This window comes from Pseudoscardovia radai (assembly GCF_002259605.1).
GTDB classification, from domain to species: domain Bacteria; phylum Actinomycetota; class Actinomycetes; order Actinomycetales; family Bifidobacteriaceae; genus Pseudoscardovia; species Pseudoscardovia radai.
The window spans coordinates 1-114812 of record NZ_MWWR01000006.1; the positions used below are offsets into that span (position 1 = coordinate 1).

General features: G+C 66.9%; 101 protein-coding genes, 1 other RNA gene and 2 pseudogenes (1 of these 104 running past the window's edge). 18 read left to right on the forward strand and 86 right to left on the reverse strand.

The genetic code is table 11. The annotated features are described in order from the left end of the window. A partial coding sequence (locus PSRA_RS04015; RefSeq protein WP_143516321.1) for a Mur ligase family protein occupies positions 1-1301 on the forward strand: 1301 nt, incomplete at its 5' end. Positions 1302-1327: 26 nt separating this feature from the next. Here PSRA_RS04015 and PSRA_RS04020 read toward each other — a convergent pair. Together PSRA_RS04020 and PSRA_RS04025 are read right to left on the reverse strand one after the other, a co-directional pair. Further along, positions 1328-5146: an AAA family ATPase gene (locus tag PSRA_RS04020; RefSeq protein WP_094660619.1), complete on the reverse strand. Its 3819-nt coding sequence runs from the start codon at positions 5144-5146 to the stop codon at positions 1328-1330. Between the two features lie 103 nt (positions 5147-5249). Next, positions 5250-6674, reverse strand: coding sequence for a bifunctional folylpolyglutamate synthase/dihydrofolate synthase (locus PSRA_RS04025; protein WP_094660620.1), 1425 nt, complete (start codon positions 6672-6674; stop codon positions 5250-5252). Between the two features lie 680 nt (positions 6675-7354). On the opposite strand from PSRA_RS04025, the gene PSRA_RS04030 reads away from it, so the two are divergent. From PSRA_RS04030 to ssrA, 3 genes are all read left to right on the forward strand, one after another. Further along, the gene (locus PSRA_RS04030; RefSeq protein WP_094660621.1) at positions 7355-8917 is read left to right on the forward strand and encodes an aminopeptidase P family protein; all 1563 of its coding nucleotides are present in this window, start codon (positions 7355-7357) and stop codon (positions 8915-8917) included. A gap of 341 nt (positions 8918-9258) precedes the next feature. Beyond that, entirely contained in the window at positions 9259-10545 is a 1287-nt protein-coding gene (gene cytX, locus PSRA_RS04035; protein ID WP_094660622.1) for a putative hydroxymethylpyrimidine transporter CytX, read from the forward strand. Between the two features lie 179 nt (positions 10546-10724). After that, positions 10725-11124, forward strand: a transfer-messenger RNA (tmRNA) gene (gene ssrA / locus PSRA_RS04040). A gap of 209 nt (positions 11125-11333) precedes the next feature. Here the strand turns inward: ssrA and PSRA_RS04045 are convergent. The 42 genes from PSRA_RS04045 to PSRA_RS04250 form a co-directional block, all read right to left on the reverse strand. Then, on the reverse strand, positions 11334-11708 hold the full coding sequence (locus tag PSRA_RS04045; RefSeq protein ID WP_094660623.1) for a hypothetical protein: 375 nt from the start codon (positions 11706-11708) through the stop codon (positions 11334-11336). 12 nt (positions 11709-11720) lie between these two features. Next, positions 11721-12581 carry a GH25 family lysozyme gene (locus PSRA_RS04050; RefSeq protein ID WP_094660624.1) on the reverse strand — a complete coding sequence of 287 codons (861 nt, stop codon included), beginning with the start codon at positions 12579-12581 and terminating at the stop codon, positions 11721-11723. Continuing rightward, the gene (locus PSRA_RS04055) at positions 12578-13018 is read right to left on the reverse strand and encodes a hypothetical protein (RefSeq protein ID WP_094660625.1); all 441 of its coding nucleotides are present in this window, start codon (positions 13016-13018) and stop codon (positions 12578-12580) included. The genes PSRA_RS04050 and PSRA_RS04055 overlap by 4 nt, the downstream gene beginning before the upstream one ends. Positions 13019-13033: 15 nt before the next feature. Then, positions 13034-15766 carry a hypothetical protein gene (locus tag PSRA_RS09345; protein ID WP_094660626.1) on the reverse strand — a complete coding sequence of 911 codons (2733 nt, stop codon included), beginning with the start codon at positions 15764-15766 and terminating at the stop codon, positions 13034-13036. 10 nt (positions 15767-15776) lie between these two features. After that, positions 15777-17021 (reverse strand): hypothetical protein, encoded by a 1245-nt coding sequence (locus PSRA_RS04065; RefSeq protein WP_158216315.1) that lies wholly within the window; start codon positions 17019-17021, stop codon positions 15777-15779. Beyond that, a complete protein-coding gene (locus PSRA_RS04070) occupies positions 17018-17872 on the reverse strand; it encodes a hypothetical protein (RefSeq protein ID WP_094660628.1) in 855 nt (284 codons plus the stop codon). The genes PSRA_RS04065 and PSRA_RS04070 overlap by 4 nt, the downstream gene beginning before the upstream one ends. Positions 17873-17882: 10 nt before the next feature. Beyond that, entirely contained in the window at positions 17883-18782 is a 900-nt protein-coding gene (locus PSRA_RS04075) for a hypothetical protein (RefSeq protein WP_094660629.1), read from the reverse strand. Further along, positions 18782-22084 carry a tape measure protein gene (locus tag PSRA_RS04080; protein ID WP_143516322.1) on the reverse strand — a complete coding sequence of 1101 codons (3303 nt, stop codon included), beginning with the start codon at positions 22082-22084 and terminating at the stop codon, positions 18782-18784. The genes PSRA_RS04075 and PSRA_RS04080 overlap by 1 nt, the downstream gene beginning before the upstream one ends. A 6-nt stretch (positions 22085-22090) precedes the next feature. Beyond that, positions 22091-22486 (reverse strand): hypothetical protein, encoded by a 396-nt coding sequence (locus PSRA_RS04085; RefSeq protein WP_094660631.1) that lies wholly within the window; start codon positions 22484-22486, stop codon positions 22091-22093. Positions 22487-22497: 11 nt separating this feature from the next. After that, the gene (locus tag PSRA_RS04090; RefSeq protein WP_094660632.1) at positions 22498-22821 is read right to left on the reverse strand and encodes a hypothetical protein; all 324 of its coding nucleotides are present in this window, start codon (positions 22819-22821) and stop codon (positions 22498-22500) included. Between the two features lie 6 nt (positions 22822-22827). After that, positions 22828-23403, reverse strand: a complete 576-nt coding sequence (locus tag PSRA_RS04095) for a phage tail tube protein (RefSeq protein ID WP_094660633.1) — start codon at positions 23401-23403, stop codon at positions 22828-22830. A gap of 47 nt (positions 23404-23450) precedes the next feature. Next, positions 23451-23819 carry a hypothetical protein gene (locus tag PSRA_RS04100; RefSeq protein WP_094660634.1) on the reverse strand — a complete coding sequence of 123 codons (369 nt, stop codon included), beginning with the start codon at positions 23817-23819 and terminating at the stop codon, positions 23451-23453. Then, entirely contained in the window at positions 23816-24157 is a 342-nt protein-coding gene (locus tag PSRA_RS04105) for a hypothetical protein (protein WP_094660635.1), read from the reverse strand. The genes PSRA_RS04100 and PSRA_RS04105 overlap by 4 nt, the downstream gene beginning before the upstream one ends. A 10-nt stretch (positions 24158-24167) precedes the next feature. Continuing rightward, positions 24168-24503 (reverse strand): hypothetical protein, encoded by a 336-nt coding sequence (locus tag PSRA_RS04110; protein WP_094660636.1) that lies wholly within the window; start codon positions 24501-24503, stop codon positions 24168-24170. Then, entirely contained in the window at positions 24500-24871 is a 372-nt protein-coding gene (locus PSRA_RS04115) for a Gp19/Gp15/Gp42 family protein (protein ID WP_245834884.1), read from the reverse strand. The genes PSRA_RS04110 and PSRA_RS04115 overlap by 4 nt, the downstream gene beginning before the upstream one ends. Before the next feature lie 7 nt (positions 24872-24878). Continuing rightward, complete coding sequence (locus PSRA_RS09350; RefSeq protein WP_094660638.1) at positions 24879-25106, reverse strand: hypothetical protein; 228 nt, start codon at positions 25104-25106, stop codon at positions 24879-24881. Beyond that, entirely contained in the window at positions 25103-26005 is a 903-nt protein-coding gene (locus tag PSRA_RS04125; protein ID WP_094660639.1) for a phage major capsid protein, read from the reverse strand. The genes PSRA_RS09350 and PSRA_RS04125 overlap by 4 nt, the downstream gene beginning before the upstream one ends. 21 nt (positions 26006-26026) lie before the next feature. Beyond that, positions 26027-26515: a hypothetical protein gene (locus PSRA_RS04130; RefSeq protein WP_094660640.1), complete on the reverse strand. Its 489-nt coding sequence runs from the start codon at positions 26513-26515 to the stop codon at positions 26027-26029. 184 nt (positions 26516-26699) lie between these two features. After that, positions 26700-27056 (reverse strand): hypothetical protein, encoded by a 357-nt coding sequence (locus tag PSRA_RS09480; RefSeq protein ID WP_211280481.1) that lies wholly within the window; start codon positions 27054-27056, stop codon positions 26700-26702. Beyond that, positions 27043-27303, reverse strand: coding sequence for a crAss001_48 related protein (locus PSRA_RS04140; RefSeq protein WP_094660641.1), 261 nt, complete (start codon positions 27301-27303; stop codon positions 27043-27045). Before PSRA_RS04140 ends, PSRA_RS09480 begins: the two co-directional genes overlap by 14 nt. Before the next feature lie 104 nt (positions 27304-27407). Then, positions 27408-27722 carry a hypothetical protein gene (locus PSRA_RS04145; protein WP_094660642.1) on the reverse strand — a complete coding sequence of 105 codons (315 nt, stop codon included), beginning with the start codon at positions 27720-27722 and terminating at the stop codon, positions 27408-27410. Beyond that, on the reverse strand, positions 27712-28236 hold the full coding sequence (locus PSRA_RS04150) for a Panacea domain-containing protein (protein WP_094660643.1): 525 nt from the start codon (positions 28234-28236) through the stop codon (positions 27712-27714). Before PSRA_RS04150 ends, PSRA_RS04145 begins: the two co-directional genes overlap by 11 nt. Before the next feature lie 61 nt (positions 28237-28297). Beyond that, positions 28298-28573, reverse strand: coding sequence for a hypothetical protein (locus tag PSRA_RS09140; protein ID WP_143516323.1), 276 nt, complete (start codon positions 28571-28573; stop codon positions 28298-28300). Positions 28574-28585: 12 nt separating this feature from the next. Further along, positions 28586-30112: a VG15 protein gene (locus tag PSRA_RS04160; RefSeq protein ID WP_094660645.1), complete on the reverse strand. Its 1527-nt coding sequence runs from the start codon at positions 30110-30112 to the stop codon at positions 28586-28588. Continuing rightward, the gene (locus PSRA_RS04165) at positions 30096-31553 is read right to left on the reverse strand and encodes a phage portal protein (protein WP_094660646.1); all 1458 of its coding nucleotides are present in this window, start codon (positions 31551-31553) and stop codon (positions 30096-30098) included. The genes PSRA_RS04160 and PSRA_RS04165 overlap by 17 nt, the downstream gene beginning before the upstream one ends. A 2-nt stretch (positions 31554-31555) precedes the next feature. Next, the gene (locus tag PSRA_RS04170; RefSeq protein WP_245834885.1) at positions 31556-32980 is read right to left on the reverse strand and encodes a terminase; all 1425 of its coding nucleotides are present in this window, start codon (positions 32978-32980) and stop codon (positions 31556-31558) included. Then, positions 32973-33434: a hypothetical protein gene (locus tag PSRA_RS04175; RefSeq protein WP_094660648.1), complete on the reverse strand. Its 462-nt coding sequence runs from the start codon at positions 33432-33434 to the stop codon at positions 32973-32975. The genes PSRA_RS04170 and PSRA_RS04175 overlap by 8 nt, the downstream gene beginning before the upstream one ends. A 202-nt stretch (positions 33435-33636) precedes the next feature. Beyond that, positions 33637-33975 carry an HNH endonuclease gene (locus PSRA_RS04180; RefSeq protein ID WP_094660649.1) on the reverse strand — a complete coding sequence of 113 codons (339 nt, stop codon included), beginning with the start codon at positions 33973-33975 and terminating at the stop codon, positions 33637-33639. A 227-nt stretch (positions 33976-34202) separates the two neighbouring features. Beyond that, positions 34203-34976, reverse strand: a complete 774-nt coding sequence (locus PSRA_RS04185; RefSeq protein ID WP_094660650.1) for a hypothetical protein — start codon at positions 34974-34976, stop codon at positions 34203-34205. Beyond that, positions 34973-35410 (reverse strand): hypothetical protein, encoded by a 438-nt coding sequence (locus tag PSRA_RS04190; RefSeq protein ID WP_094660651.1) that lies wholly within the window; start codon positions 35408-35410, stop codon positions 34973-34975. The genes PSRA_RS04185 and PSRA_RS04190 overlap by 4 nt, the downstream gene beginning before the upstream one ends. Beyond that, positions 35407-37797, reverse strand: a complete 2391-nt coding sequence (locus PSRA_RS04195; protein WP_094660652.1) for a bifunctional DNA primase/polymerase — start codon at positions 37795-37797, stop codon at positions 35407-35409. Before PSRA_RS04195 ends, PSRA_RS04190 begins: the two co-directional genes overlap by 4 nt. 202 nt (positions 37798-37999) lie before the next feature. Continuing rightward, complete coding sequence (locus tag PSRA_RS04200; protein WP_094660653.1) at positions 38000-38596, reverse strand: hypothetical protein; 597 nt, start codon at positions 38594-38596, stop codon at positions 38000-38002. 14 nt (positions 38597-38610) lie between these two features. Next, positions 38611-39609 carry a hypothetical protein gene (locus tag PSRA_RS04205; protein WP_094660654.1) on the reverse strand — a complete coding sequence of 333 codons (999 nt, stop codon included), beginning with the start codon at positions 39607-39609 and terminating at the stop codon, positions 38611-38613. Next, a complete protein-coding gene (locus PSRA_RS04210) occupies positions 39602-39997 on the reverse strand; it encodes a hypothetical protein (RefSeq protein WP_094660655.1) in 396 nt (131 codons plus the stop codon). The genes PSRA_RS04205 and PSRA_RS04210 overlap by 8 nt, the downstream gene beginning before the upstream one ends. Before the next feature lie 11 nt (positions 39998-40008). Continuing rightward, a complete protein-coding gene (locus PSRA_RS04215) occupies positions 40009-40764 on the reverse strand; it encodes a hypothetical protein (protein WP_094660656.1) in 756 nt (251 codons plus the stop codon). Beyond that, the gene (locus tag PSRA_RS04220; RefSeq protein ID WP_094660657.1) at positions 40761-41150 is read right to left on the reverse strand and encodes a hypothetical protein; all 390 of its coding nucleotides are present in this window, start codon (positions 41148-41150) and stop codon (positions 40761-40763) included. The genes PSRA_RS04215 and PSRA_RS04220 overlap by 4 nt, the downstream gene beginning before the upstream one ends. Beyond that, positions 41147-41749, reverse strand: coding sequence for a hypothetical protein (locus tag PSRA_RS04225; RefSeq protein ID WP_094660658.1), 603 nt, complete (start codon positions 41747-41749; stop codon positions 41147-41149). Before PSRA_RS04225 ends, PSRA_RS04220 begins: the two co-directional genes overlap by 4 nt. Beyond that, positions 41746-41964 (reverse strand): hypothetical protein, encoded by a 219-nt coding sequence (locus PSRA_RS04230; protein ID WP_094660659.1) that lies wholly within the window; start codon positions 41962-41964, stop codon positions 41746-41748. Before PSRA_RS04230 ends, PSRA_RS04225 begins: the two co-directional genes overlap by 4 nt. Continuing rightward, positions 41961-42449 carry a helix-turn-helix transcriptional regulator gene (locus tag PSRA_RS04235; RefSeq protein WP_094660660.1) on the reverse strand — a complete coding sequence of 163 codons (489 nt, stop codon included), beginning with the start codon at positions 42447-42449 and terminating at the stop codon, positions 41961-41963. Before PSRA_RS04235 ends, PSRA_RS04230 begins: the two co-directional genes overlap by 4 nt. Beyond that, entirely contained in the window at positions 42446-42664 is a 219-nt protein-coding gene (locus PSRA_RS04240; protein ID WP_094660661.1) for a hypothetical protein, read from the reverse strand. Before PSRA_RS04240 ends, PSRA_RS04235 begins: the two co-directional genes overlap by 4 nt. Continuing rightward, positions 42661-43506 (reverse strand): phage antirepressor KilAC domain-containing protein, encoded by an 846-nt coding sequence (locus PSRA_RS04245; RefSeq protein ID WP_245834886.1) that lies wholly within the window; start codon positions 43504-43506, stop codon positions 42661-42663. The genes PSRA_RS04240 and PSRA_RS04245 overlap by 4 nt, the downstream gene beginning before the upstream one ends. An 8-nt stretch (positions 43507-43514) precedes the next feature. Continuing rightward, positions 43515-43790, reverse strand: a complete 276-nt coding sequence (locus PSRA_RS04250; protein WP_094660662.1) for a helix-turn-helix domain-containing protein — start codon at positions 43788-43790, stop codon at positions 43515-43517. 115 nt (positions 43791-43905) lie between these two features. Between PSRA_RS04250 and PSRA_RS04255 the strand changes: the two genes are divergently transcribed. The 3 genes from PSRA_RS04255 (at position 43906) to PSRA_RS04265 (ending at position 45775) form a co-directional block, all read left to right on the forward strand. Then, positions 43906-44280, forward strand: a complete 375-nt coding sequence (locus PSRA_RS04255; RefSeq protein ID WP_143516324.1) for a hypothetical protein — start codon at positions 43906-43908, stop codon at positions 44278-44280. Positions 44281-44427: 147 nt separating this feature from the next. Continuing rightward, entirely contained in the window at positions 44428-45372 is a 945-nt protein-coding gene (locus tag PSRA_RS04260; RefSeq protein ID WP_158216316.1) for an Abi family protein, read from the forward strand. Between the two features lie 28 nt (positions 45373-45400). Next, entirely contained in the window at positions 45401-45775 is a 375-nt protein-coding gene (locus PSRA_RS04265) for an ImmA/IrrE family metallo-endopeptidase (protein ID WP_245834887.1), read from the forward strand. Positions 45776-45792: 17 nt separating this feature from the next. Here the strand turns inward: PSRA_RS04265 and PSRA_RS04270 are convergent, their stop codons facing one another. Next, the gene (locus PSRA_RS04270; protein ID WP_094660666.1) at positions 45793-46686 is read right to left on the reverse strand and encodes an LAPAL motif-containing putative phage structural protein; all 894 of its coding nucleotides are present in this window, start codon (positions 46684-46686) and stop codon (positions 45793-45795) included. A gap of 132 nt (positions 46687-46818) precedes the next feature. On the opposite strand from PSRA_RS04270, the gene PSRA_RS09660 reads away from it, so the two are divergent. From PSRA_RS09660 to PSRA_RS04285, 4 genes and pseudogenes are all read left to right on the forward strand, one after another. Beyond that, on the forward strand, positions 46819-46944 hold the full coding sequence (locus tag PSRA_RS09660; protein WP_275542331.1) for a hypothetical protein: 126 nt from the start codon (positions 46819-46821) through the stop codon (positions 46942-46944). Between the two features lie 66 nt (positions 46945-47010). Further along, entirely contained in the window at positions 47011-47202 is a 192-nt protein-coding gene (locus PSRA_RS04275; RefSeq protein ID WP_143516325.1) for a hypothetical protein, read from the forward strand. Further along, positions 47199-47408, forward strand: a complete 210-nt coding sequence (locus tag PSRA_RS04280) for a hypothetical protein (RefSeq protein WP_094660668.1) — start codon at positions 47199-47201, stop codon at positions 47406-47408. The genes PSRA_RS04275 and PSRA_RS04280 overlap by 4 nt, the downstream gene beginning before the upstream one ends. 39 nt (positions 47409-47447) lie before the next feature. Next, positions 47448-47720 (forward strand): annotated as a pseudogene (locus PSRA_RS04285) (tyrosine-type recombinase/integrase); the annotation flags it as partial. 461 nt (positions 47721-48181) lie between these two features. Here the strand turns inward: PSRA_RS04285 and PSRA_RS04290 are convergent. The 5 genes from PSRA_RS04290 to PSRA_RS04310 form a co-directional block, all read right to left on the reverse strand. Continuing rightward, the gene (locus tag PSRA_RS04290) at positions 48182-48499 is read right to left on the reverse strand and encodes a hypothetical protein (RefSeq protein WP_094660670.1); all 318 of its coding nucleotides are present in this window, start codon (positions 48497-48499) and stop codon (positions 48182-48184) included. A 228-nt stretch (positions 48500-48727) separates the two neighbouring features. Beyond that, positions 48728-49336, reverse strand: a complete 609-nt coding sequence (locus PSRA_RS04295; protein ID WP_094660671.1) for a hypothetical protein — start codon at positions 49334-49336, stop codon at positions 48728-48730. A gap of 132 nt (positions 49337-49468) precedes the next feature. Continuing rightward, a complete protein-coding gene (locus tag PSRA_RS04300) occupies positions 49469-50086 on the reverse strand; it encodes a hypothetical protein (RefSeq protein ID WP_094660672.1) in 618 nt (205 codons plus the stop codon). 166 nt (positions 50087-50252) lie between these two features. Beyond that, positions 50253-51125, reverse strand: coding sequence for an ABC transporter ATP-binding protein (locus PSRA_RS04305; protein ID WP_245834888.1), 873 nt, complete (start codon positions 51123-51125; stop codon positions 50253-50255). Position 51126: 1 nt separating this feature from the next. After that, positions 51127-52842, reverse strand: coding sequence for an ABC transporter permease (locus PSRA_RS04310; protein ID WP_245834889.1), 1716 nt, complete (start codon positions 52840-52842; stop codon positions 51127-51129). A 377-nt stretch (positions 52843-53219) separates the two neighbouring features. On the opposite strand from PSRA_RS04310, the gene PSRA_RS04315 reads away from it, so the two are divergent. Then, positions 53220-54293: a hypothetical protein gene (locus PSRA_RS04315; protein WP_094660673.1), complete on the forward strand. Its 1074-nt coding sequence runs from the start codon at positions 53220-53222 to the stop codon at positions 54291-54293. Next, positions 54290-55471: a PD-(D/E)XK nuclease family protein gene (locus tag PSRA_RS04320; protein ID WP_094660674.1), complete on the forward strand. Its 1182-nt coding sequence runs from the start codon at positions 54290-54292 to the stop codon at positions 55469-55471. The genes PSRA_RS04315 and PSRA_RS04320 overlap by 4 nt, the downstream gene beginning before the upstream one ends. A 129-nt stretch (positions 55472-55600) precedes the next feature. On the opposite strand, the gene PSRA_RS04325 is transcribed toward PSRA_RS04320, so the two are convergent. The 12 genes from PSRA_RS04325 to mraZ all read right to left on the reverse strand — a co-directional run bounded on the left by PSRA_RS04325 (position 55601) and on the right by mraZ (position 71562). Continuing rightward, positions 55601-56791: a cell division protein FtsQ/DivIB gene (locus tag PSRA_RS04325; RefSeq protein ID WP_094660675.1), complete on the reverse strand. Its 1191-nt coding sequence runs from the start codon at positions 56789-56791 to the stop codon at positions 55601-55603. Next, a complete protein-coding gene (murC, locus tag PSRA_RS04330) occupies positions 56788-58413 on the reverse strand; it encodes a UDP-N-acetylmuramate--L-alanine ligase (RefSeq protein WP_094660676.1) in 1626 nt (541 codons plus the stop codon). Before murC ends, PSRA_RS04325 begins: the two co-directional genes overlap by 4 nt. Before the next feature lie 110 nt (positions 58414-58523). Next, complete coding sequence (locus PSRA_RS04335; RefSeq protein ID WP_094660677.1) at positions 58524-59711, reverse strand: UDP-N-acetylglucosamine--N-acetylmuramyl-(pentapeptide) pyrophosphoryl-undecaprenol N-acetylglucosamine transferase; 1188 nt, start codon at positions 59709-59711, stop codon at positions 58524-58526. Between the two features lie 132 nt (positions 59712-59843). Further along, positions 59844-61601: an FtsW/RodA/SpoVE family cell cycle protein gene (locus PSRA_RS04340; protein ID WP_094660678.1), complete on the reverse strand. Its 1758-nt coding sequence runs from the start codon at positions 61599-61601 to the stop codon at positions 59844-59846. Continuing rightward, positions 61591-63012 carry a UDP-N-acetylmuramoyl-L-alanine--D-glutamate ligase gene (murD, locus tag PSRA_RS04345; RefSeq protein WP_094660757.1) on the reverse strand — a complete coding sequence of 474 codons (1422 nt, stop codon included), beginning with the start codon at positions 63010-63012 and terminating at the stop codon, positions 61591-61593. The genes PSRA_RS04340 and murD overlap by 11 nt, the downstream gene beginning before the upstream one ends. Positions 63013-63207: 195 nt before the next feature. Continuing rightward, the gene (gene mraY / locus PSRA_RS04350) at positions 63208-64317 is read right to left on the reverse strand and encodes a phospho-N-acetylmuramoyl-pentapeptide-transferase (protein ID WP_094660679.1); all 1110 of its coding nucleotides are present in this window, start codon (positions 64315-64317) and stop codon (positions 63208-63210) included. Beyond that, the gene (locus PSRA_RS04355) at positions 64314-65867 is read right to left on the reverse strand and encodes a UDP-N-acetylmuramoyl-tripeptide--D-alanyl-D-alanine ligase (RefSeq protein ID WP_094660680.1); all 1554 of its coding nucleotides are present in this window, start codon (positions 65865-65867) and stop codon (positions 64314-64316) included. Before PSRA_RS04355 ends, mraY begins: the two co-directional genes overlap by 4 nt. Before the next feature lie 156 nt (positions 65868-66023). Then, positions 66024-66914, reverse strand: a complete 891-nt coding sequence (locus PSRA_RS04360) for a hypothetical protein (protein ID WP_094660681.1) — start codon at positions 66912-66914, stop codon at positions 66024-66026. 124 nt (positions 66915-67038) lie between these two features. Continuing rightward, entirely contained in the window at positions 67039-68802 is a 1764-nt protein-coding gene (locus PSRA_RS04365; RefSeq protein ID WP_094660758.1) for a peptidoglycan D,D-transpeptidase FtsI family protein, read from the reverse strand. Positions 68803-68960: 158 nt separating this feature from the next. Next, on the reverse strand, positions 68961-69899 hold the full coding sequence (gene ftsL, locus PSRA_RS04370) for a cell division protein FtsL (RefSeq protein ID WP_094660682.1): 939 nt from the start codon (positions 69897-69899) through the stop codon (positions 68961-68963). Then, on the reverse strand, positions 69896-71116 hold the full coding sequence (gene rsmH, locus PSRA_RS04375; protein WP_094660683.1) for a 16S rRNA (cytosine(1402)-N(4))-methyltransferase RsmH: 1221 nt from the start codon (positions 71114-71116) through the stop codon (positions 69896-69898). The genes ftsL and rsmH overlap by 4 nt, the downstream gene beginning before the upstream one ends. After that, positions 71116-71562: a division/cell wall cluster transcriptional repressor MraZ gene (mraZ, locus tag PSRA_RS04380; RefSeq protein ID WP_094660759.1), complete on the reverse strand. Its 447-nt coding sequence runs from the start codon at positions 71560-71562 to the stop codon at positions 71116-71118. Before mraZ ends, rsmH begins: the two co-directional genes overlap by 1 nt. A gap of 1136 nt (positions 71563-72698) precedes the next feature. Here mraZ and PSRA_RS04385 point away from each other — a divergent pair. Then, the gene (locus PSRA_RS04385; protein ID WP_094660684.1) at positions 72699-74975 is read left to right on the forward strand and encodes a HelD family protein; all 2277 of its coding nucleotides are present in this window, start codon (positions 72699-72701) and stop codon (positions 74973-74975) included. A gap of 207 nt (positions 74976-75182) precedes the next feature. Next, positions 75183-76382, forward strand: coding sequence for a phosphoglycerate dehydrogenase (gene serA / locus PSRA_RS04390; RefSeq protein ID WP_094660685.1), 1200 nt, complete (start codon positions 75183-75185; stop codon positions 76380-76382). A 422-nt stretch (positions 76383-76804) separates the two neighbouring features. Here the strand turns inward: serA and nrdR are convergent. Next, positions 76805-77251, reverse strand: a pseudogene (nrdR, locus tag PSRA_RS04395) (transcriptional regulator NrdR); the annotation flags it as partial. 181 nt (positions 77252-77432) lie between these two features. Continuing rightward, positions 77433-77804, reverse strand: a complete 372-nt coding sequence (locus PSRA_RS04400; protein ID WP_094660686.1) for a LysM peptidoglycan-binding domain-containing protein — start codon at positions 77802-77804, stop codon at positions 77433-77435. Between the two features lie 390 nt (positions 77805-78194). On the opposite strand from PSRA_RS04400, the gene lexA reads away from it, so the two are divergent. Further along, a complete protein-coding gene (gene lexA / locus PSRA_RS04405; RefSeq protein WP_094660687.1) occupies positions 78195-79052 on the forward strand; it encodes a transcriptional repressor LexA in 858 nt (285 codons plus the stop codon). Between the two features lie 241 nt (positions 79053-79293). Here lexA and PSRA_RS04410 read toward each other — a convergent pair whose 3' ends face one another. The 3 genes from PSRA_RS04410 to hflX all read right to left on the reverse strand — a co-directional run bounded on the left by PSRA_RS04410 (position 79294) and on the right by hflX (position 83205). Next, on the reverse strand, positions 79294-80178 hold the full coding sequence (locus PSRA_RS04410) for a cation diffusion facilitator family transporter (protein ID WP_245834891.1): 885 nt from the start codon (positions 80176-80178) through the stop codon (positions 79294-79296). Positions 80179-80542: 364 nt separating this feature from the next. Next, positions 80543-81505, reverse strand: coding sequence for an L-lactate dehydrogenase (locus PSRA_RS04415; RefSeq protein WP_094660688.1), 963 nt, complete (start codon positions 81503-81505; stop codon positions 80543-80545). Positions 81506-81645: 140 nt separating this feature from the next. Continuing rightward, positions 81646-83205 carry a GTPase HflX gene (hflX, locus tag PSRA_RS04420; protein ID WP_169712477.1) on the reverse strand — a complete coding sequence of 520 codons (1560 nt, stop codon included), beginning with the start codon at positions 83203-83205 and terminating at the stop codon, positions 81646-81648. Positions 83206-84229: 1024 nt separating this feature from the next. Here hflX and PSRA_RS09565 point away from each other — a divergent pair. Next, positions 84230-84838 carry a class I SAM-dependent methyltransferase gene (locus PSRA_RS09565; RefSeq protein ID WP_412155166.1) on the forward strand — a complete coding sequence of 203 codons (609 nt, stop codon included), beginning with the start codon at positions 84230-84232 and terminating at the stop codon, positions 84836-84838. A gap of 146 nt (positions 84839-84984) precedes the next feature. After that, positions 84985-89118, forward strand: a complete 4134-nt coding sequence (gene hrpA, locus PSRA_RS04430) for an ATP-dependent RNA helicase HrpA (RefSeq protein ID WP_094660689.1) — start codon at positions 84985-84987, stop codon at positions 89116-89118. Positions 89119-89165: 47 nt separating this feature from the next. On the opposite strand, the gene PSRA_RS04435 is transcribed toward hrpA, so the two are convergent. The 19 genes from PSRA_RS04435 to PSRA_RS09485 form a co-directional block, all read right to left on the reverse strand. Then, on the reverse strand, positions 89166-90347 hold the full coding sequence (locus PSRA_RS04435; protein WP_158216317.1) for a TetR/AcrR family transcriptional regulator: 1182 nt from the start codon (positions 90345-90347) through the stop codon (positions 89166-89168). A gap of 364 nt (positions 90348-90711) precedes the next feature. Beyond that, entirely contained in the window at positions 90712-92049 is a 1338-nt protein-coding gene (gene glnA / locus PSRA_RS04440) for a type I glutamate--ammonia ligase (RefSeq protein ID WP_094660691.1), read from the reverse strand. A gap of 90 nt (positions 92050-92139) precedes the next feature. Further along, positions 92140-92862: a bifunctional 1-(5-phosphoribosyl)-5-((5-phosphoribosylamino)methylideneamino)imidazole-4-carboxamide isomerase/phosphoribosylanthranilate isomerase PriA gene (gene priA / locus PSRA_RS04445; RefSeq protein WP_094660692.1), complete on the reverse strand. Its 723-nt coding sequence runs from the start codon at positions 92860-92862 to the stop codon at positions 92140-92142. A gap of 46 nt (positions 92863-92908) precedes the next feature. Next, the gene (hisH, locus tag PSRA_RS04450; protein ID WP_094660693.1) at positions 92909-93556 is read right to left on the reverse strand and encodes an imidazole glycerol phosphate synthase subunit HisH; all 648 of its coding nucleotides are present in this window, start codon (positions 93554-93556) and stop codon (positions 92909-92911) included. Positions 93557-93732: 176 nt separating this feature from the next. Then, entirely contained in the window at positions 93733-94701 is a 969-nt protein-coding gene (locus PSRA_RS04455) for a hypothetical protein (RefSeq protein ID WP_094660694.1), read from the reverse strand. A 9-nt stretch (positions 94702-94710) separates the two neighbouring features. Then, positions 94711-95313 carry an imidazoleglycerol-phosphate dehydratase HisB gene (hisB, locus tag PSRA_RS04460; RefSeq protein WP_094660695.1) on the reverse strand — a complete coding sequence of 201 codons (603 nt, stop codon included), beginning with the start codon at positions 95311-95313 and terminating at the stop codon, positions 94711-94713. A gap of 119 nt (positions 95314-95432) precedes the next feature. Continuing rightward, positions 95433-96587: a histidinol-phosphate transaminase gene (locus PSRA_RS04465; protein ID WP_094660696.1), complete on the reverse strand. Its 1155-nt coding sequence runs from the start codon at positions 96585-96587 to the stop codon at positions 95433-95435. Continuing rightward, the gene (hisD, locus tag PSRA_RS04470) at positions 96584-97990 is read right to left on the reverse strand and encodes a histidinol dehydrogenase (protein ID WP_094660697.1); all 1407 of its coding nucleotides are present in this window, start codon (positions 97988-97990) and stop codon (positions 96584-96586) included. Before hisD ends, PSRA_RS04465 begins: the two co-directional genes overlap by 4 nt. 140 nt (positions 97991-98130) lie before the next feature. After that, positions 98131-99459, reverse strand: coding sequence for a hypothetical protein (locus tag PSRA_RS04475; RefSeq protein WP_094660698.1), 1329 nt, complete (start codon positions 99457-99459; stop codon positions 98131-98133). Between the two features lie 193 nt (positions 99460-99652). Further along, complete coding sequence (dnaE, locus tag PSRA_RS04480) at positions 99653-103306, reverse strand: DNA polymerase III subunit alpha (RefSeq protein ID WP_094660764.1); 3654 nt, start codon at positions 103304-103306, stop codon at positions 99653-99655. A gap of 158 nt (positions 103307-103464) precedes the next feature. Further along, positions 103465-104403: an RluA family pseudouridine synthase gene (locus tag PSRA_RS04485; RefSeq protein ID WP_094660699.1), complete on the reverse strand. Its 939-nt coding sequence runs from the start codon at positions 104401-104403 to the stop codon at positions 103465-103467. Continuing rightward, positions 104400-104963, reverse strand: coding sequence for a signal peptidase II (locus PSRA_RS04490; protein ID WP_245834900.1), 564 nt, complete (start codon positions 104961-104963; stop codon positions 104400-104402). The genes PSRA_RS04485 and PSRA_RS04490 overlap by 4 nt, the downstream gene beginning before the upstream one ends. A 383-nt stretch (positions 104964-105346) precedes the next feature. Then, positions 105347-106948 carry a DivIVA domain-containing protein gene (locus PSRA_RS04495; protein ID WP_094660701.1) on the reverse strand — a complete coding sequence of 534 codons (1602 nt, stop codon included), beginning with the start codon at positions 106946-106948 and terminating at the stop codon, positions 105347-105349. A gap of 256 nt (positions 106949-107204) precedes the next feature. After that, a complete protein-coding gene (locus PSRA_RS04500; protein WP_094660702.1) occupies positions 107205-107480 on the reverse strand; it encodes a YggT family protein in 276 nt (91 codons plus the stop codon). An 812-nt stretch (positions 107481-108292) separates the two neighbouring features. Next, positions 108293-108775, reverse strand: coding sequence for a cell division protein SepF (locus PSRA_RS04505; protein WP_094660703.1), 483 nt, complete (start codon positions 108773-108775; stop codon positions 108293-108295). A 243-nt stretch (positions 108776-109018) separates the two neighbouring features. Further along, entirely contained in the window at positions 109019-110278 is a 1260-nt protein-coding gene (gene ftsZ / locus PSRA_RS04510; protein ID WP_094660704.1) for a cell division protein FtsZ, read from the reverse strand. 174 nt (positions 110279-110452) lie between these two features. After that, positions 110453-111622 (reverse strand): tRNA dihydrouridine synthase DusB, encoded by a 1170-nt coding sequence (gene dusB, locus PSRA_RS04515; protein ID WP_094660705.1) that lies wholly within the window; start codon positions 111620-111622, stop codon positions 110453-110455. Between the two features lie 159 nt (positions 111623-111781). After that, positions 111782-113299, reverse strand: a complete 1518-nt coding sequence (locus PSRA_RS04520) for a glycine--tRNA ligase (RefSeq protein WP_094660706.1) — start codon at positions 113297-113299, stop codon at positions 111782-111784. Between the two features lie 200 nt (positions 113300-113499). Beyond that, positions 113500-114812 carry the 3' portion of a hypothetical protein gene (locus tag PSRA_RS09485; RefSeq protein WP_094660707.1) on the reverse strand. Its footprint extends 775 nt past the window's final position, so the window shows 1313 of its 2088 coding nt (coding positions 776-2088); its start codon lies off the right edge, out of view — the gene reads right to left on this strand; its stop codon occupies positions 113500-113502.

Consider the following 114812-nt stretch of genomic DNA (forward strand, 5'->3'; position numbering starts at 1 on the left):
CCAGCGCCTACTGGGGCCGCCCCCAGGACAAGCTCACCCTCATCGGCATCACCGGCACCAAGGGCAAGACCACCACCGCCTACTTCACCCACGCCATCCTCAACCAGGCCACCGGCGGCAGATGCGCCCTCCTGTCCAGCGTCGACAACTGCACCGACGGACGCACCCGCGTCGAATCCCAGCTGACCACGCCCGACTCCCCCGACCTGTACCGCCTCATGCGCCAGGCCGTCGACAACGGCATGACCCACCTCGTCATGGAGGTCTCCAGCCAGGCATACAAGGTCGACAGGGTCCACGCCCTGCACTTCGACGTCGCCGCGTTCCTCAACATCTCCCCCGACCACATCAGCCCCATCGAACACCCCACCTACGAGGACTACCTGTGGTGCAAGAGGCAGATCATCCGCAACACCGACACCCTCGTGCACCCCACCGCCATGGACCACCTCCCCCTCATCCTCGAGGACGCCCGGCGCAACCACGTCACCACCGTCACCTTCGCCGCCCACGGCACCGCCACGCCCATGCCGCCCGCCGACATCGACGCCACCATCCCCCGCCCCGGCAGCCCCCGGTACACCCTCGCCGACAACCTGCCCGACACCACCGGCGGCACCACCGCCCGCGCCGACACGGCACGCGACCGCACGGCACGCGAACCCCGCACCCACGAACTCGGCATCCCCGGCGACTTCAACATCCTCAACGCCGCGGCCGCCACCGCCATCGCCCGCGCCACCGGCATCCCCGCCAACGACCCCAGCCTCGACGCCCTCCAGAACGTCCACGTCCCCGGACGCATGGAACGCTTCACCGACACCACCAACCCCCACGTCACCGCCTACGTCGACTACGCGCACAACCAAGCAAGCGTCACAGCCATCCTCGACTTCGTGTGGGAGCGGTACGGGGCGCAGAACCCGAGGATCACGCTCGTCACCGGATCGGCCGGCAACAAGGCCTACGACCGGCGCGAAGGCATCGTGAAAGCCGCACAGAACCGCGTGGCCCGTCTGATCCTGACCGACGAAGACACCGACACGGAACCCATGGAGCATATCCTCGAGCAGATGGACTCCTACGTGACGAACCCCGACCTCGAGCACACGATCATCCCCGGTCGCGCCACGGCCATCGAAACCGCCATCGCGGACGCCCGCGCCGACGCCGGACGCACGGGGCGGCCGAACATCATCCTCGCCATCGGCAAAGGACGCGAGAAGTGGATCAAACACTGCAACAAGCATGTGGAGTACGAAGGCGACATCGATGTGATCCGTCGCATGTTCGGCCTGTGATGCATCGGTGACGCACGGGGCCTTCGCTACGCGCCGTCTGTTCCGTTCGCGTCGCCTGTCCCGTTCGCGTCGCCTGTTCCGTTCGCGCCATTCGCGCCATCCGGGCCCTTGCCGCGCTCCATCTTCGTCGACACCACGGAGGTGACGCCGTCCGCGCGCATCGTGACGCCGTACAGTGCGTCGGCGATGCTCATGGTGCGCTGCTGGTGTGTGATGATGATGAGCTGGGCGTGCTCGCGCAGGTCGTCGATGGCGTTGAGCAGCCTCGTGAGGTTCACGTCGTCGAGCGCCGCCTCCACCTCGTCCATGATGTAGAACGGGCTGGGGCGCGCCGTGAAGATGGCGAACAACAGCGCGAGCGCGGTCAGGGAGCGTTCGCCGCCGGAGAGCAGCGAGAGCTGCTTGACGCGTTTGCCGGCGGGGCTTGCTTCCACGATGACACCGGTGCCGAGCAGGTCGTCGGGATCTTCGAGACGCAGCCGCCCCGTTCCTCCGGGGAACAGCGTGGCGAAGACCTTTTCGAAGGCGGCGGCGGTGTCATCGAACGCCGATTGGAAGACGTCGACCATGGTGGTGTCGAGGTCCTTGATGAGCTGGAGCAGGTCGTCGCGGGAGGAGACGACGTCACGGCGCTGCTCGTTGATGTACTTGTTGCGCTTGTCGAGCGCGTCGTATTCCTCGCCGGCGAGCGGATTGACTTTGCCGAGCGCCTCGAGGTCGCGGCGGGCCTTCTTGAGGCGCTTCTCCTGTTCCTCTCGCACATACGGCACGGTGCGCACGCGCGTCAGATCGATGCGTCCGGAGGCGTCATACGCCGCTCCGCCGTCAGTCTCGGCGTCAGTCCCGGCGTCAGTGTTGTCGGCGGCGTCGTCCGCATCGTCGAGAGGGATGGGGCGCCCCTCGTCATCCAGCACGGGAACCGGCAGGTCGGGGCCGAAATCGGCGACGAGGGTGGGGATGTCGAGGCCGAGGGCATCGGCCACCTTCTGCTCCAGGGCGCCGTATTCGGTGGCGAGGCGTTCGCGCAGCACGTCGCGGTCATGCTCGTCGTTCTGCAGGGCAGACACGATGGGCTCGAGCCTGTTGCGCTCCGCACGGAGCGTCGACAGCTCCCCATCGTGGGCCGAGGCCTCGGACTGCACGCGGTCACGTTCGGCGTCGACGGCGGATACGACGCCGCCGAGACGGTGCGCCGCCCGGCGCGCCAGTCCGGCGATGTGGGTGGCCTGCGCGGCCTGGTCCCGCAGACGTTCGTTCTGCTCGGCGATGCGTTCGCGCCTGATCCGCGCCTGCCGGGCGTTGTCGCGCAGCATCGCTGCCTGGCGCACGAGGGACTGGGTGTGCCGGTCGCTGTCGCTCCATTCGAGGCGCGCCGTGATCTCGGCCTCGCGCTGGGCGTCGAGCTGCGATTCGAGTTGTTTCTCTCGCGCCTGTACGTCGTCGAAGTCGAGATCGTCGCCCTGGGCGCTGGTGACGGCGTCGAGATCGTCCTCGAGGCTGGCGATGGTGCGCTTGCGCTCCTCGGCCTCGCCGTCGAGCTGGCCGATGCGATGGTGCAGGTCCTCGACGCGCCGCTCGAGACTTGCCACCGACGTGTTGGCGGATTCGACGGCGCGCTTGGCCTCCTGGGCCTTGACGCGGCGCTCCGTGACGTGCGCCTTGGCGGCGTCGAGAGCGGCGCGCGCGTCGGCGTATTCCCGCTGCGCGGTTTCCAGTCTCGCGCCGGCCTCGTCTCGCTGGGCGACGAGCTCGGCGTGTCGCGCCAGGGCCTTGTCTCGGCGCGAAGCCAGGGCGAGGTCGGACGGGGCGGCGCCATTGCCGCCATAACCACCGACGGATGTCAGGATCTGCCCGTCGCGTGTGACGGCCTGCGCATAGCGCGCGTCGTTCAGGGCACAACGTGCGTCGTCCAGGGTGTCGACGGCCGCGACATCCGATAGAAGCACGCCGAGGGATGCGATGACGCCTGCCGCGAGCGCGGGGTCGGCGGCGTGAGGGTTCGCCACGATAAGCGCTGCGGCGGGACGGATGCCCGCCCCGCCGGCATCATCCACCGGCGCCCCGTCGGCGTCATCCACCGGCGCCCCGTCGGAGCCACCGTGCGCTCCGTCGGAGCCATCAGCCGGCGTGCCACCGTACGCCCCGTTCCCGGCGACGAGCACGGCGGCGGTGCCGCTTTTCTCCCCCACCGCCGTCAATGCAGCCAGGACGTCATCGCGTCCGGGCACGATGACGGCACCGGAGAAGGGTCCCAGGGCGCTGGCGATGCCGTTCTCCCAGCCGTCGGCCACGCTGATGAGGTCGGACAGACGCCCGAGCGTGTCGAGGCCCGCCTCCTGGGTCAGGTCGAGGGCGTCGTCACGGCTGTTCAGCGTGTCTCGCAAGGCATCGGCCTTGGCTTGCATACTGATGGCCTCGCCGTCGAGACGGCGCTGCTCCTGGGCCAGCGAGTCGCGCATCGCGCGGGCGGTGTCTGCCGCGGTGCGCGCCTCGTCCAGGGCGGCCGCCCCGTCGTCGCCGGTGATGCCGTCGGCCTCGGCGCGCAGCGCGTCGAGGCGCTCCCTGGCCTCCGTCAGCTGCTGGTCGTATGTGGCACGCTGCGTGTCGAGATCGGCCCGACGCTGCGCGTCGGACTGCGCGAGTGCCTCCTCGCGGGCGATGCGTTCGCGCAGCTTGCCCATGCGCGCCTCGCGCTCCTGTGCGGTACGTCGCAGTTCGGTGAGGGTCTGGCGCAGCGAGGCGAGCTGCTTTTCGGCCTCGGCGCGGGATTCGGTCGTTTTCTCGAGCGTGAGCTTCAGCGCCGCCGTGTCGGATTCCTTCTCACGGCCCTGTGCCTCGAGCTCCTCGGCGCGTCGTTCGAGCATGTCGGGGTCTTCCCCGCCCACCTCCTGGATACGCGATTCGAAGGAGCTGGCGCGTTCCTCCGCAAGGCGCGCCAGGGATTCGAGGCGCTCCCCCGTCTGGGCCAGGCGATGCCACTGTTGGTTGAGTGTGCGCAGAAGGGGGCTCGACTGGCTGGTCAGCGCCTCGAGGCGGTCGATATGCGCCTTCGTGTCGGCCAGCTCGCGGCGCCGTTCGACGAGCTGCTCGCGCACGGAGGCGAGCTGCGTGCGTTCCTCGTCGCGCCGTGCGGTGAGCTGGGCCGCGTCATCGGCGTACAGGCGGCACTGGGCGTCGCGCAGCGTCACGTGAATGCTGTCGGCTCGCCTGGAGACGCGAGCCTGGCGGCGCAGGGGCCCTAGCTGGCGGTGGATCTCCTTAAGCAAGTCGTCGAGCCTGTCGAGGTTCTCCTGCGTGTTCTGCAGCTTGCGCAGCGCACGCTCCTTGCGCTTGCGGTGTTTGAGGATGCCCGCAGCCTCCTCGATGAAGGCGCGGTTGTCGGCGGGGGTGGCGCGCAGAATGGAGTCGAGGCGCCCCTGCCCCACCACCACATGCATATGGGAACCCAGGCCGGTGTCGCTGAGCAGCTCCTGCACGTCGAGCAGGCGGACGGCGGAGCCGTTGATGGCGTATTCGGAGCCGCCGTTGCGGTAGATGGTGCGGCTGATCGTGACCTCGGAGTAGTCGATGTCGAGGGTGCCGTCGGAATTGTCGATCGTCAGGCTCACCTGGGCGCGCCCCAAGGGCGGGCGCGTGCTGGTGCCGGCGAAGATGACGTCCTCCATGGAGGTGCCGCGCAGGCTTTTGGCGCCTTGCTCGCCCATGACCCAGGCCAGGGCGTCGACGATATTCGACTTGCCCGAGCCATTGGGCCCGATGATGGCGGTGACACCCGGCTCGAAACGCAGCGTGGTGGGGTTCGCGAAGGATTTGAAACCGCGCAGCGTGAGTTCCTTGACGTACATGTTCCTAGCCTGTTCGTTTCTCGAAGGACGATGCAAAGACGGTGCCGGCGGAGCTGCGGTGCGTCTCCGCCGCGCCCGCCTTCTCCGCACCCGGCGGCGCGCCTCAGTCGGCGGCGCGCTCCGACTTGGGCTTGAGCAGATCCTTGTTCGGTTTCTCCTCGAGCAGACGGCGCGCGTCACCGGCCGTCACGAAACTGCCGAACACAAGCACGCCGCGCCCGTAACCCACGCCCGTGTCATCGGCGGAGTCCACGCGGTCGACGGCGGTCTGGATGGCGTCTGGCAGCAGGTCGACGCGCGTGACCCTGTCGGGACCGAACACGCGGATGGCGATTTTCTCGAGGTCCTCCGCCTTCATGACGCGCGGCGTCCACGAGTTCTGCGTCACGATGACCTCCGACAGCACGGGCTCCATGACGCCAAGCACATCCTCGACCTCCTTGTCCGCCATCATCGACACGACGCCGACGAGCTGCTGGAAATCGTAGTTCTCCTCGATCGCCTTGCGCAGCGCGGTGACCGCCTGCACATTGTGGCCGCCGTCGAGGATGATCGTCGGCGACGTGCGGATCGTCTCGATACGGCCCGGGATGCGCACGCCGCTGAGCGCCTGCGCCACGAGGTCGCCGTCAAGGGCTCCCGCCACGGGCACGACCACCTCGGCCGCCGCGAGCGCCGACAGCGCGTTATGCGCCTGGTGCTCGCCGAACATGGCGATGGGGACGTCCTCGTACGTGCCGTTGGGCGTCCGCAGCGTGGCGACCTGTCCGCCGACGGCGGGCATGCGGCTGACGACGTCCATCTCCTCGCCGTCGCGGATGACGGCGGCGGCGCCGACCTTCTCGGCCTCGCCCAGGAGAATCGGCATGACCTTCTCGGCGTGCGGCTGGGGGCCGATCACGACGGTGCTGCCCTTCTTGATGATGCCGGCCTTCTCACCGGCGATCTGCTCGACGGTGTCCCCGAGCCACTGCATGTGGTCCATGTCGACGGGGCCGATGATGGCGGCGTCCGCGTCGAGGACGTTGGTGGCGTCCCAGCGTCCGCCCATGCCGACCTCGACGACGGCGACGTCGACCGGGGCGTCGGCGAATGCCCAGATGGCCATCGTCGTGAGCACCTCGAAGAAGCTCATGCGCGGACCGCCTTTCGCGGTGCTGCGCTCGTCGACCAGCTTGATGAAGTCCTTGACCTGGTCGTAGACATCGATGAAATCGTCGTCGCTCAGTTGCTGGCCGTCGATGGCGATGCGCTCGGTGACGGATTCGAGATGCGGCGACGTGTACAGGCCGGTGCGCAGGCCGTAGGCGCGGCACAGGGCCTCCGCCATGCGGGCGGTGCTGCCCTTGCCGTTGGTGCCGGTGACGTGGATGACGCGGAACGACTGCTCCGGGTGCCCCAGCAGGTCGAGCACCATCTGCATGCGATCGAGGGAAGGGTCGAAGTCATGCTCCGGCGCGCGCTTCATGATGTCGCGGTAGACATCGGCAAGCTGCTTGTTCTCGCGGTTCGGATGCTCGAAGGACATGGATGCGGTCACTCTCCTTGGACTGCCCGCGGTCATTCCCCGCGGGCGCACACTCCATAGATATTAGGCTATCGAGATGATTTCGCCACACGAGTATGCCGCGGGCGGAGCACAAGGCGGGAATACGATTGCCGGGTTCCGGGTCGCGACGGTTGCCGTCGGGGCATGCATCACCGGAGTCTCCGGCGATTCGGTTGCGGAAAGCCATATGTCTCCCTTTCGGGGTTGTGATTGGTGATTTCCCTGTGATTTCTAATCTTCTGTGATTCGTAATCTCTTTGCGCATGGCATCCCGTCTCCACCCGGGACGAGCCAACGCACGATTCACCATAATCCCGCGTGGAACAATCACCGGACAATCGTGTTCCGCCAAGCCGCTCCAGCGCAGGCCCGCCCGCGCCTCATCGTTGCACCGTCGCCGCACCGTCGCCGCGCCATCGTTGCGCCATCGGAGAACGCGGCGCGCGGCCCTATAGTTGTGGTGGCAAGCGGCCGGCGCAAGGCCGGCCCCGCGCCCGCCGCACAGGATTCCCACGCACGGCTGCCGCACGCGGACTCCGACACATGGATTCCCGCGTGCCCCGCCCCGCACAGGCCGCGGCGGACGCGACACCACCGCATAACACAACCGAATACGACCGCAACGGCGCCCCGCAGAGGACGCCCGTACAGGAGGCATCATGACAGACCAGCACGAGGGCGAGGACCGCGACGGCGAGCTCGACCCGGGCGCACGCCGCCACAACCGCACGCTGCGCCCCCGCTCCGAGGCGTTCCGCGAATTCATGCTCACCGGATGGGGCCAGGAAGACAACGACATCAGGCCCCTCGAATCCAGCTCCTACACGCCGCGACGCCTGCGCGAGCTCGGCGCCGCGTTCCCGGGCAGGCGCATCGTGATTCCCGCGGGCACCACGAAGGTGCGCAACGACGACTGCGACTACGCGTTCCGTCCCGACAGCGCATTCGCCTACTACACGGGCCTGGGCGAGGACTTCGAGCCGGGCGCCGTGCTCGTGCTCAACCCCGTCGACCCGGATTCCGAGGAGGCGAAGACAGGCGCCACGCATACGCCGGAGCTGTTCGTGCACCCGCGCTCCGACCAGACCACGCAGGACTACTACATGAGCGCCGCCTACGGCGAGTACTGGGTGGGCGCCCGCCCCGGCCTTAAGGAGATGGCCGTCATGACCGGCATCCCCACCGCCGACGTGGCCACGCTGCGCGACGCGCTTTCCAAGGACGTCGGCCCGGGCTCCGTGCAGCTGAGCGTGCTGGCGAAAACCGACACCGAGGTGACCGACATGGTCGAGCAGATCCGTGAGCAGAACGGTTTTCCCGACCCGGATGCGAACGCCGCCGCCGACGATGCGCTGTATGAGAAAACCTCCGAGCACCGCATGCTCAAGGACTCCTACGAGGTCGGCGAGCTGCGCCGCGCCATCGCCGCCACGAAGGACGGCTTCGACCGCATGCTCACAGCCCTGCCCGGGGCCCTGGGCAAGCCGCGCGGCGAACGCATCCTCGAGGGTGCGTTCAACGCGAATGCGCGCGAGGAGGGCAACGACGAGGGCTACGGCACCATCGTGGCGTACGGGGACCATGCGGCGACGCTGCACTGGATGCGCAACACCGGCACCATCGGCGACGACGGCCTGTTGCTCATCGACGCGGGCGTGGAGGTCAACTCCCTGTACACCGCCGACATCACGCGCACCTTCCCCGCCAGCGGCCACTTCACGCAGTTCCAGCGCGAGCTGTACCAGGTGGTGCTCGACGCGCAGCAGGCGGGATTCGAGGCGGCGCAGCCCGGCCGCACGTATTCCGACATCCACGACGCGTGCATGCGTGTGCTCGCCGAAGCGCTGCACGAGTGGGGCATCCTCCCGGTGAGCGTGGAGGAGGCGCTGAGCCCCGAGGGCCAGCAGCACCGCCGCTGGCATGCGTGCGGCGTGGCGCACCACCTGGGCCTCGACGTGCACGATTGCTCGCAGGCGCGCTTCGAGCACTATCAGGGCGCGAAGCTCGCCCCGGGCATGACGTTCACGATCGAGCCGGGCCTGTACTTCAAGGAGAACGACCTGCTGGTGCCGCCGGAGTTCCGCGGCATCGGCATTCGCGTGGAGGACGATGTGCTCATGACCGAGAACGGCCCCGAATGGCTGTCGATCGGCATTCCGAAGACCATCGACGGCGTGGAGGCGTGGATGGCCGAACGCGCCGCCGCCGCGCAGACGCGCTAGGGACGCCGGAGGCGGCGGAGATTCCGAAGATTCCACAAACGATGGCCCCGTCGTGCGAACGGCGGGGCCATCGCCGCGCGGATGCCGGGCGAAGCAACCGGCGCGCAAACGCCGGCCGAGGACATCGTCTCTTGTTTTCACGCCGCCGCGCGCCTACAGTGAAGGTGTCACAGGACCGGCGCCGCAAGGCAGGGCGCGCGCCGGGCCACCGTCGGTGCGCCGCGCCCGGGCAGGGACGCCGCGGCACCGCGGCCGGGGCGTGACGGATCTTGGGGCAACCGTATCCGGGGCGAACCGAGCCGCCGCGCGGCCGGCCGTCTTCCATACTGGAGAGAAGCATCTTGACAGACACACACGGCTCTGCAACGGCCTCCGCTGGCACCTCGCCCGCCCGCCGCACATCCATCCTCGACAACTCCCTCATCTGGTTCGGCGCGGGAGTGTCCGTGGCCGAGATCATGACCGGCACGTACTTCGCCTCGCTCGGTTTCGCCCGCGGCCTGGCGGCCATCGTACTGGGTCATGTCATCGGCTGTACGATGTTCTTCCTCGCCGGCTACATCGGCGCGCGCACGCGCAAGAGCTCGATGGAGACGGTGAAGATGAGCTTCGGCCGCATCGGCGGGCAGTTCTTCGCCATCCTCAACGTCATCCAGCTCGTGGGCTGGACCTCGATCATGATCTACGACGGCTCCATCTCCGCGGCGGCCGCCTTCCCCGGCGCCCCGTGGGTGTGGGCGCTCGTCATCGGCGCGCTGGTGATCCTGTGGATCGCCGTGGGCGTCGAGAACCTCGGCAGGCTCAACGGCGTGGCGATGGCGTTGCTGTTCATCCTCACCATCGTGCTGTGCAAGGTCATTTTCTTCTCCGGTGCCGCGGCGGGCGGCACGCTCGACGACACGTTCACCTTCGGCGCGGCGGTGGAGCTGGCGGTGTCGATGCCGCTGAGCTGGCTGCCCGTGGTGAGCGACTACACGCGCGAAGCCGAGAAGCCGCTGGGCGCCACCGTGGCGAGCACGCTTGTGTACGGCGTGGTGAGCGTGTGGATGTTCGTCATCGGCATGGGCGCCGCAATGTACGCGGGGTCGTCGGATATCGCGAGCATCATGGTCGGCGCCGGCATGGGGCTGGCGGGCCTGCTCGTGGTGGTGTTCTCCACCGTCACCACCACGTTCCTCGACGCGTGGTCGGCGGGCATTTCGAGCGAGTCGGTGGTCGGCTCCGCGAAGGGCAAGTGGGTCGCGATCGGCGCGACCGTGCTGGGCACCGCGGCGGCGATGATCTGGGTGATGGACGACATCACGAACTTCCTGTACCTCATCGGATCGGTGTTCGCGCCCATGGTGGCCGTGATGATTGCCGATTTCTACTTCCTGCACCGCAGCCACGAGCGCGCGACATTCGACTGGCCCAATCTCGTGGTGTGGCTCGTCGGCTTCGTGGCATACCGCCTGCTCATGAACGTCGACACGCCGGTGGGATACACGCTGATCGACATGCTCGGCACGCTGGTGCTGGCGCTGATGGTCGGCGCCTTGCGCGGCAAGGTGCGTGGCAGGCGCGGGAAGTCTGGCGGCGAGGCGGCTGATCGCGAGGTATCCGGCGGCGAGGCTGCGCAGACGCGATAACCCGGCGGCTCCGTCGGTTCCTCCCCCGCGCGTTTCGCCCGCGGAGGAATCGACGGAGCCGTATGGCTTTTTCAACACGATGCGTCTATTATTATTGAGTTGCGGAAATCCGCATGGCGGAAATTCGCATGATGATTGATAACTGAACGTGCATCGATTCACTCGATGGATGGTTCACCGGGGCCGATCGGTTTCGACGGTGGTCTGTTCGTCGCAGGGAAGCGCGCCGAGAACGCAGGGGTCCACTCGTTAACGTCCTCCTGTAAAAGAATAAGTGCTAAATCTAATCGCACTGAGTTCGCTCTCGCTGCCTAAGCTTCGCGCTAGGATTTAACCAGCGAGCAGCCGCTCCGCTCACTCCTCCATGTCTTCGGGAGGATGTTGAACGTCGTTAAGAAGACTTGCTGATGCCGCCGGGTCGCAGGACGGCGTCGGGACTTTTTCTGTGAATATGCTCGCCGCCGGTTGTCCGCGACACAGGCGGGGGCAGAAAAACCGCCGAACGGCCAGCGGACTACGCGCGTAGAAGACTGGGAGTACGGTCATCGGACCGGGGTTCAATTCCCCGCGGCTCCACTCTTTCCAAGGCCTCGCACCCGCAAGGGTCGCGAGGCCTTTTCCATTGCGATTGCTGGGGTCCGGGGGTATGCGTGGTGTATGTCCGTGTGTATCCCGTGGTGTTCTTTTTGCACCAGTGTGTATGCCGGACGTGGGCAAAATGTGGGCAAAAAAGAAAAGCCCCGCCCGCCCCATGGAGGGGTGGACGGGGCGCACGGCCGTCGCACGTGCTATCGGCTCTGGCGGGCCGGATTGTAGGCGACGCCGAATCCGTTGGCGATGAGCGGGGCGACGTACCCCGCCACGGCGCACGTGACGGTCAGCCACGCGGGCGAGTCCATGAGCGCGCTCACGAGCGTGCCCACGCCACCCAGAATGCCGAGCAGAAGGCACGTGATGTAGATGGCGGTGCGGACGGTCGCGCCGAACACGGGCGTGTACCCTGCCGTCGCTTGCTGTGGGTTTTCCGCCGTCCCCGTGGTCACGGTCGTGTCGGGCACTGCGGGGAGCGTGGGCGCTCCAAGGATCGCCGACACGTCGTCGGCAGTGAGATTCGCGGAAGCGGTATCCGTGGAAGCGGTATCCGTGGAAGCGATGTCTGTCATTGCGCCCTCCCCTTACGCCTGGATGGCCTCGACGAAGCGCGTGCCGTACGGCGCGTCCTTCGACCCGAGATGCACCATCGGGATGTCCTTGCCCGTGCACGCCTTGTACACGGCGTTCAGCGCCGTCACCTGGTCTGGGTTCGTGAGTGTGTGAAGGCTCACGCCGTCGTAGTAGGACAGCGCCGGGTCGTCGTTGATCTGGATGATGCAGTGCATGTCATCCTCCTCCTCTGCTGTGGTTGTCGATATGGCGGGCGTGGTGGAGCCGGCGAGCGCCGCCCACTCCCCCGCGTCCATGTATGCGATGTCGAGGTCGAGGCGGCCCGCGTAGCCCGTGACCCTGCCCGCGCTCGAATACTGGCGGACCGTGCACGTGTACGCTCCCTCGTCCCACGGGTGCTCCTGCCAGCCGGTGGGGTTGTTGTTGGCGTATTGAGCCACCCACAGGCGCATGCCCAGGGCGTCGGCGACTGGGCGGACGGCGGGCAGTGCGCTGGCCGAGCAGTACAGGAGCGGCGTGCGGCCCGTGCAGTCGGTGACGGCCTTGCATACGTCGCGCAGGTACGCGGTGTCGCCCCACCTGCGGTTGCTCCCGGCCTCCCAGTCGATCGCCAGCACGGCGCGGCCAAGGTACGGGGCGACGGCCGCGGCGAAGTGCGCGGCTTCCGCCGCTGCGCCGCTCCCGTCGACGTAGTGGTACAGGCCGAGCAGTCGGCCGTTCGCGAGCGTCGCGTCCGCCTGTCCTGTCATGGTCGGGCTCACGTACGAGCCTCCCTGAGTCGCCTTGACGATTATGAAACGGCACGCGGGGTCGATGCTCGCGATGGTGAGCCCCGCCTGCCAATTGCTGATATCAATCCCTTGCATTGTCATGATGTGCCCTCCTCACTGTTGTGTGCGATGTACGGTCTCAGGTCGTCGGGCAGTCGCGGCTTGGGATGCAACGACATGTACCCGGGGTCGATGGCGGTGACGGCCGGGTCCAGCCAGTGGCACAGGGCGCGGATGTACCGGACGGCCGACACGTACGCGGCCTCCTCAGCCTCCAGTTGGTCGACGCGGGCGGCGAGCCTGTCGGCGCGTTTGCGCTGGTCTCCTGCCTCGTCGCGCAGTGGCTGGATCACGTCGACGGTGAGGATGTCCACTGCCTTGCGGGCGGCGTCCGCGGCCAGCGAGTCACGCTCCGCCATGGTGCGGCGGCGGCCTATGACCGCGGTGATGAGGCCGCCCAGGCCTCCGCCGCCGACCGCGGCGACCAAAAACGCCACCCAGAAGTCCATGGACTCCCAGAACGGCGGTATATGCGTCATCACGTGTCTCTCTCCTTATCCGATGGCCGTGGCGGTCCAGTGGAAGTGCATCTTCTGCGTGTCCGTGGCCCACTCGTGTGTGTCGCGGCGGAGGAGCCGCACCCAGAATCCCGCGTGGTCCACGCCGTGGACGATGGGTTCGAACAGGCGCGCCGACACGTCAGCGATACCGTCGTAATCCTCGGTGATGGTGACCGTCGGCTTGTCGTGGAAATGCGGGGAGAACTGGATGTGCACGCCGTCACCGGCAGGCACGTCAACCGAATACTCGCCGCGGGCGATGGCCTTGTACTCCATGCCCCCATACATGGCATAGACGTATCCTGGCTCGCCCAACGTCCCCGCATAGGCGATGTTGCCGACTTGGGCATAGAATTTGATTGTGCCGTAATCGGTGAAGTCGAACGCCTGCAATTTGATGGCGCTGGCTCCATCGCACGAATAATCTGTGATGGTGCCTACTGATGACCCGTCAGGGGATGCGTATGCTTCCGTTACGACTTTTGCGACGCCGTCTTTGGCGACGAACCTTCCCGTGGCTGTGATGCCGGTTCCGTCGCTGGGGATGCTGACGACGGTCTCGCCGTTCGAGTCGGTGCTGGTGATGCCCGTGTCGCTGATGGTGACGCGCCCGTTCGTCGTCTTGATGGTCGCGCCGGTGATGGTCTTGCCGTCGATGGCGTTGGCGGCGATCTTTCCGGCGGTGACGGCGTTCGCGGCCAGCTTGTCCGACGTGATGGCCTGGGCGGCGATCTTATCCGCGACGATACTGCCGGAGATGATCTGGCTTGCGCCGACGCTCCCCGCGGCTATCTTCCCCGACGTGACGGAGTTCGCCGCCAGCTTGTCGGCGGACACCGCGCCCGTCGCGATCTTGGCGGCGGTGACCGAGTTCACGGCCAGCTTATCCGACGAGACACACCCGGAGATGAGCTGGGCCGCGCTGATGCTGTTCGCCGCGATCTTGCCCGCGCTGACCGCGTTCGCCGCGATCTTCCCCGCCGTCACCGCGTTCGCCGCGATCTTGTCCGAAGAGACCGCGCCCGCGGCGATCTTGTCGGCGGACACCGAGTCCGCGGCCAGCTTATCGGCGGTGACCGCGTTCGCGGACAGCTTGTCCGACGAGACTGCGAGCGCGGAGATCTTGTCGGCGGTTACTGCGCCTGTCGCGATCTTGCCGCTGCTGATGCTCCCGGCTGCGAGCCTGTTCGCGGACAGGTAGCCAGTGGTTATCTTGCCCGCGTCGAGGCTTGCGATGGCCGTGTTGGCGAGCGGCTGGGCGACCCACGCGCTTCCATCGCTCGCATACAGGCCCGTGCATGTCGTGCCGGAGTAGACGAACCAAAGGTCTCCCGCCTTGCCTTTCGGCGTGGACGAGGTCGGAGGCGTGGTGCTGCGTATGATCGTGTTCTTCCCGTCGGCCGTCGATTGTGCGTTGCGTGCCGCGGTGTCGTCGGTGTACTTGGATGCGAGCGTCCAGTCGCCGGCCGCGTAGGATTGGGCGTCGGTCTTCGCCGTCGTACACACCTTGATGTCTCCCGCGGAGCCCTGCACCCACAGGTCTCCTTCGTCGTACGGCGGATTCGGAGTTGCAACGAATACGCGGCGTTTGCCGTCGGCGGTGTCCTGTGCCTTGGCGGCGTCGGCGAGGGCCTTGGTGACATCCACGTCCGTGATGCGCTGCCATGAGTATTCCTGGTCATACACCTGCCACCGGTAGCAGTAACCGGTGATGGTGTCATAGTACAGGTCGCCGAGGTGGTTGGCCTTGGTGGTGTCGCTGGTCCACTTGGATGCCGGCTCGTTGCCAGTGGTGGGCGGCTCGGGGTTGAAGTATGTCTGGATGCTGCCGTCGATCTGCCCCTGCATGTCCTCGAGTGTCTTCGCGGTGGCCGTGATGTACGCCGTCAGGTCGCTGTTGGCGGTGTCTGCGGAGTTTTGCGCCGCCTGGATGTCGCCGGTGAGGCCTTTGATGTCGGTCTGTGCCTGCGCGAGGTCGCTTTTGACCGACGGGAGCGTGGTGTTGTTGAGGGTGTCGATGTCGGTCTGTGCCTGCGCGAGGTCGCTTTTGACCGACGGGAGAGTGGTGTTGTTGAGTGTGTCGAGGTCTTTCTGTGCCTGCGCGAGGTCGGTCTGGAGCTGCTGCTGCTGCTTGTCGAGGTCCGGGAGCGTGGTGTCGTTGAGTGTTTTGAGCGTCGCGTCGAGCTTGTCGAGGTCGGACTGGAGTGCGCTCGGGCCGGTGACGGTGACTGTGACGGGCTGGCTGGCGGGGCTCTGGTTGGGCTTGGGGTTTCCGTCCGAGTCGTGCGCGTCATCGTAGGCGACGGCGGTGATGGTGGCGGTCGAGCCGACCGTCAGTCCCATGATGTCGAGGGTGCCTGCGGCGGTGAGCGTGCCGCGGACCGTCCCGTCGGCGAGGATATCGATGCGTTGGAAGTCGGCTGGCGGCTGCGCGCCGTCGAGCGTGCCGTCCCATGCGACGGTGACTGCCGTGTCGCTGCTTGTTGCGTACAGTCCGGTCGGCGTGCCGGGGACGGTCGCGTCGTTGACCCACTGGCGGATGCCGCCGCCGTTCCCGGTGACGATGGTGCCGGTGCCGAGCGGCTTGCCGTCCGCGTCCTTCTGCCCGTCGGGCACGAACGTGCTGCCCGCGTTGGACGTCTGCTGGCTGCGGGCCGTGTCGAGCGCCTTGCTCGCGAGGCGCGCGACCTTCTCTAGGTCGCTTCCGCCGATCTTGATGTGCTTCACTCTTGTCCTTTCATCGGATTCCCTGATACCAGGGGACGGTCGCGACGTCGAAGAGGACCTTGACCCGGCTCCCGCCGTCGCCGCTCATCTCCATGAGCGTCATGTCGTACTCGCCGTCCGGCAGGCACGGGTGCCCCTGCATGTCGACGACGCATCGCATGCCGGGCCACACGCTGCCCAACTGGGGTGTGCCGGGGTCGTTGAGGTCGTATTCCCCGCTTATCTGCATGATGGGCCTTGACTGGGCCGTGAGCTGCGCGAGCGCGGCCGACCGCAGCGCGTCGTACTGGTCCGCGTCCGTGTCCGAGTAGGAGGTTTCGCGCATCACATACCCGGGTACGGCGCCCGGCATGCCCATGTCCTCGGCGAGGCTGGTCAGCGTCTCCGCGTCCTGCCCGCTGCCTGTCGCGTACACGCGCTGGTAGCTCATGGCCCAGTCGACGCTCACGTTCTCCAGCGTGCCGCCGCGCGGCATGACGCTCCAGTACGGCGGCACGGCCGGCTGCGGGAGGCTGGGGTCCGTGTCGCTGCCGGCGAGGAACCTGGTGCGCACGCGCGTACCGTCGGCCGTCAGATAGGGGCGCCATTGCATGTCCGGCCCGTCGGACAGTCCGGCGATCTTGTCGAGGATGTCCTTGCCGCTGAGGTTGGCGACGTTCCACGCCTGGTATGTGCGGGTGTGCAGGGTCGCGTCCTCCCCGCCGACGCGCGTGTGCCTCTCGCCACGGTACTGCCAGTCGACGGGCAGGAGGCCGCCGGGTTTCGCGTCGGTGCACTGCCAGCCGACCTCGCTGGCGATGCCACGGTAGGTCATGCCGCTCCATGAGAGCACGCCGCGCGCCCTCTGCTCACCGTACCCGCCTTCCGGCACGCAGTACCGGTCGGCGAGGAGACTGTACACGCTGCTGACGGTGATGGTGACGCTCGTCCAATCGCATGACAGGCCGCTGATGACGCCGTAGAGGAACGGCGTGCCGATGCTGCCGGCGCGGATGTCGCCGCTGGTGCGGGCGAATGCGACGATGGCGCGTCTCTGCGGTTCGATCGCGTGCCACCTGTCCTGCTGCGTTTCGCCGGGTATCGCGCTCCACGGCACGTCGACGTCCTTGACCTCGTCCTTGCCGACCTGCCTGTTCTTGATGGTGCTCAGGCTTGAGTCGCCGACCGTCAGGCTCCAGGAGGCGCGCCCGAGGTCGATGGGTTCGCGCAGTATGCCGGTCTGCGCGTCGGCCAGCCAGTAGTCGATTCTCATCACGCGACCCCGAGGTCGATGACGTCAAGGCTGCGCAGACCCTGCCACGTGGCCTGCGGCGCCCCCGTGTTGCCCATGGCTTGCACGCCGACGCTGTGCACGCCGGCGGGCAGTTCCGCCACCCATGTGACGGTCTGCCTGTTGTAGTATCTGCCGACGGCCACCTCGTCCGCGCCGTCGCTGGCTACAGCGCCGTCGATGACGAGCCGTACGTACATGCTTGAGTCTCCGCCGGCGGACGCGCGGAACGTGTACCGGAATTCGGCGAGCCTTTTGGTCGGGAGGTTCTTGGTGCTGGTGGCGACCTGCAGCGTCCACGCGCCGCTCCAGTCCTGCGCGTCTGTGCCGGTGTTGTCGCCGTGCGCGATGCGGCCGATGGTCGCGCCGTAGGGTACGGCGGCCGCGCCGGGCGTGATGGCCGCGCCGGTGCTTGTGCTGGTCATGCCGGCGGCGACGTACGCCTGGGCGATGGTGATGCTGCCAGCGGGCAGGGATGGCGCCGTGGGCGATGCGGACGGAGTGCCCTTGATGACGCTCACGGTGACCGTGTGCGACCCGTCGAGAGAGGGGTCGAGCGCCTTCAGGGCAATCAGGTCGATGCGCGGGTACGTGGAGTCGCCTGCCGTGCCGGCGACCGTGCCGCCGTCGTAGGCTGCCACGCGCGTGCCGTCCGAGCCTCTGGGCACGACGGCCACTCCGGCGGCGACAGTGTATGAGAGGCCTCCGCCGCCTGTCACGCCAAGTCCGGAGACGATGCCTCCGGACGGGTAGAGTGCGGCGAGGATGCGGCGGTGGTCCGTCGCGGTCAGTCCCGTGCCAGTCGAGTCACGCCCGGTTCCGAGTGATCCGCTCATGTCTTGCTCCTTAGATGTAGGTTCCTCGTGTCTCGTATGTGACGCGGCCGCCCGCCGCGCCCTCGTAGGTGAGGGTGAGCGTCTGCCCGGGCGGTATCGTCGGCCACTGGCGGGCGGTGAACGACGGGGTCATGTCGAGGCCCGCGTAGCTTGCCGTGCCGTGTCTGGTGTCCGCGATGATGGGGGTCGTGCTGCCGGGCGGCGGTGAGCATGCGACGCGCCCCGCGCCGCCAAGCCCGTCATCCCACTTGATGCCCACGGTGCCGGAATGCCCGGCGGCGAGGGTGAAGCCGAGAGTCGGGTACGCGGCGTGGTTGCCGTGGTTGACGAGCGTCGCCGTCCACGAGCCGCCGGAGGACCTGTTCTCGTGGTAGTCGACCGGGTAGTCGGCCGGGTACGTGAGCCCGCCCAGCACGGTGGCCGTACCGGGTTCGAGCACGCCCATGGTGGGCGTCGCGTCGTATTTCAGCGGGTCGGCGCACACGATGGTGATGCTCCCCGTGTCGGCCGCCTCGACCCACGTGCCGCTCCACGCGGGGGTCACGTACCCTGTCGCCTGCCGCGCAGTGCCCGCGTCGTACACGGTGAGCGTCACGCCAGCGCGGCCCATGAACATGCCGATCGCGTCACGCGCCTCGTTTTGCGTGTGCCTGTCGCCGAGCACGGCGTAGTTGATGATGATGGTGCGCGCGGAGTAGACGATGTCTTCGTCCGCCGGCGTGTGCGCGCCGTCGCCCGACTGGAGTTCCGTCAGGCTCGTCTTGGCGCTGGGCGCGCTCCACCATCCGTCGATCCCGTCATCCGTGAGGACGAGCGGGATGCGTCCGCGCCCCGCCTGTCCGCCGACCCACAGGTCGGGCAGACCGGGCGCGCGGAGACGGCACTGGATGGTGCTTGCCGTCCTTGTCATCAGATCACCTCCCGTGCGAGTGTCCGCGCGAGGATCGGCGCGGCCACGTACAGGTCGTCGTCGGCGCGGATGATGGGCGCGGTCAGGTTGACCGTCGTCCCGGCAGCCCGCCCGTAGGATGCCGCGGCGGGCTGGAGGCCCGTGGTGCCGCCGCCGACCGTACTCCACGTGACGCCAGGAACTGGCGCGGGCACGCCGCTGACGGCCTCCATCATGTCCTCGGTGGCTAGCCGGACGCCGGTACGGCCGTCGCGGATGCCGAGCGCCATGCCGGCGGGGATCCATTTGCCGACCTCGTCGCGCATGACCTTGGACGGGCTGCCGATGCCGAGCACCTGCTTGGCCCAGCTGACCACGTTGCCGCAGATGCTGCTGATCTGGTCCTTCAGCCAGTTGAACTTGTCGCTGATGCCGTTCCACAGGCCTTCGAGGATGTGCCCGCCGACGTCCTTGAGCCATTCGCCGGCGTTCTTGAAGCAGTCGAGGATCTTGTCCTTGATGCCCTTGACCTTATCGACTACGGTCTTGACGGCGTTCTCCGCGGCGGTCGACAGGCCGTTCCAGATGTTGCTGAAGGTGTCGCTGATTCCCTGCCACAGGTTGTTCCACCAGGCGGCGATGGGGTCGATGACGCTGTGGATGGCGCTGCTGACGGCGTCGACGACGCCGCCGACGAACCCGCAGATCCCGTTCCAGATGTTGGTGAAGAAGTCGCTTATCCCCTGCCACACGCCGCTCCACCATGATGCGACGGCGTTGAAAACCGTGGTGATGGTGTCGCTGACGGCATTGACGACACCGCCGACGAACCCGCAGATCCCGTTCCAGATCGCCGTGAAGAAGTCGCTGATGCCTTGCCAGACACCGCTCCACCAGCTGGCGATGGCGTTGAACACGCCTGTGATGAAGTCGCTGATAGCGGTCACGATGGGCGTGATGAACGCGAGGATCGCGTTCCACACAGTGACGAACACCGTCTGCACGCCTCGCCACAGTGTGACGAACACGGCGGCGATGACGATGCCCACGTCGTAGAAGAACTCGCCCAAACCGGTTAACACCGGGACGATGAAGCCGAGGATCGCGTTCCACACGGTGGTGAACACGCTGCTGACAGTGTTCCACACGCCCTGCCACCAGCTGGCAACGGCGTTGAACGCGGTCGTGATGGCGCCCGCAATCGAGCTGACGACGCCTCCGACGAACCCGCAGATGCCGTTCCACACGTTGGTGAAGAAGCTCCCGATTGCGCCGAACACGGTCCGGAACACGTTCAGGATGCCGTTCCACACGTTGGTGAAGAACGCGGCGATGTTCGACCAGACCTGCCGGCCTGTCTCCGTCTTGGTGAAGAAGAGCGTGAGACCGGCGACGACCGCGGCGATGACGGTGAGGAGCGCGCCGAGCGGGTTGGCGGCGATGATGGCGCCCAGGGCGCTGAACGCGCTTCCGATGGCGCCGAGCACGCCGGTGACCGCGCCGCCGATGGACGAGAGCGCGCTCAGTCCGTTCTTGACGATGCCGAGGCCGCTGCCGAGCGCGGACAGGCTCGCGCCGATGCCATTGCCCTCGGCGACGAGTTGGAAGAACGCCTTGATGTTGCCGGCCGACGTGCCGATGCCCTGCGCGGCCGTCGCCACTCCTTGCAGCACGCCGGGGAGCTTGCCGAGGACGCCGACGACAGTGCCGATGGATGATGAGACACCCTTGAATGCAAGTCCGCCGGCAATCGCGTACAAGGCTGCCGTCACCACGCCCTGGTGGTCGGCTATCCACTGCAGCGGCGTGATGATCCGGTTGACCGCGTCCGCGAAAGAGTCCGGCGGTATGGCCGCCATGACGGCCTGCGCGAAGTCGCCGAAAGCCTTGGCCACCGTCACCAGTGCCGAGCCGAGCGCCCCGACTATGCCGGCCTCGTCAACCTTTTGGAAGAAGCGCGAGAGCCAGTCAATCGCTGATGAGACCGCCGGCATCAAGGAGGCCACCGCCATCCTGATGTCGAAGAAGACACCTTCGGCGATGCGGCCGGCGTTCTGCGCGTCCGGTATGATGCCGGACAACCCCTGTGACAGGGTTATGAGCGCGGTGTACATTTCGTCGACGGTGCTGTTGAAGGCGTTTGGCCCTGCCATGGACGAGAATTCGCCGAGGAATTGTGCGAGCCAGTCCTTGGCGTTGCCAAGCGCGTAGCCGGCGCTCTCGGCTGCGTCCCTCACGGCGAGGAGGACCGTGACGAGCGGACTGTCCTCCTCGACATTGAGCGCCGCACCGATCTCGCCCGTGAAGTCGCCGGTCGACAGGAGCTGGATGACTGCGCTGATCTTGTCGCCGATGCCTTGCAGCGAGTCCGCCGCCTTCTGCCCGGCCTTGGTGAAAGCGCCGCCCAGCTGGTCGATGACGGGCTGGAGGCTCGCGGTCAGCCCGTCGACGGCGGGGATCGCCGCGTTGAACACGGTCTTCAGCGCGGCGAGCGCCGGGGTGGCGGCCGCCGCGCCGAGACGCGACAGGGCCGCCTTGACGTTGTCAAGCGCGCCGCTGAAGGTCTGGCCGCTGGCGAGTGCCGAGCCGCCGAGCGACGCCTGCATGGCGTCCGCGAACGTCTGGAAGTCGATCTGCCCCTTGGACACCATCTCGCTGACGTCCGAGGTGCTCTTGCCAAGCTGTTTGCTCAGGGCTTGGAGGACTGGCACGCCGGCGCTCGTGAGCTGGAGCATGTCGTCGCCCTGGAGCTTTCCGCGAGCGGCGACCGAGGAGAAGATGGCGCCGACGTCCTGGAAGCTTCGGCCGCTGATGGTGGCCGTGTCGCCGATGGTCTTCAGGACGCTGGACAGCTGCTGTCCGGGCTTGATGCCGCTGGCGACCATGGTGGCGGCGACGCTGGCCGCGTCGCCCAGACCATACGCCGTGCCCTTGACCGAGGCCATGGCGTCGGACATGATGCCGGCGACTTCCTCGGTCGAGTGGCCGAGGCCGGTGAGCTTCGCCTGCGCTCCTTCGATCTGGAGGGCGCGGGTGACGCCGCCGGTGGCGGCGAGGCCGGTGACGGCCGTGGCCATGCCGCCGATGGCGACGGCACCGGCCTTGCCGGCCGTGGCGACGGCGCCCACGGCCTTGCCCACGACGCCGCCCACGCCCTTCAAGGCGCCGGACAGGCCGCCGGTAAGGTGTTCGCCGAGGGTCTTGCCGGCGGAGTCGCCCGCCTTGCTGACCTCGCCTCCCAGACCCTGCGTCAGGGCGTTCCTGATGCCCTTGAGCGAGGGGACGATCTGGACGTATGCCTGGGCTACCTGTGTCGCCATCATGCCCTCCTAGTGGGTCTGGGTTGTCTCTGTTTTGCCGCGGGGACGGCTGAGCATGTCGAGCACCTGCTCCGTCGTACCCGATGCGACGGTGGGGTCGCCTCGCCCGTCGCGCTTGCCGTCGCCGGGGCGCGGCCACTGGTCGCGCCACCTCTGCCCCTTGGGGTGTTTGCTCATGCTCCACGCGATCCACGCGCACGAGTCGCGCAAGCTTGCGAGGAGCGCTGTCCTCTCGTCCCACCCGGCGCGCGGGTCGAGGCGGTGCCAGACGAGCGCGTCCAGCGGGAGGTTGGCGGCGAGGTCGGCCGCCCGCAGGACGCGGATGCCCGCGCCGATGTCGTCCACGTCCAGCCCGTAGACGCGCTGCATGTCGGCGCGCAGCGTGTCAGGGGCACGGACGCACATCCGCGCGAGCGTCAGGAGTTTGGGGCCGCGGTGCTCAGGACCTTGGTGAGCGCGTCCATGACGCCCTGCACGGGGATGCGGCCCTCGTCGTCGGCGAGAGTGGCGAGCACGGCGCGGTACTGCTTGCCGAAGATGCGGCGCACGATGTTCACGACCCTGAGCTGGTCGCCCACGTCGGTGGACTCACCGGTGCCGGCGGCCTCCACGCGTGACAGATCGTCGAGGAACGTCCAGTCGTCGAAGGCTTTGAGGTCGACGGTCACGGTGACTCCGTTGACGTCGACGGTCACCGTCTGCGGCGCTGGGATGCCTTTGGTCTGCTTGGGCTGGCTCACTGTCTATCACTTCCCCGCGGAGGTCGAGGTGGTCGATGTGATGGGCGCGACGTACTCGGTCATGGTCACGCCGTCAGCGTCGGCGTTGCACGCGAGGGTCACGCCGTATCCGACCGCGTCGGACGCGGCGTAGGTGATGGAGTCGCGGTCACTGACGGTCGCGTCGGGCACGACGAGGCGCTTGACGTGGTTCCAGCCGGCCATGAGGATCTCACATACGATGACCTTGCCGGTGCTGTCCGGCTGCGTGTGTTTGACGGTGAGCGTGGTCGAGTCCGTGCCGGTGACCGAAGAGTCTCCGTACAGGAGCTTCATGCCTGCGGCGGTCGTCTCGATCATCGTGAACGCGAGGGTCTCCGAATAACCGGACACGACGGTGAGGGCGTTGGTGCCGCCCATCTCGGTCACGTCGGTCGTGTCGATCGACGGCTCGTTCTCGATGCCGTCGTCGGAGAGCATACCGAGGGTGACGAAAGCGGGGTCGAGCGCGGCCGTCGCGTCCGTGGGCAGGGTCGTGCCCTTCGGTGCGACGTACACGACGCCGCTGACTTTCTTCGGCTTGCCGATTGCAACATTGGACATGATGTCCTCCTAAAAGTACAGATAGTGGAAAATCTGGGGGCGTGTGCCTAGAGGACGCACGTCATGGTGAGCTGCGCCGTCCAGCGCGGCCACACGGGGTCGGACGGGTAGGAGTCCTCGACGATGCCGTCGACGCGGCTCATGCCCACGTCAGGGGATTCGTCGGCCATCGACCGGAGGGCGGGCGCGAGCACCCGGTGCATCGTGTCGGACGCCGTCCACGGGGTCGGAGCCCACACCATGACCGTCAGCTGCGCGGTGTCCACGTGGTTGCGCGTGCTGCCACCGGAGCGTTCGACGGTGACGTACGTGCCTCCCGTGGGCTTCGCGCCCTCCGGCAGGGTGAATCCGATACCCGCGCCGGACAGGCCGGGAACCGTCTTCAGGTAGGCGACGACAGTCTGTTCGGCGTTCACTCGGAGCCTCCCGTCTGGCATTGGCCGACGGCCTTGCGCAGGAGGTTGTCCTTGCGTGCGGCGATGGCGGCTGGGATCGTTGCGGCGCGCACGAGGGCGATGGTGCCGACCCGCGAGTCGCGCGCCTTCGCCACCGCGAATGTCGCGGCCGCCGACTGCCTGTAGTAGGGGCTTTTCGGCCTGGTGCGCGCGTACCCGCTGAGCGAGTGGCCGGCGGCGAGCCGGTTCGCGGCCGAGCAGACGCGCGCGGCGGCCTTGTCCACCTCGCCGACGATGCCCGGGTCGCGGCGCAGGGCCGTGAGCCCCGCGCCGTCGAGTTTGACGATGACCTGTGCCATCGTTGCCTCCTTACTTCATGGCGGTCAGTTGGACGACCATATGCCACCTGGTGGGCGTGAGACCGCCGTCGTATGGGTGGGGGTCGCCCACGACCTCGTACTCCGTGCCGTCCGCGAGGCGCATGCGGCAGCCCTTAAGGCTGTGCCACGCCCACGCGCGGGGCATGTAGGCGGTGCGGGCGACGGTAACGCCGTCCGGCATGGTCTGCTCGGTGGAGTCCGATTGGGAGCCGTCGGCGACGAGCACGTCATCGACGGTCTCCTCCATGGTGCTCCAGAGGGTGCCGCCGGCCGGGTCCTCGCCCGCCTTCGATCGGCGGATGATGGTGACGGTCTCGCCTCTCACTGTGCGCCTCCGAGTTGGCTCATGTCCGTGCTGCCGAGGCGCACGGTGCCGCCGAGAGCCTTCTTCTCAGCCTTGGTCAAATACAGGTCGCCGGATGGGTTCGAGTACGACCATGACTGGCTGAAGGGGCCGGCGGTCTGGCTTGACTGGGTGACGCCGGCCATGTCGCCGGACTGGAGGGCGCGGATGACTGCGGCGCACGTGACGCGGCGCAGCGTGTCCGCTCCGGCCGTCTGCCAGTTGGGGCACGTGGTGCGGATAAGGTCGCCCGCATCCTCGATGAGCGCCCCGCACCGCGTCTCCTCGGAGTCCGAGAGGGCGCGCCACCGGGCGGTCACGTCCTCCACGGTCGCGTAAACGTCCGTCATGGCGCGCCTACCCTTCGAGTACCCCGGCCTCGCGGAGCGACGCGAGGAGCGCGTTGACCGTCGCCGTGACATCGGCGACAGTCTTACCCTTCGCGTCGTCGACCGCGCGCGCCCTGCGTGGGATCGCTGGCGTGCCGTCTGGGTTGACGATGCTGACCGGCGCGCTGGACAGCACGCTGCCGCCGGGCGCGTCGGTCACGACCAGCCTCTGGACCGGGTACATCATCGCCGTCACTTCCCCGCCGTGCCCGTGGCCGCGGACTTGAGGACAGCGATGCCCTTCGGGTCGAGCACCGCGTACGCGAACACGGCCTCGGTGCGGTACGCGACCTGGTTGACGGCGCTCAGGTCCACACCGGTCTGGTCGGGGTCGCCGTAGGGGATGATGGTGCTCGTGACGTCGCGCACCATGCCCCACTTGATGAGGCTGAAGTCGCCCATGAACGCGAGCACGTTGGTCGCGGTCTTCGCGAGACGCCCGTTGACGGTGCCGCTGGTCGCGGCCTTCACGCCGTCGAGCGTGCCGGCCTGGAGGTTCAGCGGGATCTCCGGGAAGTAGCGCATGCCGGTGGCGGGCACGCGGAGCTTGCGGAGTCTCGCCGCCCACGTCTTGCTCAGCGCGACGCCGTTCACGTCGTACAGGTCGTTCACCGCGGAGGCGAGCGCGTCCACGTTGGCGATGTCGTCGTCGCCCGCGGTGACCTGCACCGCGGTGCCGCTCAGCGCGTCATACCCGGCCAGCGCCTCGCCGCTCTTCGGGTTGATGGCGTGGAGCACGACGTAGTCGAGCGCGCGGCCGATCGCCGCGGCCTGGTCCTCCTGGATCGCGCTGATGATCTGGAAGCGGTTGTCCTCGTCGGCCCACTGGAGCTCGCTCGTGACGCGGGTCGTCGTCTGGACTTTGAAGCGCTTGGCGGTCACGGTAGTCGTGTCCTGCTCGTAGCTGCTCTTCGTCTGGCCCTCGGCCGTCACGTCGGCCTCGCTCCGGCCATTGAAGACGAGGTAGTCGCGGTCGGTGAAGACCTGCGGCGTGGACGGGCTCAGTGCGGCGATGACGCTGGTGTCCTTCGCCTTGTTGATGACTGCCGTCACGACTTCGTCGGGCAGCTTGACCTTGCCGGTTGTCATTGCCATGGAATATTCCTCCTTGTTCGTTCAGAGCTGGGCGAACAGTTCGTCCACCCATTCGCGTGATTTCTGCCCGGCCGCCTCGTGCCTGGGTGTGCTGCCCTGGCCGTGTGTGCCGGTGTGGATGTGGCGCCCGATGGTTTTGGCGGCGTCCATCATCGCTTCCTCGCTGTCGGCTGACACGAGGGAGAGGATGTCCGTAGGGATGGCGTACTTGGCGGCGGCGGCTTTGACCCACGCGTCGCGCTGCTCCGCCGTCTCGTACTCGGCGACCTTGCCCTCGAGCTCCTTGAGGCGGTCAGCGTCGGTCTTGGCCGCGTCGGCCTCCCCTTTGAGCTGGTCCGCCTGACGGCGGTTGGCCTTGCTTCGCTCCTCCCACTTGCGGGATTCGGCGACGGCCTGCTCGTACTTCGCCTTCCAGTCGACCTGCGGCCGCTCCGGTTCCTGCGCGTCGCCGTGCGGCTCCGCGCCCGCCGTCACCGCCGTCCCGTCCGTCTGGGTGGTTTCGTCTGCCATATGCCTGTGGCTCCTTTGCTGTGATCCGGGCCCCGTGCGGGGCCCACCGTTCCACGCGCCGTGCGGCCCGTGGAGATTCGCGGCCGTCCCCGGATTTGCACCGGGACGCGGGGCTATGGGCAACCCCGCGCGCACTACACGACAGCCACACGCCCCCTCACACGGACGGGGCAAGATTTTGTTGCTATGCGTCGTTTCCCGCATGCTCGTCGCCCTCGCGACTCATGCGGGAACGCGCACCCGGAAGGTACATGCCTCGCGCCGAGTTCTTCTCGAACACACGCCCGCAAGACAGTCGCAGCTCGTCTGGCGTGATCTCGTAGGCGTCAATGAGGTTGGCCAGTGTCTGCAACACATCAGCCAGCTCATCCAGCATGGCGCGCCGGTTCACGTCCGAGCCGTCCTTGACCCACGCCTTACCAGCCTCGGCAAGCTCAGCCGCCTCCTCCAGACACTTCAGCACCTGCCACTTATCCGCCTTCTGATGGCTCGCATCGAACACTGCCATCGCAGGGAACGCCACCGTATCAAGCCGTGCCATCGCACCCACTCCGATCCGTGACGAGTTCCATGGCACGGTCGCCCAAGTGGAAGCGGAGGCGCTTCATCAGCACGTCCGCATACTCACGGATCGCACGCTCCTGGTCACTCATGAGCTCCTCCTCGCCGGACTCCTCCAACTCACGGAAATGCACAGCCCTGTAGTCCGAGAGCCTCTCCCTCCTGCCCACGAGCTCCCTGTACTCGTCGACCATGCGCATCAGATACCCGGGAATGCCATCAGACATGACCCCACCTTCCTTTCAGATATGCGAAAGCCCCGCCGGAGCGGGGCCAATTACAAGAAAAGCCGCCAGAAGGCGGCTAGAAAAAAACGAACAAGGTGAATCGCCTATCGCGATTTGCCGAACAAGTAGCCCAGGGACGTCGTCGTGACGACCTTGAGCATATCCACCACGGAATCGACCACGCCGGACTTCCCGTCGGGGAAGAACACGCTCGCAACGGCGAGGACGACGACCAGGAAGATGCAGACGTTGACGAACGAGCTGGCGCTTTGGTTCCGGAAATTTTCCACGCCCCACGCATGCCTCTGCTCCGGGGTCGGGGCCGGGGCCGCCTGCATCGCGTCACCGTCCCTGCTTTCGGACGGCGGCACGTCCTCCGTCGCATCGTCCGGGATGCCTCCGGTGCCCTCAGCGGCCATGGGGCGCGCCCGTCAGGAGATGGTCGAACGTGGTGTCATCCGTCATGTCCACCTCGTCCACGTACAGGTGGCCCCCGTCGTTAGCCTTCGACCAGGCGGAGCCGGGGAGATGCGTCACGCGGCTGAGGTACACGGCGTCATAGCCCTTCATCCTGTCCCAGACGACGTCCAGGACGGACCTGAGGGCCGGGCTTGAGCCCTCGTCGATCACATAGGACTTGCCCAGCGCGTCCTGCGCGTACCGCGTTATCCTGCCCGAGCGAAACCCCTTGAACTCGACGTAGACGCTCGGGCACACAGGACCGTACCTCCACGCCTGGAACCTCTCGGACACCAGGCGCCTCCCCGTGTTCCGCTGGTACATGCAGCACACGAAGAACAACAGCTTCTGCAACTTCATGGGCGTCACCGGGACGCCGTCGCGGAACGAACGCGCCAGGATGGCGTTCGCGATATAGGAAGGAGGCACGCCGGCACCGGACAGACCACCAGTGTTCGAATCATCGCAGGCCATGTCCGCTCCTTTCGCCGTTCCAGACCTTCACAACCCCAAGTTACTCCCGCGGGCGGCAGGTTCAAAGCTTTCCCTCTTTTTTCAGTCGTCTGTACTCGGCCTGCAGTTTGAAGGTGTTGACGGGCTTGCCGGCACGGTACAAGGCTATCGCATGACTGCTCACCCATTTATGCTCATCAGGGTCCTGTGGAGTAATGCCAAGTTCACGCTGGCGTTTAGCCTGTTCCTCCGGATCCGTTATCGGGCGGAGCACCGGGAGACGGTAGTCGAGCGGGCCGTCGAAGTCCTGATCCCAGTCCTTGGGGTCATCCCCATACACATGCGGTTTGTCAGCCATCTGGAGCTCCTCTCATAACTTCCCCACGCCCTCACGGAAACGCGTATAAGCGATTATATCGCCTTTTTCGTCGGTTGCCGCTCCAAGAAACTCGAGGCTTCCTCCGCGCGGCAGAAGGATCTCGAGCTGCCCCTCCCCTTTGTCGCTCTTTACGCCTTCGAGGTACAGGCAGTGGGTGTTCTGAGGCACGAGGATGCGCACGACCATCTTCTCCTGCGCGGCATCCTGTTGGCCGTGGCTTATGTCAACGCCGTCCTTCTTGAGCGTCGTTGACATGAAACCGGGGACATCGAAAGTTTCCCCATCCTCCTTGTTAAGGAGCTCTTCAGGTGAGGTGACGCCGAACGTGTCGAATCGCATGTACCGGCTGACGCTGAACTGCTGGATCGTCCGGCTCCGACCAATGACGGAGTCCAGCACCGAAGCTTCCTCCGCGACGCCTTGCGGAAGCTCGCCATCCGCGAACAACGCAGCGTTGATGCGTTTGAAGCTGCCGCTCTTCCACCTGCGCACCGCCGAACGCTGGGCTCGCGTGAACCCACTCCTCAACCCCTCGAGGTCGTCCGCCCGCGCGGAGAGATGCCTAAGCGACCGTGGAGTGATGCCAACCCAGCTGGTCGGGTCGGACAGCGCATCAGAGGCGTCCTGCGCCAGGGGCGCCGCGTCCGTGACCATGCCGCCGCCGATCCGCCGCATGACGCTCAGGATGTCCTTGTACGAGTAGTTCCCGGCGCCACGCTCCGCGTCAAGCCTCGACCTCGCGGCCGTGTACAGGCGCTGGTACGGGTCAGGGTCGTAGCCGGACAGCTCCTGCTTGCCGAAGCTCGGCTCGATCATGCAGTCGCAGTGCCGGTGGTAAGTGCTCCCCAGCCCCGCGGATTGGGCCGTCCAGTACACGAAGCCGCGGCCGGCGAGCATCGTGCAGAACGCGCACGTCACCGCGCCACGCGGCACGCGAGCATACCTCGGTTTCGCGGGGTCGCGCCTGACGAGAGTCTGCGTCCGGTCCCTCGCCCCTTGGCGGATCATGTCGCCTGCGACCTGCTGCCAGTCCTCCATGGACATCGCGCCGCCATCATGTGCGGAGCCGCTGGCGGCGATCCGCCAGAAGTCATCGATGGCAAGGCCATGCCCCTGCCCGTTCATGAGCTCTGTGAACGTGAGGCCGGGCTCGTCGGTGTTGGTCGAGCCTCCGGCGACCCTGTAGAGCGTCCTGTCCGGGTCGATGGTGCCCGGGTGTTCGAAGCCCGGGAGGTCAACACCGTGCTTCTGCCAGAGAGAGCGCACCGTGTCGTAGTAGTTGTCGGCGAGCTGCCCCGCCGCCCTTGTCTCCTCCCTGATGAGGTAGGGGATGTCCTGGCGGTGGATGCCGCCAGCGTCATAGGCCTGCTCGATTTCCTCCGAGAGCTCGTCGGCGAGGTTCTGGAGTTCGTCCTGGTATTCCCGCCACGCGGCGTCGAGTTCCCTGCGGAGTCCGGGATCGCTGGACGTGGACAGGCCGCCGCCCTCTGGGCTGAACGCGTCACTGCTGCCCGCCATCGGCACCCCCGTTCACCGTGTCCCGCCCGGTCTGTTCGCCGGTCGGGGTGGGGCGGGTGATCGCGTCGATGCGCGCCTGCGCGCGCTGCTCCTGCTCGCGCGACCTCACCCCCGCGATCTCCGCCTCGTCCAGGCCGAGACGGCGCAGGGCGACGTCGCTCCCAGCGTACGCCTGGTTCACGCTCGCGACCTTCGTGTAGAAGTCCGCGCGTGCCGCGTCGCTCACCACCCGGGTCGGCGCCCACACCGGGGACACGCCCTCCAGGACTGGCACGTCCGTCGTGCCGTTCCTCAACTGGACGGCCATGCGCATCGCCTGCATCAGCGCGTCCCCGAACACGACGTTCTGCCGGTCGGCGACACGGGTCAGCTCGTTCTCGCTCGCCGCCAGGGCCTCAGCGCTCGTCGGGTTCGACAGGCGGATGCCCAGACGCTCCGCGGGGATGTCCGTCTCCGCGCTGGCGAGCATCGCAATCGTCTCCAGCATGTCGCCGTGCGGCTGCATGCTCGCCTGCGTCACCTGCCGCATCTCCGGCACCAGCCCGTCCTCGTCACGGCTGACCGCGTTCACGCTGCTCACGAGGCTCTTCCACGTGCCGGCGGTGAACGCGTTCGGGTCGAGCCCGAGGAACCACAGGCGCGGCGCGCTGTAAAACTCGGCCGTGGCCTCCATGCGCACCATCGTACGGAACGCCATGTCGATGAGCGCCATGAGCGACCTGTTGATGCGGCTACGCCCGAACGGCCTGTCCATCTGCGCGTCGTACACGAACGGCACGACGCCCACACCCCGGAGCACTGTCTCGTGCAGTTCCCCGACCCACTCGCCGCCCACCCTGTGACACTCCCAGTTCCTGCCGGGCAGCCACACCGTGAACGCCGTGATGCGGCCGTTCTCGTCGTCGTCCGTGATTGTCAGCGCGCCCTCCATGCGTCGGCGGGCAGGGTCCCACAGGCCGGCCGACCAGTCGGCGGAACGGGGCACGACCAACGGCGTGGGCTCCGGCTCCTCCGGGTCAAGGTCGACAGTGAGGAAGGAGCACGAGTGCTTGTAGCAGCTGACGATCGCCTCGCCGACGTCCGTGGCCAGACGGTTCGCGGCGCAGATGTCCGAGACTCCATCCGGGTCGCCGTCCGGTGTGGCGAACCCGCGGAACACGCTCTTGTCGGAGAGCGCGCGGACGCTTTTCTGCGCCCAGCCGACGACGTTCCCGGCGCGCGAGCGGATGTTCGGCGGGATGCTTATCCCATAGTCACGGAACCGGTTCCGCGCGTCGTAGTATGCGCTGCGCAGCACATTGCGCGGGTACTTGTCCCGCCAGACGCGTAGGAGACGGCGCGTGACCGCAAGATCACCTCCGGGCATGCCGTCGATGCTTGTCACGTCGGCGGACTCCACCGCAATGAACGGCTTGCCCGCGTGCATGGACATGTCAGGCATTTTCAGACCATCACTTTCTGCTGTCTGCCGGGGTGCCTCCGGCTGGTGAACGCGCCGTGCAGCGCGAGGGTCACCGCGACCAGGGGGCTTATGTCAATGTCAGATCCGGTGCGCTGCCACGCGGTCATGCCGCCCTGTCCGACGGTGCGGAGGGTGGCGCGCAGCGCGGCGTCCGCGAGCGCCGGCTGGTCCGCTGCCGGCAGGTGCGTGACAGTGCGCGCGCCGAGCATGTCGAGCATGCGGCCGGTCGCCTGGGCGATGTCCCTCGCGCCGGTGACCGTGACCTTGACATGCCGGGCCTTGAGGTCGGGCAGGAGGCTGAGCGCCGGGCTCTGAGCGTCGATGACGACGGCGGAAGCATGCGGCCACCTGTCTGCGAGCCAGTCGACCGCCCACCGCGTGCCATGCTCGTGCACGCCCTGGCATGCGGCGAGTTCGACGTGCGCGGTGCCGTCCGGGTAGCGGGCGCACGCTCCGATGCTGATCTCCGACCGGTCGGGCGGCATGTCCACGCCGAAGCTGACGGTGCCGCCGTCCGGCCGTGCCGTGACTTCGGTCGCCTTCCACGTCTCCGGGGTGATGACCCCGGCACCGCCGGTCTCGTCCCAGATGCCCAAGGCCTCGCGGCGGAAGTCATCCTCGGGCAGGAGCTGGCGCATGCGGATGATGCTGTCCTCGCTGGTGCGCAGCGGGTAGCTGGGGTTGGCCTTGGCCCATGCCTCGCGGTCGTCGCTGTCGCAGTCGCGCGGCGCGGCGAGCTCGACGTAGGCCATGCCTTTCGCGTTGCCGGCCTGCGCCTGGCGGCGCTTCGTAGCGAACACGTCCGACGGGTCGCCCGGCTTAGGCGGGTTGCCAAGGAACACGGCCAGCGGGTCTGTCGCGGTGTTCATGACCGGGATCATGTTCGACAGGGCGCGGTCGGTGAGGATCTGTGATTCGTCGAAGACCTCGACGTCGGCGCCGTGCAGGCCGCGGCCGAAGCCGTTCTCGCGCGCGCCGAACATGATGCGGCTCCCGTTGGCGAACACGATCTCCTGCTGGCCGTTCGCGCGGCGGATGTGGTCGATGTGCCGCGCCACGGCCGGCATCTGAGCCAGAGAGCACATGTCCGCGAAAGTCTCGTCCGACGTGCGCGTGTGATGCGCCGTCCAGATGACCTTCAGGCCGGGGCTGAGCATGCACTTGACGAAGAAGGCGGTGCCGAGCGTGTATGTCTTGCCGATCTGGCGGCATGAGCTGACGGTGAGGCCACCCTGCCCGCAGCAGTAGCGGCCGTCCGAATCGCGGCTGAAGAGGATCCACAGGAGCCCGGCCTGCCACGGGTCGTAGTCGATGCCCATGCGGGCGGCGACGGTGCGGATGCGGTCGAAGTCGCTTCGGACGGCCTGTTCTTCCGGCCATTCGAGGACGGCGGCGACCTCAGACAATCGCCTTCCCCGCGCCATCGCCGGCCTCCTGTGTCAGATTCTGAGTGTCCGCATCATCGCCCGCGTCGATGTCGAGGAGCGGGTCGCCGCCCTCGAGCCGGTCGAGGCGTTCCACGACCGCGATCAGCTGGCGGCTTATCGCCGCCAGGGCGTTCGCCGGCGTATCCGGGTCATCCAAGGCCTGCGAGAGGCGGTCGCGGTTACGGCGCAGCACGTCCTCGAGGCTTTCGTCCATCATGCGCTTGAATTCGTCACGGCTCAGGTCCGGGCGCTCTTTCGCCTGTTTGGGCTTGGGTGCTGGCTTCGCGGTTTCTGCCGCCGGCGGCCGCGTGCCGTCGGCCTTGGCCTTGCGTGCCCTGACCTTCGCCTTGTTGCGGCATTTCTCCGAGCAGTACTTCTGCGGCTTCCCGCCGCCGCGGGGGCGGAATTCGGAGCCGCATATGATGCATTTCATCCCTAGCTCCGTTCCGTTCCGTTCGCCTGTGGTTCCGTTCCGTTCCTTTGGGGGAGGTAGTGGCCCTTTGCCCGGGGGGGCCGCGGCCGGGCGGCGGGGGTCACCCGCCCACCCACCTCGAACGACTGTTCGAAGAACACCTGTTTACGCACGAACGTTCGAAAATCTTGTCCGTTTGTGCGAACGCATGCGATGCAATGCATCACCATTCGCTCGCACGGTTGCGGCGCGAGCTCGCGCGCCACTCAGCCGACGGCTCCACGCCCTGGAGCATGGAGCGCGCCGCCTCGGGCGACCGTGCGCCGCGCCTCTCGTTGCAGATCCGATGCGCGAGCCGCACGTTGTCCCAGTCGAACGGGTCGCCGCCTCGGCTGACCGGCACGACCTCGTCCACCTCACCGCTCCACGGGTGGCCGGGCGGCAGGCTCTTGTCCACCGGCCGGCCGCACAGCCAGCACACGTCGTAGGCGGCGAGCACGCGCTTGCGCAGACGAGTGCGGCGGCTGCCGTTGCGTCGGCGCGGGTTGCTCTTGGATGTCATGGTGGGGCCTCCGGTATCGGGCCGGCACGCGCGTATACACTGCGGCGGGAGGTCTGGGGCGCCTGAAAAGGGACGAAGGACGCCCCGGGGGTTGCGCGCCGCCACCTGGTGGCGGGCCCCGTGCGCATCCGGGCGGCTGGGGAAATCAACACCAAAAAGCCACGCCGCTCGCGGATACGACGAAGGCCAGCCCCATAGGACTGGCCAACACTACTAACAATAGCGTTTCACCTCGTCCTGTCAAGCGGCGTGTCGAGCGCGTCCAACAGGGCGCGGCACGACACGCGGTAGACTCCGTCGCCCAGGCTGTCCCCGGCGAGCTTGCCCCTGTGGATCCAGACTCTGACGCGTCGCCCGGTGACGTGCACGCCGGTCATGGCCGACAGCCAGCGCGCTATCTGCGCGGGAGTGCCCGACACCTCGTGCCATGCGGTCTCCTCGCGGATTCGCTCGGCCCTCGACTCCTCGAGCACGCTCACGAGGCTGACGGTGCCGCACACGCGGCACCGCACGGTCGCGTCACCAGCGCAGGCGAACAGCGTCTGCCCGCAGCCGGGGCAGTCGCCGACCGGCCTGCGTTCCGCGGGCGGGTCGCATAGGCGCTCGCACCTGGCGAGCATGCTGTGCGTCGAGTCCCTCGCGTACCCGGCCTCGTGGCTCTTGGCGGCGATGCGGTCGAGGCCGGTGACGGCGACGGCGAGGCACCGCCTCCAATCATGCACGCACCACATGCGCTCGTCCGCCAGCGTGGCCAGCCAGCGCACCCACAGGTCGAGCTCCTCGAGCTGCATACTGGCCGTCCAGTCCACCGGCTGCGGCGGCGTGCCCTTGCGCGGCCCGCCGCCCTGGGGGCGGCTGGCCTGCCGCATGGCCTTGGACTGGAGCGCCGCGCGCACGCCCGGTATGCTCTCCAGCTCACGCCTCCACTCGCTTGTGCATTTGTCGCATAGGCGCGCGCCGCCTGTCTTGGCCTTGCATGACTGGCAGATGCTTCCGCTCATTGCTCCTCCTCGTCTTGGTCGAATAGGGTCAGGGGCGGCTCCTCGGCCGCCCACGGGTCGCCCGATACTGGCCGCGCAGAGGGTAGGAACGACGTGTCCTGCGCGGGCGCCCCACCCTCCGGCATGCCGGTGTCCGCGCCGCCGATGCGCGGCGCACGGCACACGTGCCTCAGCAGGTACGTCTCCCCCGCCCGCCACCCGTAGGGCGGCACCTGCGTCAGAATCGAACACCCGGCACCCGGGTGCACCACGAGACGGCCGGGCGTGCGGCGCATCACCTGCGCCTCAGCCATCTCCACCTGTGTCCGCACAGGGTATGGGTCCCAGTCCTCCACGATCCTGTCGCGCGTACGCAGGACCGTCTTGCCGCACCCGGGGCACCGGCCAGCCGTGATGCCGCTCCCGTGCCGGGTGATCTCCGCAATCCAGCTCATGCGCCCGCCTCGCTCACACCACGCTGGACGCTCCGCCATATCGTGTCCACCTCCGAGTCAGGCAGGCCACTGCCACGGCCGCGCTCGCGGACGTCGGCCTCGATCTGCGTGGAGTTGTCCGAGTGGTGGTAGAGCCTGCCGAACGCCCACTTGTAGAGGGTGCTGTTGCGCTGGCCTTCCGGTATCGGGGTCATGTCCGCATGCCACGTGCCGCCTTTGCCGGCGGCTGACGCGTCGCGCGTGGCCGTCTTGAACGCCTGCATGCCGGCTATGCCCTGGGCGGCTGGCGTGTCCGTGTACCCGTGCGCGACGAGCCACTGGCAGAGCTGGGGCGTGAGGTCGGGCACGGCCTCGCCGTCCGGCGGAACGTCGAGCAGCGTGTACCTGCCAGCGTCAGTCACGCTGCCCGCTCCGATGACGTAGCCCTTGCGTTCGGCGCGCATGTCGACTGGGATGCCCTGGGCGTGCACCGCGTCCTTAAGGTGGCCGCACATCGCGTCGGGGATGCGGTAGTACAGGTGGGCGCCTCCGCTGGGCGTGCCAACCACGAACGTGCGCGGCAGGCGCTCGCCGCCATACGATCCGGTCTCACGCTGGAGCACGGTCCACCCGTCGGCCCCGCCGCCTTTGTCGGTGTCGAGGTCGAGCACGCAGTACCCGGGCGCGGGGATCACAGCGTACACAGGCGAGTCCGGGCGTTTGGACGTGTCCACGTCCGGCGCTTCGACGAGCTTCTTCCAGTTGACTGCCACCTTGTCCGGGCGGGCTGGCACGTAGTCGCATGCGAACCCGTACGAGTCCGGGGTCGCGTCCGGCGCGGGCACGTCACCACCGTCAGGCAGTGGAACGGGTACACGCTTGGAGGCCTCCTCAGCCTCAGCCGCCTCGGCCATGCGCCGTGCCTCCTGCCACGCCTCGCGATACGGCGCGAACCTCGCCTCGTCAACCACGCCAATGCACCTCACGGCCTTGCCTTGCGACTTGTCCCAGACGACGCCAAGGCGGGCGAGGCCAAGGCGGGCGAGCGTCTCCTCCTGCACGCTGCGCTTGGGCGACACGCTGACCAGCAGATCGCCGACCGCGGTCTTCCCGCCGCCGTCGCATACGGCTTCAACGATGTCCTGCTCCTTGTCAGTCAGTTTGAGCGGGTCTGCCAGGCTCACGTCATGACGCGGCTCGTCGCCACGCATCAGCCACAGGTCACACGACGCCATCAGGAAGCCGAGGCACCCGTGCTCGCGGCGGAACTCGACCACGTCACCAAAACCGCCGGGCCTCTCCGGCCCGCGCATGCGAACGAACGCGTACCGGCGCAGACTCGCCTGGCTACCGTCCGTGAGGAAATCGTTGTTCGTGGCGATCACAAGCGTCGCCGACGGGCTGAAGCTCACCGCGTCCCGTCCGATCAGACGCGCGGTGATCGCGCCGCCCGTACTCACCTTCTTGAGCGTGGTCATGTCCGCGAGGCCGATGCTGTCCGCGTCATCGTCGAAAACCCACAGGCGGCCGATGAGCCTGTGTGCCTCCTGCTGCTTCTCGAACCCACGTCCTCCGGCCAGCGTCGCGGCGTCCACCTGGGCGACGCAATCCGGGAAACTGTCAGACAGGCTGCCGAGCAGGAGGCTCTTGCCGTCGCCGCCCTGCCCGTGGAGCACATACGTGATGTGCTTCCACTTCTCGAGCATCGGGGTGGCCCACATGCGGGTGAGGTTCTCCGCGCTCGCCTCGTCCGCCGTCAGGCTGGCGAGCATGTCAGCCGCACGGCAGGCAAGCCCCTCGTCGTATGCGCAGGGCACGGTGAGGATCCACGCCTGTTCGCTGGCCTCCTTCCACCCCGGCTTGCCTTCTCGTATGAGTGTCACGTGCCCGGTCTGTGGGTCGCGCGCGTAGATGCGGTCGGCGAACCGTATGCCGCGGTGCACGCGTAGGAGCGGCCCGTCCTGCGTTCCGTACACGCTCATTTTCGCTGCCTCTGTCTTGATCTGCTCGTCCCACATGGGGTTGGCTTCGCCTTTTCCGGCGTGGTACGCGTCGGCGAGGCTTTCGACACGCTCCCACCCGAGTTCGGCCATGCGGCCTGTCGGGTCTACGCGCCGCCGGTATAGGTGCTTGCCTTGATCGTCGAGGAGGAGCCAGCAGTTGGCGAAGTCCCACACGGCTTTCGCCTGCCAGAGCGAGCAGGCGGGCACTGGCGTGAATTGGCGCCGGCCCTTATTGTCGAGGCTTTCCTCGTTGTAGGTTGGCAGGCAGACGTACCGGTTCATGCGGTCGATGAAATCGAATTCCTCCGCGGTGCCCTGGTGGATGTTGTGCAGGGCGCTGGGGAAGTACTTGGGGCCGTCGGGAATGAGCGAACATTCCCACAGCGCCCATCGTGTTCCGTCCATGGTGTCTCTCGATCCGTGGGCGGCCTTACACTTCTTACGCTTCTCTCGCGCGCGCGTATAGATTAAAAGTAAAACAAAACACACACGCTATATACCGTTTAGGCGTAAGAAGTGTAAGGCCGCCTGTTTTTTGTTGATTTTCCAAGCCTCATGCCCTTACGCTTTCGCGTAATGGAAGCGTAAGGGCGTAAGGTTTTTCGGTTTAGAAGTCGGCGGGACCGTAGGGGTCGGCCTGCTGTCCGCCGGTGAGGCGCTGGATTTCGGATTCGGGAACGCCGAGTGCGCGGAGCTGGTCGGCCTTGGCCTGCGCGTCCGTCTGCGCTGTCTGCGCGTGCTGTGCCGGTGCCGACTGCTGTGCAGCCTGTGTGAACGTGCTGGTGCCGGCGACGGTGTGCTGGCCGCGCGTCAGCTTGTACTCCCACACTTTCTCGCGGAAGCCGCTCTTGGTCTCCTTGGTGCCTTTGAGGGTGACGGTGAGCACGTCGCCCTCGCCCGGGGTGAACCCGGCGTCGCGGACTGCAGCGCCGAACGCGCGTGCCTGGTCGCCCCACTGCTTGATCCACACGCCGCGCAGCCCGTCGTCGTCCGGGTCGTCGCGGAGCGTGGTCTGGATGGTGATGACGGTCTTCATGAGCTGCTTGCCGGTGAACTTGCTGATGACGGGCTTGCCGGTGCCGAATTCGGTGGCCGGGACCTCGCGGCTGCCGGTGATGGTGCCGGTGACGGTGTCGCCGGGCTGGCTGCTGCCGTTGAATGCGGCGCGGGTCTTCTCGCCCTGCTGGGTGAATTCTTCGAACATGATGGTCTCCTTGGTTAGTTGTTGTTGTTGGTCTGGTATGTGGGTTCGATGGCTGGGATGAGGCGCGTCCACCGGTCGGGCACGTCGATCGTGGGTGCCTTGCGCGTGGGCGGCGTGAACGGCGTGAGGGCGGGGGTCTCGTCCTCCCACGTGTTCCACTCGTGGCCGCTCGCGCTGCCGGGCAGGAGCGACGCCCAGGCGAGCGCCATCTCCGTGCCGTCCCTGTCGACGATGGCCTGGAGGATGTCGAGGGTGAGCTGGGCGCGGTTCCACGCCCACATGGCGGGCTTGGGGTCGTACGACCACTCGTAGCTCCACCAGTCGCTCAGGACGCGCGCGTCGCGTGGGATGTAGACGAGCGCCTGCCGTTCCGGTGGCGTGCCCTCCTGCTCCAAGGCCCACCCGTAGAGGGCTTGCTGGACGAGGTACTGCTGGCTGGGGCCGTCGGCCTGCGCGTGCTTGAGCGTGTACGCCCCGACGTTCTTCCAGTCCACGGTCGCCCTCTGGTCGGGCATCCATAGGTCGATGCTCCCGCCGACGTGCCACTCGTGCGACGTGGGGTCGAGGAGGGTGCGGCTGTGGAGCGTGCCGACGCGGACGCGCTTCTCGGCCTCCCATTCGCCCTGCCATTCGTTGTCCCCGTCGGGCCTGTGACCTCCCAGGTGGTGTTCGAGCCACGCGTGCACCGCCGTGCCCTGCGTGGGCAGCCATGGCATGTCCGCCAGCTGGAGGGGTTCGCGCTGGAGGAGCTTCATGGCGAGCTCGTGCGGGCTGTCGGTGCCGAGCTCGCTGGGCCCGATGGCCTTCTGCAGACTGCGGGGGTGGCTGGCGATGGCGGTGTCGATGGGGTCTAGGACGGCCTGTAGGACGCTGCTTCCGAGCGGCTTGGGCTTCCAGTCGCATTCGCGCTGTTCGGCCGTCTGCGGTGCCTTCCCGGGCTTCTGCGGGGCATCCGCGTCGCCGTTGGCGGCGGCGTTGACGATTGCGAGGATCGCGTTACTCGTGTCACTCATGGCCGGCCTCCGTCACGCTGGCGGTGACCCACGGCTGGCCGGTCTTCGTGCACTCGTCGGGCACGCCGCCGGGTATGAGCTGCTGGAGCTTGCTGAGCGGCTGGGGCTTCGGCACGTAGTAGGCGGCCGTCGCCGCGCTCAGCGGATACGCCTGCTCGAATCTCTTGGCGTCGAGGGTGCGGCGTCCCGCGTGGACTTCCACGGTCACGCCACCGTAGTCGTGGGCCTTGGTTGTCTGGATCGCGGCGAGGCGGCGGCCGATGCTCTGCTTCTCCTCGTCGATGGCCTTCTCCTGCTCCTGGAGGAACAGGAGGCGGCGTGCGAGGGCGCCGGCCTCGTCCGTCTTCGCGGCTTCCTCGGCCGTGCCGGTGGTTGGTGCGTCTGTCATTTGAGTTCCTCCTACTTGGTGGTTTTCTTTGTGGTTTTGTGGGTCTTGTAGTAGGCGCGCATGCGCTCCCTGTGCGCCTGGTGGCGGCAGGCCTCGGAGCAGTGCCTGCGCCGTCCGGGCGGGAGCGGCTTGCCGCACTCGGCGCACACGCGGGTATCGGTGACCCTTACGTGCTTGCGGCCGCTCCCCCGGTGCGTCTCCCGGTCGTGCGACGCCCCGGGATCCATGGCGCGGCGCTCCAGCATCGATATGCGGTGAGCTTCCGCACGGCACTCCGCGCCGCAGTACGAGTGGTGCCGGGTCGTGGGGAGGCGCCGGCCGCACACGAGGCACTTGCCGGGCCCAGGGTCGGGGTGTTGGGCGTGCCACGCGCGGCAGACGCGACGCAGGTACTCGCCCTCGCACACCCGGCTGCAGTAGCGGCGCTCCAGTCCGTGGAGTGGCGCGCCGCATTCGACGCACTCGCCGTCACGCGGATCGGCGGCAGGTGGCTCCTCGCCGCCGGCGAGGTCATCGTCCCGGCGGGTGGCCGCGTGGCCTTCGCGCATCCGGCGGATGAGGTCGGCCTGCTGGCTGAGCACCTTGTCGATGTCGAGTGGGCGGCTGTCCTCCGGCTGCCACGTGCGCACGTGCCGGTTCTCGACCGCGAGCCGCTTGTCCTCGGAGTAGCGGCGGGAGCATGCCGGGGAGCCGCACACGCTGTCGCCGTACGTGTCTCCGTCGAGGTATTTGCCGCAGTACGCGCAGTGCCTGCGCCACCCGGTCATTCCGCGTCCTCCTCGTCGCCGATGGGCAGGCCGTGGTTGAGGAGGCGGCAGAGGGTTTCGAGGGTCATGATGGCCCACTGGCGGCCCACTCCGTCGAGAGTCGAGATGCCGGTGCCGAAGCGCTTCTGCACGAGGATCGGCATGACGCTGTCCTTGTTCCCGGCCTCGACTTCGGCCTCCCGGTAGTGCTGGGCGAGGTCGAGGCGCGTGGTGTTCTTCACCTCGATGGTGACGGGCTCGCCCTGGAGGTACACGCCGCCGATGTCACCGACGTCCATGCTGCCGTGGAGTGTCTCGCGGTGGATGCCGTGGTCGCCCAGGGCCCATGCCATGTAGTCGACGACGGCGGTTTCGAGGCGCGTGCCTTTCTGCTTCTGCCTGCTCATTGCTTGTCCTCCTTCCATCCGCCGGTGGCGGTGATGACCTTGTCGATGTTTGCGAGCGCGTCGACCGTCGCCCGGTATGTCGTGGCGTCGCCCGCGTAGACGGCTCTCCTGAGTCGGCGGGCGAGGGTGCCGACGGCGAGCGCGAGCGCGTCGTTGACATGGCCGCTGTCTCCGTCCCGGGCGGGCTCATTGGCCTGCGCCGTTTTCTTCGCCCGCTCCTTGGCGCGGGATTTCGCGATTTGCTCCTTGCGCGACTTGACGCGGCATGAGTCGCAGAACCGGTTCCTGTGTCCGCCGTTGACGGGTTCGCCGCACCTTGGGCACGGGTGCGCGTAGATGTACGGCGCCTCCGGCTCGGCCGGCTTCGGCTCCGGATCTGGCGTCGGCGCCTGCTCGGGAACCGCCGGAGTCTTCTCCGCCGCCGCATCGTCCGACTGCTCGTCGCCTTCTCCGTGGTGCGCCTGCCAGACGTGCACGGCGAGGCGTGCGCGCCGCCCGTACTCGTCCTTGACAGGCACGTCCAGGCGGGGGCGGGATGCGAGGTCGCGCAGCTCGTCCTCGCTCCACTCGTCGCCCCTGATCGTCACAGTCTTGCTCACTTGTAGACTCCTTCCTCCGTCGGCCTGATGCTGACGGTGTGCGCGGGGCGCCTGATGGCGTCCGCGGCTTGCTCGGTGAAGAACGTCTGGGATTGGACTTGCCAGCGTCCCCTGGTGTCGCGTGTGAGCCACGTCCAGTGGCCGTCCGCGTTGTGGATCCACAGGTCGCCGCCCGCGTCCATCCAGATGACTCCCTTGGCCCTGATCGTCGTCACTGTCCCGGCTCCTTCCCTCGCTTTGCCTCGTGCCTGGGCTCGGGTGTTTCGAGCGAGTCGGTGCCGATGCCAATGGCGGCCAGCATGAGCGTGACGCTCACCGTGAGGCAGCCGACCCACGGCCAGCCCTCGAGGTGGTCGTACCCCCACCACAGGAGCGTGCTGGCCGCGAACACGAGCAGGACGGCCATCAGGCCTTGGAGGAGGCGGAAGGCGACGCTCCCCCGCTGCCGACGGCAGTCGCCGGGCATGGTGTGCCGGCGCTCCTGCATGTTGGCTGCTATCCACTCCTCGAGGTCGCTGATCGTGTAGCCGATCCTGTCGAGGAACTTCCAGTAGCGTGGCCCGTCCTCGTGGTTGGCGCCGCGCCCGTTGGTGCGCCAGTGGCGGAGCGTCTGCCTGGTGACGCCGAGGTACTGGGCGGCCTCGGTTTCGCTGATGAGGTCTTCGAGGCGCGGCTTCGCGTCCTTGCTTGCGCGTGTCATCGCGAGCCTCCTTCCTTGAGTGCTTTGATGGCTTTGCCGGCGGTGGCGCGGATGGTCGTGAGGTCGGTCTTGGTCAGGTCGATGACGATGCCCATCTGTCCGGTGGGCGTTCCGTCGTAGTGGCGGAAGCTGCCGTTGATGACGAGGGTGGCGGCGTACCCGGGCAGCTGGGGTGGGCGGATTTCGAAGCCCCATGACTCGTTCGCGAGGCTCATCGCTCCACCACCTTCCGGGCTCCGTCCGCCGGGGCGTACTTGTCGAGGAAGTAGCGTTGGCCCTTGCCGGTGACCTTGGGCGTGCGGTTGAGCGTGACATGCCCGTCGGGGCAGGTGATGGCTGTCTCCTTGATGCGGAACAGGCCGGAGTCCACGTACTTCTGGAGCGGGACGTTCCTGTTGCTTCCGCTTTTGCCGAGGTATCCCTCGTCGCGCAGGCGGGCGAACAGGCGGTTCTGCCCGGTCCGGTACCCGGCCTGCGTGAGCATCTTCGCGAGCTCGCCGACCAGGCACGTGCCGTCGCTTGCGGACACCGCGTCGGCGAACAGGACCTTCGGCTTCTGCGCTTCGAGCTGCGCGGCCTGCTCCACGAGGCGCGCCTCCTGCTCCCTGACCTTGCTTTCGAGCCACCGCATGCTGGCGAGCGCCATCTGCTCGGGGGTCATCTGCTCCTGGCCGAGCATGTACCCGCCGTGCCGGCGGATGCTCGGCAGCACCTCGTGCGTCACCCAACGCTGGAACGAAATGACGAACTCCCGCCTCTTGTCGTCCTTGACCCACGATGACCTGCGCTGCATGATTGCGCGATAGAATCCAGACTCATTGAGAGTCGTCATCTGCTGTGCTCCGCCAGGGGTACGCAGAATCTGCGTACCCTTCTCGTCATCATCAAGAAGGCGTGTGAGTTGAGCAGCGTCGCGGTACCCGAGTGCCTTGGCGATGTCGCTCGCTACGAACCACGGTTCCCCGTCATCTCCGCGCATCGCGCGGACCGTGCCGAACTCCGGGCTGTCGAACTCCTGCATGTCCGTGCAGGGCTTGGTATCATTTGTCTGGGCCATTCGAATCGCTAATCCTTTCTTGTTTGGCTCACGCCCGCAGTTGCCGCTGCGGGCTTTTTCATTGCTTGCACGATGGCTTCGGCTGGGTCGATTCCCCCGGCGTCGGCTATCGCGATGAATTGGCTGAGTCGCATATCGTCGTTCCTCAGCATTTGTGAGACGGTGGGGCGCGCGTAACCTGTCAGCCGAGCGATCGCCGTACCTGTCATGTCGCGCAGAAAGAGGCTGACTCGCAGCGATCTCACTACGGAGCTTGAAACTTTCAGCGCCTCGTCCTTCCTCATCGATTCGTACCTCCTTGTTGTGTGCAGGTGTATACAACCTGCGTGATTCAATGTATACACCTGTACACAAAAATAGTCAATTGCGACACGCCGAATACACATGTACACTTATGGCATGGCTACGAAATATGAGTGGACGCGGATAGACCATGCCGCGCAGCAAATCCTTGCCAACGCAATAGACAGGTCGGGCAAGTCATACCGGAGGATAGCCGACGAGTGCGAGGTGAACGTCAGCTTCGCCCGCATCAAAGACATACACAACGGCCTCCGCGCCCCGGTGCGTCTTTCTGAGTTCATAGCCATCTGCTGGGTGTGCGGCATACGTCCAGAGGACACAATTAGGCAGATCATCATCAAGGCCGCGGCGGAGGAAGACGCATCCATCGATGACGACATGGATGCGCCGTTGACCGCCGACGAAATCATGACGCTCGCCGCGAACACCGACCCCAACCGCGACATGGAAGCCGGGACGCCACGAGACTAAAGGCGCGGACACGCCGAACCCATTGCAAAAAGCAAATAAATCCGATAGCATACCAAGCGTGAGAAAGCTGGGCGATGTCCAGTTCGTAAAGGCCGCTTATCGGATTCTTCCGAATAAGCGGCCTTTGCGCATCTCATGGAGGACACGGTGTACAAGCCGTTCAAGACGATAGAAGACCAGGTCACGCTGCTCGAATCGCGCGGCGTGGAATGCGGGCGCGGCACCGATGCGACGCTGCTGCGGGAAGGATATTACTCCGTCATCAACGGGTACAAGGACCCGTTCCTGGACGCAGGCGCGACCATCGCCGCCGGCGACGACAGATACATCCCTGGTACACGGTTCGAGGACATCCTCCATCTCTTCGATTTCGACAGGCGGCTCCGCCTGGCCACGTTCGGGGCGCTCACGCTCGCGGAGGCGGCGCTGCGCACCACATGCGCCTACTGCTTCTCCGAGATGCACCAGAACGAGCCGAATGCATACCTCAACCCACGCAACCTCCACCAGCCGCCGAAGGCGCGGAAGGACATCGTCGGCCCCATGATCGGGCAGATGAGGAAGATAATCGACAACGGGGGGAAGGACCCGGAACACGGAGGGAAGGGGTACCTGCACCACTGCCTCGCTGACCATGGCGGGGAGGTGCCGCTGTGGGTCCTCACCAACGACATGACGATCGGGCAGGTCACGAATTTCTATAGGGTCATGGGCAGCGAGGCGAGGGGCGCCGTCGCCCGCCAGTTCGAGTCGCTCTACGCCTCGTCCCACAGGAAAAAGAGGAGGATAACGTCGGGCAAGCTCGACTCGGTGTACAGCAGGGTCAAGAACTTCAGGAACATCTGCGCGCACGACGAACGCCTCTATTGCGCCCGCCCCTTCGGGGACAACAACTCCTTCGCGCAGCTCGCGACAGACCTCGAGCTGCTCCTGACGAAGCAAAGGCACCGGGAGTTCCTCCAACGCGTCGAATCCCTCATGCTCGGATTGGAGAGGGACCTGCCCGGGCACGCCGGCCAGATCTTCTCCGCCATGGGCGTCGTGAGCATCGACCGTCACCAGAAGTACATGGATTCGATCAGGGACAACTGATCGAACGCCACGCCGGAAGGGGTACCTGTTGGGGTTCGATGATCTGGCCGCGTGGGCGGCGCGGCTCGGGGTGCGCGTGGTGGAGCAGCCTTTGCCGTGCGGGTACTGCGGCGTGTGGGACTGGAAACGCAACCGCGTGATACTCCACTCGGGTCTCAACGACGTGCAGCGCCGGTGCACGCTGTGCCACGAGCTATGCCACGCAGAACAGGGTGACACGGCGTGCGGCGGCAGGGGCGAGGCGCACGCCAGGCGCAGGACCGCGCTCACGTTGATAAGCGTCGCCGACTACGCGACAGCAGAACGCATATGGGACGGGCAGGCGTGGGGCATGGCATGCGAGCTCGACGTCACCCTCCAGGTGCTGGACGACTACCGGCGCATCCTGCACGACCGCGGATAGGACGAGGCGGTGTGAGGTCAGAAGAGCGGCGTCTGCCTTCCTGCGTGCCGGTGTTCGATGACCTTCGTGATGGCGTCCCATCTCTCGTACATGACGCCGTCGCGTCCGATGCCGCGTCTGACGCGCATGACGGCCTTGAGCACGTCGCCCTTGGAGAATTCCTCGCCGTCGTCCATGCGCGCGGAGAACGCGGCATCCTCCATGGCCACGAAGCAGGGCGGCATGGTGCCGTCGGTGACGCGCCACTTGCCGTTGCGGCGGAAGGACAGGTCGAGCACCTGGATGATCTTGGTGACGTCTCCGGTGGTCTCCTGCGTGGATTCCGGGTCGTATGTGGCGATGGCTTCGGCGTCCGCGGCGTCGATTCGTTCCGTTTCGCTGTCGCCTGCGATGGTCATGTCCGTGACGCCCGCGCCGTCCACGGGCGCGGCGATGCCTTTGACGCCTTTGACGAACGCGGGGTCGGTCATGAGGCGGAGCGCGTCGCCGGTGGCTGTGATTGTGGTGCCGTCGGCCCATGCGACGGTCATCCCGCCGTCGGGTGCGGGTGTGGTGCGTTCCGGTGTGCCGTGGCGCGCCCTGTGGCGTATGAGGCCGATGGCGCCGATGATGGCGCCCGCGATGCCGGTGGCGTTGGAGATGGCGGTCGTGTCGTCGCCTATGAGCGCGTCCACGACCGTGTGCCATGTGTGGGTGAGGGTGAGGATGATGTCGAAGGATCCTGGGCGCGTGGCGTCGACGGTGAGGCTTGTTTCGGAGCCTGGGTCGATGGCTTCCCTGGCGGCGGCCGTGGCGGCCGCGAGCTGGACGAGGGCGTTGCCGAGCGTCGCGGCGTCCATGCTGTGGTCTGCGAGCGCGGGCCCGTCGTATGCGAGGGTCATCTGCGCGGCGGTGCGTCTGTTCGCCGTCATCGTGGTCTCCTTTCCGTGGCTTGTGTCAATCTTCGCACTGTCTTCGGCGTGTCGCGTGCCCCGCGTGTTGACATATCTATAGTTGCTGTGCTATTATAGTTTATGTAAGGAAAAGGAAAGGAGGTGAAACCCATGGACGACTTCTTCGACTGGGCTTCGATTGTCGTCGGAATCCTTCAGATTCTCGTCGGTGTCTGGGCTGTGCTCCGCGGCGAGGAACACTCCAAGCCGAAGCACTCGAAGCGCCACAAGAAGTAAAGACAGGGTTCCCGGTCGACCAACTACCGGGAACCCTCCCTACCAACGTAGTCCATGGGAGGCATCATGAGCAAGAAGAACACATGTCTCGGGGTCGCATGCGCCGTCGGCGCGGCCGGCACCATCTGCTGCATCCTCGCCGGGAATGACATCGCGGCCATCCTGTTCGCCATTGCGACGGGAATCGACGGATTCTTCGCCGGCTGGGGGCGCTACGGCTCCGGCAGCGAAGACGATGAGGAAGGCGGCGAGCGATGACCGCCGAAAGATTCCTCAGCTACACGGAGTTCGCCGAACGCATAGGCGTCCGGACCGGCGCGCTCGGCAACTACCGTCTGCCCGAGCCGGACGCGTACATCGGCCGCACGCGCGGGTGGAGGCCCGAGACCATCGACGCGTGGAACGCCTCGCGCCCCGGCCGGGGCGTCGGCGGCGGAAGGCCACGCAAGAACCCCAGGGCATAAATTTCAACTCACGCGGCCATCACGGCCACGAGGGCTCCCTACCGGGCGAAGAAACGCGCGGGCGCGGGCATCGACCCGGGCCTCACGGTGCACGACCTGCGGCACACGGCGGCGAGCATCATGGTCAGCTCCGGCGCGAACGTGAAGGCCGTCCAACGGCAGCTCGGGCACGCGAGCGCGAGCATGACGCTGGACGTGTACGCCGACCTGTTCGACGATGACCTCGACCGGCTGATGGGCGGCGTGCAGGCTCTCGTCGCTTCGGCGGATTGTGGGCAGAATGTGGGCAAACCCGTGGAGCCGGGCGTGTGAATCCAAGTGTTTGCAACTGTTCCTCGTGTTGGTGGCCGGGGGTTCAATTCCCCGCGGCTCCACTCTTTCCAAGGCCTCGCACCCGCAAGGGTCGCGAGGCCTTTTGCATTGCGATTACTGGGGTTTCGGGGGTATGTGCGAGATGCCGATGATGTGCGCCGGAAAGCGTTCCGGAAGTGTTCGAGAAATTATCTGCCGGTTTGTGGGGTCCCGGAGACGAAAGCCGCGACGCAGTTTCAACGATTTCGCGGCCTCTCTACTCGGCACACCCCCCGAAAACGACCCCACAAACCCCGAAATACACCCCGCCCGGGCACATCGAACACCCCGGAATGCGAATTTGCACATCCAGATCCGAGCCAGAAAACACAACCAGGAACGAAAAACTCCCGCACGCGGCAAGGCGGCATAACAGAAAGCCGCCCGAAGGCGGCTCCAAGAAACTCAAAAACAGGGCGCGGCTACTCGTCGGAACCGGGGATCTCGTCCTCCGGTACACCAGCGCGGCGCAAAAGCTCACGGCAGGCAAGCTGCGCACCCCAGTCCATCTCGTCCTCGCCCTCGGCAAGAAGCCGGTCGAGAACAAGCCTGACGGCATCCGGAGAACTCGGAACAGCAGCACTGACATCAGCAAGGTCTTGGACAAGGATATTCAGTGCCAACGAAGTGCAGTCGTTCCTATACACACTTTCGACGGACTCCTTCGCTTGAACAAGCCCATAGCGGTCCAAATCAGGAAGAAGCAGATTCATGGCCTCCCGGTATGTCTTCACTTCCATGCTGCGCCGCCTTCCGACCTTCCTGCCCCGCCGACACGCCGCTCCCGCAGGCAGAACCGACGGCCGGCAGGCGTTCGATACGCTCGAAGAGGCGTATTCCCCGGTTTGTGGGGTCGTTTTCGAAGGTCCGGCGAGTAGAGAGGCCGCGAAACCGTTGAAACTGCGTCGCCACCTCGGCCTTGGGGACCCCACAAACCGGCAGATAATTTCTCGAACACCCTCGGGCGATCACTCGTCCTTGTTGTCCTTCTCCTCGTCCTTGTCCTTCGCTGCACGAGTCTTCTTGGACCCCAGCGCGGTGATGATGCGGATCGCCTCGCCCGCGTCATTCGTATGCACGGCGTGCAGCAGGATGCCGTTGATGCCGGCTGTGTTACCCGTGTTCGGCAGCACCGCCTCCATCGCCTTGCCCATGCCGTCGAGCAGCTCGGCCGTGCGGTCGGTCCACCGCTCCCCCGCCTTATAGCGCTTGACGAGCTCGTCCCATCCCTTGGTCTTCATCACCGCCGCGGCGGCCGCGTGCACGGGCTGCGCCACCTTGTACGTAATATGCTCCGGCTCGGCGCGGCCCCAGCGCAGCGCGTCCTCGTTCTTGACCGGCGCGCAGCTGGCGTCCACGTAGGTCACCTTCGGCTCGTTGTCGTTCTCGACCACCTTGGTCGGCAGCGTCCCCTTGAGAATGAGGTCGTCGACCACATCCTCGCCCACGCCCCACGCCGCGGCGGCCATGGAGGGGTACACCCATTTCTTGTCCTTGCGCCCCTCCTGGGCCGCGGTCTCCTCTACCTTCTTGACGAAGGCGTTGATCTCCGACTGGGTCATGGCCTGTGCCGCCATATTTCCTTCTTTCTGCTGTTGGTGCTCTGGGTGTTGCTGCAATAGGTATTGGTGCAGGGGTTATTGGTGCCAGGGTCCGGAGGCGCTGCGTTCGACGCGCGCCTGGCGAGCGCCGGCAATGCGGTCGCGCCGTCAGCGCGACGATGGTTTCGACGATCGCACCGCCGGTGCGGCGTCGAGGGGGCCTCCCCATGCGACGCCGACCATCTGGTAGCCGTCCTTCATGCCGTCGCCGTCGGCGAAACCGAATTTCCGCGCGACGGCCATCATCTCCTCGAGGTCCGGGGAGCCGGATTCGACGGCGAGGTCGCGGCTGTCGGTCCATTCGCAGGGGGCGCCCTGCGACTCGCCCCAACCCATGGCGTATTTGCCGTCCGACGCGCGGCGGACCACGTAGATGGTGGAGGCGGAGCCGAGATCGGAGAAATCCACGAGCGGGTCATCGTCGGACCACTCGACGGCGGCGATTTCGTATCCGTCGTCGGGAACCGGGAGATCCGCGGCGGCACCGGCACCGGCTCCGTCCGCGGCGCCCACCGCATCGGCACCGTTCTCTTCGCGATGCGCGAAACCATACGACACGGCGGCGTTCAGGGCGTCGGCGAAGGTGGGGAAAGTGGTGGCGACGGAGCCATCGTCGGACCACGTCCAGTCGTGGTCACGCGGGTCGAGACCGTAGTCCACGAAGAACAGGCCGTCCTTCGTGCGCCTGATGGCGTAATCGACCCCGCCGTTGTCGCTCGTACGCATGTGGCTTCTGGCTCCTTCCGCGCCTTGGCAAGAATTCGCCCCCATTGTACCGAATCCGGGCGGATTGCGTGGCGGAATGCGGATTTTGCGCGAAGGGCGCAAAGGCGGCCAGCCGAAACCAGCCACCCAACGCCCCGTCACGCACGCCCCGTCACCAGCACCCGCATCACGCGCGCCCCGTGGCCGCGGCGGGCCGCCTGGCACGACGCGCCTTGCGCGGCCTCGTGCGCTTCTTGAACAGCGACAGGTCGAACACGTCGTCGCATGCGGAGGCAACCTCGGCCGAATGGGTGACGATGATCACCGTCCTGCCGTCGTCCTCCGCGAGCGCCCGGAAGATATCCACGATGATGGCGGTGGATTCCGGGTCCAGGTTTCCGGTCGGCTCGTCCGCGATGATGACCGACGGACTGTACGAGAGCACCCTGGCTATGGCGACGCGCTGCTGTTCGCCGCCCGACAGCTGCCCGATGCGCCGATCGATGTAATCGTCGGGAAGGTCCACCTCGTCGAGCACGCGCAGCACCGTCTCGCGCGCCTCCTTCCTGCCGTGCCAGGCGCCGGCGAGCTTCATGCTCATGGCGATGTTCTCGCTGACGGTCATGCTCGGCATGAGGTTGAACGATTGGAAGATGACGCCGATCTCGCTGGCGCGGTAGGCGTAGCGGTCCATCTTCGACAGGTCGCGTCCCTTGTACAGGACCGTTCCCGACGCGGGGACGGCGAGGCCCGACAGCAGCGAGAGCATGGTGGTTTTGCCGGTGCCGCTGGGGCCGATGACCGCGTGCATGCGGTTCGGCGCAAACGCATGGTTCACGTGGTCGAGCACAAGCGGCAGGCCCGGGCGGTAGCGGTACGAGACGTCGCGCAGTTCGAGGACGGGGCGTGTGTCGGGTGTGGTTTCGGTGGATTCTGTGGTTGTCATGTCGGTCTCCTCATCGGTGGTGGTGTGCGCTCCTGTGCGTGCGTCGTCCTGCGTGGCGGCGGGCGCCGCGGCCCCGGTCCGCGAATCGTTGTGTGTCGGCTCCGTGCGCGTCATGTCAGCTCCTGTCCGCGAGAATCTGAAGCGGCTCGTACCTGAGCACCCAGATGACGCCGACGAGGCCGGCCAGCAGCGCGAGCACGAGGATCGCGAGCGCCGCGAGGCCGACGGTCGCCAAGTTGACGCTGGCGTTGACGGTGCTCACGTAGCTGGTCATGCGCCCCATGGGGCCGTTGCCGCCGGGTTGTTGCGGGGCGGCGCCCGAGTCGGGGGCGGAGGCGTCGGAAGATGCCGTGGCATCGGACGACGCAGCGGAATCGGACGACGCTCCCGCCTCACCGCTGGCACTGGCACTGGCACTGGCGGAGGATGCGCCACCCGGCGCGGCCCCGCCCTTGAGCTCCCTGCCGAAGTTCCGCACCTGCTGGGTGGATTCGGCCTGCGCGGAGCTCACCTCGCTTTCGAGCAGCTTGTTCGAGACGGGGACGCTGGCCACGGCGCCGATGCAGGTGCCGAGCACGAGGCCGATGACGGCCACGATGACGGTCTCGACCACCATCTGCGCGGCCACGGTGCGCTTATGCATGCCCATGGCGGTCATGACGCCCATCTCGTAGGTGCGCGTCCTGATGGAGAACAGCGTCATGGCGATGAGCATGACGGCGCCGAGCGCAAGCACGACGACGAGCAGCGTCTTGGCGAATTTCGACAGGTTGAGAAGCGGTTCGATGGAGTTCTCGTAGTTCTCCACGTCGCTCGACTGCACCTGGTAGGAGTCGCTCAGGCCCGCGTCTGAGCAGGCCTGCACGAAGGCGTCGTAATCGGCGCCCGACCCGAGCACGTAGGTGTAGGAGATGGTGGTGTCGGAGGATGTGTCGGCGTCGAGTCCGAGCGAGGTCAGCGTGGCCATGCTCACGATGATGCGGTCGGAGGAGGAGCCGCCCATGCCGCCCGCCCCGCCGGGGCCGGCGGATCCGGAGTCGCCGCCGGTGCTCGTGTATGTTCCGACGATGGTGAAGGTGATCTGGTTGCCGCTGGAATCGGCGGCGACGAAGGTATCGCCGACGGACAGGCCGTTGAGTTCGGCGAATTCGTCGGTCACCATCGCGTCATGGGTGGAGGTGTCGCCGTCGGAGTCATCGGAATCGGTGACGGTGCCGGAGGTTCCGGTCACGACGGCCTGGCCGTCGGAGACGGTGATGCCGAGGCTGGAGAGCGCCTCGTCGCTGGACAGGCCGACGAGCGTGAAGTCGGAGGAGCTGGCCATGCCGCCCGCCCCGCCGCCCATGTCGCCCATGTCGCCGCCCTGCCCACCGGGCTGCCCGGCCGCAGCGGAGTCGCCTGAGCTGCCGGAGCCGGAGCTACTGGAGCTCGATGACACGGGCTCCGCCTGCCCGTCGACGGCCGTCAGGCCCGCCGTTTCGGAGTAATACGTGCTTTTGAGCAGGCTTCCCGCCGCGGAGGCGTATGTCTCGTAGTCCGACAGCGACAGCTGCATGTCGCTCATGGCTTCGCGCGCCGCATCCCGCGCGGACGAGGAATCCGTCGTATCCGTGCCCGTGCCGCCCGCGTCCTTGATGACCTGACTGCGGTTCATGCTGATGGTGGCGGTGACGGTCTGGTTCGCCAGACCCGTCGTCTTCGCGCTGTTCGCCGCCTGCATGATGGCGAGGCTGACGACGACGGCGGCCGTGATGATGGTGAACACGACGATGAGGAGGATGGAGTAGCCCTTCCTGCGTCGCGTCGATCGCCAGGCGTTGTCGAATATCATGATGTGTCCTTGCTCCAGGCCCGTGCAGGCGCCGGCAGCCGTGCCGGCCTCTCTTTCCTATCGATGGGCCCGGCCCTGGTGAAGGCCCATGTAGGGGCATTGTGCGACGGCAAGCGTGGCGAATCATCCGTGCGGATTGCAAGGAGGCGCAAGGTTGGCTGGGAATTCCCTCCACGATGGCGACACGGGGCGCCGCGGCTGCGACACGAGGAGACACGGGCGGGCGAGGCACCATTGGCGAACGGTGCCCACGGGGCGGCCCGAGCAGGTGCGCCATGTCTGTCGAATCCCCTACCATGTCTGTGTCTGGGGCCGGACTTCGCCTGTGGCGGACGGTCCGTGGCAGACGGTTCCAAGGGGAGCGGGAGCAACACACGATGAAGAAGCCGAACGGCACCAAGGCGACGCGGAATGCAGGCATGCGGCGAAACGCCGCGCCCCAGTGGGGCTCGCCGGAATTCCGCGCCTCCTACGTCTCCCCGGTCGTTCCCGGTGACGGCACAGACGCCGCCACCATGGCCCCGGCGGCCGCCCCGCCCACCGCCGCCCCGTCTTCCGCGGCCCCATCGCAAGCGGCCCCGTTGTCCGTCAACCCGGTGCCCCGCGTCATCGGCATCATCGCCATCGTCTGCATCGCCGTCGCCGCCTGCGTGGTCGGCACGGCGCGCCGCATCCCGCCGCGCGACTACCTTGCCGCGGCCCGGGAGTTCGAAAACCTGCAAGGCAGCATCGATAACGTCACCGCAGCGTATTCGCAGGTCGGCGTCGACATCATCTCCTTCCCCGGCTCCGTCACCGCCGACACGACGTCGGGCGTGACGGCCAAGCTCGACGCCCTGTCTTCCCGAACGGCGGGACACGCCGACGACGACCTGTTCACGCGCGACGCGGAGGCGAAGTCGCGATTCGACGCCCTGAGGCAGTCCACGGATTCCTTCACGCAGCAGGTCTCCGGCTACATGGCATTCGCGCCGCAGCTGGCCGCGGCCGCTTCGGCGTGCTCCGGAAACGGGGCGCAGCTGGCAACGGGCGACAACGTGCAGTTCCTCGCCGACTACGCCTCGTACCTCGATGCGTGCTCCGCCGCCGTCGGCGCGCTGGACGAGGCCACGGACCAACAGGATGCGTCGGCGTGGATCGACTCCGCGAACTCCTTCGTCTCGCAGCAGAAAGAGACGCTTGCGACGCTCCAGGGCATGGGCAGCACATCGACGATGACGGCGCAGCAGACCACGCGCTACCTCGACGGCCTCGGCACCCTGGCGGGGCGCACCGCCCCCGACGTGTCGGATGCCATCACGGCCATCAACACAACCATCGCGGCCGCGGATCCCTCGACGGCGCTGCACGAGCTGGAATCGTATCTGTACGGGAAATCCGCCAGCGACCCCACGGGGACGGCCGGCGCCACCACAGGCAGCGGCACCACAGGCACGGAGGCACAGCAATGAGCGACAGCCAGATGACGAATACCACTGACGCGGCACAGAACAACGCCCCGACCGACACGCCGGAGACACGCCGCGACACGCCGCGGAACGGTGCGCCCGGAACCCCCGCCCCGTCAGCCGCCCCGTCCTCTGACAAGCCGCTCGCATGGCTGGACGGCGAGGGCCTGCATTTCGATGATGCGAAAACCCTCGCCGCCGTCCGGCGCAAGCCGGTGTCGGCCACGATGATCTCCGGCCTCGTCGACCGCTGTCCCGCCCAGTACCTGTTCTCCGATAAGCTCAAGGACCTCGTCATACCCGTCACGCCGCAGGATGCGCGTATTCGCGGCATCGTGTTCCATCGCGCGTGCGAACTGTACTACGCACGCCCCGATGCCCGCCGCGGCGCACCCATCGACCCGGAGGCCTTCGAGGAGTGCAAGACGAAGGCGCTCGAGGAACACCCGGAGGTCAGGGACGACCCCGAGGCAAGCGCGTGGCTCGAGGCGGCGTCCCGCCGCTTCTGCGCCATGGGCCCCGAGGCCACGGACGTGACCGTCGCAGGCTACCGCGATGACAGGGGCCGGCAGTCCCCCGCCCTCGAGATGAAGGTGACGGGGCGGCTGGACGGCGTGGGGCGCCGCGTCTTCGGCGCCATCGACCGCCTCATCACGCCGAATCCCGACAATCCGCGCAACGTGGTGATCGACGATTACAAGACGGGCGGCAAGGCCTGCGTGTACTCGGACCGCATGCGCTTCCCCGACTTCTCCTACCAGCGCCAGCAGACGCTGTACTCGATGCTTCTCGAAGGCGATACGCGCACGTTCTCGGACGGCTGGCATCTGCTGGGTGGCCGCCTCATCTACCCGATGGCCGAATACGTGACGCTTCACGATGACAACGCCGGCACCGACGTGAAGGTGTCGGTGCAGGGCCAGGGCGCGATCATCAGGCTCGACGTGCGCAACCCCGAATACCGCCGACGCACGCTGGACGACGCGGCGAAGGCATCGGACGCGCTCGACCGGGAGAGCGAGACGAATCTGTTCGAATACCGGCCCTCGGTGCTGTGCGCATGGTGCCCGCTGGCGAAGATCTGCCCCGCGGCACGCATCGGGTCGAAGGAGAACGCACAGAAGGCCTTCGCCGACCAGCCGGATGCGCAGACGCTCGCCCCCGCCATCGTCCGCGCCTGAGAACGGGGCGAGCCCAAGGTGGGGCGCCCGTGGCACGGGGAGGCCGTCAGCGCCCCGCAACGGCCCCTTCCGCCTCTTTCGAAATCCGCGCCCGCGCAACCGCCTATCGCAACCGCCTGTCCGATGAGGCTATTTGATGATCGGCGAATCGGCGCTCGACACGTTGATGTTCGTGATCGACGCGTAGCTCGCATCCCCCGCGTCCTTGAGCGCAAGGATCTTCTCGACGACGGAGACCTTGAAGTCGATGTCCTCGCTGTCTCCCCACAGTACGGTCACGCCGTCGTCGATCGTGGACGTGACGGAGTCGCGGGTGGCGGCGGTTGTGGAGGTGACGCGCGGCGACAGCGTGTCGGTGAAGCCGCCCATGACCTTGATGGCCTCGGCGATGGCGGCGTCGTTCGTCGCGGCGTCCGCCGATGAGACGTCGATGCGCGGGATGCCGTTGTAAGCGCCGGGGGCGGACTGCGTCTGGAGGCGCTCGCCGTCCGCCGTGACGGGCACGAGCGTGTCATCTGACGTGACATGGAGCACGGCGGCGGGCTCGGCGCTTGTCAGGCTCACGGTCAGGCCGTGCGGAAAAGTGCGGCGCACGGTGACGTCGCTGACGCCGACGAGGTCGTCGAGCTCGGCTCGGATCTTCTCCGAATGCACGAGGAACAGCGAGGAGCCGGAATCCGTGGAGATGATGCGGCTGACGGCGTCCTGATCCACCCACTGGTTGAGGCCGGAGAGCTGCGTCTGCGCCGGATCGTAACGGAACACGGGCGAGAAGAACAGCACCCAGCCGCCGGTGACCACGAGAACCGCCACGAGCATGAGAACCGCCACGCGGCGCGTGATGCGGTGCGCCATGGCCATGGTGCGCTCCTTGCGGCGCTGCGGGTAGCTGACGACCTTGGGGCGCAGGAGCATGCCGCCCGCTCCCCCGTCGCCGGGCGCGTCGAGACGCTCGGGCACGGAGGCGTCGGGGTCGAGCGAACGGGCGTCCACGAAGCCCTGGTGCGAACGTGAGGAAACGAGAATATCGTCGGGAAGCATGCCACGGGGTGTGTCCGCGCCCCCGCCGGCAGCTTCAGCGACGGCCTCGCCCGTTCCGCTTCCGGAAGCGTCCGGCGACACGCCCGACACGCCGCGGAAATCCGCGGACGGGGCGGATGACGGAGCCGAGCCGGGCGCGTCCGACACGCCCGGCGCATCGGACGCGCCGGACCTGACCGAATCCAACGCCCCGGAGGACGAGATGCTGCGCGGCCGGCGCGCCTCACCGTTGCGCGGCGTGTCGCCGGAGCCGCCCGACGAGACGATGCGCCGGCTCATGCCGCCCCGTTCGCCCCGCTGCCGGCCCGACCGGCGTCGGACGCGCCATCGGAGGCGCCTGGGAAGCGCTGGCGCAGCGTGTCGAGGATCTCGGTACCCACGCCCGTGATGCTGCCGGCGCCGACGGTAAAGAGCACGTCGCCGGGCTTGGCGTCGTTCGCCAGATCGACGGCGGCCTCGTGCATGTCGGGCACGACGCGCAGCCAGTCGCCGCCGATGCCCTGCTGGGTGGCGGCGTCCACGATGGTGTCGGCCGAGACGTCGGGCCAGTCGGCGTGCTTCTCGCGGGCCGGGAACACGTCGGTCACGATGACGTCGTCCGCCTTATGCAGGGCGGCGGCGAAATCGTCGGCGAAGAACTTCGTGCGCGAATACAGATGCGGCTGGAATACGACGCGCAGCGTGGCGCCCGGGTAGCGACGGCGCGCGGCGTCGAGCAGCGCGGCGATCTCGGTGGGATGGTGCGCATAGTCGTCGATCAGCGTGATGCCGTTGACGATGCCCTTGGTTTCGAAACGGCGGGCGGCGCCGTAGAACTCGCGGATGCCGCGCACGGCGTCGGCGGGGCGCATGCCCAGCAGCAGGCACACGATGATGGCGGCCGCGGCGTTCCTGGCGTTATGGATGCCGGGGATGCGCAGCTCCACGGGAATCGTGAAGGTCGGCGCGCCGTTCGTCTCGTAGTTGGGAAGCAGCGCGGCGGGGAACGTGAGCACGAAATGCTCCGGGAACGGCTGCTGGCGGTCGTCGGTGACGGATTCCTGCCCGATATGCACGATATTCACGCCCTCGAGCCCTTCCAGCGCCTGCGGGTCCTGCGTCGTATACGCCACGGCGCGGCGACGCGCGGCATCGTCCAGGGATCGGAGCGTCTCCAGGGCGCCCGCGTCGTCGGCGCACGCCACCACATGCCCGTAGGCGTGGCCGGCGTACTCCTGGAAGGCGCGCTGCACCGCCTCGGCGGACTTGTAGTGGTCGAGGTGGTCGGCTTCGACGTTCGTGATGACGGCGATATACGGATGGTATTTCTCGAAGCTGCCGTCGGATTCGTCGGCCTCGGCCACCATCACGTCGCCATGGCCGGCGTGCCCGCCGTCGATGATGCCGCGCTTGGTGCGCACGCTGCCGCCGATGGCATACGACGGGTCCACGAGGTTGCCCGATCCGGCGCTTTCGAGGATCTGCGCGATCATGGCGCTTGTGGTGGTCTTGCCGTGGGCGCCGGCGACGGTGACGGAGCGGTGCTCCGCGAGCAGCAGGGCGAGGATGTCGCTGCGGTGCAGGAGGTACTTGCCTTCTTTGACGGCTGCCTGGATCTCGGGGTTGTCGGGCTTGATGGCGCTCGACCAGACGACGGTCTTGGCCTGGTGGACGTTGGATTCCTTCTGGCCGTAGAAGATATGCGCGCCCAGTTCCTTGAGATGCTCGGTTTTGGCGGATTGGATGCGGTCGGAACCGGAGACATCGACGCCGCGTTCGAGCATCATCTCCGCAAGAACGCTCATTCCGGCGCCTCCGATGCCGATGAAATGAGTCCTTCCCAGATCTTCCAGGCGAGCATCCGCGTACGTAATCGGTTGACTTGTGGGGTCGAGCGTCACGGATACCAGATCGTCCGTCATCGCAATCCTCGCTTCCCTTCGTTGGGCTTCTAACCCACACTTTAGTCTGTCCATGTCAGATGCGTTTTTCGCATCGTCTGCGTCATCGGGCGGCGCAAGCTCACCCAAGCCTAGCCGCGGCGCGCGACGCGCGCATCCGCGATGTCGAGCACATGCCGCGCCATCGTCTGCGCGGCGTCGCGGATGCCGTACGACCACGCCGCGTCGCCCATCGCGCGCAGAGCATGCCTGTCATGCACAAGCGCCGGCACGTTGGCGCGCACCCAGTCCGCGGTGAAATCCGCATCGTCGACGAGCAACCCGCCGCCGGCGTCCACCACGGGGCGCGCGTTGAAGCGCTGCTCGCCGTTTCCGATCGGAAGCGGCACGTATACGGCGGGCACGCCGAGCGCCGTGATCTCGGCCACGGTGCCCGCGCCGGAGCGGCAGATGACGAGGTCGGCGGCCGCGAAGGCGAGGTCCATGCGCTCCCAGTACTCGACGGCATGGTAGCGTTCGTCGGACGTGCTGCCCAGCCCCGTGATGTTGCCGGGGCCGGCGGAGGCGTCGACCGCGGCGCGCACGTCGGCGATCTTGCCCTTGCCTGTCAGATGCACCACCTGTGCGAATTCGAGCAGCGTCTTCGAGGCGCCGGAGACGGCGGCGTTGAGGCTCTGCGCGCCGAGCGAGCCGCCGGTGACGAGCACGACGGGAAGCAGCGGGTCGAGGCCGAGGCGGATCTTGGCGCTGGTATGCGCCGTGTCGCGGTTCTTTTCGAGGCTGGCCGCCATGGCGGCGATGGGGGCGCGCAACGGCAGGCCGACGCGCTCGATCGGCGCCTTCGACGAAAGCCCCGTCCCCTCGTAGACGGTGCCGATGTAGGTGGCCCAGCGGGCGCCGAGCTTGTTGGCCATGCCGGCGCGCGCGTTCTGCTCGTGGATCACGACGGGCAGGCCCGCCTTGTGGGCGGCGTAGTAGGCCGGCGCGGCCGCGTATCCGCCGACGCCGACGACGACGTCCGCCCCGCGTTGCGCGAGGATGCCGCGCACCTTAGCCGTTTCGCGCCTCCACAGGCCCGGGAAGCGGAACATGTAGCCGTTGGGCTTGCGCGGGAAGGGCACCTTGTCGATGGTGTCCATCTCGAAGCCGGCGGCGGGCACGAGGTCGGCCTCGAGGCCGACGGCGGTGCCGATGATGGAGATGCGGGCCTCGGGGCGCATGTCTCGGATGGCGGATGCGATGGACAGCATGGGGTTGACGTGCCCCGCGGTTCCGCCTCCTGCGAGGACGATGCCCGGTGCGGTGCTGGTTCCTGTCATTTCTTCCCTCTCCCCCGCGCTCGGTGCGCGGTGTATGCGGCGTATGCCTTCTGATGCTTGTGGTGGTTCTTGTTGGACGATGGACGGCGCGTCGGCGTTTCGGTTGCCCGGGGCGGGCGGTGGGCCCGGCCCCTAGCCGCGGCGGGTGGCGGCGCGCACGGCGGGTATTCGCCGCGCCTCGTATATGACGACGCCGCTGGCTGCGAGGCAGGATATCAGCGAGCTTCCGCCCGACGACAGGAACGGCAGCGGCAGGCCCGTGACCGGGAACACGCCGAGCACGACGGCGATGTTGATCAGGGCCTGCGGAATGAACCAGAACATGACGCACAGGATGGTCATGCTGCCGATGAAATGCGGGTGGTTGAGCGCGAGCACGAACAGGCACCAGGCGATGAGCATGAACAGCACGATCACCGACAGGGCGCCGATGAAGCCGACCTCCTCGCCGATGATGGCGAAGATGAAATCGCTTTCCGCCTCGGGCAGGTAGTTCCATTTCTCGTGCGAGTTGCCGATTCCCACGCCTGTCACGCCTCCGGAGCTCAGTGCGTAGATGCCGTGGATGACCTGGTAGCACAGGCCCTGCGAATCCTCGGCGTTGCAGCCGTTGACCACCACGAGGATACGATTGAGGCGGCTGGAATTGGCCATGACGCCGATTGCGAGGACCCCGGCGCCACCTCCGAAAAGCCAGTACAGGGCCTTGCGCGGGATGCCCGCCGCGATGAGAGCGCACAGGCAGATGATGAGCACGATCATGGCGGTGCCCATGTCCCTGCCGAGGAACACGAGGCCAAGCGCCGCTGCGCTGAAAACCAGGGGCACGGCCCAGTTGACCTTGATCTCCGGATCGCGCGAGCGCACCGCGTTGTACAGAAGCACGGGCAGCATGACGCACACGCCGACCTTGAGCAACTCGGCTGGCTGGAACTGCAGGGGGCCCAGGCGGATCCAGCCCCTGTTGCCGTTGTATTCCACACCGATGACGCCCGTCAGCCCCTGGAGGATGGCGGAGCCAAGAACGACGGCGGCGCAGCACACGAGATGGATGGTCTCATTGGGTATGGCGAAAAGCAGGGCCGCGACGAAGCCGAGGGCCGCGAACGACAGCTGGCTGATCGCCGCCTTGATCGGCGAGACGCCCTGGCTGACGAGTTCGACGCTCGAGCTCGAGTAGACCATGATGACGCCGAAGAGCGTCAGCGCCACGACGGCGGCTATGAAGCCGTTGTAGCAGTACACGGGGTTGAGGAAGAAGCGCCATCCGCGGTAGCTCGCCGTGGAGACGGGCTGGAAGTCGTCATCGTCGCCGCGGTCGAGGCAGTGGCGGAACTGATGGAGGCAGCGCTGGGGCCAGGGCACGCTGGCAGGCAACGGCTCGGGGCCGCCGCGCAGCGTCGTCCCGTACAAGGAGGTGGCGGTGCCGTCGGCGGCGCTGCCGGTCGAGGCGGCGCGATCGGCGGAGGCTACGCGGCGCATGTCGGCCAGCGAGCCGGGGCCGGGCGCGTCGTCCGCTCCGTTCCGGGAGTCCTCGCCCTGGCCGCCCTGAAGAAGCCCCAGGCTGCGGAAGGTACGGCGGAGCCACGATTCGCGCGGCGCGGCAGCGTCCTGGTGCGAGGAGGCGCCGGATGCCGCGCGGGATGCCGACGGGCGGGATGCGGATGACGAATGCGATTGCGAAGAACGCGATGCCGACGCACGGTGCGACGACGCGCCGGAAGTCCGCGGCGTGTCGCGACGCCCCGCTCGATTCCGGGATGTGTCATCACGAACCGCGTCATCCCGTGACGCGCCGCGGGCGGCGAGGTATTCCTCGGAGCCGAACTGGGGCGCCGAGGTGCGCGGACGGGAGCCGTCCGCGCCGGAGGAACGGCGGTCACGCGCCATGCGCAGCCACCCAATCCTTCGCGGCGGAGGCGAACTTATCGCCGCGGTCCGCATACGAGACGAACTGGTCCATGGAGGCGCAGGCGGGGGCCATGAGCACCACGTCGCCGGCCTGGGCAAGGGCGCCGGCCGCCTCGACGGCGCGCGCCATAACGGTGTCGCGCGGCTCGGGGTCGATGACGGTGACGGGGATGTCGGGGGCGCTGGCGGCGAACGCGTCAGTCATAGGCGTCGTGTCGGCGCCGATGATGACGGCGGCCTTGATCGTATGCGCCTGGTCGCGCACGAGGTCTTCGAAGCGCGCACCCTTGGCCAGACCGCCGGCGATCCACACGACGGACTTGTCGGGGTAGCTCGACAGCGACGCCTTCGCGGCATGCGCGTTCGTGGCCTTGGAATCGTCAACGAAGCGGATCGTGCCGTCGGCGCGGTGGGCCGTGGCGATGAGCTGGATGCGGTGGCCGCCGGGGGCGAATTCCTTCAGCGCCTGCACGGCAGTGAAGGAATTCACGCCCATACCGCGCGCCAGGGCGTATGCGCACAGCGCGTCGGCGAGCAGATGCGGGTACACGGTGCCGTCGGGCTCGGTCAGGTGGCGGAATTCGCTGACGCGCACGAGGTTCTCATGCGCCTGTTCGCTGCGCAGGGCGGAGCGGTCGCACACCCAGCCGTCGCGGATGCCGATCTGGCCCTCGGCGGGCTCGCCGAGCGTGAAGCCGATCCGCACGCAGCCGTCGGCGGGACTCGCCTCGTGCGCGAGGCGTGTCACGTTCTCATCATCGGCGTTGTACACGAGGACGCGCTTGACGCCGCGGTAGACCTTCGCCTTGTCATGCGCGTAGTTGGCGAACCCACCGTGCCAGTCGAGGTGGTCGTCGGCGAGGTTCGTGATGGCGGCGCAGTCGAGTTCAAGCGAATCGGTGAAATGCATCTGGAAGGAGCTCAGCTCCACGGCGAGCGCATCGTTGGACGCGTCGACGGCGGCGCGGGAAACGGGCACGCCGATGTTGCCGACGGCAGGCGCCTTGAGGCGGGCGGCGGTGAGAATGGCGGACACCATCTCGGTGGTGCTCGTCTTGCCGTTGGTGCCGGTGATGCCGATCCACGGGGCCGGGCGGCCGGTCTTCTGGTTGTCGGCGCGCAGGAGCCACGCAAGCTCCACTTCGGAGATGACGGGGATGCCCTTCTCCTGCGCCGTCACGATGAAGGGGCTGGTGGGACGGAACACCGGGGAGGAGACGACGAGGCCGATCGTATCCCACGGCACGGCGTCGAAGGAGGCGTACGTGGCCTCGGGCTTCCTCTCGTCCACCGTGACGACGCGGTGCCCCGCGGCCTCGAGGACGTCACGGGCGGAGACGCCCGAGACCCCCAGGCCCGCCACGAGGGTGGCCTGGCCTTGGGCATCCATGCTTGCGAAATCAACCGTGTTCATTGTTCTTCCTTGTTCCCGGTCCGCCGGACGTGCCGCCGGATCCGCGCCGTTATGCGTGTGTGGTTATGCGTGTGTGCGGGACGTGGCGGTGGCGGCGCGGCCGCCGTCCCGTTCGCGGCCGTGCCCATGTGCTGTGACGCTGTGGCTTCGTGCAGTGGCTTCCGACGCCCGTCACAGGATGACGTTCGAGTGGATGAGCCAGTCGCTGTAGAAGCACATGACGCCGACCATGGCGAACATGACCTCGATCATCCAGAAGCGGACGACGACCTTGCTCTCCGACCACCCGAGCAGCTCGAAATGGTGGTGGATCGGCGCCATCTTGAACACGCGCCGGTGCCTGGTCTTGAACACGCTGATCTGGATGACGTCGGAGAGCGCCTCGATGACGAACAGGCCGCCGATGATGACGGCGAGCAGCTCCGTATGCGTGGCGATGGACAGGGCGGCGAACAGGCCGCCGAGCGCCAGCGAGCCGGTGTCGCCCATGAAGATGAGGGCCGGGTTCGTGTTGTACCACAGGAACCCGAAGCATGCGGCGAACGCGCAGCCGGCGATGATGGCGAGGTCGCTGGGGTCGGTGATGGCGTACTGCATGCCGTCGGCCGGATGCGAGCCACCGATGAGGTGGTTCGCCTCCCAGAATCCGATGAACGCGTAGGCGACGAAGGCGATGGCGGAGTTGCCCGTGCACAAGCCGTCGAGGCCGTCGGTGAGGTTGAACGCGTTCGTCCACGCGGCGAGCAGGAAGTTCACCCACACCACGTACAGGATGATCGACAGGATGCGCCCCGCCCCCTCGAAGGAGATGACCGTGGAGCCGATCCATGTGATGCCCGTGCGGGCGGCCGTGGTATCCCCGTGCTGCGGAAGCACGACGACGAGGATGGCGAACACCGTGGCGATGACGATCTGCCCGATGAGCTTGCCGTGGATCGACAGGCCCTCGTTCTGTTTCTTGCGCACCTTGGCGAAATCGTCGATGAAGCCGAGCGCCCCCATGACCAGCATGACGAACAGCACAAGCATCGCCGTCATGGAGTATGGCGCCCCGTAGCTCAGGTGGCGCCAGATGGCGGAGACGAGCCAGCCGATGAGAATCGACAGGTTGATGACGACGCCGCCCATCGTGGGCGTTCCGCGCTTGACCAGATGCGACTTCGGGCCGTCCTGGCGGATGTACTGGCCGTAGTGCAGGCGGTGCACGATGCGGATCATGATGGGTGTGCCGACGAGTGTGCACACCAGCGAGGCGATGAAGCCGATGATGAATGCAATCATGCGTTGTCCCCTTCTGCGCGTGAGGCGGTCGGCGGCTTCTGGGAGCCGGCGGCCTGGGATGTCCAGCGCGTGGCCAGGCCGCTGAGGCCCGAGGCGTGCGATCCCTTGAGGAGCACGACGGAGCCGGGGTGGTCGGCGGCGAGCGCCGTGACGGAGCGGTCGGCCTCGTCGGCGCCGTGCACGAGCTCGACGTGCATGCGGCCGGAGGTGTCGGCGGCGCGCGCGCCGTCGGCGAAATCGGCTGCGAGGCGGTCGAGGTTCGGGTCGGTGTCGCTTCCCACGCACACGATGGCGTCGATGCCGAGGCGCTGGCAGTAGGCGCCGATGTCGCGGTGCTTGGCGTCGTCATCGTCGCCCAGCTCGAGCATGGAGCCGAGCACGGCGATGCGGTACGGAGTGTCGGTGCCCTCCGCATGCCACGCGGCGAGGCCGTCGAGGCCTGCCTTCATAGAGTCGGGGTTCGCGTTGAAGGAGTCGTCGATGAGGGTGAAGCACGCTCCCGCGGACGCGCCGCCGTCACGGGACGCATGGCCGGGCAGGCTCACCGTGGACACGGCCATGCGGTGCGGACTGGCGGCGGTCTGCGCGTCGAGCACGGAGACGATGTCCTCCAGCGGCACGCCAAGACGGAGGGCGACGGTGGTGGCGGCCAGCGCGTTCATGACGTTGTGGCGGCCGCGCAGGGCCAGATGCACGTGGGCCTGGCCCTCGGGGGTGACGAGGTCGAATTCGGGGCGGTCGGTGCCGTCGACGGTCACGTTCGTGGCGCGCACGTCGCACGGGTTGTTGGATTCGGCAATGCCGAACCAGCGCACGGTGGAGGCCGGCGTCATATCGGCCATCGTGGCGACGCGCGGGTCGTCGGCGTTGAGCACCGCCACGCCGTCGGCAGGCAGCGCCTGCACGATCTCGGCCTTGGCGCGGCGGATGTTCTCGACGGAGCCGAAGCCACCCAGGTGGGCGACGCCCACCTTGAGCACGACGGCGATATCCGGCGGGACGAGGGACGCGAGGTAGCGGATCTCGCCGATGGCGGAGGCGCCCATTTCGGCGACGAGGTAGCGCGTGTCGGCGTCGACTTTCGTGGCGGTCAGGGGCAGGCCGATCTCGTTGTTGAACGATCCGACGGGCGCGACGGTGGGCGCCTGGGTCGACAGGATGCCGCGGATGAGATCCTTCGTGGTGGTTTTGCCGACGGAGCCGGTGATGCCGATCACCGTGAAGGGCCGCCCCGTGGCGCGGCGCGCGGCGACCGTGGCCTTGGCGACGGCGCCGAGCGCGGCCACCGTGTCGGGAACCACGATCTGCGGGATGTCGACGTCCTGCTCGCGCGTCACAAGCGCCGCGACGGCGCCCGCCTCCCGTACCTGGCGGACGAAATCATGCCCGTCCACATGGTCGCCTGCGATGGCGACGAAAAGGGAGCCGGGGCCGGCCTCGCGCGAATCCGTGCACACGGAGCCGACCGTCGCCGCCGCCCCGTCGCCGCCGCAATGCGTGAGACGTCCGGCCGTCGCCCGGGCGATCTCAGCCACGCTGAGAGACATCATCGAAATACGCCTTCCTTGCTTTTCTTGTTTGCTGTCTGGTAGTCGTTTACGTCGTTGCCGTCCGGTGCTATCCGGCCGCCGCGCCTGCCGCCGGACCTTCGCCCGGGCGCGCACCGCATTCCGCGGAACCGCACCCGCAGGCGCCGGCGCCGCACGTCAGGTGAAGTCACGCACCACGCGCAGGGCGTTGCGGATGCCGTTCTTGCGAATGCCGGCCTGCATGACCATGGCGATGCCCATGGACAGGTCGCGCTCCCCCGTTCCCGGCAGGTTCTCGTGCGCGATCTCGTCGGAATCCGACGTGCGCCCCGTGGCGTGCGTGTTCTCGGAGATCTGCGGCGAATAGCGTTCGAGGGAGGAGACCATGAGGGCGTGCGTGGTGCGGCCGCTTTCACCGCCCATGAGGTTGGTCAGGCCGCACACGTCGATGCTCACGCCCGCCAGGGAGCCCGGCAGCAGCGTGTCGTCGCTCGCGTCGATGACGACGGACGTGGCGCCGTCCTCCATGGCGCCGAACAGCATGGATTCCACCTGCAGGCCTCCGATGGGATACGAGAAGACGAGGTCGCGCTCGAGGGAGTACGAGTTGCCGTTGCTAATCAGGCCCACGGGGTTGCCCAGCACGTGGAGCAGGTCGGCGAGCGCCTCGGCGGCGCCGGCCGATCCGTTGCCGCAGACGGCGAAGATGGCGAGCTGGTTGGCCGGATAACCGGCCATCTGGGCTGCCAGCGAGGAGAGGTCCTCGGAGGAGAGGTCTCCGAAAAGAAGAGGGATGTCGGGATCGGACGACCCGAAGCGCGAACGCATGGACGTCGGCAGGAGCACGGCGTAAGCGCCGCGGTCGGCGGCGGCGGTGATGAGCTCGTCGCTGACATGCACGCCGCGGCCCACGATGAACAGCGCGCCCGGGGTCACCGACTGCAGGTCGTCGGCCAGCGACGTGATCGTGACCGGGGCGGCCTGGCCAGTTCCGATATCGACGCCGAACCGCTTGTTGAGGTCGCCGATCGTCGTGCGCTCCGTCGTCGATTCGCTCAGTGAGCCCATCGTCCGCTCCTTTCTTCCGTGCCGCCGGGCATGCCGGCCACCGTCTGTATCCTATCGCGTGCCCGCGCCCGGGCCCGCCGTCGCGCCGCGTTCCTCACGCGGCCGCCACGCCGTTGCGCATGCGTCACCACTTGGTGGGGATGGCGTCGGTGCGCGCCGGGGACTGCGGCACCTTGTACTTCTGCATGAGGAACTTGCCGATGTTCGCCGTGACGGGGCCCGACGTGAACGCGCCCTCGGTGTCCTTCGGATCCTTCATGAACACGGAGACGACGAACTGCGGGTCGTTGGCCGGCAGGGCGATGATGTAGTCGGCCACAATGCTCGAAAGCGACCCGTCGTCGCCCGCCACCTGCGCGGTGCCGGATTTGCCGGCCACGCGGTAGCCGTCGATCTTGTCCCAGTGCGCGTAGTTCTCGGCCACGCTTTCCATGGCGTTGAGCGTGTCGGCGGCCGTCGTGGCGTCCACGACGCGCACGGAATCGTTCACGCTCGGCGTCATGTCGTTGCCGTCCGCATCCGTGGCGGACTGGATAAGCGACTGGCCCACGCGCACGCCCTTGTTCGCGATCGTGGCGACGACGTTCGTCATCTGCAGCGCGGTGACGGCGTAGCCCTGGCCGAAGAGCACGACGTTCTGCGTGCGGCCGTCCCACGTGTTGTAGTCATAGAGCAGACCGCTCGTGGCGCCCGGGAAGTCGATGCCCGAGGACTGGCCGATGCCGAATTTCTTGAGGTATTCGTAGCGCTTGGCGATCGGGTAGTCCGACGAGGCCATGATGGTGCCCACGTTCGAGGAGTTCTGCAGGATGCCGGCCAGCGTCAGGCGCCACACGCCGTGGTTCTCGGCATCGTGGTAGGTCTCGCCGTCCAGCGTGATCGTGTCGGGCACGGAGAACTGGTCGGTGGGCTTGTGCAGGCCTTCCTGGATCAGCGCGGCGGTGGTGATGACCTTGCCCGTCGAACCCGGTTCGAAGGTCTGCGTCATGGCCAGGGAGGCGGTGGTCTTGGCCTTGTCGCTGCCGGCGGAGACGTTCTGGCTGTCGGCGATGGCGAGGATGCGTCCGGTCGAGACCTCCTGCACGACGGCGATGCCCCATTTCGCGTTCTGGCTGCTGACTCCCTCGGACAGCGCCTTCTCGACATACCACTGCACGTCGCTGTCGACGGTGAGCTGCACGGTTCCACCGTCCTTGGCCTGCGACGATTCGGTCTGCGTGCCCGGGATCATCTCCCCCGTGCTCGCCTGCTGGTAGGTGGTGGAGCCGTCGCTGCCCTCCAGGGCGCCGTTCATCATGAGTTCGATGCCCGCCACGCCGGCGTTCGAATCGTCGACGCCGCCCAGCACGTCGCCCAGCAGCGTGTCGTCGGGGTACTGGCGCTGCGATGTCTCCTCGAAGCCGATGACGGTCGACAGATGGAGTGCCTCCACCTGCTCCTTGAGCTCCGGGGTGACGTCCTTCTCGATGACGACGTAGGAGCTGTCTCCGGCGAGCAGGCCGCCGAGCTCCATCTCGCTCATGCCGAGGACCGGTGCGAGCAGCTGGACCACCGCCTCGACGCCCTTGGTCTCGAGGTTCTTGCCGTCGATCTGGTGGCAGATCGAGGAATTCGTGCCCGTGCATTTGACGGGGACGAAGGCCTTGGCGCCGTTCTGGTCCGCGTACATCGTGTAGCGTTCCACGGATTGGGCAAGCACCTGGCCGTTCGTGTCGGTGATCGTGCCGCGCGTGCCGTGGGTGACGACGGTGACCGTGCGGGAATTCGTAGCCTCCTGGGCCACGGCGGATCCGCCGAGCTGGATGTAGGCGAGGCGTGCGATGCAGATTGCGAAGAAGAAGGCCACGAGCACCGCCATGACCAGAAGGCGCCCGGGGATCGAGCGCATGGGCCCCGCCGTGCGGCGCGGCTTCTTCTTCGCCGGTTTCGAACTCATCTGACGTGTCCTTCGTTATTGTCTGGGCCGCATTGTGCGGGCAGCCGCTGTGTGGCGCGAAGCGTGCGAGGCGCGGAGCCCCGCATCGGGGCGGGGCCGTGCGGCGCGGGTTACTGCGCCTGCTGGGCCTGGTTCGCGGTCTGTGTCTGATCGGTGGCCTGCGTCTGGTCGGTGGCCTGCGTCTGGTCCGCCGACTGCGCCGGCTGCGACTGCATGTCGAGCGTGACGGCGTCGCTTCCCGGCTGCATGCCCAGCTGCGTGGCCTTGTCGGGAAGGCTCGAATCGAGGCTTTCGAGCTGCAGCTCGTCGCTTTCGACGTCCTGCTGGAGCTTGGAGACGGACTGCTGCGTCTGGCTGAGCGCGAACGAGTCCTCCACCATCATCGTGCGCAGGGCCAGCGTCGCCGCCATCGACAGCACAAGCACCACCACGGCGATGACGATGCGCAGCACGCTGCGGTTGCTTGTCATGACCCACGATTGCACGCGCGAGCCCGTCGACGCGGCCGAGCGGCCGGAGATGGCGCGCAGCACGGGGCGACGGCGCGATGCCTGCGGCGCCGCGTCGGGGCGGGCCTCGGTGCGCGGCAGGGGCTGCGCGGAGCCGCGGGACACGACGCGCGAGGAGAAGCGGGCGGCGGACAGCCCGGAGCGCCCCGTCAGGTGCACGGCATGCGAGGAGCCGGCTCCCGAGCCGGAAACGAAGCGCGAGATGGATTCGTCACGGGAGGCGACGGCCGAACGGATCTGCGAGGCGGAACGGGCGCTCGACACATCGTGGCGTCGTGTTCCGCGCGCCCGCACCGACGGTATGTCGGCGGCGGCGAAAGCCTCGGCGGAGGCCGCCTCGTCCCTGACGATGCGGCGATGATGCGAGGCGGCGCGTGATGCGGCGGCCTGCGCCTCCTGCCCGTCCAGCGCACGCGCGTCGAAGATCGCATCGTCCTTCGCGGAGCGTCGTGCCGACGCCACGTGCAGCCCGGCGTCACGACCCTGCGAGGTCTCGTCCTTCCGCGATCGAATGATGCGAGGTTGTGCTGCCGTCGTCATCGTCCCGTTGTCCTTTCATGATGCTGTGTCCTGTGTCCGGCGGAGCGTCCGTGCCCTCCGCCGGGGCGTCCCGCGCGTCGGCGCGCGGTGCCTGGGGTCCGTGTCCCGTCGGCGCCCGGACCGGCCGCATCGTCGGCCAGCTCGCGCCGGCGCGATGCGGGAATCGGCCGGATCAGCTCCACGGCGCGCAGGCGCACCGAGGCCGACCGGGGGTTCGACGCGATCTCGGCGTCGTCCGCCTTGATCGCGCCGTGCGTCACATCGTGGAAGAAGGGCTGCGCGTCGTCTGGCACCACCGGAAGCCCGGCCGGCGCGTCGATCGTCAGTCCCTTCGCCATGAAGCGCTTGACGGTTCTGTCTTCCAGCGAGTGGTACGACTCGACCACGAGTCGGCCGCCGACGGCGAGGCGGAGCGCCGCCTGCGGAAGCGTGGACGCGAGCTTGTCGAGCTCGCCGTTGACCTCGATGCGCAGCGCCTGGAACACGCGCTTGGCGGGGTTGCCGGAGGCGCGGTGGGCGCGCGGGACCGTGCGATCCACGAGGTCGTTGAGTTGCGCGGAGGTCACGATGGGCGCCTCCTGGCGCTCGCGCACGATGCGCTGCGCGATGGGGCCGGCGAAGCGTTCCTCGCCGTATTCCTTGAAGATGCGGCGCAGGTCGGCCGCGTCATAGGTGGCGAGGATGTCGGCGGCCGTCGTGGGCTGCGAGGGATCCATGCGCATGTCGAGCGGGGCGTCGTGCGAATACGAGAAGCCGCGGTCGGTTTCGTCGATCTGCAGGCTCGACAGGCCCAGGTCCATGAACACGGCGTCGACCTGGTGGATGCCGAGTCTCTCGAGAACCGCGCCGAGCTCGTCGAAGGCGGCGTGCACGGGGGTGAAGCGGTCGGCGAATCCGGCCTGTTCGAGGCGGCGCGTTGCGAGCGCCAGGGCCTCGGCATCGCGGTCGATGCCGATGAGGCGCGCGTCGGGGTTCGCCGCGAGGAAGGCGGAGGAATGCCCCGCCAGGCCGAGCGTGCAGTCGACGATAACGGGCGTGCCGCCGTGTGTCGCGGCGCTGGCCGCGAGGTTCGAGGTCACGAGGTCCACGCAGTCGTCGAGAAGGACGGGCTGGTGGATGGAGGTCAGGTCGATGGAATCGTCGGGCGCGGCGGACGGATCCGGCGCGGAGCTGGCGGCGGCCCCTGCGATGTCGCGGTTTTCGATATCGTCCGTCATCAGAAGCCTCCCGGAAGGATGTCGTCGGCCATGTCGGAGTAATCGTCTTCCTGCTCGCTCAGGTAGGTCTCCCACGTCTGCTTGTCCCAGACCTCGGCGCGGGTGCCGACGCCGATCACGACGATGTCGCCGTCGAGCCCCGCGTAGTCGCGCAGCATCTGCGGGACCGTGACACGTCCCTGCTTGTCGGGCTCCTCGTCGACGGCGCCGGAAAGGAACACGCGCAGGTAGCTGCGCGCACGCTTGTCGGACAGCGACGTGCGCTGGACCTGCTGGGCGATGCGGCGAAACTCGGGGATGGGAAGGAGGTAGACGCAACGTTCCTGGCCGCGGGCCAGAACACAGCCCGTTCCGAGCTGCGAGCGGAACTTGGCGGGCAGGGCGATGCGGCCCTTCGCGTCCATCTTCGGCGTGTAGGTGCCGAGCAGAAGCGCGGGCATTGCCATGGGGTCGGGGGTCGGGGCGGCGCCGGGGACGGGGGCTGCGGCGGAGGTCGGGGTCGGAGACTGTGCGGACGGATCCGAAGGTGTGGATGATGCGGAGGCCTGTGCCACGATATCGTCGTCGCCCATATCCACCTCCCCATCCACTTGGAGCCGACCTGTGCATTCGGCTCCCCACTCTACCCCACTTTCCACCACCCAACCCCACTTTTATGCAAAAACCTCCACCTCAGCACCCCATTCGGCACCGCGCGTGCCGGCGCGGTGATTCCTCTGCTCCGTTGGCCTGGATTGCGACGGAACCCCGAAATCGTTGGAATTGCGGCCCTTTCTTGGAGCCACGATTCCCTTCGCCGGCCCCGAGACCTCCTCGCGCGGCCCCGGTGGGGATTCGTGGGGGACGACGCACCTCTCCCCATCAAGCCACCGTTGCCACTCCCCGCCAACAGTCGGTCTCACTGGCGCACGGAGTGCCAGCGAGAGGCACTGTTACCGACCCCGCCCTTGAAAACACTGGCCTCCCCCCCCCTCCAACAGTCGGTCTCACTGGCAGGCACAGTGCCAGCGAGAGGCACCGTTACCGATCCCGCCCTTGAGAACACTGGCCTCCCCCTCCAACGGTCGCTCTCACTGGCGAGCACAGTGTCAGTGAGAGGCACTGATGACTATCCCATCGTTGAAAACACTCAGCCCTCCCGCCAACAGTCGGCCTCGCTGGCGCGTGCAGTGCCAGCGAGAGGCACCGTTGGAGAACAACCGACGCATTCCCAACGATTCCCCCGCCGACAGTGGGTCTCACTGGCGAGCACAGTGCCAGTAAGAGGCACCGTCATCGACCCCGCCCTTGAAAACACTGGCCTCCCCCTCCAACGGTCGCTCTCACTGGCGAGCACAGTGCCAGTGAGAGGCACCGTTGGAGAACAACCGACGCATTCCCAACGATTCCCTCACCAACAGCCGGTCCCGGTGGCCGCACGCCGAACCCCGGCGTGGGAGGCGGATGGGTCGTGTAAAATGGAAATTCGCGTTTTTCACCCCTCCGCACCGCCGCCGCCCACGGGCCACTGCGCCCGCGAGCGCGTCCGCGTCGCGGAACCGGCCGGATCGCATTCCGGACGAACCCGAGAATAAGGACATACATGTCGGATTACGCTTCCCAGCTCCAGGAGGAGCAACAGCAGGTCGACCGCGCCTACTCCCGCCTCGATGACATCCGCGAGCAGACGAAGGAGCGCCTGCGCGCCGTCCGCGCCGCCGGGTCGCATGGCTCCCCCACGCAGCGCACCGAGCGCGACTCCTTCGCCACGATGTACGAGGACCGTCTCGCCCAGCTGCGCGCCGTCGAGGACCGCCTCGTGTTCGGAAGGCTCGACGATGTCAAGGACAACCGCCTGTACATCGGCCGCATCGGACTGTCCGACGAATCCCACGAGCCCATCATCACCGACTGGAGGGCCGAGGCCGCCCGCCCGTTCTACGAGGCGACGCCTAAGGAGCACGGTTCGATCGCGATGCGCCGCCATATCACTCTGCGTTTCCGCAAGGTCGTGAGCATCGAGGACGAGGCGCTCGACCTCGACTCCGCGCAGGTCAGCCACGCCACGAACGAAGGCACGCTGACGGGCGAGGGCGCGCTTATGGCGTCGCTGTCAAGCCGCCGCACCGGCAAGATGACCGATATCGTCGCCACCATCCAGGCCGAGCAGGACCGCATCATCCGCGCCGACATGCACCAGGCGCTCGTCGTGCAGGGTGGCCCAGGCACGGGCAAAACCGCGGTCGCGCTCCACCGTGCCGCCTATCTGCTGTACGCGCACCGCCAGCGACTGTCCCATTCGGGCGTGCTCATCGTGGGCCCGAGCCCCGCGTTCCTGCATTACATCGACCAGGTGCTTCCGTCCCTGGGCGAGACGGGCGTCGTCTCCCGCACGCTCGCCACCCTCCTGCCCGGCGTCACCGTCAGCTCCGAGGACGCGCCGCGCGTCGCCGCGCTCAAAGGCGACAAGCGCATGGCGCAGGTCATCGCGAACGCCGTGCGCGGCCGCGAGCGCGTGCCGTCGACGCTGCCGACGATTCGCGTAAACAACATGCAGCTGCCCATGAAGGCCGCCGACATCCAGCAGGCCATCACGGACGCGCGCCGCACGCGCAAGCCGCATAACCAGGCGCGCGAGACCTTCGTGAAGTCGGTCACCGGCATCATGGTGGCGCGCTACGCCTCGAAGCTGGATTACACGCCCGAGCAGTCGGAGCTCGATTCGGTGCGCCAGGCGCTGCGCCTCAACGATGATTTCCGCCGCACCGTGAACCTGGCGTGGCTTCCGATGACGGCGCAGTGGATGCTCTCGGATATGTTCGCCAAGCCCGCGAAGCTGCGCTCCTACGCGCCGTGGCTCAAGCCGGCGGAGATCGACCTGCTGCGCCGCGCCAAGGACGCGCCGTTCACGCGCTCCGATATCCCGCTTCTGGACGAGGCGATGGAGCTGCTCGGCCCCGATCCGCATCACGATTCCGACGCCGCGGCGCGCGACAGGCGCCGTCAGGAGGACGAGGAGATCGCCCGCGAGACGCTGTCGCAGAACGGCATCGGCAACGGAATCGTGGATGCGAAAACCCTTGTCGACAATATGAACGGTCTCGACGCGGAGTCGACGGCGGAGCGCGCGGCCGACGACCGCGAGTGGACGTACGGGCATATTGTGGTGGACGAGGCACAGGAGCTCACGCCGATGGACTGGCGCATGCTTATCCGCCGCTGCCCCTCGCGCTCGTTCACGATTGTGGGCGACGTGGCGCAGACGAGCGCGCTGGGCGGCACGCGTTCCTGGAAGCGCACGATGGACCCGCTGTTCGGCGAAAAGGGCTGGTCGCTCAAGGAGCTGACGGTGGATTACCGCAATCCGCAGGAGGTGTCGGAGCTCGCCACACAGTTCGCGCACGACGAGGGGCTGTACGTCTCGACGGTGTCGGCGGTCAGGCATGTGCCGGACGCGGTGCGCCGCATCACGGTCGACGATTCCGCGCTTGTGGAGCAGGCCGCGGCCTGCGCGATGGATTGCGTGCGCCGTTTCGTTTCGTCCGATGGCACGGGGCGCATTGCGGTGATTGCCGACAAGGAGATTCGCGACGCGGTGCGCAAAGCCGTGGCGCTGAGCCTCAAACAGACCGTGGACGCCAAGGAGTGGTCGCGCCTGACCTCGCAGAACGCGTGGGACAGCCAGATCGTGATCAGCGGCCCGCAGGACGTCAAGGGCCTCGAGTTCGACGCGGTGGTGCTGGTGGAGCCGGGGCTCATCGCCATGAACGCCACATCGCGCCTCGTGGCGGCGGCGGACCTGTATGTGGCGATGACGCGCCCGACGCAGCGTCTGGCCATCGTGCGCACGACGAAGGACGCCGAGTCCATGCCGCTGTGACGCGCAGTGACACGATGCCGCGATGACGGCGGCGATTCCTCGGGCGGCGGGTTATCCCGCCGCCCGTCGTGTCTCCGTCGTGTCTCCGTCGCGTCCCAGTCACATCCCAGTCGCATGCCGGGTTCCCGACCCTCTTGGCAACCGTTCGGCCTGTCCGGAGCTCGTCACAAAGGTGAAATATTGGCCCCCTAGCTGTATTGTGGGGATATGCCTAAAGCTCTACTACTCGAAAACATCCACCCGCTCGCCGCGCAGTATCTGCGCGACCGCGGCTTTGAAGTCGTCACCACAACCGGTGCCATGGATGAGGATGAGCTCATCCAGGCCCTCGATGACGTCGACCTGCTCGGCGTGCGTTCCAAGACGAACGTGACGCGCCGTGTCATCGACGCCCATCCCCAGCTGTCCGCCATCGGTTGCTTCTCCATCGGCACGAACCAGGTCGACCTGGACTACGCGGCGTCCAAGGGCATCGCGGTGTTCAACGCCCCGTACTCGAACACGCGCTCCGTGGTCGAGCTCGTGATTTCCGACATCATCGCGCTCGAGCGTCGCGTGCCGGCCCACACCAAGGCCATCCGCGAGGGTGTGTGGTCGAAAACCGCGAAGCAGTCCCATGAGGTGCGCGGCAAGACGCTCGGCATCATCGGCTACGGCAACATCGGCACCCAGGTGTCGGTGCTCGCCGAAGCGCTGGGCATGCGCGTCATCTACTTCGACATCGAGGAGAAGCTCGCGATGGGCAACGCCCGCCGCGTCTTCGACATCGAGGACCTGCTGCACGAGGCCGACGTCATCACCGTGCACGTGGACGGCAGGAAGTCGAACACCAACTTCATCGACGCGGAGAAGTTCGCGCAGATGAAGCAGGGCGCCCTCTTCATCAACCTGTCGCGCGGCTTCGTGGTCGACGCGGACGCGCTGTACGAGAACCTCAAGTCCGGCCATCTGGGCGGCGCGGCGGTGGACGTCTACCCCACCGAGCCGAAGAAGGTCGGCGATCCGTTCCACACCAAGCTCGCCGAAATCGACAACGTGGTGCTCACGCCGCATATCGGCGGCTCCACGCTCGAGGCGCAGGAGTCCATCGGCCGCTATGTCTCGCACAAGCTCTTCGATTACTGGGTGCATGGCGAGACGTCGCTGTCGGTGAACATGCCGACGCTGACGATCAAGGAGAACAAGGGCGTCGTGCGCATCACGCACCTGCACGAGAACCTGCCGGGCGTGCTCGCCAAGCTCAACAACATCCTGAGCGAGGAGAACATCAACGTGGCGGCTCAGTACCTCGCCACCGAAGGCGAGCTGGGCTACGTGGTGACGGATGTCTCCACGCATCCGAGCGAGAAGGCGATCGAGGAGATCAAGAACATCAAGGGCACCGTGAGGGTGCATATCCTCGACTAGTCGTTCCCGACCGCGGACGCTTTCCGAGATGCCAAGGGGCGGAGGCTTCGGCCTCCGCCCCTTTCGTATGCTTCGTATGCGGTGTGCAGTGTCACTATGCAGCGTCGCGATATGCAGCCTGCGGTAGCGTGTTCGGTTTCTACGATTGCCCGGAGCACGGATTGCCCGGAATGCCCGGATTGCGCTTATTGCGCTTATTGCGCAGTGGGTGCGGACATGCGGCTTTCGTTATCTTCGGCGGAATCATCGTCGGCGGCGGTGTCGGCAGAGGCATCTGCGGCGGTGCTGTCTGCGGCGGTGCTGTCTGTGACACGGGTATCTGAGGCATGTGCCTCTGAGGCAGAAGCGTCTGCGGCAGAAGCATCCGTGCCGGCGGTCTGCGCAGGAGCGCTGTCCGTGTCGGCCTTCCCCTCGCTTTTCGACTGCTGGTAGGCTTCGAGATCCTCGATAACCTTCTTGAAGTCGTCAAGGGTTTCGAAATCCTGGTACACCGATGCGAAGCGCAAATACGACACGAAGTCAAGGTCGCGCAGAGGCTCGAGGATGGCCTTGCCGATCTCCGACGACGGAATCTCGGCCTGGCCGGTGGCGCGGAGCTTGCGCTCGACGGCAAGGCCCAGGGCGCTCATCTGCTCGTTGGAGATAGGACGCCCCTGGCAGGACTTCCTCACCCCGAGGATGACCTTCTGACGGTCGAAGAGCTCCGTTGTTCCGTCACGCTTCCTGACGACGAGAGGGAAACTCTCCTCCGTCGTGAAACGCTTGCCGCAGTTCTCGCACATACGGCGGCGCTTGATCAGGAAACCGTCCTCGGATGACCGGGTCTCGATAACCTTGGTGTTCTTGTACTTGCAAAACGGACACTGCATATCTGCATTATCGCACATATCAGGCTTTTGGCCGTTTCCAGGGCTTGGAGCCAGACAACACGATTGCCGACCGACCGCCGCCCCACGACCACACCGCCCCACGACCACACCGCATTGCGCGACCACGCCGCGCTGGTTCATCCGCATGGCATCACGTTCATCCGCATGACATTGCGCACGCCTACTCATCGACCGGCACAACGAGGCGCTGTCCGGCGTAGAGCGTCGGGGTGTCCATGTCATTGAGCTTCTGGATCTGGCGCACCGTATCCCTGACATCACCTCCCTCAGGCGTGATCTGCTCGGCGTACCTCCACAGGGTGTCTCCGGGCTGCACTTGGTAGACCTCGACGCGCTGCGGTTCCTCACGCGAGTAAGCGCTGCGCACCGGCCCCAGAAACCCGGCGAGGGCGGACACCAACGCGGTGACGACAAGCGACACAACGATCCTGCCACGTCGCGTCAGCCTCAGCGGGCCAGAGTCCAGCGCCACGTCCGTTGCAGCAGTGGCTATTGCGCCAGTGGCTGTTTTTCTTGCGGTTGCCAGTGTCATAGCGACTCCTTCTCCTGACGGAGCGTGACTCCGCAGTTCGTCGCCGGGCCGGACCCGGCGACCCCCAACAGGACGCCCGCCTGAAGATAGTTCATGGAACAGTTCTTCAGGAGGGCCTTGGGATGCCGACGCGCACGCGCAGGCATCGGATGGTTCCCGGGCACGACATGCGGACCGCATGCATTCGTGCATATGCCCGAGACCTAGGTATACGTTTTTCAGTTATGCGTTCGTTGCCGTCTTACAAAGCCGGTCTTGCGAAACGGGCCTTACGAAGCGGGTATTGCAAAGAGTCGATAGGCACGTTCCGGCCAAACGTCCGTTCTATCGAACGTCTGTTTGTGGATTTTTCTGAAGCACTGTATAGTGGAGTCAAACGAGAGGACGAATATGACCACTACACCCATTCACCATGTTCCGCCGCACCACAACACCGACGGCAGCGGATTCGCCGCAACCGACGAGACGGACGTCCAGGCCATCGTCGAAGCCGACGCCGAAGCCGATGCCGACGTCACAAGCGCCGGCTCCCCAGACGGCAATGTCTGGCATGTCGGAGACACCGCCGTGACCCTGACCGACCGCCAGAGCCAGATTCTCGAGGCCATCACCACGCATATCGCGGAACACGGCTACGCACCGTCCATCCGCGAGATCGGAAAAATCGTGGGACTCAAATCCACGTCCTCGGTCAAGCACCAGCTGGAGATGCTCGAAGACAAAGGCTGCCTGAAGATCAGCCGCAAGAAGGGCCGTGCCATCGAGATGATCGCCGAGTTCGGCGCCAAGGGCGGCGAGGAATCAGCGGATGCCGGTTCCCGCACCGCAACCATCATCCCCTTCCCCGGCCAGCAGTCGGAGTCCATCATGAACTCCATCGACGTTCCGCTCGTCGGGCGCATCGCCGCAGGCACCCCCATCACCGCCGAACAGCATGTGGAGGACGTCATGCGCCTGCCGGAGCGCCTCACCGGAACCGGCAACCTCTTCATGCTCGAGGTGCATGGCGACTCCATGATCGACGCCGCCATCTGCGACGGCGACTTCGTGGTGGTCCGCGAGCAGAACGATGCGCAGAACGGCGACATCGTGGCGGCCCTTCTCGACGGCGAGGCCACGGTCAAAACATACTTCAAGCCCGACAGGAACCACCTGTGGCTGATGCCCGCAAACCCGGAATACGACCCCATCAACGGCGACAGTGCCCGAATCATGGGCAAGGTGGTTACCGTTCTGCGCAAGCTGTAGCAACGCCACACCCCACTCCCGCACGCATCACGCGCACGGGCGTCCCCTCGACAAGAGGCCCTGCCGGCCCGGAGCATCACTCCCGCCGGCAGGGTCTCTTGTCGTTCGGCCATGTGCTCCCGTGCGCCTTCGAGCTCATGCACCCATACTCCCGCGCGTCTGCGCGTCTACGAACTCACGCGCCCGTGCGCCCACACGCCCGCGCATAGCCGCATCGTCACCACATCGCATCGTCACCACATCACATCGTCCGATGCGTCTCGCATTCCTTCCCATAGTCCGCCGGCTCGAGCTGGAACGTGCAGTGCTCGATCGACACAGGGAAATGCTCGGAGGCGCACGTCGTCATGCGCTGAATCAGATCCGCCGACTCGGCCACCGTCATGGAGCCGTCCACCACCACATGCGCGGTGAGGCGCACCAGATCGCTCGACACGGCGCTGACATGCACGTCGTGGATAGCGACCACACCCTCGACCTTCGACAGGTGCTCCACCACGCAATCCGCATCGACTCCCGCCGGCGCCTCTTCAAGCAGCACGCGCATGCTGTCGCGCAGCAATTTCAGTGCGCGGGGCACGATCATCAGCGCGATGACGCCGCCGGCTATCGCGTCGAATCCGTCCCACCCCGTGCACAGCAGCACCACGGACGACATGATGACGACAACGGACCCCAGCGCGTCGTTGCATACCTCGAGGAAGGCGGCGCGCAGGTTCATGTTGTCGTCATGGCTTCCCACAAGCGTGACGATGGACGCAAGGTTCGCGAGCAGGCCGACGATGCCGAACGCAAGGAGCAACCTGGGCGAGTTCACGGTGTCGGCCACCGCGCCGGTCAGGCGCATAATGGCCTGCACGATGGAGTACAGCCCCACGAAGAACAGCACGACGGCGCCGCCCGCGGCGGTGACGACCTCAAGCCGGCGCCATCCCCAGGTGTGGCGCGAGTCGGGTTTGCGCTGCATGAGGATGGCGGCGACCAGCGACGCGACGAGCACCGACACATCGGTGAGCATATGGCCCACATCCACGAACAGCGCCAGCGACTGGGTGAAGGCCGCGCCGACAATCTCGGCGACGAAGATAATGCCGGTGAACAGGAGCGACAGCTTGAGCTGGCGCACATGCGCGCGCTCCTGACGGCGCCGATCCTCGCCCGGCGCACCGCCCTGTGCAGTCCGGCTCCGTGCAGTCCGGCTCTGTGCGGTCCGGCTCTGCGTTGTTTCGCCCCGTGCCGGCCGATGCGGATTCATGGTGCCCATCGCTCCCCTTTCCTTCTGGCTTCCGGAAGACGATGGTATTTTCTCACCGTATCGAGAATTCCACAAGGAAACGCAAACGATAATCGTTCGCAACGCGTCGCACCCCACACCGCAGCCACACCGCAGCCACGCCGCGCCGCCCCACAGACGCAGAAGGGGCGCCGCCCCATTGGGTGGCACCCCTTCTTTCGCTTGTGGCTTCGCTTACGCCGGAGTCCGGAATCAATCAGAAGCCGAACTTCTCCGCGGTCTCGCGCAGCGTCTCGGCGGAGCGCTTGAGGGCGGCGAGCTCGTCGTCCGACAGCGGCGTGTTGATGCGCGTGTTGACGCCCTTGCGGTTGAGAACGCTCGGCACCGACATGCACACGTCGGAGATGCCGTGGAAGTCCTCGAGCAGCGACGACACCGGCAGGATGCGGTTCGAATCCGACAGGATGGACTCGATGATGTCCACCGCGGACATGGCGATGGCGTAGTTCGTGGCGCCCTTGCCGTCGATGATGCGGTAGGCGGCGTTCTTGACCTCCTGGTGGATGTCCTCGCGCACCTGGGCGGTCAGCGGCTCGCGGCCCTCGAGCGGCGTCCAGTCGAGCATCGGCACGCCGCCGATGGTGGCGGAGGACCACAGCGGAACCTCGGAGTCGCCGTGCTCGCCGGCGATGTAGGCGTGCACGTTCTTGACGTTGACGCCGGTCTGCTGCGCGATGAGGAAGCGCAGACGCGCGGAATCGAGGTTCGTGCCGGAGCCGAACATCTGGTTCGCCGGCAGGCCGGAGAGCTTCATGGAGACGTAGGTCACGACGTCCACCGGGTTCGTCACGAGGATGTAGATGGCGTTCGGCGCCACGTTGAGCACGCTCGGGATGATGGACTTCATGATGTTGATGGTCGCGCCGGCAAGGTCGAGGCGGGACTGGCCGGGCTTCTGGCGGGCGCCGGCGGTGATGACGACGACGTCGGCGTCGCGGCAGATCTCCACGTCATCGGAGCCGTCGATGGAGACGGTCGGATAGAAGCTGGAGCCATGCTGCATGTCGAGCACCTCGGCCTCGACACGCTTGAGGTTGATGTCCTCGAGGACGATCTCGCGCGCGACGCCGCGCTGGGCGGCGGCGAACGCAGTGGTGGAACCGACGGCACCGGCACCGATAATCGCAAGCTTCGTGGGGCGAATAGGTGAATTGGCCATAAGGCACCTTTCCTTCGACTCTTCCCTGCCGCACTCGTATGGCGGCCCGAGAAGGAATGGTTTTTGAATCGTGTTCAATACAATGTCAAATTTAACGCGACGGCGTGACGATACACCCGGGGCCACGACACGCCCGCCTCTCAGGCATCGTCGGGCGTGTCTCCGTCTCCGGCGCCATCGCCAGGGCCATCGCCTTGGCCGCCGACCGCGCCATCCTCCGCCGGGCCGTCCGCGCCATCGCCGTCCTCCGCCGCCACGATAGCCGCGGCCAGGCGCGAATCCACGTCCGCCGACAGATGCACGCCGTCCGCCTCGTAGTCGGCGGCCTCCACATGCCCGTATTCGCGCACCTTCGACAGCAGCGCGCCCGCGGAATACGGGAGCACGGCCTCCACATGCACCGCGGGAAGCGGCAGATGCGCCTCGACGTCGGCCACAAGATCGGCGATCCCCTCCCCTGTGGCGGCCGACACGATATGCGCCTCGGGCATGAGGCCCCGGATGCGTTCGCGCGCGTTGGGGTCCATGCGGTCGGCCTTGTTGAACACGATGATGCGGTCGATCGCGTCCGCGCCCTCGATGTCCGCCAGCACGGAGTTGACGGCCTCGATCTGCCCGAAGGGGTCGGGATGCGAACCGTCGACCACATGCACGATAAGCTCGCTGTCGGCCACTTCCTCGAGCGTGGACTTGAACGCCTCGATGAGCTGCGTGGGCAGGCGCCGCACAAACCCTACGGTGTCGACGTACATGTACAGGCGCCCGTCGGCGGCCTTGGCGCGCCGCACGGCGGTGTCGAGCGTGGCGAACAGCGCGTTCTCGACGAGTTCGTCGGACCCCGTCAGACGGTTGATCAGCGACGACTTGCCCGCGTTCGTATAGCCGACGACGGCCACGGTGGGCAGTCCGTTGCGCCGGCGCGAACCGCGCTTGACCTCGCGCGACGGGGCCATCTGCGCGATCTGCCGGCGCAGATGCGCCATGCGCTTGCGGATGACGCGGCGGTCCATCTCGATCTTCGTCTCGCCGGGGCCGCGCGACCCGATGCCACCGTCCTGGCCCGCGGCCTGACCGCCGGCCTGGCGCGACAGCGAACCGCCCCAGCCGCGCAGGCGGGGCAGCATGTATTCGAGCTGCGCGAGCTCGACCTGCGCCTTGCCCTCGCGGCTCGTGGCATGCTGCGCGAAGATGTCGAGGATCACGGCCGTGCGGTCGACCACCTTGACCTTGGCCACGTCCTCGAGCTCGCGGCGCTGGGACGGCGGCAGGTCGGCGTCGACGATGATGGTGTCGGCGTCGTGCTCCGCCACGATGGCGGCGACCTCCTTGGCCTTGCCCGAGCCGATATACGTGGCGGGGTCGGGCTTGAGACGATGCTGCAGGACGCCGTCCATGACCTCGGCGCCGGCGGTCTGCGCGAGCGCGGCGAGCTCCCTGAGAGATTCCTCGGCGGCGGTCTGCGTGGTCTCGAGGCTCGACCACACGCCGACGAGCACGACGCGTTCGAGGCGCACGCGGCGGTACTCCACCTCGGTGACGTCCTGGAGCTCGCCGAGGCCGGCCACATGCTTGAGCTGGTTGCGGCTTTCGCGCTCCTCCCACTGGTAGTTATCGTCGTTGCTGCGCGCCTCGGAGGGCAGGTTGAGCACATCGGAGCGCGAGCCGAGCACGTCGCGGGCGTCGTCGTCCACGATGCGCACGTCGCGCGAGGCGCCGCGCGTCCCGCGCCGGGGATCGGCGGGCGCTCCGTCCGTTCCCTGCGGGACGGTGGACGGTGCGGTTTTCTGCGTGTTCCTGAAATCGGATTCCTGAGAAGTCACTTACGCCTTTCGCGGATTGCCCTGATATGGGGCTGAAGTGTTTAGTTCTCACATTATTATCAAGTCAGTAGACAGAGCAAGGAGTGTCATGACCTCAGAGCACAGGTCCTCGGACCGCAGGCACGGCGGCAATAACCACGGCGGCCGCACCAACCCCAACGCCAACACCAACAGCGCCAACAACCGCGGCAACCGCACCAATAACAGCAACCGCAACCGCACCAACGACCGCGGCAATCGCGACAGGCGCGACAATCGTGACAAGAGCGACAATGCAACGCGCGACGACGCCATGCGCGAGACGTCTTGGAAGCCGCGCAAGCGCCGCCCGAAGCCCAATCCCTTCGAGCACCATGTGTTCGGAAGCCGTGGGCGCCGCGTCGAGCAGGAGGCGCGCGAGGAATATCTGCGCCAGTCCGCGGCGCGCCGCGAGGCCATCCGTCGCGGCGAGGACCCCGATGCCGAGGCGAGGAAACACGATTCCTCCACCGCGCAGACCGACGCGAAGCCGTCCGCATCACAACCGTCCGGCACGCAGGCCGGCGATACCAGGCATGCCGCCGCGTCGTCCGACGAGACGACGGTGACGCGCCGCCACACCCGTCCGCGCCACCAGCGCCATGACGCCGACCGCGACGGGTCCCGCCGCGACGGCTCCCCCGCTGGCAACCCGCGCTATGCGTCGAAGGCGAAGAACACGGCAACGACGGCGAGGGGCACCGCCAGGCCGGCGGATGACGCGCAGCCCGCACACGCAGCCCAGGCCGGAGACATCGTGGCCGGCGACATCGTGGATACCGCGAGCGCCGCGGAAGCGCAGACCGCCGCCGAGCCGCAGCCTGCGGACGGCCGCGACACGCAGTACTTCTCGGAAAACCCGGCCGCCGAGGACCGCCGCCGCATCATCGGGCTCGACCTGCGCGGCCACGAGGCGTCGATGGAGGTATCGGCCGGCGTGTTCTCGTCGAGCAGGCTTGACCTCGGCACGCGCGTACTGCTGCGCCACGCCCCCGAGCCGCCGAGCGCAGGCACCTTCCTCGACCTTGGCTGCGGCTGGGGTCCGATCGCCGTCGCATTGGCCAAGGAATCGCCCGAGGCCGATGTGTGGGCCGTCGACGTCAACGAGCGCGCGCTCGAGCTGACGCGCGAGAACGCGGCGCGCAACGCCTGCCCCTCCGTGCATGCCGCGAAGGCCGAGGACGTTCCGGCCGGCCTGGCCTTCGACGTCATCTGGTCGAATCCGCCGATCCGCATCGGCAAGGAGGCGTTGCACGCGCTGCTGATGCAGTGGCTGCCGCGTCTGTCCGTCGGCGGCGCGGCGTATCTCGTCGTGCAGAAGAACCTTGGCGCCGACTCCCTCATCCCCTGGCTGCAAAGCAGCCTCGATGAGCTGGGCGCAACGCAGCCCGGTTCCGAGCAAAGCCACGATGACGCCGCCGCACCCGCCTTCACGGTGTCGAAATACGCCTCGAGCAAGGGCTACCGCGTCATCGAGGTGCGCCGGACGGCCTGACGCCCGCGCAACCGCTCGCACCACTCGTCCCATCGTCCATCCATACCCCACCAACTCCGGTCATCGACCCGGCATATCCACGGGGCCTTCCGAAGCATCCGCCCGGAAGGCCCCGTGCCGCGTCCCGCACGGCCGGGCCTACCATCATGCGATTCACCTATCCTTCCGAACTCCCGGTGAGCGAGGCGCGCGACAGCATCGCCGCCGCCGTCCGCTCGTCGCAGGTCGTCATCGTCTCGGGCCAGACAGGCTCGGGCAAAACCACGCAGATCCCGAAGATCCTCCTGCAGGAGGGCCGCGGCAGCCATGGCAAGAAGATCATGCTCACGCAGCCGCGCCGCATCGCCGCCCGCACCGTGGCCGAACGCATCGCCGAGGAAACGGGCACGACGCTGGGCCGCGAAATCGGCTTCCGCGTGCGCTTCACCGACGAAAGCTCGCCGTCCACGCGCCTGGTCGTGGCCACCGACGGCATCCTCCTGGCGCAGATCCAGCGCGACCCGCAGCTGAGCGCCTATGACACGATCATGATCGACGAGGCGCACGAGCGCAGCCTCAACATCGACTTCCTGCTCGGCTATCTCACGGCGCTTCTGCCCCGCCGCCGCGACCTCAAGCTCATCATCACCTCCGCCACCATCGATTCGGAGAAGTTCCAGAAGCATTTCTCCCAGGCGCTGCACCACGATGTCCCCGTCATCGAGGTCTCGGGCCGCACGTACCCGGTGCAAGTGGTGTACGAGCCGCTCGGCGCGCCGCCCGCGCTGATGCGCTCGGTGCCGGGTTTCGACGACGCGGTGCGCGACCCGGACGACCCGGATTCCTACGATTCCTCCGACACCGACGTGCCCACGGCCGTGGCGCGCGCCTGCACGGAGCTCGTCATCCGCTCCTCCCACGAGCGCGGCCCGCGCGACATCCTCGTGTTCGCGGCCGGCGAGCGCGACATCCGCGACTACGAGACGGCGCTGCGCCGGCATTTCGGCCCGCGCGCCTCAGACATGCGCCGCCCCGACGCCATCGAGATCGTGCCCCTGTTCGCGCGCCTGTCGGCCAAGGAGCAGCACCGCGTGTTCGAGGCGCATGAGCACCAGCGCATCATCCTCGCCACGAACGTGGCGGAGACGTCGCTGACCGTGCCGTCCATCCGCTATGTGGTGGACCCGGGCCTGGCGCGCATCTCGCGCTATTCGAAAACGGCGAAGGTGCAGCGCCTGCCGATCGAGCCGATCTCGCAGGCGAGCGCCGACCAGCGCGCCGGCCGATGCGGCCGTGTGGCCGACGGCATCGCCATCCGCCTGTATTCGCATGACGATTACGAGGAACGCCCGCATTTCACCGACCCCGAGATCCTGCGCACGTCGCTGGGCGCCGTGGTGCTGCAGATGCTGGCCGTCGGCGTGGCGAACACCGCCAGGGACGTGACCGACTTCGGGTTCATCGACCCGCCGGATATCAAGGCGGTGTCCGACGGTTTCAACGAGCTGACCGAGCTGGGCGCGATTTCGCGCGGACGCGGGCACGGGCACGGGCACGGCAGCGCAGACCGTAATGCCGCGCGCCGGTCGAACGGCTCCGACGTGCGCCTGACGAAAATCGGCCGCCAGCTGGCGCGCCTGCCCATCGACGTGCGCCTGGGCCGCATGGTTATCCAGGCCTCCCGCACCACCCCCGACACCCTGGCCGCGGTCCTCGTCATCGTGGCGTTCATGAGCCTGCAGGACCCGCGCGAACGCCCCGAGGAGAAGCGCGACGAGGCCGACCGCATCCACAACCGCTACGCCGACCCCACCTCCGACTTCCTCACGGCCCTCAACATCTGGGATTCCTTCTGGCAGGCGGACGGCGAGCCATCGAACTCCCAGCTGCGCCGCCGCTGCCAGGCCGAGTTCATGAACTACCTGCGCATGCGCCAGTGGCGCGACCTGTTCGCGCAGCTGCGCCAGATGTGCGGCGAGCTGCATTTCACGGTGGGCTCGCCCCAGCCCGTCGAACGCCCTTCCCAGGACGTGCGGCGCATGCCCATGAACCAGCAGGCCGCGCACAGCCTCGTGTGCTCGTGGGACTCCGACTCCATCCACCGCTCCATGCTCTCCGGCCTGCTGTCGAATATCGGCATGCAGGTGGTGCGCCAGCCCAAGGCCTCCCAGTTCGCGGGGCTGACGGGCGCCGCACGCGCCAGGGCCATGAAGCGCGCGGCCAAGCAGTCGAAGAACGAGTACCAGGGCGCCCGCGGCGTGCATTTCGGCCTCTTCCCCGCCAGTGCCACGGCGAAGGCCACGCCGCCGTGGGTCATGGCCGGCGAGCTTGTGGAGACGAGCCGCCTGTGGGCGCGCTCCGCCGCGGCCATCGACCCCACGTGGGCCGAGGACCTTGCGGGGGATCTGGCGCGCACCACGTATTCGGAGCCGCATTGGTCCGGCTCGGCCGGCGCCGCGGTGGCGAGCGCCACGGTGCTGCTCTACGGCCTGCCGATCGTGCAGGGGCGCACCGTGCAGTGGGCGCGCATCAACCCGGCGCAGGCGAGGATGTTCCTGATCCGCCAGGGCCTGGTGGAAGGCGACATCCACGAGCGTTTCCCCTACGATTCCTTCGTCGAGCGCAACCGGCGCGTCGTCGAGGAGGCGGACGAGGAGACGAACCGCACGCGGCGCATCGTGGATGCGGTGGACGACGAGGACCTCGTGGAGTTCTACGACGCGCAGCTGCCCGAGTCGGTGACGAGCTTGGCGGCGCTGGGCGCATGGTGGCGTGGACACCATGACGAGGACCCGCATCTGCTTGACTTCGACCCGTCGAAGGTGGAGCGCCTGCGCACGACGGACGGCGCGGACCTCGACGCATACCCGGACCGCTGGGTGACGCGCGGCACGGACGGCCGGCAGATCGCGCTGCGCCTGACGTATGTGTATGACACGTCGGCGCCAAACGACGGCATCACCGTGCATATCCCCATCGAGATGCTCTCGCGTCTGCGCCCTGACGAGTTCACGTGGACGGTGCCCGGCTTCCTCGACGACCTCATCGTGGCGACCATCCGCTCGCTGCCCAAGGCGCTGCGCGTGCAGTTCGTGCCGGCGCCGGACACGGCCGCGAAGATCCGCCGGTGGATCGACGACACCTATCCCACGCTTCCCGGAGCGGTGACGCCCCATAACGGCGACGAGCTGGACGAGGCGGCGCAGGTGCCCGATTTCGAGCATGTCTTCACGCAGGCTGCGATCGCCGTGGTCGGCGCGCAGCTGCACCCCGAGGTGTGGACGGCCGAGCGCCTCGAGCGCATGCCGGCGCATCTGCGGCTGACGTTCAGCGTGGAGGAATCCGCGCGCGGCGGGCGCGGACGCGGACGCGGCAACGGCGGCAACGGCGGCGGGCACAGGCGCGGCGGCAAGCCGAAGGTGCTCGGCGAGTCCAAAAGCCTCGTGGAGCTGCAAAGGCGTTTCGAACGCGAGGCCGTGGAGTCGGCCCGCGCCACGATTACGAAGGAGGCCACGAAGGCCGGCGAGCAAGGCAAGGTGGTGGAGCAGGCGAATCTGCTGCACAAGGCCGGCGCCACAAGCGTGCCGCGCCGCCAGCTGCTGTGGAACGCGGCGCTCGACGCGCTGCGCCTGCCCGCCGAACGCGTGTCGTCGCGATGGCTGGGCTCCGAGGCGCTGATGCTGGCCTCCGCACCGTATTCGTCGACGCCGGCCTTGGTGGAGGACATCCAGCTGGCCGCGGTCAAACGCCTGTTGCCGATCATCGACTCCTGCGCCGACGACGAGCAACTGGCCGATGCAGTGGCGGGCGTGCGCGAGATCTACGAAGACACGGTCTATGACGTGGCCCGGGACGTTATCGCCATCCTCAAGCGCTACGCGCAGGTGGAGAAGGCCGTGTCGGGGCCGGCGTCGCTGCCTCTGCTGTCGGTGCTGCAGTCGATCCGCGAGCATATCTCGACGCTTGTGTTCGACGGATTCGTCGGCGCCGTTCCCCCGGACGCGCTGCGCGGCATCGAACGATACCTGCACGCCGACCTCATGCGCCTTGAGAAGGCCAAAACGGACAAGGACCGCGACGTGCGCTGGGCCTGGCAGGCGCAGGAGGCGCATGACATCGTGGATGCCGCGCGCAAGGCGGCGGACGCCACGCCCGCCGGCGCCGGCCATGACGCGGCCCTCGACCGCGCCGAGCGCGTGCGGTGGATGTACGAGGAGTTCCTCGTCTCGCTATGGGCGCAGGAGCTGGGCACGCCGCATCCCGTCAGCATCAAGCGTATGAAGAAGGCGCTCGCCGCCTGACGCGGCGGGCTGCAGATACGGGCGGGCGTTCCGAATCGTACATGCAGCTAAACGCGGTTCGCACCGTCACCCGACGCATCGCCGTCACCCCTGCCATCGCGCCTCACGCCATCGCGTCCCTTGCCATCGTGCGTATGGCGGCCGACGGTGCGGCTGGATGACCTCTCGTCGTAGGCCCGCCACCCGCCGGTCGGCGGCGTGGGCACGGAGCCGACGACGTTGATTCCCAGACCGTCGAGCACCGACGACTGCCGCGCCGGCTGCTCCCCCACACTTCCGTGGGATGGACGCGCCGAATGCAGGCCGGCACCATCGGAGGCGGGCATGGCGTCGGCATCCGCCGAACCGCTCGCGACATCGCCCGGCGTCGTGATTCCCGCGATGCCTAGGTCATCTACTCCGCCCGCGTCGCCGGCCCGGCCGCCGCGTATCACATCGTCGAGCAGCGCCTGCCTGAGAATCTCGTCGTCGAGACCCGGGTGTCCGGTGAATACAAAGGAGGCGGCATCGTCGGCCATCGCGGTGAGGGTGGACGCGCTCACGTCATCGCCGTCGCCCTCTTGCGTTCCGGAATGCCGGCCTGCGTACAGGTCCACCGTCTCAGGCATCCGGGGCATGGTCGCCAGATCGAGCGGATCGAGCGCCTCAGGCGTGGCCATGTTCAGCCGCTGCAGCTCGGCGTACGGCCGCACCATGGCAAGGAAGCGCTGCTCGAACTCATCCCGCGGCACGTCAAGATCGTCCAGAACGGACTGATACATGAGGATGTAGGCAACGAAGACGGCGTAATACACCACACGGCGGTCGTGCTCTGACATGGGGTTCTCGGATGTTGAGGCCTCGCCCGCAAAAGACGAGTAGACGCCTCGGATGAACGACATGACGATATAGCGCAGGTTCGGTGTGCCGTCGAAGGCCTCGAGCAGAACGTGGTATTCCTCGTGGTGGTCGTAGATGTAGTCGGTGGCGGCGGAGACGAAATCCTCAAGATGCTCGGCATCGACCGTGACGTGACGCTGGCGCAGGTAGTCGACGAAGACGTAGCTGTGGCGGAAGTAGGAGGCCCGGAGGTCCTCGATGGATGAGAAATATGAGTAGAAGGTGTTGCGCGTCAGATTCGCGCGCTTCGACACATCGGTGACCGTGATCTTGCCGATGGGCTTGACCCTCAGGAGCTGCCCGAATGCTTCGAGCAGGGCCTTGACGGATCTCTCTGCATTACGCCTCATTGCTTCCATAGGCCTATTGTAAAACGATGCGTCCGTGGTGTATGGACAATCCACGGACGCATTACGCAGACATCACAGAGATATCACACAGCCGCCGGACGCACACACGCCCCTCCACACGCCCCTCCACACGCCTCTCCCCGCGTCCCTGATCGTCTCCTCCCCGCAGAACAATCCCCCTTGCGGAACAATCTCCCCCACCTGAACAATGTGATGGGTTGCGGACAAAATACGGCGTTTCAAGGGCTGAATCGTACGGATTCTGTCCGTAAGCCATCACAGTGTTGGGGAAGCGGTGGCACCGGTATGAGAAGGAGGGCCAATGCTGGGGTGTGGCCACACTACAGGTTGCGGGACTTAAGGACTACAGGCGCGGGAGGTACTTCTTCAGCTCGTAGGGCGTCACCTGCAGCTTGTACTCGTCCCACTCCTGGCGCTTGTTGCGCAGGAAGTACTCGAAGACATGCTCGCCGAGCACATCGGCCACGAAATCGGATTTCTCCATCACCTTGAGGGCGGTGTCGAGCGAATCCGGCAGCGGTTCGATGCCCATCGCCTGGCGTTCCGCGTCGGTGAGCTCCCACACGTCGTCGCTCGTCGGGTCGCCGAGCACCATCTGCTTGTCGATGCCGTCGAGGCCCGCCGCAAGAAGCAGCGAGAAGGCGAGGTAGGGGTTCGTGACGGGGTCGAGCGCACGGTACTCCATGCGCGCGGAGTTGCCCTTGCCCGGCTTGTACTGCGGGATGCGCAGGAGCGCGGAGCGGTTGTTGTGGCCCCAGCAGATGTAGCTGGGGGCCTCGGAGCCACCCCACAGGCGCTTGTAGGAGTTGACGTACTGGTCGCACACGGCGGTGATCTCCGCTGCGTGATACAGGATGCCGGCGGCGAACTGGCGCGCCGTCGTCGACATGTTGAACTCCTGCCCCGCCTCGTAGAACGCGTTCTCGTCGCCTTCGAACAGCGACATATGCGTGTGCATGCCGGATCCGGGCTGGCCGGTCATGGGCTTGGGCATGAAGGAGGCGCTGATGCCGCGTTCGAGCGAGATCTCCTTGACCACCGTGCGGAAGGTCATGATGTTGTCGGCCGTCGTCAGGGCGTCGGCGTAGCGCAGGTCGATCTCGTTCTGGCCGGGGCCGCTTTCATGGTGCGAGTACTCCACGGAGATGCCCATCTGCTCGAGCAGGTTCACGGTGGCGCGGCGGAAGTCCATGCCCGGGCTGCGCGGCACGTGGTCGAAGTAGCTGCCCTGGTCGATTGGCGTGGGCGGCACCGAATAGTCCGTCTGCTTCTCGAACAGGTAGAACTCGATCTCGGGATGCGTGTAGAAGGTGAATCCCTTCTCCTTGGCCTTCTCGAGCGTGCGCTTGAGCACGTAGCGCGGATCGCCGAGCGACGGGGAGCCTTCCGGCGTCAGCACGTCGCAGAAGATGCGCGCGGTGCCCTGGGGGCCGCCGCGCCACGGCAGGATCTGGAACGTGGCGGGGTCGGGCTTGGCGATCATGTCGTCCTCGGACACCCTCGTCAGGCCCTCGACGGCGGATCCGTCAAAGCCCAGGCCCTCTTCGAAGGCCGATTCCAGCTCCGCCGGTGCGATGGCCACGGACTTCAGCTGGCCGAGGACATCGGTGAACCACAGTCGGATGAAGCGGACGTCGCGTTCCTCAACGGTTCGCATGACGAACTCTTGCTGTTTATTCATGGCGCCTATCTTCCTCTGCTTATGTTGCGGATACTTTAACACCAGATCACCCGAATCCGCACCTCGGGAGGGCGATACGATGCCGCCGCGTCAGGCGCGGGCCACCTCGAGCGCCTCCTCAAGCGTGAACGCCTTGGCGTACAGCGACTTGCCGAGGATCGCCGCGTCCACGTTCGAGCCGATGGCCGCGATGGCGCGGATATCGTCGAGCGAGGAGATGCCGCCGGAGGCCGTCACCTTCGCGTCGGTGCGCTCGGCAACCTCGCGCAGAAGGTCGCAGTTGGGGCCGCTCATCATGCCGTCGCGGCGCACATCGGTCACCACGTAGCGGCTGCAGCCGGCCTTGTTGAGCATGTCGATGGTCTCGAACAGATCGCCGCCGTCGCGCGTCCATCCGCGTGCGGACAGCGTGTGGCCGCGCACGTCGAGGCCGACGGCCACGCGGTCGCCGTACTTCTTGATGACGGAGGCGGTCCACTCGGGGTTCTCGAGGGCGGCGGTGCCGATGTTGACGCGGGCCGCGCCGGCGTCGAGGGCGGCGCTCAGCGAGGCGTCGTCGCGGATGCCGCCGGACAGTTCGATCTTCACCTTGTCTCCGAGCTCGGCCACGATGGCACCGAGCTGGTCGCGGTTGTCGCCCGTGCCGAAGGCGGCGTCGAGGTCGACGAGGTGGATCCATTCGGCGCCGGCGTCGACCCAGGTCTGGGCGGCCTCGAGCGGGCTGCCATAGTCGGTTTCCGAACCGGATTCGCCCTGGCGCAGGCGCACGGCCTTGCCGTAGCGCACGTCGACGGCGGGAAGAAGTGTGATCATTGCTGTCCTTTCATTGCTTCTGTCAGATGCGCCGGTGTAGCCCCGGTCAGAACGAGTCGACCCAGTTGCGCAGCAGGCGGGCGCCGGCGTCCGCGGATTTCTCCGGATGGAACTGCGTTCCCGTCAGGGACCCTCGCTCGATGGCCGCCACGAAGCGGCTCTGGCCGTAGTCGCACCACGTGATGGAAGTCTGCGTGGCGGAATCGGGGAAATACGAGGCGTGTCGCCCGTCGGCAGACGGGTTCATGACGCCGTAGGAGTGCACGAAGTAGAAACGCTCCCTTTCCACGCCTCTGAGCACGGCAGTGGTCTCGGGCGCCTCGACGGTGTCCCAGCCCATATGCGGCACGACGGGCGCATCCAGACGGTCCACGGTTCCGCCGAACAAGCCCAGGCCTTCGGCGCGAATGCCGCCCTCGAGGCCATCGTCGAAAAGAACCTGCATGCCGACGCACACGCCCAGAACCGGCTTGCCGGCGGCCACGCGGTTGTACACCACCTGGTCTCCCCCGGCGCGGCGCAGTCCTTCGGCGCACGCCTCGAAGGCGCCCACACCGGGAACGACGACGCCGTCTGCCGCCATCGCCGCGTCATAATCCGACGTGAGGCTCACGTCGAGTCCGAGGTTCGCCACGGCGCGAACCATGGAGCGCACATTGCCGAAGCCATAGTCAAAAACGACGATCGAGGTCATGGTCCTCCTTGGGGTTGGTGAAGATGGTGAGTGTGGCGCCCGCGCGGCATGCCGCGGGATGCGGCTGGCGGGCTCCACGCGATGTTGTACCACGCGGTTGTTGCCGGCATCGTCCGCCGGCGTGGCGTCCGCTACCACTCTAGCCTGTCGGCGGGCGCCGCGCGTCGCAGGTGACGTCACAGGTCGACGGGGCCGCCCTCGTTCCACGAGTCGGAGCCGGAATTCCCGTCGCCGTCGGTACCGTTGGCTTTCCCGTTTCCGGCGTCGCCATCGTTAGAATTCCCATCGTGGGAATCGCCATCGTGGGAATTCTTGCGGCGGCGATGCAGGAAGCCGAAGCGGCGCGGACGGCCCTGGCCGGGCAGATGGCGCACCACCTGCTGGAGCACGCCGAAGGAGGCCGCCTTGGTGTAGTCCTGGGAATCCAGGGGCACGATCGAGGGGTCGTTGAGGAGTTCGTCCAGCGACACCTGCCCGACGAGAAGATCCTCCACCCAGGCCGGCGCGTTGGCGAAGACGATGGGCGGCGGGAACGATTCGCCCTGCTGGCCGTTGACCCACTGGTGCGCCTCGATGCGGCCCGCGCGGTTGACCACGAGGATGGCCGACAGACCGGTGACGAGCTTCGTCAGATGCGCGGCGGCGTCCTCGGGATGCGAGCCGTCGAGGTCCTTGAGGATGGCGACGGCGCCGAAGCGGTCGGCGATGCAGTAGTCGTCGACGTCGGCGAGCACGGATAGCGCCGCAAGCACATCCGGATCGCGCAGGCGCGTGATGAGCAGCGCGCTGCTGGCCTTCTCCCCCAGCATCTGCATGAGGGACGATTCGAGGTCCTCGACGTCCTTGAGGTCGCGGTCGAAATCGTCGGAGGCATCGGTCGGGGCGACGTCGGAGGAATCTGCGGTATCGACGGCATCGGCGTCGGAGGCGGACGATTCCGACGTCTCATTACGCTCCAGCGCTGCGTTCATCTCGTTGATCGCCGAATGGTCGGCGTCGGCGAAATCCTGCTCGAATCCGGCGAAGGCGGCGTCGATGTCGGCGTCGCTCAGCTCGTCGTTCCGACCGTCGTTCTGCCCGTCGTTCGGGTCATTGTCCGGACCATCAGGTGCGTCGGACGGCGTGTTGTCGGGAAAATCAGTCATGATGCCCTCTCAGAGCGCACCCTTGGTGCTCGGGATGATGCCCGCGATGCGCGGGTCGATGGCGACGGCGCTGCGCAGCGCGCGGGCCAGCGCCTTGAACTCCGCCTCGGCGATATGGTGCGGGTCGCGGCCGGCAAGCACCTGCATATGCATGCAGATGCCTGCGTGCATGGCGATGGATTCCATCACATGGCGCACCAGCGAGCCGGTGAAATGACCGCCGATCATGCAGAACTCGAAGCCCTCGGGCTCGCCGGTGCACACGCAGTACGGGCGGCCGGAGATGTCGATGACGCAGCGGGCCAGCGCCTCGTCGAGCGGAACGGTGGCGTCCGCGAATCGCGTGATGCCGGCCTTGTCCCCCAGCGCCTGCTTGAGGGCCTCGCCGAACACGATGGCGGTGTCCTCCACGGTGTGGTGCACGTCGATGTCGGTGTCGCCACGGGCGGACACGCTCAGGTCGATGAGCGAATGCTTGCCGAGCGCCGTGAGCATGTGGTTGTAGAACGGGACGGTGGTCTCGATGTCGGTTTTCCCGGTGCCGTCGAGGTCGAGGCTCAGCTCGATGCTCGATTCGCTGGTGGTGCGGGTGATGGTGGCTGTACGGGCCATGGCTCCTCTTTTCTTGGCCGGTAAGGCGGCCGGAATCCATAGTACGAGGTTTCGCAAGCTTCATATGCAATCGGCCGCACGGCCGCGAATGCGGTCTGCGGCCGATGGGCGGGGGCGCGCTAGCGCTGCTCGGCGAGGCGGATCACCTCGAGGAAGGCGGACTTGAACGCCTCCATCTCCTCGTCGGTTCCCATGCACACGCGCAGCCAGCCCTCGGGGCCGACGTCGCGAATGAGCACGCCGCGGTTGAGCAGTTCGTTGAAAATCCACTCACGGTCGTCGAACACGCCGAAGAACACGAAGTTCGAATCGGTGTCGGCCACCTGGATCGGCTGGCCCTTGTACGTCTGCTGGCGGAACCAGTCGACGAGGGCGTCGCGCGTGTCGCGCAGATGGCCGACCTGCGCCAGCTGCTCGTCCGTGTGGTCGAGGGCGGCGAGGGCCACGGCCTGCGTGACCGCGCTCAGGTGATACGGCATGCGCACGATGCGCAGCGAGTCGATGACGCCGGTGTTGGCGGCGATGTAGCCGACGCGGGCGCCGGCGTAGGCGAAGGCCTTCGACATCGTGCGGCTCACCGCGAGGTTCGGGTGGTCGGCGATCAGCGTCGTGGCGCTCGGCTTGCCGGGGCGTCGGAACTCGATATACGCCTCGTCCACCACGAGCAGCGGATGCGTGCCCTCGGGCGCGCCATCCACACCGGCTTTCTCGCAGGCGGCGAGAAGGGCCTCGATCTGCTCCATCGTGGCAGGCGTGCCGGTCGGGTTGTTCGGGCTCGTGATGAGCACGATGGACGGGCGCGTCTCGAGGATGGCCTTCACGGCCGCGTCCACGTCAAGCGTGAAATCGGCGTTGCGCGGCACGGTCGTCCACGCGGTGAAGGTGTCGCGCGCGTATTCGGGGTACATCGAGTACGTCGGGGCGAAGCCGAGGGCCGTGCGGCCGGGGCCGCCGAAGGCCTGGAACACCTGGAGCATGATCTCGTTGGAGCCGTTCGCGGCCCAGATCTGCTCAGGCTCGAGCTCGACCTGGGATTCCTTGCGCAGGTACGCGGCGAGCGCCTTGCGCAGCTCCGCGTGCTCGCGATCCGGGTAGCGGTTGAGGGTCGGCGCCACGGCGCGCACGCGCTCGAGAATCGTGTCGATCACGGCCTCGCTCGGCGCGTACGGGTTCTCGTTGACGTTCAGGCACACCGGCACGTCGAGCTGCGGGGCGCCGTAGGGCTCCTCCCCCGCCAGGTCGTTGCGCAGCGGCAGATTGGAGGGGATGCTCATCGAAGGCCGGCCTCCTGCTCCTGCTCCTCAAGCGTGGCCTTGTCATACGGGTCGCGCACGAAGCGGGTCAGGACGCACTCGCCGTGGCCCGGAAGGTCTTCCTGGACGGCGAAATCGTTGATGCGGGCGGCGAGCTCCTTGAGGCCGTTCTCGTCGTATTCGATGACCTCGACCGGCTTCATGAAGGTGTGCACGCCGAGGCCGGAGGCGTAGCGCGCGGTGCCGCCGGTGGGCAGCACGTGGTTGGAGCCGGACATGTAGTCGCCCAGCGGGACCGGGGAGAACGGGCCGCGGAAGATGGCGCCGGCGTTATGGATGCGGGCGATCGTGGAATCCGGGTCGGCCGTCTGGATCTCGAGGTGCTCGGCGGCGTAGGCGTTGGCCACGTCGATGGACTGATCGAGGCCGTCGGTCATGATGATGCCCGACTGAGAGCCGGAGAGGGACTTCTGGATGCGCTCGGCGTGCTCGGTGCGCGGCACGCGGGCCTGCAGCTCGGCGCGCACGGCGTCGGCGAGTTCCTGCGAGTCGGTGATGAGCACGGAGCCGGCGAGCTCGTCGTGCTCGGCCTGGCCGATGAGGTCGGCGGCCACGAAGCGCGGGTCGGCTGTGGAATCGGCGAGGATGGCGATCTCGGTGGGGCCGGCCTCGGCGTCGATGCCGACGGAGCCCGCCACGAGATGCTTGGCGGTGGCCACGAAGATGTTGCCCGGGCCGGTGATCTTGTCGACCGGCTCGCACAGGATCTCGCCGTCCTGCGGCTCGGAGCCCTTGGCGCCGAACGCGAACATGGCGATGGCCTGGGCGCCGCCCACGGCATACACCTCGTCGACGCCGAGGATGGCGCAGGTGGCGAGGATGGACTGGGCGGGCAGGCCGTCCGGATCGGTTTTGCTCGGCGGGGTGGCGATGGCGAGCGACTCGACGCCCGCGGCCTGCGCCGGAACGGTGTTCATGATGACGGATGACGGATACACGGCCTTGCCGCCGGGCACGTACAGGCCGACGCGCTGCACCGGGATCCACCTTTCGGCGACGCGGGCACCGGGGGCCAGATCGGTGTGGAAGTCCTGCGGGACCTGGGATTCGCTGACCTTGCGGCAGCGGCGCACGGATTCCTCGATGGCCGCGCGCACCTTGGGGTCGAGGTTGTCGAGGGCCTTCTGCATGGCCTCGCGGGGAACGCGGAGGTTCTTCGGACGCACGTGGTCGAACTTCTCGGCGAAGTCGCGAAGGGCGGCGGCGCCGCGGGCCTTCACATCCTCGAGAATCGGCTTGACGAGCTCCGTGGCCTCGCCCACGCCCATCGTGGCGCGCGGCATGGCCTCGAGGAGCTCTGCGCGGGTCAGCTTCTGGCCGCGCAGATCGATGGTCCTGATGGTGATGTCTTCCGGTTTTGTCATACAGCCGAGTATAGGGTCGCAAGCCGACACGCACGCGCCCCGTACGCACTGTGGACATGGTGCATGCACGATGGGCGCGGTGCGGACGGGGCGCTGGGGTTGGGCGGAGTGCGGCCGCGGGTGGGGCCGCCCATGCGGTATCAGAACTTGTTGCTCATGTCGCCGGCGGAATCGTCCGTGGTGAGCTTCCAGCTGCGGCCGTTCTGATACAGGCCGAGGAAGGTGGAGGCGTCGTCGCCGTCTCCGGTCTGGTACAACACGATGGTGATGTCGTCGATGGCGTCGCTGCCCACGCCGGTGAGCGTCCAGGCGGCGATCGGGGCGCCGCCGAAGTCCGTGCGCTGGCCCGGCGCGAGCGCGTAGTCGGCGTGCACGGCGTGCGCGGTGGCCGACTTCGACGATGACGATGTGGAAGAGCTGGAGCTCGAGCTTGACGAGGCGGATGCCGAGGGGCTTGACGATGCTGACGGCGACGCGCTGGCCGAGGCGCTGGAGGACGAGCCGGAGGAACTCGACGACGCGGTCGAGTTTTCCTTGATGTCGATCGAGGTGGCGGTCATCGTCACGGTCGTCGACGGATCGCCCGCGACCGTCCACGTGGTGCGCAGGCCCGCGGGAATCCGCTTGGACGAGACCGCGAGCAGCGAGTTGCCGCTCACGCCGCCGGCGTCCTTGGAGTTCTGGAACGCCGCGCTCATGCTGCTCGTCGCGGCGGACAGCTTGCCGCTGTCGGATTCGAAGGATTGGCGCGACTCGAGCAGCTGGTACGGGGCGGCGCTCGAATCGTAATTATTCAAATCCGTCTGCGCCTGCGACAGCGCCGCGTTCACCGTGGCGATGTACCCCTCGGTGACCGTGGCCTGGGACGACGCGGTCTGGCTGTTGTACGTGGAGATGAGCTGGTTGGCGGCATCGACGTTTGTGCGCAGCGTGTTCATGGCGGTCGTTACGCCGGTCTCCACCTCGCCCGAACCGGCGGCTTTCATGGCCTCGTTGACCTGGTTCTCGAGGTTTACGAGACGGTTCGCGTAGGTCTCCAGCTGGTTGTTCGCGTCGACGTACTGGTTCTGCGTATGCGGCTGGGCCGAGTAATACGTGGGCACATCGTCGAGCAGACGCTGGGACTGGGTGCGCACGTCGCTGAAGTCGTCGACCGTCGAGGAATTCGACGTGTATTGGTGGAGCAGGTCGAGCGCCGCCTGCGAGCTGTTGAGCGTGGCGCTCATGGAGGCGCGCGCCTCGGTGACCTTCTCCACATTGTCGGCGTACAGTTCGGCCTGGTTCGTGGAGCTGCCGCCGCGCCAGTTGCGGAACGCGACCGCGCAGATGGCGACGACGGCTATGACGGTGACGATGATGATGCCGGTGCGCATCACCTTGAACCGGCGCTCGTGGCGCTGCCTGAGCCTGAGAAGCTCCGCATCGTCGAACGCATCGTCATACTCAGTGCCGTAGTCGTTGCTGCTCATAGACCCCTACCCTAGCGCACCGCACGCCCAAAGCCCACCGCGACCGGATTCCCACTTCCTCTAACGATGTGATGGGAAACGGACATAATCGGCGGATTCCAAGGCGAAAACACCGGAATTCTGTCCGCAAGCCATCACATTGTTACGGGGAGGGCCGCACGTATCGGGGATCGTGGAATCCAGAATCCTGGAATCAGGAGATGCAGGAGGGACCGAAAAGGGCCTTGAGCTCGCCGAACATCGAGGCGTTGCGCGACACGCGGAAGCCGTCGCCGCACACGATATCCACCTGCATGGTTCCGGCTTTCGCGACAGAGCCGCCGGCGGCCGCAGCGCCGTCCGCACCCGCGGCGCTGATTCCTGCACCAGCCGCGCCAGCGCCGGTCGGAACGCCGAGGATATGCAGCCGCACGGGCGACATGCCGTGATAGCGCCCGAGGATCTGCCGCAGCTGCGACATGCTGCGCGTGGTGCACTGGCGCATCGACAGCGTCAGGTCGAGCGGCTCGTTGCCCGAGGCGTCCACGTGCACGGCATCGAGGCCGTTGGCGCGCATCTCCACCTCGTCTTCGCGCACGTCGAGGAATCCGCGCACGCGCACCACGTTGTCGGCATGCAGCTCCTCCTGGAACTGCTGGTACGTGTTGCCGAAGAACAGGCAGTGCATGGAACCGTTGAGATCCTCGATCGTGATGATCGCCCACGGCTTGCCCTTCTTCGACACCTTGCGCTGCACGTCGGTGATGAGTCCGGCGAGCGTCACCTGCATCTGGTTGGCGCTCTCCCCCATGCTCCGGCCGATGTCGATGGCCTTGGCGATCGACATGTCGCTCAGCTCGCTGAGCACAGAGGCCATGCCGTTGAGCGGATGGTCCGACACGTACAGGCCGAGCATGTCGCGTTCGAAGGTCAGGCGCGTCTTCTTGTCCCAGTCGGGGATGTCGGGCACGGAGATCTCGGCGTCGTTAAGCAGGTCGTCGCCGCCATCGTCGCCGTCGCTCATGATGGAGAACAGGTCGAAGACGCCCTGGGCCTCCTTGCGCTTGATGGGCACGATCTGGTCGATGGCCGAGTCGCAGATCGTGAACAGCGCACGGCGGTTGGGGTCGATGGAGTCGAAGGCGCCGCCCTTGATCAACGATTCGACGACGCGCTTGTTGAGCACCGTGATGGGCACTCGCTTGACGAAGTCGAGGAAGTTGGCGTATTTGCCGTTCTCGGTGCGCTCGGCCACGATGTCTTCGACGACTTTTTCGCCGACGTTGCGGATGGCGCCCATGCCGAAACGCACGACGTCGCCGACGGCGGAGTACTTGGCCACCGATTCGTTGACGTCGGGCTGAAGCACCTTGATGCCCATGCGGCGCGCCTCCGCCAGGTACAGGGCGGTTTTGTCCTTGTTCGAGGTTTCGTTCTGCAGCAGCGCGGCCATGAACTCCACCGGGTAATGCGTCTTGAGATACGCGGTCCAGTACGAGATGAGGCCGTATGCGGCGGAGTGCGCCTTGTTGAACGCGTAGCCGGCGAAGGGCAGGAACACATCCCACACGGCCTGCGCCGCCTCGCGGCTGTAGCCGTGGTCCATCATGCCCTGGAAGAACGGTCCCTGCTCCTTGGCCAGTACCTCGGGCTTCTTCTTGCCCATGGCACGGCGCAGCACGTCGGCTCGGCCGAGCGAGTAGCCGGCGAGGATTCGCGCGGCGGACTGCACCTGCTCCTGGTACACGATGAGACCATACGTCTCGCCGAGCACGCCTTTGAGCGGCTCGTCCACCTCCGGGTGGATCGGGGTGATCGCCTGCAGGCCGTTCTTTCGTTTGGCGTAGTTGATATGCGAGTTCATATCCATCGGGCCCGGTCGGTACAGGGCGATAAGGGCGGAGATATCGTTGAAGTTATCGGGCCGCAGCTGGCGCAGCAGGCCGCGCATGCCGTCGGAATCGAGCTGGAAGACGCCGAGCGTGTCTCCTCGCGACAGCAGCTGGTAGGTCTCTTTATCATCCAGCGGAATCTGGCCGAGCTCGACGTGCTCGCCGCGGTTGGACTCGATGTTCTCCAGCGTGTCCCTCATCACCGTGAGGTTGGCCAGGCCGAGGAAGTCCATCTTGACAAGGCCGAGGGTTTCGCAGGTGTGGTACTCGAAGGTGGTCGTCACCGTGCCGTCGGTGCGCTGCATCAGCGGCGAGGTGTTCGTGATCGGCTGCGAGGCCATGATCGTGGCGCAGGCGTGCACGCCGGTCTGACGGATCAGGCCCTCGATGCCGCACGCCTCGTCGTAGATGCGCTTGTTGTCGGCCGTGGACTCGACCACGCCGCGGAACTCGGCGGCCTCGTCGTAACGCTTGGCCTGCGGATTGAACGCGTCACGCAGCGTGATGTCCTTGCCGCCTTGGGCCGGCGGAAGCGCCTTGCACAGCTGGTCGCCGACGTTGTAGTCGTACCCCATGATGCGCGCGGAGTCCTTGATGGCCTGCTTCGTCTTGATGGTGCCGTACGTCACGCACTGCGCCACCTTGTCTCGGCCGTATTTCTCCATCACGTATTCGAGCACGCGGGCGCGGCCCTCGGGGTCGAAGTCGACGTCGATATCCGGCAGGCTCACGCGCTCCGGGTTGAGGAAGCGTTCGAAGATCAGGCCGTGCTTCAGCGGGTCGAGCTCGGTGATGCCCATGGCGTACGACACCATGGAGCCTGCCGCGGAGCCACGGCCCGGCCCCACCATGACGCCGTGGGACTTCGCCCAGTTGATGTAGTCCGACACCACGAGGAAGTATCCGCAGAACTGCATCTGGCAGATGACGCCGCATTCGTAGTCCGCCTGGCGCGCCACCTCCTCGGGCACGCCGTCGGGATATCGCACGCGCAGGCCGTCGTCGACCTTCTTGAGGAACAGCGATGTGGCGTCCCACCCCTCGGGGCAGTCGAACTCCGGCATGAACGCGCCGTCCTCGTGGTCGTCGAACATGACGTTGCAGCGCTCGGCGATGCGCAGCGTGTTGTCGCACGCCTCGGGGAACTCCTTGAACAGCTCGCGCATCTCCTGCGCGGTGCGGATGTAGTAGCCGGTGCCGTCGAATTTGAAGCGGTCGGGGTCGTCCTTGTGGGAGCCGGAGTTGATGCACAGCATGTCGTCCTGCGCCACGGCGCCCTCGGGCGTGACGTAGTGCGAATCGTTGGTCACGACGAGCGGCGCGCCGATTTTCTTCGCGATCTCCACGAGTTCGCGACGCACGCGGCGCTCGATCTCGAGGCCGTGGTCCATGAGCTCGACGTAGTAGTTCTCCTTGCCGAAGATGTCCTGGTACTCCCCCGCCGCGCGCAGGGCCTCGTCGAACTGGCCCAGGCGCAGCCTCGTCTGCACGATGCCCGAAGGGCAGCCCGTGGTGGCGATGATGCCCTTGTGGTAGGTGTTGAGCACCTCCTTGTCCATTCGCGGCCACTTGCCGAACAGACCCTCGAGGTTCGCCACCGACGACGCCTTCATGAGGTTGACGAGACCCTCGTCGTTCTCCGCCCACATCGTCATATGCGTGATGGCGCCACCGCCGGAGACATCGTCCGACCGCTGCTCCGCCGTGCCCCAGTGCACGCGCGTCTTGTCCTGACGCGCGGTCTCCGGGGTGACGTAGGCCTCGATGCCGATGATCGGCTTGACGCCGGCGTCGACCGCGGTGCGCCACAGTTCATAGGCACCGTGCATGTTGCCGTGGTCCGTGATGCCCACGGCGGTCTGCCCCAGCTCCGCGACATGCACCACCAGCTCGTTGATGCGCGCGGCACCATCGAGGATGGAGTAATGCGTATGCACGTGAAGGTTCACGAACGAATCATCTGTTGTCTCAGCCATGTCACCCATCGTACTAGTCGAACGTGCGTTCGACAAACAAAATCGGAAAATCGTGGAAAATGCCCGCGTGTCGAGCGTGTCGCGCCATGAGGGCCGCGCCGACCGAATGCCGTGCCAACCGAACGCCAGCCGCGTCGACCGCCGACCGGCGCCATCGTCTACCTCTCGGCCTCCGCCTCGCGCGCGGCCTTGCGCTGGCGCAACACATCAAGCGCATGCCGCAGGTCGGCGGGATACCCGCATTCCACATGCTGCCACACATGCGTGCGCGGGTGCCGGAAGTCAAGCATCGTGGCGTTGAGCCACTGCCGGTCGAGGCCCAGTTCCCGGGAGAGCTTCGGGTTCGCGCCGTACATGGGGTCTCCCACAAGCGGATGCCCGATGGACGAGAAATGCACGCGAATCTGGTGCGTGCGCCCCGTCTCGAGGTTCACGGAGACGAGCGTGGCGTCGCCGAAGCGCTCGATGACGTCCCAGTGCGTCACGGCCGGCTTGCCCGACGGCGTGACGGTGAAGCGGAAGTCGCTGACCTTGTCACGCCCGATCGGCGCCTCGATCGTGGCCTTGTCCTGCCTGAGATTGCCCTGCACCACGGCCGTGTATGTTTTCTTCACCTCGTGGTGGGCGAACTGGCGACGCATCTCCTTGTATGCGAGGTCGGACTTGCACACGAGCATAAGGCCCGACGTGCCCACGTCGAGGCGTGACACGATTCCCTGGCGCCCCGGCGCGCCGAGGTTCGTGATATGCACACCGCGCGCCAGCAGGCTGCCGAGCACGGTGGGGCCGGTCCAGCCGGCGGAGGCATGCGCCGCTACGCCGACCGGCTTGTTCACCACCACCACGTCGTCGTCCTCGTACACGATTTCCATCGTGTCGCACACGGGCTCGGGCGCGTTCTTCTCCTCGCGCAGCTCGATGTCGACCATGTCGCCGACGAGCAGACGCGCGGATTTGTCCATCGTGCGGCCCATGACGCTCACCTCGCCGGACTCGATGAGGTCCGCGGCCTGGGAACGCGACACGCCGAGCATTTTCGCCACGGCCACGTCGAAACGCTTGCCGATGAGGGCGTCGGGGGCAGGAACGTATGTCATCCCCGCTCCTCCTTCACGCCGGATTCGGCCACGCCGGTTTCGGACGTGCCATCTCCGGAGGCGCCGGCGGACGCACCATCGTCACAAGCCGCGGCCTCGGGCTTCCGGACGCCAAACGGCACGTCGAATACCACAAGCAACACGATGGCCACTGCCGCCACCGTCAGCTCGATGTCGGCCACATTGCCCACCGACCAGCCGTAGTCGATGAAATCCACCACGCGGCCGTTGAGGAAGCCGTCGGCGTAGATGACGCGGTCGATGAGGTTGCCGAACGCACCGGCGAAGCAGAACGAAAGCGCCACGGCCCATCGCATCGACGCGGTGCACCACACGAGGTAGCACAGCACCACGCAGGCGGCGATGGCGAGGATGGAGATCACTCCCGTGGCGCCCGACCCCATGCCCAGCGACGCGCCGGGGTTGCGCAGCAGGCGCAGCCCCAGCTGGTTATTCACGAGGCTCACGCGGCGGCCGTTCGACAGATGCGTGAGCGCGAGGTTCTTCGTCGCCTGGTCGAGCGCAATAAGCACCGCGGCGACGAGAAGGAACACGGTGATGCGCCGTCCGCGGCCGGAGGCGGGGTCGGGCGCCTGTGATGCCCGCTCAGGCGCGGAAGGCGCCCCGTCCCCGGAATCGCCGTTGTCAGGTATGCGTTCATCCGTCGGTGTCGTCAACGCCACGCCGCTTTCCTCCGTTCCGTGAAATCGTTCTCTCATACGATTGCCGCAGCCGGAGCTCGCCCCGACCGTGCAAAACTGCCACCCATCCTACCCACCACCCTGCTCAACCGCCTCATGCGAGCGACACGACGAAAGACACGACGGGCGGGCATAGCAAACGGCCGCCGCCGCACTTCAGCAAGCGCGGCCGGCGGCCGTTCGTCATATGCGGGGCAGTCATCATCGCGACAACCGCCACCTGCCGATTTCAATAACCGATCTCAGTTATTGCCGTTCTTGGCCTCGGCGGCCTTCTCGGACGGGGTCTTCTCCTTATCAGCAGGGCCGGCCTCGTAGTTGTCGGAATCCGACACCTGCGCGGTGAGCTGCGTGAGGAAGTCGGTCAGGCGAGAGCGGTACTGGTTCTCGAACTGCTTGAGGCCAGCGATGTTGTTCTCGATGACCTTCGAATCCGAGTACAGCTTCTCCTTGACCTGCTTCGAGTACTCCTCGGCCCCGCGGCGCGTCATGTCGTCGTACTGATCGGCCTCTTTGTGCTTCTTGTCGGAGTATTGGTCGGCGGCCTGCTGGGTCTGCTTGGAGTACTGGTCCGCGGCAGCGTGCGTCTCGGCGGAGTACTGGTCGGCGGCCGCGTGCGTGTCCTTGGAGTACTGGTCGGCGGCTTCATGCGTCTTGGCGGAGTAGGAATCCGCGTCGGCATGCGTCTGGTCGGAGTAGGAATCGGCCTCGCGGCGCACCTGCTGCGAGTAATCCTCGGCCTGCACGCGCACCTTGTTGGAGTAGGCATTGGCCTTGTTCACAAGGTCATCGTGCTTCGACTGGCCGTCGGCCACGAGCTGGGCCGCGGAGGCCTTGCCCTTGTCGACGTACTGGTCGTGCAGCTGCATGGCCAGCTGGAGCATGGCGGTGGCGCGCTCCGGCTCGGTCTCGGCCGACTGCGCGGCGGACTTGATCTTCTCGAGGCTTCCGGTCTCGGCGCTCGGCTCGTTCGCCGCCACCTGCTGGCGCAGCGACTCCTCGCGCTTCTTGGAATCCTCGAGCTCGCGCTGCACCTGCTCGAGCTGCGTGCGGGCGGCGCGCATCTCGCTCTGGAACTGCGTGGACTGCTGCTGGAACTGCGCGGCCTGGGCCTTGGCGGTCTGCACCTGGTTCTGCGACTCCTGCACCTGCTGCTGGAACTGCAGGGCCTGGTTCTTCGCGGACTCCAGCTGCTGGGTCAGCTCGTTGACCTTGGAGCGGGCGCCGTCGCGATCCTTGGTGATCATCGCGATCTGCTTGTTGAGCGCGTCGGTGTCGCCGGTCGCCTGGGCGACGGCGGCGGCCTGCTGCGCGGTCAGCTGGTCGATCTGGGAGTTGAGCGTCTCGACCTGCGAGCGCAGCTGCGAATTCTGGTTCGTCAGCGTCTCGAGCTGCTCGTCCTTGATGGAGGTCTGCTGGCTCTGGTTGGCGGCGTCGTCAAGCTGCTGCTTGGCGGCGTCCAGCTGCTGGCTGGCGGCGTCGAGCTGGGCACGCAGCTGCTCGTTCTGCGCATTGAGCTGGTCGTTCGCGGAGCTGAGCTTGTTGTTGCGATCGGTGAGCTCGTCGAACGCGGACGTGTCGCCGGCCTGCGAACGCGCGGCGTTGAGCTGCTCGCGAAGCTGGTTGTTCTCCGTCTGCATCGTGGCGAGCTTGTCGTTGAGCTTCGCCAGCTCCGGACCGTACGACTGCGTGGCGCCTTCGTGCGCGGCCGCGCTTCCGAGGGCCTCGACGGTCTCGGTCACCTCATCGAGGAAGTCGTCGACTTTCTCGATGTTGTAACCTTCCTTGAACCGCACAATCGGAAAGACATGATTTCGAATGTCGTTCGGTGTCAAAAGAGCCATGCATGCTCCCCTTTGCAAATCCTATTCGTAAGCTACCTTTCCTCCTCGTAGCGGCGTCGTGACGAGCCACGCCACCGCGATTCAAGGAAGCAGCCAGAAGCTTCAATAATCGAATCGTACCCATGCTAGCACAAGGCAAGACCGCAAGCCGCGACGGCGCAAGGCCTCGCGTGTGTCCCGCCCAGACGGGCGCGTTCGGCGCGACGGCGGCGCGTGCCGGAGCAAGCGCGGGCGCGGGAGGTCTCAAACGGAGGCCTCAGATGATGACCTCGATCGCGCCGAGGATCAGCCACAGGATGATGAAGCTTGTGTCGAACTGCACCCGGCCCATGGGAATCGGCGGGAACACTTTGCGCAGCGCGCGCAGCGGCGGCTCGGTCAGCGAATACACGATATCCGCGACCGACGCCACGAAGCCGTGGAACGACCGGCGCGAAAGCAGCTGCACCCAGTCGAGGACGCAACGCACTACGAGCACGGCACTGTACACGCCGATGAGCCACTGTATGAAACGCAGCAGGGTAATAAGCATGTCGGACTCTTCTTTTCACATCGTCTTGTCGACCGCCGTATGCACTGGGCGCGAGAGGCCTCGGCGGCGGTCGAGGCCTCCGTTGTGTTTCAAGACTATTCCATGGTCCACGATTTTCGGCTTCAGCGAACGTGACGATCCCTCCCCCACGCCTCGCTCTTCGCTTTCGTCCCGCGACCGACGCGCCCCGGCGCCCTTCACCGCACACATCCGCTCACACTGAACGGGCCCGCCCCCTCCAAACTCGGCCTAGCCCAGGGTCAAGGGCGTTCACTGCACACATCCGCTCACACTCAAGGCACCCGACCCCCACAACACCCCTCCCAACCACGGGTCAAAGGCCTTCAGTGTGAGCATTCGCTCACACTGAACGGGCCCGACCCCTCCAAACTCGGCCTAGCCCAGGGTCAAGGGCGTTCACTGCACACATCCGCTCACACTGAACGGATGCGGCGTCCTCCGGATGGCGGCGCGCATAGGGATATGAATCGTTATGGACATTGACGGTGAAAAATCCTCACCACGAACGGCCAAAACGACCACCGCACCGCCGCCGACAGGGAAAACCGTGCCCCATGGCGAAAAATCCTCGCCACGAAGGGCGCGAGGGCGCCGGGCAACCGTGCCGGAGGCCACCATCGCCCCATCAACAACCGCGCCGAAACCCAAAAGGCCGGCCCTCTGCCAGGACCGGCCTAAAAATCAAACCTCACGTCGCGCGAAGCCACACGCCGCACGCCGCACTCGCGCCGTCTACCACACGGAGCTACCGCGCGCCGCTCACCGCACGGAACCACCGCCGCGCCACCGCGTCAGTTGAATGACGGAATTGACGACGCGTCGTCGTCCTCGGGGCCGCTGAGCTCGACCTGCGCGGGGCTGAGAATGTACACACGGGAGGTCACGCGCTCGATGGAGCCCTGGAGTCCGTACACCACACCGGACGAGAAATCGATGATGCGGTAGGCCTCGGAATCCGGAGCCTCGCTGAGGTTCAGCACAACCGGAACGCCGCTGCGCAGCGCACGCCCGATCAGCTGCGCCTCGTTGTACGACTTCGGCGAGATAGTCATGATCTGTTTCATCTGGCTCCTGAAAGGTGTGACGGAGGTCGAGCGTGTGGCGCCGGAAACATCGGACGCGGAGGGCATCGGCTGCGGGGCGAGCGCGGCCCCGGAGTCGAATGCCTCGTCGGAAGCGCTCCGGTCGTCGTCCTCGTAGTCGTAGACGTCCTCATCGTCCGCAGGGTCCGCCATGCCAAGATAGGTCATGGCGTTCTTCATGAATCCTGCCATCACAGCTCCTTCGCGTTCTGGCCTCGAAAATCTTCAATCCCTCCCATTATGCCACGCCGTCCCGTCATAGCGGCCGCTGGGAAGGACGGGCGGCGCGCAGAGGAAGGGGAATATACACGATTCGACCGCCGGCCGGTTCGCGCATGCCGGCGCCTGCCCCGCGCATAACGAAGGCCGCGGAATCCCGCGGCCTTCATCCCGCACGACGTCACGCGTCGAACAGCGTCGAACAGCGTCAGACACTCAGCGCATGAAGTCGGGAATCGTCGGCTCGTCGCCGTCGTCGTCATCATCGAAGGTCTCGGTGTACGGCGGCATGGCGTTGAACTGGCCGGACTGCGACGGGTACACGGCGTGCTCCGCGGTGTCATCCGAGGAGACCGGGCGCTGCGCCACGGACGGCGCGGCAACCGGTGCCGCCGCGGCCGGCGCGATGACGGGCTTGGTCTGGATCGGGCGCGAGACCGGGGACGTGGTGTCGATCACGGGCGCGGTCTTGTCCTGGGCGTCCTGGTTCGCCGGGTCGTCCGCCGCGGTGAAGCCGCCGGCCACGATCGTGACGAAGACACCGTCGCCGAAGGAATCGTCGAGCGTGCAGCCCATGGTGATGGCCGCCTCGGGGTGCACGGTCTTGGAGATCATGTCCATGGCCTCGCTGACCTCGGTGAGCAGCAGGTCGGCCGGGCCGGCGATGCTGACGAGCACCGAGTGGGCGCCGGAGATGCCCTGCTCGAGCAGCGGCGACGCGATGGCGAACTCGGCGGCCTGCAGGCACCTCTGGTCGCCCTGCGCGGAGCCGATGCCGAAAAGCGCGGTGCCGGCATCCTTGAGGGTGCTGCACACGTCGGCGAAGTCCACGTTCATGTACGGGTTCGGGTTCGTGATGAGGTCGGTGATGCCGCGCACGCCGGCCACGAGCGTGCTGTCGGCGCGCTTGAACGCATCGATGAACGACGTGCTCGGGTCGAGGTCGAGCAGGCGGTCGTTCGGGATGGTGATCATGGCGTCGACTTCCTTGCGCAGGTTCTCGATGCCGGTTTCCGCGGAGGCGGCGCGGCGCTTGCCCTCGAAGGCGAACGGACGCGTGACGACCGCGATGGTGAGGGCGCCCTGCTGGCGGGCGATGCGCGCCACGATAGGCGACGCGCCGGTGCCGGTGCCGCCGCCTTCGCCGCAGGTCACGAACACCATGTCGGAGCCCTTGAGGGCCTCCTCGATGTCGGACTGGTGGTCCTCGGCCGCCTTGGCGCCCTTCTCCGGGTCGCCGCCGGCACCCAGGCCACGGCTCGTCTCGTCGGACAGCGTGATCTTGACGTCTGCCTCGCTGCGTGCGAGATCCTTGGAATCGGTGTTGATGGCGACGAACTCGACCCCCTTGAGGCCTTCGTCAATCATGCGGTTCACGGCATTGCCACCGCCGCCGCCCACGCCGACGACACGGATGATGGTGCCTGCGGGATCGAATCCAGACTCGGTGTCGGGATTCACATCGTAATCGCTCATGATGCTCCTGTTCATTACGCTTTGCTCAATACTTTAACGCAGACGATGCCATTTCACGACGCGTTCACGACATGTCGTGAAATTTTCCGGCGCGTACCCTCCGATGCGCACTCCGATGCACCCTCCGGCGCGTCCTGTGCGACGTACACCGTCGACGCGCGCCGCCGCCGATCGTCAGTACACGTCGTCGAGCGGATCGGACTCGAAAAGGTCCCGCCGCTGCTCGGGGCTCAGGTCGCGCGACTCGAGCCACCCGTACGGCAGATGCACCTTCTTCGCGTACCTCACGCGCCCGCGCGGCTTGTCGGCGATCGCCTCCGGGAACGGTATGTCGGGGTCGAGCGAATCCACGGTGCGGCGCACGTCGTCCAGCGTCTCGCATTCCATGAACGCCTTGCGCGTCGACCCTCCCACCGGGAAGCCCTTGAGATACCACGCGGCGTGTTTGCGCAGGTCGTGCACGGCCATGCGCTCGTCGCCATCGTAGAACTCCACCAGCAGACCCGCGTGGCGCAGGATGACCTGCCCCACCTGCCCCAGCGTGGGATTGACGCGCTCGGGCGAGCCGGCGAAGGCGTTCTTGATGTCGGCGAACAGCCACGGGCGGCCCTGGCAGCCGCGTCCGATGGCGACGCCGGCGCATCCGGTGGTGCGCGCCATCTCCAGCGCGTCCTCGGCGGTCCAGATGTCGCCGTTGCCGAATACGGGGATGTCCAGCGCCTGCACGAGCTCGGAAATGCGGTTCCAGTCGGAATGCCCGCCGTAGTACTCGGCCGTGGTGCGCGCATGGAGCGTCACCATCGCGCAGCCCTCGTCCTCGGCTATGCGCCCGGCGTCGAGGAAGGTGGTGTGGGAGTCGTCGATGCCCACGCGGATCTTGGCGGTGACGGGGATGCCGGCGGGGCGGCACACGCGGATCACGTGGCGCAGGATCTCGCGGAACAGGTCGAGCTTCCACGGCAGCGCGGAGCCGCCGCCCCGCCTCGTGACCTTGGGCACAGGGCAGCCGAAGTTGAGGTCGATGTGGTCGGCCATATGGTTGTCCACCACGATGCGCGCGGCCTGCTCGAGGATATGCGGGTCCACGCCGTACAGCTGCAGCGAGCGGAACGATTCGCTCGGCGCGAAGCGGCACAGGCGCAGCGCCTTGGGGTTGCGCGCCGTCAGCGCGCGGGCCGTGATCATCTCGGCCACGTACAGGCCGTCCGGTCCGTAGCCTTCGCACAGCACGCGGAACGGCCAGTTCGTCACTCCCGCCATGGGCGAGAGCATCACCGGCGTGGTGACGCGGTGTGACCCGAGCATGAAGGCGCCCGGCAGCCCCTTCGGGGCGGTTTCGGTCATATGGTTCTGTCTCCTCGTTCCTCGTCGCGACGATACACCCGCACGATACACCCGCACATAAAGGCGGCGCACCGACCGAAGCCGGCGCGCCGCCAACGCGTCACCGGCTGCATCGTCGATGCATATCGTCGATGCAGCCGAACGCCTGCCAGATGCGTCTCAGGCGTTCTCGCCGCCGGCCTCCTCGACCTTCACCGGCGCGGACTCGTCCTCGCCGGCCTCGGCGGTGTAGTCCACGGCGCCGTCGGCACCGCGCACGCCCGTGATCTCGGCCGGGCCGCCGGGGATGCGCACGCGCTTGTCGGACACGCGGTCCGCCACGTACTGCTCCACGTTGGCAAGCGCCACGCGCTCCTGCTTCATCGTGTCGCGCTCGCGGATGGTCACGGCGTTGTCATCGACCGTGTCGAAGTCCACGGTGATGCACAGCGGGGTGCCGATCTCGTCCTCGCGGCGGTAGCGGCGACCGATGGCGCCGGCCTCGTCGTAGTCGATCATCCAGCCGTTCTGGCGCAGGTCGGCCTCGAGGTTATGGGCGATGTTCTGCAGCTCGGGCTTCTTCGACAGCGGCAGCACGGCGGCCTTGACCGGGGCCAGGCGCGGGTCGAGGCGCAGCACCGTGCGCTTGTCCACACCGCCCTTGGCGTTCGGGGCCTCGTCCACGTCGTAGGCGTCCACGAGGAAGGCCATGAGGGAGCGGGTCAGGCCGGCCGCGGGCTCGATGACGTACGGCGTGTAGCGCTCGCCGGAGGCCTGGTCGAAGTAGCTCAGGTCCTCGCCCGAATGCTTGGAATGGGCCGACAGATCATAATCCGTGCGGTTCGCGATGCCCTCGAGCTCGCCCCAGTCGGAGCCCTTGAAGCCGAACTTGTACTCGATGTCGACGGTGCGCTTGGAGTAATGCGCGAGCTTGGCCTTCGGATGCTCGTAATGGCGCAGGTTCGCCGGGTTGATGCCCAGGTCGGTGTACCAGCGGGTGCGCGTGTCGATCCAGTACTGGTGCCATTCCTCGTCGGTGCCGGGCTTGACGAAGAACTCCATCTCCATCTGCTCGAACTCACGCGTGCGGAAGATGAAGTTGCCGGGCGTGATCTCGTTGCGGAACGACTTGCCCATGTTCGCGATGCCGAACGGCGGCTTGGAACGCGAGGCGGTGAGCACGTTCTTGAAGTCCACGAAGATGCCCTGCGCGGTCTCGGGGCGCAGGTAGTGCAGGGAGTTCTCGTCCATGACCGGGCCCAGGTGGGTCTGGAGCATCATGTTGAAGTCGCGCGGCTCGGTCCAGTTGCCGACAGTGCCGCAGTCGGGGCACGGGATGTCCTTGTCGGACTCCGGCGCGTGGCCGTGCTTGTGCTCGTAGGCCTCCTGGAGAGTGTCCTCACGATGGCGCTTGTGGCAGTTGAGGCATTCGATCAGCGGATCGTTGAAAACGGCCACGTGGCCCGAGGCGATCCACACGTCGGTCGGCAGGATGACGGACGTGTCCACGCCCACCACGTCGCCGCGGGTCAGGACCATCGAGCGCCACCACTGGTGCTTGATGTTGTCCTTGAGGGCCACGCCGAGCGGACCGTAGTCCCACGCCGAGCGCGTGCCGCCGTAGATCTCGCCCGCGGGGAACACAAAGCCACGGCGCTTGGCCAGGGAAACGACTTCATCGAGTTTGGAAACTGCCACTGTGCACCTTCTGGTTGGTAGGTTGTGTGTGCGTTCGCACCGGCCGGGCCGCGAGCGCCCGCCCTCCCCCGCCTGTGGGCGCTGCCGAGGCGGCGCCGGCGGCATCGGGGTCGCGCGACGAGCCGATGGACTGCGTTCAGTCTAATGTCTACACCTGACACGGGGCACGCGTCGGGGGCATTGTGGCGTATGCGGCGCAATCAGAACGTCACATCCACCCTGTCGCCGCTGAGGGTGAACTCGGTGTTCGTGAACACCACGTTCGTATAGCCGTTCGTCACCGTGTCCCAGCGCCCCTCGTCGGCCGCCATGTCATGACTCGGGTCCCAGCGGCGCTCGAAGGTGAGCGTCACCTCGGCGCTGCTGGTGGAGAACACGCCGCTGGTGAACGGCTGGTCGGTCATGTCGCCGGTGGCGTAGTTGCTGCGCGAGTACTGCAGCTGCACCTGCCCGGTGGAGACGGTGGGCGTGCGCGTGATGCTGAAGGCGATGTTGCGGTAGTCGTAATCCTGGGTGTCCCAGTTGTAGTCGTTGTAGTTGATGGGGCACGTGGAATCCTTGGGCTTGCTCTGGTTCGCGGCCTTGACGCAGGCGTCGAGCTTGGACTGCGCCTGGCTCTGCAGCTCCACGGCGAGGTCGGTGGCGTTGGCAAGCGACTCCTTGAGCTGCAGCGCCTTGGATTCGCCGGTGGCGCCCTGTGCGTCGCGGCTTCCTTCCACGATGGTGGTTTCGGTGGAGCCGCTGATGTACTTGGAGCCCGTGTCGCTGATGGTAACCGAGTAGTTGGCCGGATACGCGGCGAGCACGTAGGCGGTGTAACCGTCGACCTTCTGCAGGTTCTGCGACTGCGCCGCCTGGTAGATGTTCCTGTCGGAGACGGCGACGCCGTTGACCTCGATCTGCGCGCCGTTGGGCACGTAGACGGTGACGGTGTTGAGCAGCGACTTGCTGATCTTCCACGTCGTGGTCAGCGACACGCGCCCGGCGGGCACCACGGAGAGGGTGTCGCGGATGTGGTCGCCGGCGAAATCGTAGGAGACGGGGATGGAATAGCCGCCGTTGGAGCTGGACTGTGCCTGCCCCACCTGCACGTTCGTGATGCGGCTCTGCGACTGCGACGCCACCGCGTCGGCGAGCAGCACGCGCTGGTCCTGCGGCAGGTCGGGGTCGCCTTGGTCCGCGGCCTTGGCGTAGGAGCCGGCGGCGAGCGAGTTCATATAGTCCTGCACGACGTTGCCCGGGTCGTTGCGCTGCTGGAAGACGGTCCATGCCAGGTAGCCGCCGGTTCCCAACACGATGAGAAGGGCCGCGATCACGGCGAGGATGACGCCACGATGCGACCTGCGGGGCCGGGCGGCCGCGGCGGCCGGTGTCGGCGCGATGGGTACGGGGGCCGGGGCTGGCGCGGGGGTCGGGGCGACAGGCGCGGGGGTCGGCGCGGGCTGTGGCATGGGCGGCGCGACGGGGCCGGGCTGCGGCGTCATCGGGGCATACGATGCTCCCTGCCCCGCGC

What these genes read in the sequence shown, in the direction of transcription:
- PSRA_RS04020 (WP_094660619.1), bottom strand. Translation starts at nt 5,146, where the DNA reads ATGTACGTCAAGGAACTCACGCTGCGCGGTTTCAAATCCTTCGCGAAC.
- PSRA_RS04025 (WP_094660620.1), bottom strand. Translation starts at nt 6,674, where the DNA reads ATGTCCTTCGAGCATCCGAACCGCGAGAACAAGCAGCTTGCCGATGTC.
- PSRA_RS04030 (WP_094660621.1), top strand. Translation starts at nt 7,355, where the DNA reads ATGACAGACCAGCACGAGGGCGAGGACCGCGACGGCGAGCTCGACCCG.
- PSRA_RS04045 (WP_094660623.1), bottom strand. Translation starts at nt 11,708, where the DNA reads ATGACAGACATCGCTTCCACGGATACCGCTTCCACGGATACCGCTTCC.
- PSRA_RS04050 (WP_094660624.1), bottom strand. Translation starts at nt 12,581, where the DNA reads ATGACAATGCAAGGGATTGATATCAGCAATTGGCAGGCGGGGCTCACC.
- PSRA_RS04055 (WP_094660625.1), bottom strand. Translation starts at nt 13,018, where the DNA reads ATGACGCATATACCGCCGTTCTGGGAGTCCATGGACTTCTGGGTGGCG.
- PSRA_RS04070 (WP_094660628.1), bottom strand. Translation starts at nt 17,872, where the DNA reads ATGAGCGGATCACTCGGAACCGGGCGTGACTCGACTGGCACGGGACTG.
- PSRA_RS04075 (WP_094660629.1), bottom strand. Translation starts at nt 18,782, where the DNA reads ATGACAAGGACGGCAAGCACCATCCAGTGCCGTCTCCGCGCGCCCGGT.
- PSRA_RS04080 (WP_143516322.1), bottom strand. Translation starts at nt 22,084, where the DNA reads ATGATGGCGACACAGGTAGCCCAGGCATACGTCCAGATCGTCCCCTCG.
- PSRA_RS04085 (WP_094660631.1), bottom strand. Translation starts at nt 22,486, where the DNA reads ATGTGCGTCCGTGCCCCTGACACGCTGCGCGCCGACATGCAGCGCGTC.
- PSRA_RS04095 (WP_094660633.1), bottom strand. Translation starts at nt 23,403, where the DNA reads ATGTCCAATGTTGCAATCGGCAAGCCGAAGAAAGTCAGCGGCGTCGTG.
- PSRA_RS04105 (WP_094660635.1), bottom strand. Translation starts at nt 24,157, where the DNA reads ATGGCACAGGTCATCGTCAAACTCGACGGCGCGGGGCTCACGGCCCTG.
- PSRA_RS04115 (WP_245834884.1), bottom strand. Translation starts at nt 24,871, where the DNA reads ATGACGGACGTTTACGCGACCGTGGAGGACGTGACCGCCCGGTGGCGC.
- PSRA_RS04125 (WP_094660639.1), bottom strand. Translation starts at nt 26,005, where the DNA reads ATGGCAATGACAACCGGCAAGGTCAAGCTGCCCGACGAAGTCGTGACG.
- PSRA_RS04130 (WP_094660640.1), bottom strand. Translation starts at nt 26,515, where the DNA reads ATGGCAGACGAAACCACCCAGACGGACGGGACGGCGGTGACGGCGGGC.
- PSRA_RS09480 (WP_211280481.1), bottom strand. Translation starts at nt 27,056, where the DNA reads ATGGCACGGCTTGATACGGTGGCGTTCCCTGCGATGGCAGTGTTCGAT.
- PSRA_RS04140 (WP_094660641.1), bottom strand. Translation starts at nt 27,303, where the DNA reads ATGTCTGATGGCATTCCCGGGTATCTGATGCGCATGGTCGACGAGTAC.
- PSRA_RS04145 (WP_094660642.1), bottom strand. Translation starts at nt 27,722, where the DNA reads ATGGCCGCTGAGGGCACCGGAGGCATCCCGGACGATGCGACGGAGGAC.
- PSRA_RS04150 (WP_094660643.1), bottom strand. Translation starts at nt 28,236, where the DNA reads ATGGCCTGCGATGATTCGAACACTGGTGGTCTGTCCGGTGCCGGCGTG.
- PSRA_RS09140 (WP_143516323.1), bottom strand. Translation starts at nt 28,573, where the DNA reads ATGGCTGACAAACCGCATGTGTATGGGGATGACCCCAAGGACTGGGAT.
- PSRA_RS04160 (WP_094660645.1), bottom strand. Translation starts at nt 30,112, where the DNA reads ATGGCGGGCAGCAGTGACGCGTTCAGCCCAGAGGGCGGCGGCCTGTCC.
- PSRA_RS04165 (WP_094660646.1), bottom strand. Translation starts at nt 31,553, where the DNA reads ATGCCTGACATGTCCATGCACGCGGGCAAGCCGTTCATTGCGGTGGAG.
- PSRA_RS04175 (WP_094660648.1), bottom strand. Translation starts at nt 33,434, where the DNA reads ATGAAATGCATCATATGCGGCTCCGAATTCCGCCCCCGCGGCGGCGGG.
- PSRA_RS04180 (WP_094660649.1), bottom strand. Translation starts at nt 33,975, where the DNA reads ATGACATCCAAGAGCAACCCGCGCCGACGCAACGGCAGCCGCCGCACT.
- PSRA_RS04185 (WP_094660650.1), bottom strand. Translation starts at nt 34,976, where the DNA reads ATGAGCGGAAGCATCTGCCAGTCATGCAAGGCCAAGACAGGCGGCGCG.
- PSRA_RS04190 (WP_094660651.1), bottom strand. Translation starts at nt 35,410, where the DNA reads ATGAGCTGGATTGCGGAGATCACCCGGCACGGGAGCGGCATCACGGCT.
- PSRA_RS04195 (WP_094660652.1), bottom strand. Translation starts at nt 37,797, where the DNA reads ATGGACGGAACACGATGGGCGCTGTGGGAATGTTCGCTCATTCCCGAC.
- PSRA_RS04200 (WP_094660653.1), bottom strand. Translation starts at nt 38,596, where the DNA reads ATGTTCGAAGAATTCACCCAGCAGGGCGAGAAGACCCGCGCCGCATTC.
- PSRA_RS04205 (WP_094660654.1), bottom strand. Translation starts at nt 39,609, where the DNA reads ATGAGTGACACGAGTAACGCGATCCTCGCAATCGTCAACGCCGCCGCC.
- PSRA_RS04210 (WP_094660655.1), bottom strand. Translation starts at nt 39,997, where the DNA reads ATGACAGACGCACCAACCACCGGCACGGCCGAGGAAGCCGCGAAGACG.
- PSRA_RS04215 (WP_094660656.1), bottom strand. Translation starts at nt 40,764, where the DNA reads ATGACCGGGTGGCGCAGGCACTGCGCGTACTGCGGCAAATACCTCGAC.
- PSRA_RS04220 (WP_094660657.1), bottom strand. Translation starts at nt 41,150, where the DNA reads ATGAGCAGGCAGAAGCAGAAAGGCACGCGCCTCGAAACCGCCGTCGTC.
- PSRA_RS04235 (WP_094660660.1), bottom strand. Translation starts at nt 42,449, where the DNA reads ATGACACGCGCAAGCAAGGACGCGAAGCCGCGCCTCGAAGACCTCATC.
- PSRA_RS04240 (WP_094660661.1), bottom strand. Translation starts at nt 42,664, where the DNA reads ATGAGCCTCGCGAACGAGTCATGGGGCTTCGAAATCCGCCCACCCCAG.
- PSRA_RS04245 (WP_245834886.1), bottom strand. Translation starts at nt 43,506, where the DNA reads ATGGCCCAGACAAATGATACCAAGCCCTGCACGGACATGCAGGAGTTC.
- PSRA_RS04250 (WP_094660662.1), bottom strand. Translation starts at nt 43,790, where the DNA reads ATGAGGAAGGACGAGGCGCTGAAAGTTTCAAGCTCCGTAGTGAGATCG.
- PSRA_RS04255 (WP_143516324.1), top strand. Translation starts at nt 43,906, where the DNA reads ATGGCTACGAAATATGAGTGGACGCGGATAGACCATGCCGCGCAGCAA.
- PSRA_RS04270 (WP_094660666.1), bottom strand. Translation starts at nt 46,686, where the DNA reads ATGACGGCGAACAGACGCACCGCCGCGCAGATGACCCTCGCATACGAC.
- PSRA_RS09660 (WP_275542331.1), top strand. Translation starts at nt 46,819, where the DNA reads ATGGACGACTTCTTCGACTGGGCTTCGATTGTCGTCGGAATCCTTCAG.
- PSRA_RS04275 (WP_143516325.1), top strand. Translation starts at nt 47,011, where the DNA reads ATGAGCAAGAAGAACACATGTCTCGGGGTCGCATGCGCCGTCGGCGCG.
- PSRA_RS04280 (WP_094660668.1), top strand. Translation starts at nt 47,199, where the DNA reads ATGACCGCCGAAAGATTCCTCAGCTACACGGAGTTCGCCGAACGCATA.
- PSRA_RS04290 (WP_094660670.1), bottom strand. Translation starts at nt 48,499, where the DNA reads ATGGAAGTGAAGACATACCGGGAGGCCATGAATCTGCTTCTTCCTGAT.
- PSRA_RS04295 (WP_094660671.1), bottom strand. Translation starts at nt 49,336, where the DNA reads ATGGCGGCACAGGCCATGACCCAGTCGGAGATCAACGCCTTCGTCAAG.
- PSRA_RS04300 (WP_094660672.1), bottom strand. Translation starts at nt 50,086, where the DNA reads ATGCGTACGAGCGACAACGGCGGGGTCGATTACGCCATCAGGCGCACG.
- PSRA_RS04305 (WP_245834888.1), bottom strand. Translation starts at nt 51,125, where the DNA reads ATGACGCGCACGGAGCCGACACACAACGATTCGCGGACCGGGGCCGCG.
- PSRA_RS04310 (WP_245834889.1), bottom strand. Translation starts at nt 52,842, where the DNA reads ATGATATTCGACAACGCCTGGCGATCGACGCGACGCAGGAAGGGCTAC.
- PSRA_RS04315 (WP_094660673.1), top strand. Translation starts at nt 53,220, where the DNA reads ATGAAGAAGCCGAACGGCACCAAGGCGACGCGGAATGCAGGCATGCGG.
- PSRA_RS04320 (WP_094660674.1), top strand. Translation starts at nt 54,290, where the DNA reads ATGAGCGACAGCCAGATGACGAATACCACTGACGCGGCACAGAACAAC.
- PSRA_RS04325 (WP_094660675.1), bottom strand. Translation starts at nt 56,791, where the DNA reads ATGAGCCGGCGCATCGTCTCGTCGGGCGGCTCCGGCGACACGCCGCGC.
- murC (WP_094660676.1), bottom strand. Translation starts at nt 58,413, where the DNA reads ATGACGGACGATCTGGTATCCGTGACGCTCGACCCCACAAGTCAACCG.
- PSRA_RS04335 (WP_094660677.1), bottom strand. Translation starts at nt 59,711, where the DNA reads ATGACAGGAACCAGCACCGCACCGGGCATCGTCCTCGCAGGAGGCGGA.
- PSRA_RS04340 (WP_094660678.1), bottom strand. Translation starts at nt 61,601, where the DNA reads ATGGCGCGTGACCGCCGTTCCTCCGGCGCGGACGGCTCCCGTCCGCGC.
- murD (WP_094660757.1), bottom strand. Translation starts at nt 63,012, where the DNA reads ATGGATGCCCAAGGCCAGGCCACCCTCGTGGCGGGCCTGGGGGTCTCG.
- mraY (WP_094660679.1), bottom strand. Translation starts at nt 64,317, where the DNA reads ATGATTGCATTCATCATCGGCTTCATCGCCTCGCTGGTGTGCACACTC.
- PSRA_RS04355 (WP_094660680.1), bottom strand. Translation starts at nt 65,867, where the DNA reads ATGATGTCTCTCAGCGTGGCTGAGATCGCCCGGGCGACGGCCGGACGT.
- PSRA_RS04360 (WP_094660681.1), bottom strand. Translation starts at nt 66,914, where the DNA reads ATGGGCTCACTGAGCGAATCGACGACGGAGCGCACGACGATCGGCGAC.
- PSRA_RS04365 (WP_094660758.1), bottom strand. Translation starts at nt 68,802, where the DNA reads ATGCGCTCGATCCCCGGGCGCCTTCTGGTCATGGCGGTGCTCGTGGCC.
- ftsL (WP_094660682.1), bottom strand. Translation starts at nt 69,899, where the DNA reads ATGACGACGGCAGCACAACCTCGCATCATTCGATCGCGGAAGGACGAG.
- rsmH (WP_094660683.1), bottom strand. Translation starts at nt 71,116, where the DNA reads ATGACGGACGATATCGAAAACCGCGACATCGCAGGGGCCGCCGCCAGC.
- mraZ (WP_094660759.1), bottom strand. Translation starts at nt 71,562, where the DNA reads ATGGCAATGCCCGCGCTTCTGCTCGGCACCTACACGCCGAAGATGGAC.
- PSRA_RS04385 (WP_094660684.1), top strand. Translation starts at nt 72,699, where the DNA reads ATGTCGGATTACGCTTCCCAGCTCCAGGAGGAGCAACAGCAGGTCGAC.
- serA (WP_094660685.1), top strand. Translation starts at nt 75,183, where the DNA reads ATGCCTAAAGCTCTACTACTCGAAAACATCCACCCGCTCGCCGCGCAG.
- PSRA_RS04400 (WP_094660686.1), bottom strand. Translation starts at nt 77,804, where the DNA reads ATGACACTGGCAACCGCAAGAAAAACAGCCACTGGCGCAATAGCCACT.
- lexA (WP_094660687.1), top strand. Translation starts at nt 78,195, where the DNA reads ATGACCACTACACCCATTCACCATGTTCCGCCGCACCACAACACCGAC.
- PSRA_RS04415 (WP_094660688.1), bottom strand. Translation starts at nt 81,505, where the DNA reads ATGGCCAATTCACCTATTCGCCCCACGAAGCTTGCGATTATCGGTGCC.
- hrpA (WP_094660689.1), top strand. Translation starts at nt 84,985, where the DNA reads ATGCGATTCACCTATCCTTCCGAACTCCCGGTGAGCGAGGCGCGCGAC.
- PSRA_RS04435 (WP_158216317.1), bottom strand. Translation starts at nt 90,347, where the DNA reads ATGAGGCGTAATGCAGAGAGATCCGTCAAGGCCCTGCTCGAAGCATTC.
- glnA (WP_094660691.1), bottom strand. Translation starts at nt 92,049, where the DNA reads ATGAATAAACAGCAAGAGTTCGTCATGCGAACCGTTGAGGAACGCGAC.
- priA (WP_094660692.1), bottom strand. Translation starts at nt 92,862, where the DNA reads ATGATCACACTTCTTCCCGCCGTCGACGTGCGCTACGGCAAGGCCGTG.
- hisH (WP_094660693.1), bottom strand. Translation starts at nt 93,556, where the DNA reads ATGACCTCGATCGTCGTTTTTGACTATGGCTTCGGCAATGTGCGCTCC.
- PSRA_RS04455 (WP_094660694.1), bottom strand. Translation starts at nt 94,701, where the DNA reads ATGACTGATTTTCCCGACAACACGCCGTCCGACGCACCTGATGGTCCG.
- hisB (WP_094660695.1), bottom strand. Translation starts at nt 95,313, where the DNA reads ATGGCCCGTACAGCCACCATCACCCGCACCACCAGCGAATCGAGCATC.
- PSRA_RS04465 (WP_094660696.1), bottom strand. Translation starts at nt 96,587, where the DNA reads ATGAGCATCCCCTCCAATCTGCCGCTGCGCAACGACCTGGCGGGGGAG.
- hisD (WP_094660697.1), bottom strand. Translation starts at nt 97,990, where the DNA reads ATGACAAAACCGGAAGACATCACCATCAGGACCATCGATCTGCGCGGC.
- PSRA_RS04475 (WP_094660698.1), bottom strand. Translation starts at nt 99,459, where the DNA reads ATGAGCAGCAACGACTACGGCACTGAGTATGACGATGCGTTCGACGAT.
- dnaE (WP_094660764.1), bottom strand. Translation starts at nt 103,306, where the DNA reads ATGGCTGAGACAACAGATGATTCGTTCGTGAACCTTCACGTGCATACG.
- PSRA_RS04485 (WP_094660699.1), bottom strand. Translation starts at nt 104,403, where the DNA reads ATGACATACGTTCCTGCCCCCGACGCCCTCATCGGCAAGCGTTTCGAC.
- PSRA_RS04495 (WP_094660701.1), bottom strand. Translation starts at nt 106,948, where the DNA reads ATGGCTCTTTTGACACCGAACGACATTCGAAATCATGTCTTTCCGATT.
- PSRA_RS04500 (WP_094660702.1), bottom strand. Translation starts at nt 107,480, where the DNA reads ATGCTTATTACCCTGCTGCGTTTCATACAGTGGCTCATCGGCGTGTAC.
- PSRA_RS04505 (WP_094660703.1), bottom strand. Translation starts at nt 108,775, where the DNA reads ATGGCAGGATTCATGAAGAACGCCATGACCTATCTTGGCATGGCGGAC.
- ftsZ (WP_094660704.1), bottom strand. Translation starts at nt 110,278, where the DNA reads ATGAGCGATTACGATGTGAATCCCGACACCGAGTCTGGATTCGATCCC.
- dusB (WP_094660705.1), bottom strand. Translation starts at nt 111,622, where the DNA reads ATGACCGAAACCGCCCCGAAGGGGCTGCCGGGCGCCTTCATGCTCGGG.